We start from the raw sequence: 115343 nt of genomic DNA, 5'->3' as shown, positions 1-115343 counted from the left end.
TTACTGACATATTTCTGTCATAAAGCTTTGCTTAAATGCGCCGCAACTTCCCATAAGGAAGGTGCGAATAAGTCCCGTGCTTGCTCTGCGTGAGCTTAAAGTGGATAGATGCAAGGCACAGTTCGCAGCGAATGGCCCTAGTCCTTCGCAAGAACTGTAACGCAGCAGATACCGCTGTAAGCCACGCCCTACGGGGCTTTGATAGCAACACCATTTCGGCGTTATCCAACTTCAGCAGGCCTCGGCATGCCCTCAGTTGAATGCCTTGAACTGTCGCTGCTATCAAAGCCAGAGCTGTGCGACGACTTGATCGCACCTTCCCTGATCCAAGAGAAAGCCATGAGCCAAACCGCTGAGCGTGTTTCAACCCAAACCAAGGTGATGAAATGGATTGCCATCACTGCCCTGATTTACCTTGTATTGGTGGCTGTAGGTGCAGTCGGCGATGGCTTCAAGCTGGTGTCCGGCGGCAGTGAAGGGGCAAAAGCCATCTTCGCCTTTGCTGATAATCCGCTGGTGGCGCTGCTGCTGGGGGTGTTTGCCACCGCCCTGGTGCAAAGCTCCTCCACTGTGACCTCTGTGATTGTGGGGCTGGTGGCGGGCGGTTTGCCGCTGTCGGTGGCTATTCCCATGGTGATGGGCGCCAACATAGGCACCACCATCACCAATACTCTGGTGTCGGTGGGCCATATTCGCTCGAAAGAAGAATTCCAGCGCGCCTTTGCCGCCTCCACCGTGCACGACTTCTTTAACCTGATGGCGGTGCTGATTTTCCTGCCATTGGAAGTTGCCTTCGGGGTGCTGGAGAAGGCCGCCCGTTATCTGGCGGATCTCTTTACTATTGACGCCAATCTCTCGATGAAGGATTACAACTTCATGAAGAGCCTGACCGCGCCCGCGCTGGATGTGATTAAGCAAATCACCTCGGTGCTGGATGGCAAATGGGCTGGTATCGCCATGATTGTGCTGGGTATTGGGCTGATTTTGTTTGCGGTGACCTTCCTTGGCAAACTGCTCAAACAGGTGATGGTGGGCAAGGCCAAAGCCATGCTTCACGGCGCCATCGGCAAGGGCCCGGTGGCGGGTATTTTGTCGGGCACCGCGGTAACCGTGATGGTGCAGTCATCCTCAACCACCACCAGTCTGATGGTGCCTTTGGCGGGCAGCGGTGTGTTCAGCACCCGGCAGATTTATCCCTTTACTCTGGGCGCCAACATTGGCACCACCATCACAGCGCTGCTGGCGGCAACCGCCATTTCAGGCAGTGCGGCAGAAGCGGCGCTGACCGTTGCCCTGGTGCATGTACTCTTTAACGTGTTTGCGGTGCTGCTGATTTACGGCCTGCCGCTGCTGCGTGACATTCCGGTCTACTGCGCCGAGGCGCTGGCCCGTGCCAGTGCCCGCAATAAGGGCGCGGCCATGGCCTATGTGGTGGGCAGTTTCTTTGTGCTGCCGGGTGCTCTGCTGCTGGCGATCCGCTGATAGCTGATACTTCTTTAGAAGTGCTTTGTTAAACGTATCGAAAATAAAAAAGGGCGCATGGCGCCCTTTTTTATTGCCTGAAGCTTGGCTTAACGGTTGGCGGCGTAGGCGCTCAGCTCGTCAATGGTCACGCTGGTGACAAAGCGGTTGTCGACAAAGAAGTCGACCTTGTCACCACTGCGCTTGCCGGTCATGGTCTGCTCGCTGCCGTCGCTGAAACGCACCAACATTGCCAGGGTGTTGTCATCGATGGCCACAAACTGCGCATCTTCAATCTGCTGACTGTTGTTGGCACCCAGTGCGCCCTTGAGCGGCGCATCGGTCAGCTCTTTATCCAGCTTGTCGTTGACCTTGATGATGGTCTTGGCGGGCATATCCACCAAGGCGGGAGACTTGCCTGTGATGGGGTTTTTGCCGGTCCAGAACTCGATGCTGTTGAAAATAAACAGGTCGGCGGTGGCGGTCAGGCCGTAAACCGGCGCCAGCAGCAGATACAAACCGGCACGGCCGTAGCGGTTGTCCACCGCCGACAGGTTGCCCTGAGTCAGCATGCTGCTCAGGCCCATTTGGCCCATACAGGCAGTGAGTTGGGTGCTGGCAACCAGCGCCAGCGTCAGGGTGACTTTATTCAGTTTCATGTGGCTCAATCCGTGTGAAATCAATATGGCATTTGGGGCGCAGATTCTAGTGGCTGGTCGATTTGCCACCGCGTGGCAGCTCACAATTCCGGGTAAGGATTTTGTTGTTGCGGTAACCGGTTTGCGCCGTTTGTAAGCTGTTGTCTTAAAAGGTTTGCTTCAGAGGCGATATGGGTTGCGGCGGCGGATTTTGATAACAAAGGTTGCTGCGGGAGCAAAGGTTACGGCGGGCGAGGCCTTTGCTACCAAAAGGACGCTCGCCTTGATGGGGATCACGCTTCACCTGCGGCTGCTTGCCAGCGGTTTGGTCATCTGGCAAGCTTGCTTCCCCCGCGGCCAGACTGCGGGTTCCGTTCGGATGAAGGTAGCAGGAGAGTTGGGGCGTGCCCCACACCGACGAGGCCAACTTCGATGCATGTCGAAGGACTCTTTCAGGTGCCAGGAATTGACCTGGTGTGGACTGCTACTGGACGAGCCTCTGGAGAGATCCGGGCTGTTTCGTCGCACCTTAAATTGTGCAAATCGAGACAAGCGCCGGGCGCCGAAGGCGAAAGCCCCTCAGGGGTGAAACGCTCAGGCAAAAGGACAGAGGAGAGGATGCTTGCCATACCTTGGCCTCTGCCCGGCGTTTTTGCGCCTGCCCCGGGGCCATATCTGGGATCATTTCTTTTCCTCCTCCTGTATTAATTTGGTTGTTTAATATAAGAGGAATCTATGCAATTCAATGACTTGATATCGAGCCTGAACAGTATCGTCTGGGGGCCTTTAACCCTGATGCTGCTGGTGGGCACGGGTATCTATTTCACCGTTAAGCTTAAACTCATTCAGGTGTTCCGGCTGCCGTTGGCGCTCAGACTGTTGATGCGGCCGTCGCAGGGCAAGGGGGAGCTGTCATCCTTCGCCGCCTTGTGCACGGCGCTGTCGGCCACCATAGGCACCGGTAATATTGTTGGGGTGGCTACCGCCATCAAGCTGGGTGGCCCCGGTGCCCTGTTCTGGATGTGGATAGCGGCCTTTTTTGGCATGGCCACCAAGTATGCCGAGTGCATGCTGGCGGTGAAATTTCGCACCCAGGACAGCCGTGGCCAGATGGCGGGCGGCCCCATGTACTACATGGAAAAGGGCCTGGGACTTGGCTGGCTTGGCTGCCTGTTTGCGATTTTTGGGGTGGGGGTGGCCTTTTTCGGTATTGGCACCTTTGCCCAGGTTAACGCCATCACAGATGCGGTAAATATCGCCTGGGATGTGCCTGTGGTTGTGAGCGGCGCCGTGCTTACCGCCTTGGTGGCGGCGGTAACCCTGGGGGGCGTAAAACGCATCGCGGCGGTGGCGACCTCATTGGTGCCTGCCATGGCCCTTGGCTATGTGGCGGCCTGCCTGCTGATTCTGTTTGGGCGTATTGACCAGGTGCCGGCAGCGCTGCTTTTGGTGCTGGAAAGCGCCTTTAATCCGGTGGCGGCCGGGGGCGGTTTCCTCGGGGCTACTGTGGCGCTTGCCATTCAGACCGGCATTGCCCGCGGGGTGTTCTCCAACGAGTCGGGCCTTGGCAGCGCGCCCATCGCGGCGGCTGCGGCCAAAAACCGCGAACCTGTGGAACAGGGGCTGGTGAACATGACCGGCACCTTCTTCGATACCCTGATTATTTGCACCATGACCGGCCTTGTGCTGATCCTCACCGGTGTGTGGCAGGGGGAGGCCAGCGGCGCTGCCATGACCAGCGCGGCCTTTGCCGACGGCGCAGGCGCTCTGGTGGGCCAGTATCTGCTGACCATAGCGCTGAGCTGTTTTGCCTTTACCACCATTATTGGCTGGCACTATTACGGCGAGCGCTGCTGGTGTTATCTCGCAGAAAAATGGGGCGCCGGCGATGGCCTGACGAGCCTGTGGCTGTACCGGCTGTGCTTTATCGCGCTGGTGGGCTCAGGGGTGTTTTTAAAGCTGGAGCTGATTTGGCTTATCGCCGATACCGTTAACGGCCTGATGATACTGCCAAATCTGATTGCGCTGATTGGCCTGAGGCTGTTGGTGGTGGGCGATACCCGGGCGTATTTTCGCCGCAAGGCCGATGCGGCCGGGCAGTCACAGTTGGATTCACTGGCTGAACACTGAGTCGAATGTCAGAAAAAAGGTTTGGCAATCCAAACAAGGCTGACAACTTTCTTTGGATTGTGATCCTGGCGGCTTGTTAATCCGTATTACTGATGGTTAAATTGTTTGCTTTGATTTTTTTTACCAAAGTTCAACCAGTTGAGTATCAGTAAGCGCTAAAGTCGCTGTTGTCCTTCCCACGGTAGGGAAGAGTGTGCCTGACCGCTTCACCGGCCAATGCCGGTGACAAGAGTGGAGGTCACAATGCAGGACGCCAAACTCAGGACGTTCCGCAGCCGTATTTTGCTGCAAATTGCGCTGCCTCTGATTGTGCTTATGACAGGGGTATCGCTGGTTACTGCCTGGCTCGATTATCAGGCAACCAAAAAAACCTTTTTTGTCGATTTGGCAGAAAAGGCGGACTTCGCCGCCAAGCGATTAGAGTTTGAACTCACCCTTGCCCAGCGCGACACCCAGGCGCTGGCTTTCTCGCTCACCAACCTTGCCAACCCCGACCAACTCACATCTGCGCCTGCGCTCTATCGCCAGTTGGCCGAGCGACTGCGACTCAACAGCAGCTTTTATGGTTCGGCCATTGCTTTTCGGCCTGAATTTTTGCCCGGCCAGCGGCTGTTTGCCCCTTATGTCTATCGTCAGGATCTGGAGCTGGTAAACAAGGACATCGGCCTTGCTTCCTACGATTACACCAACGGTGATTGGGACTGGTGGAGTGAGGCCATCGTATCGCCAAACGGTTACTGGACTTCCCCTTATTTCGATGATGGCGCCGGTGATGCGCTGATGATCACCTTCTCGCAGCCCTTTGGGGGCGGGGAGGATGGCAAGCCGTTGGGGGTAGTGACCACGGATCTGGCGCTCTCCAGCATGCCAATTCGCCTGGGGATAGACCCCAAGCAGCTGCTGGTGGTCGACAATCGCGGCAAGCTGATTTATCACCCCGACAATAACCTCTCACGCAGCGCATCCCTAGCCGATTGGCTCGCCAAAGGCGCGGAAGGGGAGGCTGCGCTAAAGCATATTCTGGCGGCCGACAAGCAGGATGTGGCCCTTAATGATTTGAACCGTAAAGGCTATCTCGCAAGTATTGCCGCCATTCCCATGTTGGGTTGGCGGGTGCTGGTTATTACCCCCGAACAGCAACTGATGCAGGCCTTGAGCCGCGACTTTGGCACCTTGAGTTTGAGTCTGGCACTGCTGGCGCTGTTGCTGCTGGTGACCAGTTATTTCAGTGCCAAGCGGCTGACTGCGCCGTTGGAGCAGTTGGAAACGGGTATCGTCGGTTTCAGTAAAGGCCTTATCAAGCGGCTTGAAAAGCCCGAAGGCGCGGTGCGGGAAATTGCCACCTTAAACGATAAATTCAATGAAATGGCGGTTGCGCTGGAAGAGCGCGAACAGGCGCTGCTGGATTCCCGGGGTAACCGTTTTGCCCGCCTTATCGATGGTATGAGCGAGAAGTCCTTTTACTGCTCCATGGGGCCGGATGGCGCCATTGAACAGGTCAGCCAGGGGGTTGAGAAGGTGCTTGGACTGTCGCCGCAACTGCTTAAGCGCAAGTACCAGCGGCTGTTTTCCAGCAATCCCGTGAATGAGCAGAATTGGCAGTACATGGAGCAGGCCCTGGGCGGTGAAAATGTGCCGCCGCATCAGGTGGAAATGGAGGCTGCCGATGGCCGCCTGCGTCGCCTCGATGTGTTTATGCAGCCACTTGTGGATGAAGAAGGTCAGCTTATCTCGGTGGAGATGCTGTTTAACGATGTGACCGAGCAGTTTTCTGCCGCAGCCTGGTCCAGCGCCGTGCTTGAGGCCGCCCCCGAGGCCATGCTGATTGTGGATGAAGCCGGTAATCTGGTGTTCAGCAACAGTCGCTGTCAGGCGCTGTTTGGCTATAGCGCCGATGAAATGCTTGGGCTGAATGTTGAAAACCTGATGCCCGAGGCCAAACGCGCCGCCCACGCCGAAGACAGGCGCCAGTTTGTGAAGCAGGGCAAAGACAGGCCGATGGCCGATGGCCAGACCCTGAACGCCCTGCGGCGTGATGGCCGCGAGTTTCCGGTGCAGATTGGCTTAAGCTTGCTGCCAGCGGACCATCGCGGAAAACGTCAGGTGGCGGCTTCGGTAAGGGATTTGTCGCGCCAGCAGGAAGTGGAGCGCAAGATCCGCGAAAGCGAAACTCGTTTCCGGGGGCTGGTGTCCAATATCCCCGGCGCCGTGTACCGCACCCGCATTGCCGAGGAATGGGTGATGGAATATGTCAGTGACAACATCACCGAGATCACCGGTTATCCGGCCTGGCACTTTATCGAAAACAAAAAGCGCAGCTTCGGCTCGCTGATTGTGGATGAAGACCTGGCGCACTGCGGTGAGGTGATCGGCGGCGCCCTGGCCGAGCAGCACGACTTTGAGGTGGAGTACCGCATTCGCCATCGCGACGGCTCTGTTCGCTGGATCCATGAAAAAGGCAAGGCGAGCTACGATGACGATGGCAATCCCGTTTGGTTCGATGGCGCCATCAACGATGTAACCGGGCAAAAGCTGGCCCAGGAGCGGATTGAGCAGTCCCGAGAGCGGCTGGAAACCATTACCGAGTCGGTGCCAAGCACTGTGTACCAGCTGACCTGGCGCAGCGAAAAAGACCGCAGCTTTACCTTCCTGTCCAGCGCCGCTATCACCACGCTCGGGTTCCACCGTAATGAAATCATGGACAATTTTGAGCTGGTGGCCACGCGGATTGTCGAAGACGACCGGCCTGAGTTTATCCGGCTGCTGGCGGGTAAGGGCGGCATGCAGTGGACCAAGGCGTTCCGCTATCAGTTCCCCTCCGGTGAGCTGCGCTGGCTCGAGGCCGGTGCCCGTGGCAGCAAGCAGGCCGATGGTCTGGTGTGGAACGGTTACCTGATGGATATCAGTGCCCGCAAGCGGATGGAGACTGAGCTTGCCAAGAGTGAGGCACACTTCAGGGCGCTGTTTGATAACGCCGGCATTGGTATCGTCAATCTGGACGATCGCGGCATGATTAAAGACTGCAATGCCCAGTTCAGCAGCGATCTGGGTATGAGCGCTGAGCAGCTCAGGCGCCGGGCGCTGGCCGATTTGATGATGCCCGAGGACAGGGAGCTGGCCACCAATCTGTATCAGGCGCTGGCCGAAAGCGATGTGGGCAGTATCAGCGGCGAGTGGCGGATGCAAAGCGACAGCGGTGAGCTGATGTGGATGGCGGTGATTGCCTCCGAGCTTGATGAAGAGGAGGGCGAGCGCTCTGTGGTTATGAGCATTGCCAATATTACCCGTCTTAAGCTGCTCTCAGATGAACTGCTGGCCGCCAAGGAAGATGCCGATGCCGCCAATCAGGCCAAGAGCGACTTCCTGGCTAATATGTCCCACGAAATCCGCACCCCGATGAATGCGATTATTGGCATGTCGCAGCTGTGTTTGCAGACCCAGCTTGACCGCAAGCAGCGCAACTATGTGGAGAAAATCGAGCGGGCTTCCCAGTCGCTGCTGGGGATCATCAACGACATTCTCGACTTCTCCAAAATTGAAGCCGGTAAGCTGGATATTGAGATCCTGCCGTTCCAGCTCGACACCATTCTGGAAGATCTTGGCGACATGTTCTCGGTCAAAGCCGAAGACAAACAGTTGGAGCTGCTGTTTTCTGTCGCCCCCAATGTGCCCCGCCATCTTGAAGGGGACGCACTGCGCCTCGGTCAGGTGCTGATAAATCTGATGAACAACGCCATCAAGTTCACCGAACGGGGTGAGGTGATGCTGTCTATCAGCGAACTGGCCCGCGATGGCGATGAAGTGCAGCTCAAATTTGCGGTGCGCGACAGCGGCATCGGCCTGACCAGTGAGCAGCAGGCCAAACTGTTTAAGTCCTTCAGTCAGGCCGATACCTCAACCACCCGCAAATATGGCGGCACCGGCCTTGGGCTGGCGATTTGCAAGCAATTGGTCGAGCTGATGGGCGGCGAAATTGGTGTCGAAAGTCAGTTTGGCAACGGCAGTACCTTCTTCTTCACCATAACTGCGAAGGTGGCGCAAAACGCCAGGCTTAATGTGGAGCAGGAACTGGAAGGCATGCCGGTGCTGGTGGTGGACGATAACGGCACCGCCCGCGACATTCTGCGCACCACGCTGCAAAGCATGGGCTTTGCGGTGGAGACCGCCCGCAGCGGTATGGAAGCGCTGGAGAAATGCCAGCAACGGGAGTTTAAAGTCGCGCTGGTCGACTGGAAAATGCCGGAGATGGATGGTTTGGAAACCGCCGCCGGTATGCGCAAGCTGGCCAAGCCGCCGCTGGTGCTGATGGTGTCGGCCCACGCCAACGCCGGGTTTATCGATGAAGTGGAAGCGCAGGGCATAAGCGGCTACATCACCAAGCCCATCAGCGCCTCGCGGCTGCTCGACGGCATCATGCTGGCGCTGGGTCGTCAGGGTGCCAAGCCTGTGCGTCGTCGCGCCGATGAGCCGCTCAGTGCCACTCAGCTTGCCGGGCTTAAGGGCAAACGGGTGCTGCTGGTGGAAGACAACGAGATGAATCAGGAAGTGGCCACCGAGTTTCTCGAGCAAGTGGGCGTTGAGCTTTCTATCGCCGATAACGGCCAGATTGCATTGGAAAAACTCGGCCAGCAGTGCTTCGATATCGTGCTGATGGACTGCCAGATGCCGGTGATGGATGGCTATCAGGCCACCCGTGAACTGCGCAAAATGCCCGGACTGGCCGATTTGCCGGTGGTGGCAATGACCGCCAATGCCATGGCCGGTGATAAGGAAATGTGCCTGATGGCGGGCATGAATGACCATATCGCCAAACCCATCGAGGTGGGGCTCTTGTATCAGGCGCTGCTGCGATTCCTGTGCCCCGATGCCGATCCCGGCGATGTGGCACAAGCCGCACTGGCGCCAAACACAGAGGCGCAGCTGGTGAGCTGGCCCGAGCATGAGGATCTGGATATCGACCGCGGGCTGCAGCTGGTGCAGCACTCAGAGCGCCTGTATCGGCGCATTCTGGAGCGCTTTATTTCCAGCCAGGCCAAAGCACCCGCTGGCATTCGTAAGGCGCTGGCAGCGGGAGAGCAGGAAGAAGCCGTGCGTCTGGCCCATACCCTCAAAGGGGTTGCCGGTAACCTCAGCGCCGAGCCTTTGGTCTTGGCCGCCAAGTCGCTGGAAAGCCTGCTGATGAATAAAGAGCCCTGCGATGCTGCATTGGCTGAGCTTGAGGCCGTCCTCGGCCCGATAGTCGTTGCGATTGAGCGCTGGGCCGAGGCATCGGCAACTGACAATGCCGACGCCACCGGCGAGGCCGGGCCCATGCTTGGCGATGAGGAGCTGATAGCGACCCTGAACCAGGTGCTTGGCATGCTGGACGATTCAGACTCCGGCGCGGTTGCGGCGCTGGATGCCCTCGGCGGGCAGGTCAGCCAAACCCTGTGGAGCCGTTTGCGGCCGGTGCGGGAAATGGTGGCGGGTTACCAGTTCGACGATGGCGCCGATCTGGTGCGTGAGCTGCTTCAGGAACTGGAACAGGAACACAGCAGTACCGAACTCAGTGTCTGAGGCGGGGCGATTAAGGGAGATAACCGAGGTGATAATCGATAAAGCCACAGTGTTGGTAGTGGATGATACCCCTGAGAATATCGACATTCTGGTGGGGATCCTGGGGCAGGACTACAAGGTGAAAGTGGCGATTGACGGCCCCAAGGCGCTGGCCGTGGCGCAGAGTTCGCCGCCGGATCTGATTTTGCTCGATGTGATGATGCCCGGCATGAGTGGCTACGAGGTTTGTCGCCGCTTGAAGCAGGAACCCATGACGTCCCATATTCCGGTGATTTTTGTCACTGCCATGGCCGAGGTGGCCGATGAAACCCAGGGTTTTGAGCTGGGGGCGGTGGACTATATCACCAAGCCGGTGAGTGCGCCGATTGTGAAGGCGCGGGTGAAAAATCATCTGGCGCTGTACGATCAGAAGCGGCTGCTGGAAGAGCAGGTCCGTGAGCGCACCAAAGAACTTGAACGCACCCGTTTCGAGATTATCCGTCGTCTCGGCCGGGCTGCCGAATACAAGGACAATGAAACCGGGCTGCACGTGGTTCGCATGAGCCATTACGCCAGGTTGCTGTCGCGTCAGGCGGGGTTGCCCGATCCTTTCTGTGAAATGCTCTACAACGCTGCCCCCATGCACGATATCGGCAAAATCGGTACCCCGGATGCGGTGCTGAAAAAGCCCGCCAAGCTGGATGCGGACGAGTGGAAAATCATGCAGCAACACGCCGAAATCGGCGCCGAGATCATCGGTGAGCACCCGGATCCCTTGCTGCAGATGTCTCGCCGTATCGCATTGACCCACCACGAAAAATGGGATGGATCAGGTTATCCGCGCGGCCTTAAGGGCGAGGAGATCCCCATCGAGGGGCGTATCGTTGCCATTGCTGATGTGTTTGATGCGCTGACATCGATTCGCCCTTACAAAAAGGCCTGGACCATTGAGGACACCATGGCGCTGCTGGAGTCCGAAGCGGGTAAGCACTTTGACCCGGCGCTGGTCGAGCACTTCAAGACAATACTGTCCGAGGTGATTGCCATTCGCGACCAACATATTGAAACCTGATCCTCGCCACTCAAATACACCGGCTCAGATGCACTGGCTCAGACATAAAAAAGCGCCTATGGCGCTTTTTTTGTTGGGCGGTGCCTCACTTGTGGGAATTAATCTTCGAGCGACTATTTGCCCTCAAGACTATTCATCTTCAAGGCTATTCGTCGTCAAGAGAGTAGGGCAGTGGCAGCAAGCGGAAGCCGGCCTCGTGATCATCCGCCAGACGCAGCACGGCATCGGCCGGCGTATCGTTGGCGAGCACAGCCGTCATCAGCACCTTGCCGCCGCGGCTGACCACTTCGATGATATTACCGGCTTTGCGATAACCACCTTCAACGGCAATTTCCAGGGTGCTTTCGAGGCGCACCGGCGTCTGGCTTTCACCAAAGAGGATGTAAAGGGCACGCTTGTTGCCGCCGCGATACTTGGTGCGGGCCACAGTTTCCTGACCCATGTAGCAGCCCTTGGAGAAGCTGATGCCGCCCACCGCCTGCAGGTTACACATTTGCGGAATGTATTCGCTGGCGTGATTGGCGGCGATATTGGGGTAGCCTGCGCGGATCTCCAGCGCCTGCCATACGCCAGCGCCGTAGAGTGGCTGACCGCTGGCATCGATAAGGGCGCTCGCCTGGGTTTTGTCGAGCAGCAGTATAAAGCGCTCGCCATCACGGATGACGGTGCCTTTTTCGGTGTAGCTGACTGCATCGGTCAGCTCACCAAAGTAGCTGCCAACAAAGGCGGTGGCTTCGCTGCCGGACACGCCAATCAGGCTGATTTCCTGACTCAAATCAGTCAGTTCAGCTTTACTGAATACCGCGTACTTTTTCAGTTGCGGCAGGGATACCTCGATAGCGCTGCGGGGGGCCAGCAGCATCAGGGCATCGTCTTGTTTGAAGGCGCGAAAGCTTGCCAGCATACGGCCCTTGGGATCGCAGTGGGCACCCCAGCACCAGTGGCCCTTTTCCAGCGACGTTACATCGGCGGTGACCTGACCATGAATAAAACTGATGCCCTGCTCGCCGGTGACTGACACCAGCCCCAGATGATTAAGCAGACTCAGGGTAAGCGCCGGGCTTTCGCTGTCCAGTGCCCAGGTGGCCTGTGAGACGGTAAATGTCATTGCCTGTTCCTTGAAATGAACCGAGTTGTTCTGGATTGTAGCGGATAGCGCTGGCCGGGTGAATGGCTCAGGCGCGCAAAAAACAAAAGGTGCCACAGGGCACCTTTTTGTTGATTGAGGCAGAGATCAGTACAGCAGACGGGTACGGATAGTGCCTTCGATGGCGCGCATTTGCTCCAGGGCCTCTTCGGCCTGGTGGGTATCCACTTCCATTACCACGTAACCGATATCGGCGGTGGTTTGCAGGTACTGGGCCGAGATGTTGATGCCTTTCTCGGAAAACGCCTGGTTAATCTTGATAAGAATACCGGGGCGGTTTTGGTGGATGTGCAGCAGACGTGAGGTGCCCTTGTGCAGCGGCAGCGATACTTCAGGGAAGTTAACCGCCGACACAGTGGAGCCGTTGTCTGAGTATTTGGCCAGCTTGCCAGCCACTTCGATACCGATGTTTTCCTGGGCTTCTTCGGTTGAGCCACCCACGTGTGGTGTAAGAATTACGTTATCCAGACCACGCAGCGGACTTTGGAAGATATCGTCATTCGACTTGGGCTCGACCGGGAACACGTCGATGGCGGCGCCGGCGATGTGCTCTTCTTTCAGTGCAGCGCTGAGGGCGTCGATATCCACCACGGTACCGCGGGAGGCGTTGATGAGGAAGCTGCCCTTCTTCATGGTGGCCAGCTCAGTGCGGCCAATCATGTCTTTGGTTTGTGGGGTTTCAGGCACGTGCAGGCTCACCACATCGCTGGTGGCCAGCAGGGTTTCCAGTGAATGGATCTGCTGAGCGTTACCAAGGGGCAGCTTGTCTTCGATATCGAAGAAGTTAACCCGCATGCCGAGGGTTTCGGCCAGAATGCCAAGCTGGGTGCCGATATGGCCATAGCCAATCACGCCCAGGGTCTTGCCACGCACTTCCACGCTGCCGTTGGCACTCTTGAGCCAGCCGCCACGGTGACACAGGGCGTTACGCTGCGGAATGCCGCGCATCAGCATGATGATTTCGCCCAGCACCAGTTCGGCAACCGAACGGGTGTTGGAGAAAGGGGCGTTGAATACAGGGACACCGGCCAATTCGGCGGACTTGAGGTCAACCTGGTTGGTTCCGATACAGAAGCAGCCAACACCAACCAGCTTCTCGGCTTTTTTCAGCACCTCAGCGGTGAGCTGGGTGCGGGAACGAATACCGACGAAGTGGGCATCTTTGATGGATGCGGCCAGCGCATCATCGGCAAGAGAGGCCTTGTGATATTCAATATTGGTGTAGCCCGCCCGTTCAAGTACATCTACCGCAGATTGGTGGACGCCTTCGAGCAGCAGGAACTTGATCTTATCCTTATCCAGCGAATGTTTCGCCATGGTGTAGATACCCTCTTTCAAATGCCAAATAGTTGTAATTGTCTGCTGACTGTCAATGCCCGCCCAAATTAGCATTTTTTTTACACAGTGTGGAGGGCTGGATGGCTAAAGTGTTTATTCAAAAACCAGAACAATATCACATAAGCCACACCCGAAGGCTATAAGGAGGGCTAGCCTGGTCGTACTACCTCGGTGGGGGTACATCATTTGGGTGATTTGAGGGTGCAAAACTGCTCAGTTTACATTTGTTAATAAAAATAAGTCTTAAGCCCACATTGGCCGCAACTGCCCGCCAGGACTGCAACACACCCCCTTAAACCTCTTTACCGTATATCATTCAAACAGGTTGTTATTTTGATTCATACGTACGACTTATGGTTTTATACTCGCAAGCCCGCAAAATGGTTTTTCCGATTCAAGTGTCTGGTTATTTTTTAGTCACACAGGGAAGTTTGAATACGGCGGGCCGGTAAAGGGAGATAGAGCTTTGAATACGGTGAATGAATTAGTATTTGTGCATCAATTAGTTGCACCATGTCATCTGGCCATTCTGGCCGAATCCATCGGGCTTAAAACCCGTATCGTAAAACACCCGGGTGAGTTGGATGTCGAAAAGGGCAGCCAGGCTTTCTATTTGATTGCCCAAAAAGGGGCGGCGCTCGATAACAAGGGCATTCCGCTGCTGGCCAGCCGCTTGGTGCCCCATGTGCCTGTGGCTTTGTATCAGGTGGAGCGTGACTCGCTGGATCAGGAAGCGGCGCTGCTGCTGGGGATCCGTGGGGTACTCTTTGCCGATCAGCGCATGGATCTGATGCTGACCGGCCTGCGCAAGATGGTGGCCGACGAGCTGTGGTTCGACCGTCCGCTCATCAGCAAGATGTTCCGCCGTTTGGTGAATAAGCTGGACAACAACGCCGAAGTGTCTGCCGACGCCATGGCCATGTTGCAGTCACTCACCAGCCGTGAACGCACCATTATTCAGCTGGTGGGCAGTGGCGCACGCAATAAGGAAATTGCCGACCGCCTGTGCATCAGCGAGCACACAGTAAAAGCGCATATCTCCTCGATTTTCAGAAAGACCCAATCCCGCAACCGGGTTGAGTTGCTGCGCTGGGCACAGACCCACCAGAGCCACTTCGCCCTGGTCAGTTGATTTACCCTGCTGCTGATGGTGTTCAGCAGACAAGGTCAGAAAAGGAGCCCGGTGGCTCCTTTTTCAGTGTGATGGGCTTGGGTCTGTTTATATGAAAGCCTAAACCCTTATCTTATGGCTGGCGGCCTATTTGAGTCGCGGGCCGTTTCAGCGGCTTTCCCCCATTGGATTGGCATCCCGTTTCGACAGCGTTCTCTTTTCAACAGTGCCCTCTTCAACAGCGCTCTCTTCAACAGCGCTTTCTCTTCAAGAGCTATCTGGTTTCAACAGTTATCTGACTTTAGCCGCGATGCGGCTTCGTTCATTCGTTTACTTAACGCGTGGCTTAGTGCTTGCAGATACCAATAAATGAAAAACACCACCAAACAAAAAAGGAGCCATATGGCTCCTTTTTCAGCTTCCGCCGCGGGTGCGGCGGATTGGCCCTCCGGGGAGGGCGCAGTTGTTATCAGTGCTGGATAACGGTAGCAGTGTTCTCGTTACCAACCTGAGTTACGTTGATCACGTTGTTAGTGCCGGCCTGAGAACCCATAACCAGGTTGTCGTTGCCAGTTTGCGCGATCATCAGGCTGTTGCCGTCACCTACGATGGCGAAGGCACCGTTGCCATCAGCAGCACCAACCCAGTTACCGTTGCCGGTTTGGGCGATGTCAGCTGTGTTCTCATCACCGAAGATCAGCAGATCCAGTACGTTCAGATCGCCAGTCTGAGCAGCTACCACGTCAGTGTTGCTGTTGCCTTCGACAGTTACAATGGCTTCGTTGCTCACACCTTCCTGGGTCACGTCAACTTCGTTGTCGTCGCCAGTGGCAGACACGTAAGCGAAGTTGGTTTCGCCTTCCTGCATCACTTCGAGGCTGTTGTCTTCACCGAAGGCACCGGCCTGGATTTCGTTGCTGGTACCTTCAGAGCTCAGATCCAGGGTGTTGTCGTTGCCAAAGGCCACGAACTCGGCGTAGTTGCTGTCGCCTTCCTGCTCCAGATCCACATCGTTGTCGTCACCGGCAACAATGAACTGAGCGGTGTTGAGGTTACCGTCCTGCTCGATGTCGATTTGGTTGTCGTTACCTTCGATAACGGCAATCAGTGCATCGCCGATGGCGTTTTCGGTACCGGTTTGGGTGATTTCAACGTCGTTGTTGTCACCTGTGGTGAATTCCAGCACGGCAGTGTTGCGGTCGCCGTCCTGAACCATGGTCAGATCGTTGTTGTTGCCTTGCAGGGCATAAACGAAGGCCACGTTGTTGTTGCCTTGCTGATCCATTTCCACTTCGTTGTCGTCGCCGGCTACGCCGCGCACACCACCAACGTTGTTGTCACCCAGCTGAGACACGGTTACGTCGTTGTTGTTACCCACGTTGGCGCTGAAGTCCAGAGCGATCAGACCGCCTTGGTTGCCGTTACCTACCTGAGTGATTTCACCGTCGTTGTCGTTGCCCTGTACGCGGAATACGGCGTAGTTGCTGTCGCCTTCCTGATCAACCCAGGCGCTGTTGTTGTCGCCGGTCAGTTCCACGTTGCTTTCGTTAAGGGCACCGGCTTGCATTACATCTACACCGTTACCGTTACCCACGGTGTCAGCAGTGCTCTGGTTGAAGAAGCCTGACTGGGTTACGTTGTCGGTGTTGCCGTCGCCGGTTTGGGTGGTGTTGGCGATGTGCCAGTCTTCAGACTGGTCAACGGTCACAGAGTTCTCGTTGCCGGTAGAAGTAACATAGGCTTCGTTCCACACGCCGTTCTGGGTGATGCTGCCTTTGTTGTCGTTACCAATCTGGGCAAACTCACCCGCGTTCAATAAGCCGGTTTGCTCAACGGTCACTTCGTTACGCTCACCGGACTGGTTTACGCCGATCTCACTCACATCGCTTGCCATGGCCTGAGCAGACAGACCGATACCGGCAGAGATGGCCAGAGCCAGGAGTGATTTCTTTGCTTGTGATTTCATTTGACGCTCCCTGTTAATATTGAGTCACGGCTATGGATGCCCCATCGCCGATTTGTTGTATTGAAAAATTCGCACTGCCCAACTGCGAGAGTTGCACCAGGTTGTTGTCACCAATCTGGGTTACCTCGGCGCTGTTGTGGTTACCCGCTTGCAGCAGTTCCACCTCGTTGTTGAACCCCAGCTGGGTCACAGTCGCTTCATTCCCCACGCCTAATTGTGTCAGCATCAGTTGGTTGTGCTCACCCGCCTGGGTGGCAATAACCTGATTCTGTACACCTATCTGAAACAGCTCGATAAGGTTGTCTCTGCCGTTGGATTCCAACAGGGTTTGCAGAGTCACAGGGAGCGATTGCGATTCGCCGGCCTCGATGTCCGGGCCATTGGCCGATACACCGAGACTGCAAAGCAGAAGGGAGGTGCTGATAAACAACGTCTTCGTGTAAGACACTCGACACTCCTTTGCGATGCGTGAAACTCCAGTGCACATTGCACCTAATTCAGGCACCAACTTACGGAGTTGAGACTCAGGTCACAATTGGAAGAAAGCCTATTTAATTGATGAGATAAAATCGCGAGTATGACGGGTATGAGTTTTTGCAAAAAGTTAACAATACCAAGCGGATGGAGCCGGTTTTGTCGAAGGGTGTCTGGGTGGGCTAGCTGTTTAGCATTAGTAGCTTAGTATGAAGTATGGCCCCTGGGGTTTCCAATGGCTGGGGTTGCGGGCACAGTATGTGAGCGACTTTTACTCTTCGAGACCATGATACCGGGCACCCACGGTGTCATCTCCTGCGAAGGTGTCGCCGCTTGGTGTTTAACTGAGCCGACGCATGCAGTAAGTTTCAGGCGGCCTTTATGGCCGCTTTTTTTATCCGCCCTCACTTTTGATAACGCCTTGCTGTAAAAGCGATTTTATCGTCTATCGTGCGGAAAGTTGCCGCGCAAAATATCAGCATTTGAATCAGGTTTCGCCAGCGCGGCTTTATCCATTTTGGCAGGAATTATTCACCAAATTAGCGTATGCAACACCCTAAAAATTTTCATTTAGTGTTTGTATATTAAGATTTTTTCAATCTTCTCCAGCCGCCGGTTGCGGCGCGTATTCGCTATTTATTCAGTCTTGAGTGTGACACAGCCCAATTGGCCCTTCCCCGAACTGTGATCCAAGCTCTTCTTTTAGAGTTTTAACTCTGTAACAATCCCGCCCGCGTTAACGAAAGATAACGCCATTATTAAAATAACGGGGTTGAAAATATGGATAATGTTAAAAAGCTGACTGCCATTGCTGTGGCAGTTGCGGCGGCTATGCCATTGGCAGCGTCAGCCGATGTGATGATCACCGAGTATGTTGAAGGCAGTGCCAACAACAAGGCGATTGAACTCTATAACAGCGGCGATGCGGCCGTTGATCTGACCGGTTACACCCTGGTGCGCTATAAAGATGGCGCCACCACTCCCACCAACATGGTGGCTTTGGATGGTCAAACCCTGGGTGCTAAGGGCATCAAGGTGATCACCCACCCAAGCGCAGCTATTACCCTGCCGGCCGGTACCGACGCCATGACGGGCGATCTGTACTTCAATGGCACCGACGCCGTGGCCCTGATGAAAGATGGCGCCATTGTGGATGTAGTAGGTGCTATCCCCACCCCCAAAGATTGGGGCCTGAACGTCACTATCGCCCGCAAGAGCAGCGCGCTGAAAGCCGCGACTGTGTTCAACGAAGCCGATTGGGACACCTCTGACATAGATACCTTCTCTGGCCTTGGCAGCCTGGACAGCGCGGCAGTACCTGAAGTGCCTGCGTTCAGCTGCGCCGGTGCCACCCTGGTACCTATTTATGACATTCAGGGCAGCGGTGACAAGAGCCCGCTGGTACCCGATGGCAAGTTTGAATCCGAAACCGAAGTGACCCTGCGCGGCGTGGTGTCTGCCCGCGGTGAGAGCCTGGCCAAAGGCTTTTATCTGCAGGATGTTAAAGGCGATAACTCGCCGCTGACCTCCGACGGTATCTTTGTGTTCCTCGGCGAAGCCGCCCCTGAAGCCATTCAGCCCGGCGTCGAAGTCTGTGTTCAGGGTAAGGTAAAAGAGTATTACGGCCTGACCCAAATCGATATCAAGGCCGACAAGAAGTTTGAAGTGGGCGCCAAGGGCGAGGTGCCCGGTGCCGTGCCATTTGCGGTGACAGAAGGCGAGACCCTGGAGCAGGCACTGGAGCGCTTCGAAGGCATGAAGATAGTGCTGGATGCCGGCAGCGAGATGAAAGTCAGCCGCACCTTCAGCTACGACTATGCCGGTCGTCGCAACAACCTGATGCTGTCCCACAAGGCGCCGCTGATGAAGCCCACTCAGGTGCATCCGGCCCTCAGCGAAGAAGCCATTGCCCTTGAAAAGCAAAACCGTGGCAACGAGCTGTTTGTCGAGTCTGACTTCAAAGCCGCCGATGGCGTAGTGCCCTTCCTGCCAGACTTTAACGCCGAAACCGGTTATATCCGCGTGGGCGATGAGCTTAAAGGCCTCGAAGGCATGGTGAGCTACAGCTACAACGAATACCGCCTGGTCACCACCAATACCATTACTCCGGCCGACATCGTCCGTGGTATGGATCGCACCGAAGCCCCGGTTGTGGCCGAGAAAGGCGATATCCGTGTGGCCAGCTTCAACGTGCTGAACTTCTTCAACGATGTGGTGGGCGGCGATGCCAACCCAACCGGCTCCAACCGCGGCGCCCTCACTGAAGAAGAAATGCTGCTGCAGCGCACCAAGATTGTGAATGCCATCACCGCCATGAATGCCGACATCGTTGGCCTGATGGAAATCGCCAACAACGGCTTTGGTGAGAAGAGTGCGATTCAGAATCTGCTGGATGCTCTGAACGCCGAGCAAACCGCCGACAACGCTTACAGCTTTGTGGAAATTGCCGACGCCGACAAGACCGACGGCAAATACTTCGGCGGCGATGCCATTACCGTGGGTATGCTGTACCGCGCGGCCAAGGTGAGCCCGGAAGGTGCGGCCTTCGTGATTGAAACCCCCGAGCAGCACGCGCCGGAAGGCGTGGCCAGCCGCGACAACAAGGGCACAGTTGAAACCAGCCCGGCGCAGGATAAGTACCAGCGTCACAGCCTGGGCCAAACCTTCAAGGTGAAAGAAGACAAGCTGACCGTGGTGGTTAACCACCTCAAGTCCAAGGGCTCTGGCTGTCTTGAAGATTGGGTAAACTTCGACGAAAAACGCGATCCGGCCGATCTGCAGGGCAAGTGTAATGCCTTCCGCGTATCTGCGGCCAAGGTGATTGGCGAAGCGGTAAAAGACATCGAAGGCGATCTGCTGGTAATTGGTGATCTGAACGCCTACGGCATGGAAGATCCGGTGCGGGTACTGACCGATTACGATGCCGCCAAGTCCGAACGCGCGGTGAAAACCGCCAGCTACACCACACTGGCAGGCAAAACCTTCGAGCAGGAAGGCAGCGTGATTGAGAAGGGCTACGGCCTGATTAACCTGAACACTCAGGTACATGGCGCCGACACCTACTCTTACAGCTACAACGGTGAGCTGGGTAATCTCGACCATGCCCTGGGCAACGACAGCCTGGCCAAGCGGGTGGTGGATATCGAGGATTGGCACATCAACTCGGTGGAATCCAACCTGTTTGAATACGGCAAAAAGTTCACCGGTAGCCTGGATAAATCCGAAAACGCCTTTTCAGCGTCCGATCACGATCCTGTGATTGTGGCACTGAGCTATCCCGATAAGAAGGATGATGGCGGCGCGATTGGTGGCCTGATGCTGGCACTGTTGACCCTGGTGGGTCTGGGCCGCCGTCGGGTTCGCTAAGAGCTGAAACCCGGATGCCTTCTGGCTAGCCGGGCGCATAAAAGGGGATGCTTGCATCCCCTTTTTCTTTCCAGTTTCAAGCGCTTTTCATACCACGGGAGGACGTGACCGCCGGTTTACCTGTGGCACAGTGGCAAGTACACTGGCGCAATAATCCATATGTTGGGGAACAACGAATGAGTATTTGGTTCAGGCCCGTCACCCTGGAAGATTGCGCCAAAATGGACGAAGGCATGCATGGCCGTGGCACCCTGATGAAGACCCTTGGGATCCAAATCAGCGAAATCGGTGACGACTACATGAAGGCGACCATGCCAGCCACTCCCGCGGTGCACAATCCGCTGGGCATAGTTCATGGCGGTGCCAATGTGGTACTGGCCGAAACCGTGGCCAGTTATGCCGCCAATTTCGTGGTGGATTTTGAAAAGTTTTACTGCGTGGGGCAGGAGATTAACGCCAACCACCTGCGCGCCGCCCGTAACGGTGTGCTTACCGCCACTGCCAGGCCGGTGCATCTGGGTAAACGCAGCTCTGTGTGGGAGGTGCTGGTGCATAATGGCGCCGGTGAACTCACCTGTATTTCACGTATGACGGCGGCGGTTGTCGAGCGCTGAACTAGACTGTCAGTATCACAAATCGTCGTCACCACAGCCTTGAGGGATTAACGATGGACACAGCAACAATCTGGGAATGGGTGGGCTATCTGGCCTCTGTGGTGGTGGCCATTTCCCTGATGATGGCCAACATTAAAAAACTGCGCTGGTGGAACCTGATTGGCGCCGCGCTGTTTGTGGCCTATGGCCTCGCCATCGACGCCTTGCCTGTGGCGCTGGTGAATTTCTTTATCGTATTGATTGATGCGTATTATTTGGTGAAGCTTTATCGCGAGCCAGACAGTAACTAAGTTCGCCCCCAGCAAAAACGCGGCCCAGGCCGCGTTTTTGTTTTTCCGATTAAAGATTGTTTATTTCATCGGAATGATAGATTGTAATCATCTGATTTAATCGTTTTATCTGAGTTTTCGATTGGCGTAGTCTTTCCTCATCGACAAGGTCGCAGCACTCAGGAGGCAAGATGGCCACCCTTTATGACCTGATAGAAGCCTGGTACGCCAGACAGTCAACGAAATCAACGGATAAATAAGAGGAAATGCAGATGAGTCACTATATCACCAGCCAAAACGGCGCTCCTATCGCCGATGACCAGAACTCCCTGACTGCCGGCAGCCGCGGCCCGGTATTGCTGCAAGACTGGCAACTGATTGAAAAGCTAGCGCACTTTAACCGCGAGCGTATCCCCGAGCGGGTCGTGCACGCCAAGGGTACTGGCGCTTACGGTACCTTCACCCTGACCCGTGACTTGTCTGAGTACACCATTGCCGACCACTTTATCGGCGAAGGCAAGGTGAGCGAAACCTTCGTGCGTTTCTCCACCGTGGGCGGTGAAATGGGCTCAGCCGATGCTGAGCGCGACCCACGTGGTTTTGCAGTGCGCTTTTACACTCGGCAGGGTAACCACGATGTAGTGGGTAACAACACCCCCACTTTCTTCCTGCGTGATGGCATCAAGTTCCCGGACTTTATCCACACCCAGAAGCGTAACCCTCAGACTAACCTCAAAGATCCTCAGGCCATGTGGGACTTCTGGTCGCTGAATCCTGAGGCGCTGCATCAGGTGACTATTCTGATGTCTGACCGCGGTATTCCGGCCAACTATCGTCAGATGCACGGCTATGGCTCCCACACCTTCAGCCTGTGGAATGCCAAAGGCGAGCGTTTCTGGGTCAAGTTCCACTTCAAGTCCCAGCAGGGGGTGGTGAACCTGACCAACGAGCAGGCCGATAAGCTCAAGGGCATAGATCCTGACTCGTCCCAGCGGGATCTGATGGTGGCCATCATGGATGGCAACTTCCCGCGCTGGACCGTGAATGTGCAGATTATGCCGGAAGCCGATGCCAACACCTATCACATCGACCCGTTCGATTTGACCAAGGTATGGCCACACAAGGACTACCCCCTGATTGAAATTGGGGTACTGGAGCTTAATCGCATGCCACAGAACTACTTTGCCGAAGTAGAGCAGGCGGCGCTGGCCCCCAGCAACCTGGTGCCGGGTGTGGGCGCCTCGCCGGACAAGATGCTGCAAGCCCGTTTGTTTGCCTATGCCGACGCCCAGCGCTATCGCATCGGTGCCAACTACAACCAGCTGCCGGTGAACTGCCCACATGCCACTGTGGCCAATCATCACCAGCGTGGCGGCGCCATGGCCGGTACCCAGTGCCCTTATCACCAGAGCACAGGTCAGCAGACCCAGACAGGTGGTGATGCCAGCGCCAACTATGGCCCAAGCACGGCAACCGGTGCCCTGGCGGATGCCAGCCACTTTGTTGAGCCGCCGCTGCGTCTCGAAGGTGAAGCCGCCCGCTACAGCCGTTACGGCAAGGACGACTACACCCAGGCTGGTAACCTGTACCGCCTGTTCAGTGAAGGGGAGAAGAATCGCCTCGCCGAGACCATCGCCTCGACCCTGCGTCAGGTAACAACAGAAGTGCAGCAGCGGATGTTGGCGCACTTCGACCAGGCAGATGCCGACTACGGCCAGCGTATTCGCGCCGCGCTCTAAGCCGTGCTTTAAGCTGCTGTATCAGGCTTGAGAACAACAAAAGGGAAGCAATCGCTTCCCTTTCTTTTTATTCAGACACTTGCTTACAGTGCATCAGTGCCACAGCAGGGTGGCTACGCCCATCACGGCAAACAGCACCGCAGTGCCGCGGTGGATCCAGGTCATCGGCAGCTTGTCGGCACTGAAATGACCGGCGATCACCACAGGCACGTTGGCAAGCAGCATGCCCACAGTGGTGCCCATCACCACCATCCACAAGTCATCATAACGGGCCGAGAGTACCACTGTGGCCACCTGGGTTTTGTCACCGATTTCGGCAATAAAGAACAGTACCAGGGTCGCCAGGAAGGGGCCGAAACGGTAGAGCGCACTTTCTTCGGCTTCCACTTTATCGGGCACCAGCACCCACAGGGCGATGGCGAAGAAACTGCCCGCCACCAGATAGCGCGCCAGCTCAGGACTGATCAACCCCGATGCCCATTGGCCAAGCCAGGCGGCGGCAAAATGGTTTGCCAGGGTCGCAATGAAAATGCCGAGGATAATGGCGGTCTTGTTTTTAAAGCGGGCAGCCAGCAGCAGGGCCAGCAGTTGGGTTTTATCACCGATTTCGGCGATGGCCACGGTCAACGTGGAGGCGGTAAAGGCTTCTAACATGATGCGTTCCTGGGGTGGCAAACCAACAAGCACGACCAGCCCGCCACCCCGAAATAGTATAGTTGTGGCTCGTCGTACTCAGGTCTTGCCGGATAAATCGCTGATTTATCGTAAACACCATGGCATGAGGCCAAGTATGTTGATGTTTACTCCCAAGCCGTTAGTTGCCTGGGCTGGCTACTCCCCCGAAAGCGAGGTGGCCATTATACATTCGATGCGGCGGCTGACAAGTCGCGGCTGCTATCTGCCGCTGCGCTGTTACATTCTTTATCCCATGTGATGGCGCTGTAACGCCCTTGTAGAGCTCGCTCCCAGCCTCAGGCGCCGCGCTTGCCGTGCCTTGGCGCCTCTGTTAATGTCGGCTGCAGTCGTTTTTTATTGAGAAAGCCCGACAAAGCTGATGGGGATAGGTGTCTTCACTGCGAAGGCCTTCGGCAGTACTGAAAACAGGCTCAGACCTTAAGGAAGTTGCGGACAAGTCCTCGCGCTTCCCAATAACAACAATTGCTATTCAAGACTTGAACAGGACAGTTCCGTGAATTTGAAAATACTAGGCTCTATCGCCATTGTGGCGGGTACCGCCATTGGTGCCGGCATGTTGGCGTTGCCTCTGGCCACCGCCGCCCTCGGGGTGATCCCGGCACTTGTGCTGCTGATTGGCGTGTGGGCCATCTCCGCATACACCTCCCTGCTGATGCTCGAAATCAACCTGCGCAGTGGCGTGGGCGACAACGTACATGCCATCACAGGCAAGACCCTGGGCAAGAAGGGCCAGATTATTCAGGGCGCGTCGTTTTTGAGCCTGCTGTTTGCCCTGACCGCCGCTTACCTCACCGGCGGTTCATCATTGTTGGTGCTGCGTTTTGAAACCATGTTTGATATCGCTCTGGATAACCAGCTGGCGGTGTTGGTGTTTACCCTGGCACTGGGCAGCATTGCCGCCCTGGGTGTGGGCTGGGTAGATAAGCTCTCAAGGCTGCTGTTTACCCTGATGGTGGCACTTTTGGTGCTGGTGGTCGGGTTCCTGCTGCCGGAAGTGGACAGCGCCACCATTGCCGCCGATGCGGTGCAAAAAGCCTCGGGTAACGCCTGGATGGCGGCTATCCCAGTGGTGTTTACTTCCTTTGGTTTCCATGTGTGTATCGCAACCCTGGTGCGCTATCTTGATGGCGATGCGGTGAACCTGCGCAAGGTGCTGCTGATTGGCTCTACCATCCCGCTGGTGTGTTACATCCTGTGGCTGCTGGTGACCTTGGGCACCGTGGGCGGCGACACCATTGAAGGCTTTGGCGGCGCCCTGCCCAAGCTGATTGGCGCTTTGCAGGACATTGCAGCCCAGCCGCTGGTGGGCAAGTGTGTGTCTGTGTTTGCCGACCTTGCGCTTATTACCTCCTTCCTTGGGGTAACCATGAGCCTGTTCGACTTTTTGGCCGAACTGACCCGCGCCAAAACCGGCATGGCTGGTCGCCTGCAAACCTGGCTGATTACCTTTGTGCCGCCGGTGCTGTGTGCCCTGTATGTGCCCGAAGGCTTTGTGGCGGTTCTGGGTTTTGCCGCCATTCCGCTGGTGTTTATGATTATCTTCCTGCCGATTGCCATGGCGATGAAGCAGCGCAGTGAAGGCGCCGAAGGCTATCAGGTGCGCGGTGGCAATCTGGCGCTGGGGCTGGTGGGTGTGGCAGGACTTGCCATCATCGCCGCCCAGCTTTACGTTGCCCTGTAAACCGGAGCCGTAACAGCGGATTTGTAAACGGATTTTTCCAAGCTGTAACAGGCTTGGGCCATATGATAAAGTCGGGTCTTCGTGCCCGGCTTTTTTTATGGGCGCAGCAATGCGATCGATAACAACTCACAACGGAATAAAACAATGAAAAAATGGTTACTGACCGCTGCCATCGCGGCCGCCTTTGGCGCCCAGGCAGATGAAGGTATGTGGCAACCTCATCAGTTGCCTGCGCTGGCAAAAACGCTGAAAGCCAAGGGCCTGGAAATCAACCCCGAGTCCATCTCCAAACTGACCGAATTCCCCATGAATGCCGTGATTAGCCTGGGTGGCTGTACCGCGTCATTCGTGTCGCCAAAAGGTCTGGTAGTGACTAACCACCACTGTGCCTATGGCTCAATCCAGTACAACTCCACCGCCGAGAAAAACCTGCTGGCGGATGGCTTTTTGGCCAAGAGCTTCGATGAAGAACTGCCTGCTGCCCCCGGCTCACGTGTGTACGTGACCGAGTCAGTAACCGACGTGACCGCCGACATCAAGGCCGGCCTTGAGTCTCTCAAGGGCGATGCCTTCTACAAGGGTGTTGAAGCCAAAGAAAAGGCCATGGTGGCCGAGTGTGAAAAAGAAGACGGCTATCGCTGCAGCGTGTATAGCTTCCATGGCGGCCTCGAGTACTACCTCATCAAGCAGATGGAAATCCGCGACGTGCGTCTGGTACACAACCCAGCCGCCAGCGTGGGCAAATACGGCGGTGATATCGATAACTGGATGTGGCCACGTCACACCGGCGACTACTCTTTCTACCGCGCCTATGTGAGCAAAGACGGCAAGCCAGCCGACTTCTCCAAAGACAACGTGCCATACGAGCCAAAGAGCTTCCTGAAAGTCTCTGCCAAGGGCGTGAAGGACGGAGATTTTGTGATGGTAACCGGCTACCCTGGCCGTACCAACCGCTACCGCACCGCCTCTGAAGTCGAAAACCAGTTCACCTGGAACTACCCCGCCAGCCGCGAGCTGCGTGAGCGCATTATCGACCTCATCAAAGAAACTGCGCCGGAAGGCAGCGATGCCCGTATCAAGTACGAAAGCACGCTCGCAAGCCTGGCCAACTATGCCAAGAACTTCGCATCTATGATTGAGTTCTACGGCAAGTCCACCATGCTGGAAGACCGCAAGGCCCGTGAAGCCGAGCTGGCTGCCTGGATCAAGGCCGATGCCAAGCGTCAGGCCAAGTATGGTCAGACTCTGGCAGACCTCGAGCGTCTGGTCAGCGAAAGCAACAAGACTCAGGAACTGGATCTGATCCTGGGCTACATGGGTTACTCCACCCCAATGAGCACTGCCAAGCGCCTGTATCGTCTGGCCCATGAAAAGCAACTGCCGGACATGGAGCGTGAGCCAGGCTTCCAGGATCGCGACATGACCCGCTTCAAGGCCGGTCTTGAGCGCATCGATCGCCGCTACGACGCCGAAGTGGACAAGGCTGTTCTGTTTGAAATGCTGACCCGTTACGCCGCGCTGCCAGCCGACAAGCGCCGCGCCGACATCGATGCCTACTTTGGTATTGGCAAGAAGTTTGACGAGAAGAAGCTCAAGAAGCAGCTCGACAAGATGTACGCCAAAACCGAAATCGGTAACAAAGACGTGCGCATGGCGTGGATGGACAAGTCTGTGGCCGACTTTAAAGCCAGCAAAGACCCATTCATCCAACTGGCCGTTGCCACCTTCGACACCTCTATGGCCCGTGAAAAGGCCGACAAAGAGCTGGCCGGTGAGCTGATGAAGGTACGTCCTGCCTATATGGAAGCCATCATTGCCTACAACAACGAGCAGGGTAAGCCGGTTTATGCCGACGCCAACTCCAGCCTGCGTGTGACCTACGGTAACGTGAAGGGTTACTCTCCAAAGGATGGTCTGTACGCCGTGCCATTCACCCGCCTCGAAGGCATCACCCAGAAAGACACAGGTGTTGACCCATTCGATGCGCCCAAGGCGCAGCTGGAACTGATCAAAGCCAAGCAGTACGGTGATTTCTACGTGAAAGACATCGACTCTGTGCCTGTGAACTTCCTGTCTACCGTGGATACCACAGGTGGTAACTCTGGTTCGCCAACCCTGAACGGCCGCGCCGAACTGGTGGGTCTGCTGTTTGATGGTGTGTACGAGAGCATCATTGGCGACTGGAACTACGACGACAACATCAACCGCTCCATCCACGTCGACAGCCGCTACATGCTGTGGGTGATGAAGTACCTCGACAAAGCAGACAACCTGCTGGCCGAGATGGATATTGTTGAATAACAGTCTGCTCACTGACTGAATAAAAAACGGGGCCTATTGGCCCCGTTTTTTATTTAATGTCAGTCTGTAGTGAATAAGAATTGCCGGGTAAATTCCGGGCAATTTCCCGATTTTGCCCGTGAATTTGGTCGTATTCGTTGCTGGCGTTTCCCATAGTGGTTTGGCAATCAATCAAACTTGCTTTGGAGAAACAACAATGAAAAACGGACATATCAAGATAGGCGCGCTGCTGGTCGCAATGTCATTAAGCAGTCTGGCTCAGGCGGTACCCTGGTGTTATCGCGGCACCATAGTGCAGATAGCGGATGTCAGCTGGAGTGAATCACAAATTCTGGCCAACTACAGTGGCACAGTGCCCGCTGGGGTGGCGGATCCCGAATACTACATTGCCGCCACGGCTACCTATAACTACTCGCAAAACTTTGTCGGCGGTGGTGGTGGATTCGGCGGTTACAGTGTGCCGGGCTCCGGGCAGGTAAGGGTGACCCACTATGCGCCTTACACCTTCACCAATATGGTGGGGCCGGGTTACTACTTTACCAGTCAGGGGATCAAGTTCCGAATGGACAAGTGCTATACCATCCCGCCGATGACCGAGCATGTGGAGCTGGAAATTGCTGAGCCAGGTGGTGATGTACCGGTGGAGCCTTTGCCCGGCCTCGATGCTATATCCGAGTATTGGAACCGTAAAACTGACACTGAGCGCAAATAGCCTGACCTATCGCTGAGAGGCTGTTAATGCCATGTGATAGAGCTTATCCCGGGTGCCGGGCGATGATACAGTTAAACCTAATGTATCATTGCCTGGATGCCCTTTTTCATGTTTCGCCGACTGCTTATCTCCCTGATACTTGTATATATGGCGCCAGCGATGGCGGCAGAGCCTGTGTGTTTTACCGACCCCGCAGACGTACCCGAGCGGATCCTGGATTGTGAGGCTCTGATCGCCAAGACTCAGGGAATGGGAGTCACCGAGTTTGAAGCTGGCACCCATCTGATAGCGCTCTATATCAAACAGGGTGATTTGGACGCCGCCAGCCGCTGGGATGCCCAGTTGGCTGTATCCCTGAAGCAGCGCGAGTTCCCCCCGGAGCTGACATTCAACTATCTGCGTCGCAGTGGCATTCTCGCTTATCGTCAGGGCAAGTATCCGGCCGCTCTGGGGCAATTCACCCGTGCCTACGAGTCGGCACAAAGCCCGCAGCAGTTGTCCATATCGCTGAGCGATCTGGGGACGGCACATATGGCAATGGGCCAGTTTGCAGATGCTATCTCGGCGTTTGAGCAAAGTCTGGCGGGCAAAAAGCGCCTGCTTCTGGATGAGGCTCAAAATGAGGCTCAGAAAACGGGCCAAAATGTGAGTATTGCCGTAACGCTCAATAACCTCGGCAACGTCTACCTGAAAATGGCCGACTGGCCCCGGGCCGAAGCCTATTTTCTGCAGGCTGCTGAGCTATACCAACAGGCCGGCCAGCTTGATCGCATGGCCCATACCCAGGAGAACATTGCCAGGGTGCTGAGCCACCAAAGTAAGCATCAACAGGCCGCTGAGGTGTTGCAACGTAGCTTGAGCTACTTCGAGTCCGTAGCCGACAAAACCGCCATGCTCAGAGTGTTGTTGCTTCAGGCTGATGGGCAATTTTCTCTGGGGCAAACCCAGCTGGCGGCGCAGATCATCGAGAAGGCCAATCAAATGGAAACTGAAGTGGGCCAAACGGCCCAAAGCATACTGCTGAATCTGGCCATGGGCAGGCTGCTCAGTTTGCAGGGGCAGTTTCAGCAGTCTGACGCCATGCTCACCAGCGGGCTTAACCGGGCACTGGAGTCGGCCGATCCCCTGGTGACGTCACGCTTTTATGATGCTCTGGTAGACAATGCCGAGCGCTATCAACGCTGGCAATTGGCCAATCAGTACCTGAAAGCCAAGTTCACCTATGACGGTGAAGAGCATCAGAAGCAATATGACCAAACTCTGGCGGAGATCCGCACCAAATTCGAGTATGAACAGCAACAACAGGCGCTGGACATGCTGCAAAAGGACAACCAGATTTCGGCGTTGCAGATAAGCAGACGCAATTTCCAGCTTGGATTGTTGCTGGGTGGGCTGGTATTGCTGATGCTGGTGGCCGCAGTGGTTATCAGGCGTTTGCATCAGGCGAGGCTGGCGGAGCGTCAGGTGATGCAGACCCAGGTCGATGTTCACCGCGCTCGGGTGGCAGAGCTGGGTGTTTCGCTGGAGTCGCTGCGCGGCGCCTTCGGTAAGCTGAATCAGGCCATGCTGGTGGCCGATAATAAAGACAGGATCATATTTGCCAATCAAGCGAGCCTGAACTTGCTTGGGTATCGGGGCAGCGAAACCGACAATATGCAGCTTGATGTGCTGATCCCGAGAGGAAACGATAACTTTTGGGCGAGCCTGAGTGATGGTGCCGAGTTTGAAAATCTGCTGATCCGCGATGTGCAAGTCAACACGGCCTCGGGTCCGATACAGTGTCAATTGGAGGTTTCCAGCATCGCCAGTGGCGAGCCCATTACCGTTATCCATCTGATGCGAGCCGGTGAGCAGCCCGCTTCCCACCAAGCGGCGCTGCTCAGCGAGACGGAGTTTCATCAGCTGTTGGTGGATTTGATGATCTATTCGGTCGATGCCTGGGAGCAATCGAGCAGGCAAAGTCGAATTGAGCTCGCCGAGCAGAGCGGGATCTGGCGGGTGTCTATCGACGAAGGGAGACTTAGAACCCGCTCTTTGGATCGCTATCTGTCTATCCGTACCTTGCCCCGCAATCCCAGATGGCGGGAGGTGCTGCGAACGGGCCACTATGTGCTGGCGGAGTGTGGCCTGGGGGACGAGCGCGCAGCAGAGCTCAGCGCCAAATTGGAGAAGGTGAACCAGCACCTGTATGCCCGGGCATTGCTCTAGCCTGGCCAGGCAACCGGGGCTGGGATGAGCGTAGGCTTTTCTTCGAATCAAAATGGCTCCGACCCAATCACAGCAAGGGCGGAGCCGAGGGGAGCTATTTGGCCAGTTCCAGCTGGCGGCTGTCCACAATCTCCGGCATTTCGCACAGGCCACAGGCAAAGACGACCCCTTGCTCGAGCCGGTAGAGTTTATGGTGGTTGGGGTCCTTGTTACTGAAACTGGCAGGCTCGTAGAAAATTGGCCTTACTGTACCGTCATCGCCATTGCCGGTGCGATAAACAAACTGATGGCACAGGCTGGATGCGGAGCTGCGGGCTTTGGCGTACATGTCGTCGAACTGACCACAGCTCTTGGTGACCACATCCCCCGAACTGGGACATTCACCCGTTTCCTCAACATGGTCGGCGTAGCGACTTATCTGGTTGCCATGCAGAGTAAATTTCCCGAGTAATACCACCCGTCCCCCTTCGCACCATGTGGATTCTATTGGTTCTTCATGGGCGTAAAGGTTTGCACTAAGCGCGAGCATTGCACTGGCCACCATCCAATGTGTTTTCATGTCCTTTCTCCAGGGTAACTTGTTCCAGAGCCAAGCTATGCCACGGCAGATATTTTGTGAACATGAATTAGGGGTAAAAATGGGGAGAAATTGAGTTAAACAATAATTTTCAACAGCATGGGTTGAGGTTGAAAGTGTGGTTAACCCGTATGTTCTAAGGCTGCTTGATGGCCAAAGACTGCTTGAGCGCACTGAGTTCAGCCTCGGTCAGGGGCCGTATTTCGCCTTCGGTGAGACTGCCAAGGGTCAGGCTTTGTATCGATTCTCTGAGCAGATCCACCACCCGATAACCCCGGGCCTGCCACAGGCGGCGTATTTGCCGCTTTTTGCCCTCAGTCAGCCACATACGCAGCTGTGTATTGTCTTCGGTTTGAGTGGGTGGATGTTTAATCCGGCAGGGGCGGGTGAGGCCATCACCGTAATCGAGGCCGGCGGCAATGGCGGCGATGTCTGCTGCCAGCGGTGGTTTATCGAGGGTCACCAGATAGCCCTTTTCGTGATGATAATCCGGGTGCATCAGCTGCTGGGTCAGCTCGCCGTCGTTAGTGAGCAGTAAGAGGCCGCGGGAGTCTTTATCCAACCGGCCTGCGGGGTAGAGGTGAAGCTGTGGCGGAAATCGGCTCTGCAAATAATCCAGCAGGCTGCTGGGATCGTTTGGCAGCAACCGGCAGTCCATGCCAACGGGTTTGTTGAAAAGATAGTATTGGCGCGGCGCGCCGTGGCTAATGGGGGCTCCATCCACACACACCTGAGCGCCAGGTAACACCCTGATGGTGTGGTTTGCCGTTTCACCATCAAGGCTCACCCGGCCTGCTTCAATCAGCCGTGAGGCTGCCCGGCGGGAGCACACGCCTGCGTCTGCGAGAAACTTGCATAAACGTATGCCTTTGCCCGCGTTAGCGGTCGGGGCCTGGGCTTGGGGTGTGGATTTTGGCGTGAGAGTCATTTGAGCCTGCTCAGAATTCGGGGCGGGTACGCACCTTGCGGCGAATATTCCCCGCGAGAACCAGACACCACAGCATACCAAGCACCAGCTGCAGCCACAAAAGCACATCGAGCAGGCAAGGCTGCGCAGGTGTGGGCGGGCAGATCATCAGCGCAAATTTGGGCCAGTCCACCTGGCCTAAAATCGGTATGGCACAGCCAAGGCCCAACAGGCTCAGCAGCATCAAAAATGGGCTGGCGTAATGGATATTGCCCTTGAATCGTGCCGCCAGCACCAGCGCGTGGGTCACCGCCATGCCGAGGGTAAAACAAACCGCAAGGGCGCTGTGCAGGGCGCCATAATGCTCGGGGAAAATACCCATCAGTGAGACGGTCAGCCCAAGCCAGCCGCCGCTCAGGGGTAAATACAGGTCGGGAAATTGCGGCTTGGCAAAGCCCAGTGCCAGCATAGCCAGCATCAGCCACAGCCCGGCCCAAATCAGTGCAGCGTTATAGACCCAGGCCAGCGGCGAAATCAGGTAATTGCCAAGCTCCGAGGGGCGAAAATCCCAGCCCATGGTGCCTGATTGCAGGTGATACAGCATGCTGGCGAGAATGCCCAGCGCGCCGACAATCACGGATAAGAGGATCAACAAAAACACCAGACACGGCAGGTCGCGCTGGCCAGGAAGTGGAGACAGGGTAGGCACTTACAGGCTCCTCTGATTGAGGTTGGCGCTACTTTGCCTTATTGGAATCAGCCAGACAAGGGAGGCGTGGCAAACTTGTTACCGCCTCCACAATCACAGCGCCGGGCGGCGCTCTTCAATGGCCTGGTGGATGAGCGAGCGCGCCATCATGGCCAGCCCAATACCTGCCAGCATGGTGGCTGAGGTGTGGATCCACATGGTGAAGGCCACCGGGCAGAACTCTTCCAGCGGGCCGCAGGGCAGGTAATCCAGGGTCTCAGGATTAATCTGTGCCAGCAGACCGATACTGGAGGCCAGCCCCACAATGGCGGTTACGAACAAGGGGACGCTGCACAGTTCCTTGTTATTGCGGCGGGTGAGGAGCAAGAGCACAAACATCGCCAGGCTGGAGGTGACAAAAAATATCGCCGCCATCCGGTGCGACACAGGGTCGTTGAACGGGTAAATGCCCAGCAGCATGATCCCAAGCCCGGTGCAGCCGCCAATGATGGAGATATAGCGGCTGAAGCGGTTGTACTTCATGCTGAACAGGCCCAGCATGGCAATCACAAAGCTGGCCCCGGCAAACAACAGGCAGATGTTATACACGTAAGCCAGCGGCGAGCTTAAGTAGTCGCCGAGCTTATCGATGCGTAAGTTTATGATATCCCAGCCGAGTGTGCCGAACACCGACCAAATAGACAGCATTGCCCCGAAGGCACATATCATGACCCCACCGATGGACATGTGGAATACCAAACGGTGGGGATCGAACTGACCGAAATCGTTTTTGTCTTTATTGGCCATCTTGCTTCCGATGGAAGGCATGGCCTTCCGTTAACAATCAGTGGCGTTTCCTGAATACCACTATCAGCACTGCCACCAACGCGAGGATCATACAGTACCACGCATAGGATACTGCCTCCAAAGGGGTAATGGCAAAGGTTGCGCCAATCAAAAGTGCCTGAGCGCCGTACGGTATAAGTCCTTGAACAATACAGGAAAAGATATCCAGTACGCTGGCGCTGCGCTTGGCGCTGACGCCGTGCTTCTGTGCCAGGTCGCGGGCAATATCGCCGCTGACCACAATCGACACTGTGTTGTTGGCCACACAGGCGTTGGTCAGCGACACTATGCCAGCCATGCCAAGCTCGGCGGCGCGGCAGGACGCTTCGCCCTTGGCCTTGGAGAAGCGGGCAATCAGGCGCTCAATCAGGTTGCTGACAAAGGTCAGGCCGCCCTGTTGCTGCATCAGTGCCGCAAGGCCGCCCACCAGCATCGACAGAATAAAGATTTCCTGCATGTTGGTGAAACCGGCGTAAATGTCCTTGCTGAAGTTCACTACAGTGTAATCGGTGGTGGTAAGGCCCACACCGCCTGCCAGCAAAATACCCAGCATCAGCACCACAAACACGTTCACACCGGCCACTGCCAAAAACAGAATACACAGGTACGGCAGCACCTTAACCAGGTCCACAGACTGGGGCGCCACATTGGCCTCACCATGGCCTGCCAGTGTGAAGGCCACCAGGGTGATAAGCGATGCAGGGATGGCGAAAATCAGGTTCTCGCGGAACTTGTCTTTCATGTCGCAGCCCTGGGTACGGGTCGCGGCAATGGTGGTATCGGAAATGATAGACAGGTTATCACCAAACAGGGCGCCGGAGATGATGGCACCGGCCATCAGTGGCAGAGAAATATCGGCCTGCTCAGATACCCCAAGGGCAATGGGCGCGACCGCAGCGATAGTCCCCATGGAGGTACCCATGGCGGTGGCGATAAAGGCTGCAATTACAAAAAAGCCCGGCAGCAGCAAATCAGAGGGGATGAGCGACAGTCCCAGCGCCACAGTGGCATCCACGCCGCCGGTGGCCTTGGCAACCGAAGCGAAGGCGCCTGCCAGCAAATAAATCAAACACATGGCGATGATGTTGCTGTGGCCAATCCCACCGATAAAGGTATCTATGGCCTGATTGAGCTTCTGCTTGGACAGCAGCAGCGCCAGTACGATGGCGGGCAGAATGGCCACCACGCTGGGCAGCTGATAGAAGGCGAAGTCCACCCCTTGCTGGGTGAAGTAAACACCGGCGCCAATAAACAGGGCAAGGAACACAAACAGTGGCAGCAGTGCCACAAACGAAGCCGGACGCTGGCTGGAGGCGTTGGACTGGTTCAAGGTTTTCTCTCTTCATCGGGGGCGAAAGGGCGACATTCTTCCTGCATCATCGCGATTTCGCTGAAAATTTGTGTCGTTACGGCTTCATCTCCCGACAACTTAGGCGAAAGAATATGGGATAGCCAGCCATCTGTCAATTTAGACGTCTAGATGGTTTTACTTCCATTTCAAAATTGTAATGCCAAGGTTAACCGGGTCAGTGCACCAGGCTCGGGTTGCAGGGATGGCGAGGCGGTATTGGTTAAAGTAGCAGCGGCCGCAATGGTTTGTATAACTGCTGCCAGCACCGGCCTGATGTTGGCCCAATGCCCTGTGTGGCGAGGCAAAAACAACAAGCCCCGCAGTGCGGGGCTTGAATATGTTATCGCTGAGCTGAGCTGAGCTGAGCTGAGCCGAACTTAGCAGAGCTTCGCAGAACAGAGCTAAGACAGTTCTGCCGCGTTAGCCTGGCAGTGTCAGCCAGGCAATGCGCGGCGCATTACACCAAACGGCGACGACCCATGGCCATCAGTGCCAGCAGGCCGATGGCGGCCCAGCCCAGGCTGCCGCCCTTGTCTTCTTCAACAGCTTTGTCTTTCTCGGTCGCAAGATAGTTAATCAGCTCTGACAGTTCTTCCAGTGTGCGGATTTCCTGCAGGTTAATCTTGTACTTATCGTTGACCACAAAGCTTGGCACGCTTTGGATCATCAGCTCTTGCTGCTCCTTGCGCCACAGCTCCAGCTTGGCGTCGGTATCCTTGCTGTAGGCCAGTTTGTCGTATTCGGCTGCATCAATACCATGCTTGGCGAATACCGCTTTAATATCGGCGCTGGTTTGAATTTCGGGCTCGTGCTTGTGGCCAGGGGCGCTGTGGTCGTGATGGCCCTGACCACCATCGGCGCCCTGAATGGCGGCAAACATGGCGTGAACCAGCTCCGGCTTGTTGCCTTTTTGCTGGATAACGGCCAGCGAGCGCATCACTTCGGTGCCAATGTCGCTGTTCATAAAGTCAACGTGCTTGGTGTCGAAGCTGATGCCCTGTTTTAACCCTTGCTTGATGGCTGGCAGGTACATCACTTCCATGTTGAAGCAGTTGTGGCAGTAGAACGAGAAGAATTCGGTCAGTTTTGGGGTTTTGCTGGGGGCGTTGTCGGTGACCTGCACATAGTGCTTGCCTTCAACAAAGTCGGCGGCCAGACCGCAAAGGGGCAGGGCGGTAAGGGTGGCGGCCAGGGTAAGACGTTTCAGCATAATCACTCCGGGTTTCAGGCTTTCGGGTTTCGGCGAAATACACGCAGACACAAGACTCAGGCTGCATGTTCGATGGAAACAGTGTGAAAGGAAAGGCTTAATTATCTCTGAATCGGCGCGAAAACACCCGCCGCAGACTGTGATCCGCCCGGGAGTTTGAGGAATTTACCCAGTCTTGATGAGTTCAGTCGCTGTCGCGGCCACGGAGAGTTTGCCAGGCTTCGCACACTTCGCGAAAGCGGGCAGCGTCGCCGCCCTGGCGATCCGGGTGCCATTTCAGCGCCAACTTCCGCCACTGACGGCGAATTTCACGGTCACTGGCGCTTACATCCAGCTCCAGCACCCTCAGCGCCTGGGTGAGATGCATCACCCGGCCATTGATACCAATGTAGCTCTTATAGCTGGTCCAGAAGGATTCCAGCATGTCGCGCACCACATTGCTGCTGGTGTCGTAGTTGGCCCAGTCCAGATAGTAGCTCTTGAGACCTGCTTCCTGATGCTGAATAAGGTCGATATCGCCGGGCAGGATTCTGAGGATGCGGATATCCATGGCCTGGGTTTGCACCCATTGGCCGGGCAGCAGCATGTCCTGCAATTCAAACAGGGCATTCATCAGCAAAAAATTACGTTTGAACAGGTCTTTCTCGGGGATGGGATCCAGGTCGTGCATCAGTCCCTGGGATTGCAGTTCGGTGGCCAGGTGGTGAACCTTCCAGCCCTGAACCGATTTTTGCAGCAAACTCAGGAGGGGCCAGATGAGGGGGTTGTCGCCTTTGATGGCTGATACGTCGGTTGCTTTATTATCGAGTTGAGGAACCAGAGGTGGCAGCAGCATGGGTGCGATTCATCCTGAAATATGACTCGAACCACTATGCCACAGGGGCCGGTGATGACAAATGCGATTTAATTATGAACAGTCGTAATGCCCCGACATGACGGGAATATGCCGGGGCATTGGGGATGATGATGGTCAGACGCGTTACAGCAGGGTGAAGATTTCATCCTGGGGCAGACGTGACTTGGGCAAAGATGCATTGAAATCATCTGCCGAGCGATAGCCCAGAGCCACCACCGCAGAGGCGCACAGCCCTTGCTCACGCAGACCCAGTTCACGGTTCAGCGCTGTGGCATCAAAGCCTTCAATCGGGCAGGCATCAATTTCCAGCGCCGCGGCGCCAAGCAGCAGGGTGCCGAGTGCCAGGTACACCTGCTTTTCCATCCAATGCTGGGCATCCTTGAGTTCAAAGCGGTGCATATTCACAAAGAAAGAGCGGCCGTTATGTTGATTTTGCATGGATTGCTCATCGGCGAAGCGGCCATCGGCCTGCTCCTGCTTGAGCACCTTTTGCAGATGTTCTTCATCCATCTGCACCTTGGTGCACAGCACGACCACGTGGGAGGCGTTGAGAATTTTGGCGGTGTTGAAGCCGTATTGCTCGGTTGCCTTGGCGACGGTGGCTTTGCCTTCTTCGCTGGAAGCCAGAACAAAATGCCATGGCTGCGAGTTGGTGGATGAAGGTGAAAACTGCAGCAAAGTTTTCAGTGACTCAATATGTTCCTCGCTGATTTTACGAGTAGGATCAAACGCTTTACAGGTATGGCGCTGCTTAACCAACAGACTCAGTTCTTGCATTTTCGGCTCCGGGAAAGGGCAGTGGATGCAGGCATTCTACCGCGGCAATGGCATGAAACAACGGCTTGGCATCAACATTTGATTCAAAAATTTTTTGAAAATGCGTGTCAGTATCGACGTCGCTTTCGGGCAGACCGTTCAGGGCATTTTTGATGCATTTGCATGTCAATTACGGCTTGATTTGCAATTGCATGCTTGATTTGGCTAAAATATCGACATTGGCCGTTTAAGGCCGCAATCAGCGCCATCAGCCGTCAGGAGCCCCGTCCATGTCCGCGATAGCCAAACCCACAGCATCCACTGTGCTGTTCAAAGCCTTTATTAATGCCTGCCATGCGCTCGAGCTGAGCAATAGCGAGGCCAGCCATATTATTGGGGTGAACCCCAGCACCCTGAGCCGCAATGCCTCTCAGGGGTTTAAGCCTGAGTCCAAACAGGGCGAGCTGCAATTACAACTGGTGCGGCTTTATCGCTCGCTGTATGCCATCGCCGGTGGCCAGCAGGACTTTATGCGCCACTGGATAAACAGCCCCAACCATGCCCTGGGGGGCACGCCGCGGGAACTGGTGAAATCCGTGGTGGGCCTGGTGAGTGTGAATCAGTATCTGGATGCCATGCGTGGCAAGGTGTAAATGAAGCCGAGCATTCCTTCGTCGTGCCTCAATCGCCCCTATTCGGGCAGCTGCTATCGCTTGGTGGAGTCTCAGGAAGAGGCGGCCACCTTGAGCCTGGTGGATAATTTTGATGAGCAGATGATGCTCGAAAGCCTGCTGGATGACGCCAAGCCGCCGTACCGCGACGGCACCGAACATCTGCATTATCTGCTCAAGTCCCCGTTTCGTTATCCGCCGCTGCGTCACGGCTCCCGTTTCGGTACCCGGCTGATGCCCAGCTTCTTTTATGCCAGTGAAACCGTTGCGACCTGCCTTGCCGAGGTGGCCTATTACCGCTTTGTGTTTTTGCAGGATATGGCCGAGCCTTTTGAAGGCGTGCTGCGTTCGGAGCACATGGTGTTTCGGGTTGAGCTTGCCACTGAGCGCTGCGCCGATCTTACTCTTATCGACGACCTGGATATTCAGGCCAGCCTTACCCATCAAAGCGACTATCAATACACTCAGCAGCTTGGCGGGATGCTGGTGGATGAGCGTTGCCAGTTGATCCGCAGCTACTCGGCCAGAGACTTTGGTGGGATAAACCTTGCGGTAGTCGATCCTTTGGTATTTTGTTCTGGCCCTTTGGATCAGAGTTTGTGGATCTGTCAGCTCGAACCTGACAGACTTGCGTTTACCGAACGGGGGCGGGGACACCTGCCCCGCTATTTTGAGTTACAACAGTTTATGCAGGATGGGCGCTTGCCCCGACCTGCCTGACTGAGTGGGGGAAGGATGAAACAGTTATTGCCCGGGATCTTGGCATTAGTGGGTGTCTCTCAGGTGTCTGCCTCAGAGCTGGATTGGAAACTGGCCTTTGGGGTGCACGACTTTCAGGTTGAAAGCTCAGATACCCTTGGCGTACATGCGGCTGTGAGCCTTGACTATGTCACCGACGGCGGCATTTTGCTTCATGGCAATTTCGATACTTATCTGGACAGGGACAAAGACAAGCTGGACCCTGACCATATTCCCATCTGGTTTCAGTCATCCTACTACGCCCGTGGCAACTGGCTTAACCTGTCTGAAGGCCTGAAGCTGGACTGGCAGCTCGACCTGCGCGGCAAGCGCAATACCGTCAGCTCAGTGGAAAAGCAAATCAAGTTCTATCCGTCGCTGCTGCTCGACTACGCCCGTCCGGCCTTTGGTGCCACAGCAACCGTGGGGTTGGGTTACTACTTCCTCGAGATTGACGATGACGTGCCCAAGGAGCGCGGCTATGTGCGCGGCGAGTTTGGCAACGATGCCACCGCCTGGATGGGAGATGTGGGCGCCTACGTGATGCTGGCGCCGGGTTGGAAACTCAGTGGCGGCGTGGAGCACTGGGCCGATGGCAGCGAGACCCTCGAAACCAAATACCGCGCGGCGCTGGAAGTGAACACCCCCGGCCTTTATAAAGACTCGGTGCTGACCTTCTCGATGGAGCAGAGCCGCTATAACCTCGACCACTATGACAAGTGGCCGAAAGACCACGAAGACTACCTGCCAATTCTGCCCTGGGATACTGACACCCTCTACCGCCTGTACCTCACGGTGCCCTGGTAAGCTGCAGACATAAGTCAGCCCCTGAAGGGAATATCTGGTTTCAGCCAGACTCCCATTAAAAACACCGGCCACAGCGCCGGTGTTTTCAATGGCTTAGATTACAGGCCGCCCAAACGCTCCTTCACCAGGGCTATCATGGCCTCGGCGGCAAACGACAGCGGCTGGCCTCGGCGCCAGAACAGCGACAACTCCCAGTGCAGATCCGTCTCTTTCAGCGGCACGCTGACAACCCCTGCCACCGCATGCCGCTCGGCGATATAGCTTGGCAGCACCATGGCGCCCGTACCTGCCGCCACCAGGGCGATACCGAAATCCGGGTGGCTCACCCGGGTCACATCCATGGGGGTAAAGCCCGACTGTTCACAGGCATCCACAACCAATTGATGCAGCGCGTATTCGGGTTCAAACAGGATATGAGCTGTGTCTGCCAGTTCATGCAGCGCCAGTTCTCGTCTGTGGGCCAGAAAGTGTTGCCGTGGCAACACCACCACCATGGGATCGCGGCGGATCCTCAGCCCCTCAAACTCACTGCCAAGGGCGGTAATGCCGGTGGCAAGTTCAATCTCTCCCTTGCGCAGCGCGGTGGTTTGCTCGATACCGCCCCGCACCAGCAGCTGCATATCAATCTTGGGATACAGGCTGCGAAAGCGGGCAATCACAGGGGCAAACAGCTCGGCACTGCCCAGTGGCGCCAGGCCAAACTTGAGCCTGCCACTTTTAAGACTGCGCATGGCATCGAGTTCACCGAGCATGTCATCCCGGGCCGCCAGCAGCGCCAAACCATGGCGATACACCACTTCTCCGGCTGGTGAGAGCCGCAGCGACACGCCGCGTTTGCCACGCTCAATCAGTTGTAAATCGAGGGATTCTTCAAGTTGGCGTACCGCCTTTGACAGCGCGGGCTGCGTCAGATGCACCTTCTCCGATGCCTTGGCAAAGCCGCCGGCATCCACCACTTCGATAAAGTACTTGATGGCCCTGAGATCCAATTGAATATCCTTTCGGAATGTAATCTATGCTTAATATTCATTTTTTTTATTCAAATAACAACCCTAGACTAGGCACATTGTTACTCACCCGAGCGAGCCAAGATGACCCTTCAGGAAGGTAAAGCCAAGCTGAAACGCAGCGCCAGGCAGGCAGGTTTAACCCTGGCGCAGGCGGCTGCTATCTGTTTGCTGGCCTGGCTTGCCCATGGGTTGGTGCTGTTTTTCGATTTGCCATTGCCCGGCGGTGTGGTGGGGCTTGGGGTGCTGTTGCTGCTGTTATCACTCAAGTGGGTGCCTGAGCAATCATTGCAGGCCGGTGCGGCCTGGCTACTGGGGGATTTGCTGCTGTTTTTCATTCCGCCGGTGATTTCGGTTATCCAATACGAAGCCGTGCTGGAGCAATACGGCGCCCGCATGCTGGGCTTTTTGGTGGCAGGCAGCGTCACTGTTTTGCTGGGCACCGCCTGGGTGGTGGACCGCGCCTTTAAGTTTGAGCGCAAAATGCGTCTGGCACGGGACAGACGACTGGCCCATCAGGCATTGGCTGCTGCGCAGGCCGGAGCCCTGAAATGAGCCCCGAAATGAGCCACAGCCAACTGGCACTGCTGAGCCTCGTTATCACCCTGGTGGGCTATTACGGCGCCAAGCGACTTCATGGCCGCTTGGGCTACTGGTGGGCCGCGCCCATTTTGCTGGCGCCAATGCTGATTATTGCCGCTGTGCTGCTGCTGGATATTCCGCTACCAAGCTACTTTGAATACACCCATTTTCTGGTGTTGCTGCTGGGGCCTGCCACCATTGCATTTGCGCTGCCCATTTACCGCGAGCGCGCCCTTATCGGCCGTTATCCCATCACCCTGACCCTGGGCGTGATGGCCGGGCTGTTGCTGGGGCTGTTGTCATCCTGGGGGCTGGTGAAGTTGTTTGAGCTGCCGCCCGAGCTTGGCCACAGCGTGCTGGTGCGTTCGGTTTCCACCCCCTTTGCCATGGAGGCCACCACCGCATTTGGCGGCGTGCCTGAGCTTACTGCCATGGTGGTGCTGATGACCGGGGTGATAGGTATGTTGCTGTGTGGGCCGCTGTTTCGCCTGGGCAGGGTGCGCTCGGCGCTGGCGCGGGGCGCAGCCCTCGGCGCTTCGGCCCACGGTGCCGGTGCCGCCAAGGCCCGTGAGTACGGTGAGGAAGAGGCCGTGGTTGCCAGCCTGACCATGATTTTTACCGGCATTGCCATGGTGCTTACCGCACCACTGTTTGCCATCTTGCTGGTGTAGTGCGGCGGTGACGAATGAGTCGCAGCACTTAAGACACTCAGCTGTGATTGCGTATCAGTCACAGCGCTTGAATTAACCCCTTCGTTGACCTTTGTTGCTTGTTGTTTGCCGGCCCCTGTGGTCGGCTTTTTTTTATGGTTGCAGCAGCCGCTTACACAGCTTCACAAAGTCTGATGAGGTTACTATGCCAATCACCTTGCGATCGCTGCCAAGCACCGGCAGGCAGCCCAGTTTGTTTTCGATAAAGAAGTCCACCACCACGCTAAGCGGCTCATCGTCGCTGATGGTATCGCTGCCTGCATCCATCAATTCGGCTACCGAAGTCATGCGCTCTTTTCTGTCCAGCCCGCCCTGACCGTATTTGTTGAGCACATTCACCAGGGTCGACACCATCTTCTTGTGAGTGAGTACCCCCTTGTACTGGCCATCGGTTTCGCCAATTACCGGCAGGTGGCGCACCCCGCGGTTTTGCATCAACAGGTGGGCGTCCTTGAGGGTGGCTGCATCGCTGATACATACCGGTGCCGCTGTCATGATGTCTTTGACTAGCATAATCTTCTCCCTGATGACGATAGTGGGGTTAATCCCCGGCTGGCGTGGCATTTACAGAAGTATAGCATCCTGTATAACTGGTTGTTTTTCAAGATTGTTGCAGCAAAGGGCTTACCAAGTGTGTCATGCTTGTGTAATAGTAATGTTGCAAACTAAGACTCATTAGACCTCATACCACTTTAACTGCATACAACCAAAGGAATAATAATAATGAAACGGTCTTATTCACGTCGTGACTTTCTGGCCATGTCAGCCAAAGGAGTGGGCGCAGCCGTGTTGTCTTATGGTCTCATGGGCTGCTCCAGCAGCGATGATGGCACTCCCGCCGTTGCCGTCAACTTTCTTCACGGTATTGCCAGTGGCGATCCTGCCCATGATGCTGTGATCATCTGGACCCGTGTGACCCCCGACAGCGATGGCGATGTCAGCGTATCCTGGCAGGTGGCCAAAGACGCCGACTTTAAAGATCTGGTCACCGACGGCAGCACAGTCACCAATAAAGACAGAGACTACACAGTTAAGGTGGATGCCATGGGCCTGGCCGCCGGCAGCACCTACTATTACCGCTTTATGAGCGGCGATAAAACCTCGGCCACCGGCAAAACCCAAACCTTGCCAGAAGGCGCCGTGTCACAGGTGAAGCTGGCAGTAATGAGCTGCGCCAACTTCCCGGCCGGTTACTTCAACGTATACGAGCTGGCCGCCGCCCAGGGCGATTTGGATGCCGTTATCCACCTTGGCGACTATATCTACGAATACCCCCGTGGCGGCTATGCCAGTGAAAATGCCGCCGCCCTTGGCCGCGAGGTGCTGCCAGCGCATGAGCTGCTGAGCCTGAATGACTACCGCACCCGTTATGCCCAGTACAAAGGCGATGCCAGCCTGCAAAAACTGCATGCGGCCGTGCCCTTTATTACCGTGTGGGACGACCACGAAGTGTGCAACGACGCCTGGCGTGATGGCGGCGAAAATCACAACGAAGGCGAGGGCGATTTCACCGCCCGTAAAGAAGCCGCCCTGCAGGCCTATTTTGAGTGGCTGCCTATCCGCCCATGGCGCGAAGGTAACCACGAAGAGATTTACCGCAGCTTCGCCTTTGGCGATCTGGTGGACCTGCACATGCTGGACACCCGTCTGCTTGGCCGTGATGAACAGCTGCAATTCGAAACCTACCTCGACCCGGCCACCGGCGCCTTCGATGGCACCAGCTTTATGGCCGATGTCACCAGCACCAGCCGCACCATGCTGGGTGCGCTGCAACTGCTGTGGCTGCAAAGCAAGCTACTCACCAACTCTGCCCGCTGGCAGGTGCTGGGTCAGCAGGTGTTGATGGGCAAGATGTTGCTGCCTGCGGCCATTGCCACCCAGCAGCTGTCGATTCCCCAGTTTGCTGAGCTGGCTGCGCTGGCGCAGCTGGCGGCCCGCGCTCAGGCTGGCGATCCTACCCTGACTCAGGAAGAGCTGATGTACCTGGCGGCCAATCAGCAGAAGCTGACCCCGGAGGTGATTGCCCTGCTGCAACTGCCGTCTATTCCATACAACCTGGATGCCTGGGATGGCTATGCCTACGAGCGCGAGGTGATCCTCGGCACCGCCAAGTCGAAAAATGCCAACCTGGTGGTGATTGCCGGTGATACCCACAACGCCTGGGCCAACGAACTGCGCGATGTGAATGGCGACGTGGTCGGGGTGGAGTTTGCAACCAGCTCAGTGTCTTCTCCGGGGCTAGAGTACTACCTGCAACTGCCGCCAGAGCAAATTCCGGCTACCGAAGCGGCTGTGGTCGGTCTGGTGGACGACCTTAAGTACGCCAACCTCAAAGACAGAGGCTTTATGGTGCTCACCTTCACCGAAGCCGAAGTGCGCAGCGACTGGCACTTTGTGTCGACCATTCTCGATAAAGACTTCAGCGAAGCCACAGATCGCCGCTACAGCGCCCGCACGGCGGTGGGCAGCCACGTGATTGAGCCGCTTGCCTGAGCTGCGGCTTAAACCTAAAAAATCCACCTGCGGGTGGATTTTTTCGTTGTGGCTGGAGGAAATTCTCCGCCTTGTTATGCTTGCAGCAGTCAAGGCGCAAAAATTTGTGTAAAATGCGCGCCCAAATCATGCAGTAAGGCGGGTTTGGGCCCTGTCTGCGCACCAGCTCCTGCCGTTTTGCCATGCCCTTTGCAGCAGGCGGCAAAGGATTAAAAAAAACACAATAATGATGATGGGGACAAAAGACTATGTCAGATAAACACTACATTACCGCCCAGCAGCTGCTGGAAGACTCCTTCCGCCTGGCGGCCCAGGTATACGAGAGCGGCTTTCGTCCGCAATTTATCGTGGGTATCTGGCGCGGCGGCGCCCCTATCGGTATCGCAGTGCAGGAATACTTTGATTTTAAAAAGGTAGACACTGACCATATCGCGGTACGTACCTCCTCTTACTACGGCATAGGTACCGACAAGCAGAGCAAAGAAATCAAGGTGCACGGCCTGCATTACATCATCGAAAACTGTAACGCCGACGACGGTCTGCTGATTGTGGATGACGTGTTCGACTCGGGCCGCAGCATTCACGCCCTTAAAGAAAAACTGTCGCAGCTGATGCGCCTCAACATGCCCCGTGATATTCGTATTGCCTGTCCATACTACAAGCCGAAAAACACTGCCGTGCCGTTAAAGCCGGACTACTATATCCATGCCTCTGAAGACTGGCTGGTATTCCCCCATGAAGTTTCGGGTTTGACTCCGGATGAGATTGCCAGCGGCAAGAGCGATTTGAAAAACATCGCCGAGCTGTTTATCTAACGCTTTGAGCTAAGCCCGCCTGACAACGTGAACAGGCAACAAAAAGCCGTGTTACTGTGAATCCAACAGACACGGCTTTTTTGTGGGCGCCGATTTGTTGATAAAGCGTAGTGCAATTCCTACGCTTGCCCAGCCAGTGAACCTTATGCCAAGATGCTGATTTGATGGATCAAAGTACTTATCAGGGACGCAGAATTACACTCCAGCCCGTGCGGTAGCCATGCCCACGCTAAATTGCAAGGCGTAAAGGTCATGCTCGATTGGCACGCTTTGCTTCTTTGTTTAACGTAATAGCCATTTAAAAACAATCCCTTGCATCAGTCAGCAAGGGAAATAACAGGCGAGAAACCGTGCCGGCACGTTTTGCTGTGGCAAGCTATCTGGACAAAACGGACTAAGAGATTAATTATATTGAATATTAACCGGCACGGTTTTGACTGGTTTGAGATGATAAACGAGCCAGCACGCTTTACTGTGACAAGTTATCTGGACGAAGTGGACTAAGAGATTAAATATATTGAATATTAGCCGGCACGCTTTTCACTGGTCTAAGGTGATAAATGAGCTGGCTCGTTATACAAATGTTAAGGCTCCAATAACATCTGAGCAAATATGAAAATAATTCTGATATCTTTCCTAAGCATCATATTAATTGGAATACTTTTGAATTGGTTCTATCCATTTAAAAAGATTGAACTAGTAGTAATGTTCAAACTTTACTCGAAAGGTTCCGGTCTAGATGATGGCGTGCAGAATATCATCCTTAGTAGTAAGGAAAAGTACGGTAACATTATCAAAGATGTATTACTTGAAGAACGCTTTGGCTCTTGTGCAGAAATGGCTGCGGTAACTTTCTCAGAGATGGTTATAGATGAGCCCGGCGTAAGAGAGGCGCTTACCATTGTCAGGGATACGCACACAGATAAGGGCGTATCTGATTTAATTGCAGCAATTCTAGAAAGCACAGTTAAAAGAACACTTATGTCATCTGATGACAGCGTATCTGCTTATCATATAGAGCTTATTGAAGATAATGCCAATAAAAAATAAAGCCTTAACAAGTGGCAGCAATCGGACCTCCGGCCAATGTCACGTTTTTTGGCGTTGCCAAAAAAGCGCGCCATTAGCCTCCGGCCGTTGTGCCAGGCGTTATGTGCTAGCAGAGTGTTTATGATAAATAAATATTTTCAAATAACTTTATGCCTTTGTCTTTTTTCTTCGAATTGCCTAGCTCACGGTGAAGAAGTTTTACTTATTCCGTTTGGTCAGTTTTTGGCGCTTTTCGCAATTTCACTGATGTTATGGAAGCTGCCGTTCAAAGGACGAATGGTTAAATTTATAGCGTGTGTTTTAGCTGTTATATCTATGGGATATATTTGGACATTGGACAATTCTCAATTACCTTCATCGCCGACAGACTTTGACTATTTTTTTATTGGCTTTGCACCTCCGGTAGGCATCGTTTTAATATCATATCTATTTCAAAAATTTAAGAGTGAAAGTGGCACATAACAAAAGGAAAAGACAGGACAGCCATATCTTTTTGATGTTTTGCATGCCCTTGACTAGGCTTTGAAGTACCTTGTTTGAACCCGTCGAGGCTTGCTATGACTACAGCCCGTCGTCAGTTGATTGATGCTGAAAGTACGCCCTTCTACCATGTGATTAATCGCTGTGTCAGAAGGGCGTTTTTGTGCGGGGAAGATGCACTTTCCGGTCGTTGCTATGAACATAGGCGTGGCTGGATAGTGGATAAAGTCAGGCAGTTATCGTCGATATTCTGCATTGATGTGTGCGCTTATGCAGTGATGTCGAATCACTATCATTTGGTGCTGAAAATTGATTTGGCGGCTCAAAAATCTTTGTCACAGTTTGAGGTGATAGAACGTTGGACAAGGCTCTTTAGCGGCAATCCCGTTGCGGCAAAATTCTTAAAGGGCGATAGCCTGTCGGCAGGCGAGAGCATACTGCTGGATACGCTGATTAGTGACTGGCAAGAGCGGCTTGGCAGTATCAGTTGGTTTATGCGCTGTTTAAATGAAGAAATAGCCCGAAAGGCCAATCGCGAAGATGGTTGCACGGGGGTGTTTTGGGAAGGGCGCTTCAAATCTCAGGCGTTGCTGGATGAGCAAGCACTGCTCGCCTGCATGATGTATGTAGACCTAAATCCGATAAGGGCAGGCATAACTGATTCATTGCAAGCATCTGATTACACTTCGATTCAGGAGCGAATAGAAGAACTTGCAGAACCTAAACCCGTGAACGCCTCGCTTAAGCCATTGCTTCAATTTGATGGTGCAGCCACGGCCGCCCAGCAAACCGGCATTCCGTTTCACTTTGCCGATTACCTTGAGCTTATCGATTGGACTGGCCGCGCGGTGCGGCAAGATAAGCGTGGTTTTATCGAGTCTTCAAGGTCAAAGCTGTTGGCTGAACTTGGCATCAGTGATGATGCCTGGATAACCTCAGCCAAGGAGTTCCGCCGTCAATACAGTGGGATGAGCGGCCGGTGGGATGCCATGTGTGCGATGAAGGCCAAATCTGGCGGTAAATGGTGTCGGGGTAAGCGACAAAGCGAAGCCATTCATCCTGGTTAACTTGATAAATTCATTCCGTCTTCACTAAAACAGGCCTAGCCTGTGGTTTGTATGGGTGTAAATCAGCATTTTAAATATGTATCCCTGCATCGTCTGATTTTTCTATAGCTTTTCTGACAATCAAAACTGGATTTTACGGTATTTGAGAAGAGTCGTGCCCTGTCAGTTTGTGTGGTAAGTGTTTAGGATGTCCTGTATCTTCTTGTTGGTTAAGTTTCACTTCGCTACACATTATAACCAACAATTTTAGTCCGCTTAACGCGGCGTTATGTAAAAAATTAGCAGAAGTCGAATGTAACCAACTTCTGCTAATAAATTTAGATAAATCGAACGATGTACTTTTCACCATTGGCATCAATCTCGTAGAACTTTGAACCTGATTCTTGGGCATCCTTTAACATTTGGTACATGTTCACTGCTTGCTCAAGTGTAGGTAGCGCTTCGCTAAACTTGTCTGTGTTTGCTAGCTTTAAGATTTTATCTTCTAATTCGGGGGTTATACGTACTCTACGATCAGCGGTGGTTTTTTTTGCTGTAGACATAGTTTCCTCTCATTTTAAAAAGACGTCGGCTTTTACACCGACTATCTTGCCCCTATCAAATAAAGTACTGCACAGCGATAGCCATAACCGCTGAGATTGCGCCACCTAATAAAGCATCGGTCAGAGATGGCATTTTTAGCCACTTTTTCTTTCGCTTTTTCGGTGTTGATGGGTACATCTTTACTTTGTCAGTACCCTGTGCGAAATCTTGCTCTGTTTCGCATGTTTCTTGTAGTTTCACCTCAACTTTTGTTGATTCAATGGTGACTTCAAGCGTACGAGAGTTATAGGTTTTTACTTTCATGTTCTACATTCCTTACGGTTTGTAGCCCACGTTTCTCACTAACAGAATGTCGAGCTCGGACTAACTAGTTAGTTTGGCTTTAAGTGAGAAACTAACTCGACGTCTGTGTTTAGGTTTTGAGAAACTCATCTTCTCGAATATCTATTTGATATTATTCTCATTAATACTCCTTATATTGGTTAATAGAGCGCACACATCGCTGTTCATGCGGAGTGTGCTCCTTTGTACTCCGTATTGAGCACAGTCCAATAATAGGGACAAAAAGGGGACAAGTAAAGCCTTTTTTTGGTTTTTTGTGCATAAGAGGCGTATGAAAGGCGTTCAAGAGGGATTCTCAACACTTAAAAAAGACAGGACAGCCAAATCTTTATGATGTTTGGCATGCCGTTTACGCCCACGAAAAGAGAGAATTCAGGACAGCCAAATCTTTCTGAAATCGTACTTTGAATCCGAAGGCTTTCTCCAATCCATCCAAGACTCTTGTTTAACGCAGTAAAAGGCCGTGTCACAGACACGGCCTTTTGCTTTTTACGTTTTGCTTTGTTGGTTCCACCCTCTGCCGAGGGCGGATATTTAACGCCGGTTACAAGCCTTTGCAGTTGGCGTAGTAGGTGACGGTGGCGGGCCAGTCGGAGAACACCCCAATCACACCTATGTCTTTGGCGAGCACGTCGAGCAGCTCGTACACCACGCCTTCGTTGTTGGTTACATCTGTGATGCTTTGATAGTACCAGCCGCCGCCATCGGTGAGGTGGCCGGAGCGCTCCAGCGTCCAGGTGATAATCTTGAGTCCGGCGGCCTTGGCCTGCGTGGCGTAAGGTGAAGGCGCTATCTTGCCGTCGGCGCCTACTGTAACCAGCATCCACAGTGGCGGGGCGATAATTTCCACGCCATCGGCCTTCAGCGTGGCCATAGTGGGCTGCCAGGTGTCGGGGTTCATGGGGTCGAAACCGGCCTGGGTTTCATCTCTGTCGTCCAGATACACCGCCTGATTGCCAAACTCAGGGGCGGTGGCAATCCAGTGTTTTACGTCATCCAGGTTGAAGGATTGCGGGTAAACGCTTGCGCCGCTCACACCTGCCGCCTGATATTCGGCCACCAGTTTATCGGCATAATCCTGCTGACTCATGCCATCGAATGGCATGGTCACCGCGGGGGCCTTCAGTTCCGGGGTCATCTTCACTCCGGCGGCCTTGAACATTTCAATCGACTGGGCGTGGGTCATCAGGGTGCCGGTGGCAGAATACAGATCCGTGCGCCAGCCGGGCGTGCCTGCCATATAGGCTTCCACTGTGGTGGCCTTGGGGTTGGCGCCATCCATCTTGCCCTTAAGGCTCATAAACTCTTCCAGGGTGATGTCGCTGGTGCAGCACTTGGCCGACGCCGGGGTGTCGGTTGCGGCATCAAAGGGGCTGAAGGGCACGCTGCATTTGGCGGCCAGTTCCGGTACTGCCAGGATGTTGGTGGTGGTGTGCAGATCGCACTGAGAGTGACGGCAAACCAGCGCCTTATCGGCGGTGAAGGTGACGTCACATTCCACCACGCCTGCGCCCGAGTCGATGGCTGCCTGATAAGACTCGCGGGTGTGCTCGGGGAACTGCATGGCCGCGCCTCGGTGGCCGATTGACAGGTCGCTGCGGTAGAAATTCATGCCGTGGCAGGCTTCAAGTTCACTCTTGAGTGGGCCGTCTGTCATCTGCGACACCAAATAGGCAGGACGCACTCCCACTTCAGCAGGCACCTTGGGCGCCTCGGGGGGGTTGTCGTTGTTGTCGTTACAGGCACCAAGCAGGCCAAGTGGCAGCAGCCAAAGCAGGGATTTTAGTTTTAACATCTCGGGTCGTGTCCTTGGGTGGATATGAACTCAGGAGCCCAGATGCTACTGGCCCAAGGTGACGGCGCTGCGACGCTGAGGTGACAGGAGTATGACACTAAATGATGCTAACTGTTTGCTGCAAAAAGATTTTATCGGATTGCATATTGAAAAAGCCCCTGCGAAGGGGCTTTTTTGTATCGAATGGCCAGGAGTCATGCACTCAGGGCAGGCGCGTGACCACATTCACGCAGCGCTGCTGCAATTGGCGTGCTTCCAAAAGGGCGCGCTCCATACCGCTTGAGAGCTTGGGCTTGGCAGCCAAATAGTTGCTGATGGCCGCTACGCCTTCGGCGCTGCAACTTGATGGGATAAGTGCGGCGGCAGAGCGGGCAAACACCGGGCCTCTGGCATCCAGTTCGGTGAGCATGGCAAAGCGTTCATCGCTGCTCGCCTGTGCCAGTAGTTGCTGCTCTGGCGGATACAGGGAATACATGGCAATGCGAAGTTTGGGAAACGGCTCGCTGCCGGCGGCAATCTTGCCAAGCCACTGGCGCTTGATGCTGGCGTCAGGGCGCTGCACCTTGGCGCGGATAGCGGCCTTCTGGCCTGAGTCGCTGCTGTCCCTGGCCAGTTCATCGCGAATGCGACGCTCGGCGCCTATGGCATCGAGGCGGTTCAAGCGGGCGATGATATCCCAGCGTCTGTCCTGATCGATTTCCAGCCCCTGAATGCGGCTGGCGCCATCGAGCAGTTCGTCCAGGTGGCCAATGGCTTCACCGCCATAAGCGAGCGATACATAGGCATCGAACCAGTTGCCCTGAAGCTCGCTGTTGCCGCGGCTTTCCATGGCGCGGCGCAGGCTCATTTGCGACAGTGCCAGCAAGGCCTTTTGGGTGAATTTGGCCGATGCTGCCGGGGCGCTGTGGAGGTAATCGGCGCTGCGTTTGAGCTTGTCGATAATCTGGTTGCTGATCTGCAGATCCTGCTCCTTGGGGGCATTCACCAGCGCGGTGGCGATAAAGTCCTGCAATGGCAGCTTGCCGTCTTCAACGCTGTCCCAGAGGCTTTGCCACAGCATGGCGCGCAGCAGCGGGTCTTCGGCTCGGGCCAGATGGCTGCGGGCGGTCTCGAAGGAGCGGGGATCCAGGTTAACCTTCAGATAACCCCAGTCCTGATAGTTGGGGTACACAAGCTTGGGGCAGTGCCTGCCAATCAGCGAAGGCACCTCGGTTTTAGCCCCCTTGAAGGTGACTTCCACCACCCGGTCGCGGTGCAGGCCATGGCGGTCGGCATCGAACAGCGCCAGTTGCACTTTTTGCTCCCGCAGCACCGGATACTCGGCCGGAGCGCTTTGCAGCAGGCTAAAGCGGCTGATAACGTCGCCCTCACAATCGAACTCGGCCTGAATATGGTTTACACCGGGCTGATACAGCCAGTCCTGGGTCCATTGGTTCAGGTCTTTGCCGGAGGCCTTTGCGAGGCTTTGAATAAAGTCGTCCAGGGTCGCGTTGCGGTAACTGAACTCATTCAAGTAGCTGGCAACGCCGCGGCGGAAGGTTTCCTGGCCCAGCAAAATGCTCAGCTGACGCAGGCTGGCGGCACCTTTTTGGTAGGTGATGGCATCAATATTATCAAAGGCGTTACCCGAGGTGGGCACGGGCACTTCGATGGGGTGGGTGGTCACCAGGCTGTCCTGGGTGTAGGCGCGCTGCTTACCACCTGCGTAAAAGCTTTGCCAGGCATGGGTGAATTCGGGGATCTTCTCCAGCGCCATGGTGCCCATCAAGGATGCGAAACTCTCATTCAGCCACAGGCCATTCCACCACTTCATGGTCACCAGATCGCCAAACCACTGGTGGGCCATTTCGTGCATGATAACGCCCGCAAGCGATTGCTTTTGCTTGAGGCTCATCTCGCCACTGCTGACAAAGCCCGACTCAGAGAAGGTGATGGCCGCGGCATTTTCCATGGCGCCGTACAAAAAGTCCGGCACCAGCAGCTGGTCATACTTTTTAAAGGGATAAGGGATACCGAAGTAGCCTTCAAAGTAATCGATGCCCAGCGCCGTGTAGCGGAACCAGTCTTCCGGGTTCACCTTGTCGGCAATGGACTGGCGGGCAAACAGGCGCATTGGATATTTGGCGCGGCTGTCCTGCCACACTTGATAGGGGCCGGCGTGCAGCGAGAAGTTATAGGGGCTCAGCTTTGGCGTGGCCGGGAAGTCCCACACTTTTACATTGCCCTCGTCGGTCACGCTGGTTTCGCGCATGGTGGTGATCACCTGCCAGTCGGCGGGAGCTTTCACCCTGACCTTATAGCTTGCCTTGAGGTCTGGCTGGTCAAACACGGCAAACATCTGCTGGGCGGCAGCAGGCTCGAAATGGGAGTACAGATACACCTTGCCATCGACCGGGTCTTCGAAGCGGTGCAGGCCCTCACCATTGGTGCTGTGGGGGCGGCTGAAGCTCACTTCAATGCGGTTTTGGCCACTGGTAAGCAGCTTGGGATTGAGCACAAGGTAGCTGCCGTTGTAATTGGGGTATACCTTGGCGCCGTTGATCGCAAGGCCGGTGACTCTGGCCTGATTCAAATCCAGCGTCAGCGGCGAGAGGGTATCGGCCAAATCGAAGGTCACAGTGCTGGTGGCGCTGAATTCACGCTCGCCGGTCAGCGAAAAATCCAACTCGTAGCTGACATTGCTGACCCGTGCCGAGCGGGCGGCGGCTTGCTCGGCGCTGATATAAGGCGTTCCATCGCGGCCACCTGTGGAGCCGGTTGTGGCGGCGCAGGAGGCCAGAGTGAGCGCGGCTGCGGCCACCCAGATTTGGCTTGATAATTTCACGGATGCTTCCTTCAGTTGCCGGTAGGCGGCTTGTATTTTTGCCGCTTAACTTACCCCATGGGCGTTGGCTTGACCAGTGCGGCGAGGCGGTCTGGCGAGCTGGGCCTGGGCAATGCCGCTCAGCAGAATAAGGCCGCAGCCAGCCCATTTAAGTGCCGACATGGGCTCGTTAAACAGCCAAAATCCAGCCAGTACCACGACCAGCGGCTCGAGATAGGCGAGGGTGCCGAACACCTTGGCGGGCAGGGCGGCTATCGCCTTTACCGCGAAAAGTATCGCCAGAAAACCGGGAAACAAGGCTGCCATCGACAGCCAAAACCAGTCGTTGCCGCTGGGAAACGGCAGCTGCCAGATCAGCGGTAAGCAGCAAAGGGCGCCCACCGACAGTTGCACCCAGGTTTTGGCAAAGGGATCTGCGCTGGCGGGTACCTGCTTGTTTATCAAAATAAACGCGCTGTAGGCTGCGAGACAGGCCAGGGCGTAGCCCAGCCCTTCGGCCTCGGCGCCCTGGGTGTCGAGGGAAAACTCCTGCAACATGGCAAAGCCAAAAAACGCCAGCAGCACCAGTCCCAGAGAGGCCTTTGTCAGCCGCTCGTTAAACAGGAAGTGGGCGCCGATGGCGGCTACCGCAGGCGCCAGATACACCAGCATAATCGCAAGCGACATGGGAATGGTTTCGATGGCTTTTAAAAAGCACAGGATAAAGCTCGCCAGCAGCACGCCGCCAAGCACAGTGCCCCAATGGGGAAGGGCCAATAAGCGTTTGCCCTGACCTTTCATCAGCACAAACAGCATCAGCACCAGGGCGCCGAGGGCCAGACGATAAAAGGTGAGGGTGGCGGCATCGAGGTCGCCCAGGCGGGCAATAATACCTATGGTGCCCATCAATATGGCCGAGCAGGCGGCCATCAGATAGAAGCTGGATTGCATAAACAGGGCGGCTGGTTATTGTTATGGGCAGCCAATGTAGCCGGTTGATCTGATATCAGCAAGCGCCCTGTCCGGGCTTGCGCTTTATTGGCGCGGCTCGCAAAAGTTGCGCCCGTCAGTCAACCTAAAGGCGGTTTTTGCCCTGGCACGAATAGTGGCATCCCAATAGTTTGATATAAAAATGAAAATGGAAATTCATCATCGTCTTTGAACATAAGGATGTGGCATATGCATCGGATTTATATCGGTTTGCTTGGCATGGTGTTATTGGCGGGCTGCGGCGACAAAGCCGGGAATACTCAAGCTGTCGCTGACTCGCCTGCGGCGCAGCAAGCGTCTGCCCAGGAAGCAACAACACAGCAAGCGTCAGTACAGAAAGAGTCGGCAGCGCAAGCAGCAACTCAGGGAGACATGGCAATGGTTCAGGATGGTATTAAAGATTGTATCCCCGGCGATGGCTTACCCGGCGGCTGGCATCGTCAGGAAGAAGTCAGTGACGACGCCAGGGCGGCGCTGGATACCGTGCTCAGGCAGATGAACACGGCGGCCAGGCTGAAGGATATTCGTGAAGTGCGCACCCAGGTGGTGGCCGGGCTGAACTACGCCATTGAGTTTGAACTCGATAACGGCGAAGTGTGGCACACCAAGGTGTATCGCGACCTTAAGGGCCACTACAGCATGAAGGATGTTGCCGTCCACGGACCGCTGCTGCCGCTGTGTCCCCGCTAGTCGCTTGCTGAGGCAAGGCTGGGCGAAAAACACAGAACCTCAGCTGGGCTCGCGGCTTATCTTAATCTTATATAGCTATAAAGAGCCAAAGGCCCTGCCGGACTTATTCATCGTCCGGCAGGGCTAACATATCGCGGTATTTGAGCCGCAGCGCGTCGAGGGTGCCGTCTTCGCTGATTTCCCTGAATCCGGCGTTAAAGTCGTCGCGGATTTGCTCTGAGCGAAACGCGAAGCGGTAATCCAGTGGTGGAAAGATGCAGTGCTCATCGACATCCACCAGTGCATCTTTGAAACCCGCATCCACTTCCTGCTTACGGTAATAACCAAAAATACTGCGCTCGAGGATAATGGCGTCGGTGCGCCCCTTGAACAGCAGGTGGATTTGGTGCCGCTGGGCGGCAATTTCACTGTAGCTTTCCTGCTTGGCAATGCTGTTGCCAAAGCTATCCCCAAGCAGCCTGGATGCCTGCTGAAACGCCACCACGCTCTTGTCCTTTAAGTCTGACATTGAGGATATCGACAGGCCTCTGGATGCCAGGGTAAATACACAGTTGTGAAAGCGAATGACAGGTTCAGAGTAAAACACCCCATCGAGCATATGGGGCTGGGTGTTGATGATGCCATCGAGCTGGCCTTCTTTGAGCTCGCGAAAGGTGCGGGCGAGGGGGCGGTAATGCACCACCGTCATATGACCCCGCCGTGCCAGCGCGTGCTTTAAGATTTCGAGCTCAAGCCCGGTGTTGTTTTGCTGAATAACGTAGGGGGGAATGGCAAAGCTCACCCCTACGTTGATGCTGTCTGCCCACACTGGTGTGGTTATCCCTCCCGCCAGCAGCGCCAGCAGCGGAAGGGGAAGGCGATGTTTGTTACCCATGTTTGCCTTATGTTCTCAGGAGAAGGCGGCTTGATAATATTTTTGGTGCCGCACTGAAAAGTAAGCTGATTTGAGTCTAGCTCACCCGGTGAATTTTCACCTTGTTACCCTAGAAGGAAGAACCAGGTTGCTGCAAAAAGGCCTCCTCTTCGTCGCTGGATTCTCGGCCTAAAATCGCGTTTCTATGGGGGTAGCGACCGAAGCGGTCGATGATAGCCTTATGGCGAATTTCAAACTCCAGATTGCCTCGGGCCGCATCGCTGTTAAACAGTGTCATGGCGACCTGATGGATGACGGCCGACTCGCTGTGCATATACGGCATGTACAAAAAGGGCACCATCTGCGCTGGCAAGGCCTTGTCGGCACCGAGAGCAACCGCCTCCTGGGCCAGCGCCAACGCCATGGGATCGGCTTCAAAGGCGGCTGGGGTGTCGCGGTGAATATTGCGGGAAAACTGATCCAGCACTATCACTTCTGCGAGTCGTCCCAAAGGCTCGGTACGCCACTGATACAGCTCGCCTTTTTTTGCCGCAATCAGCCAGTCGCCAAAGCGGCTCAGAATGCTGTTATCGAAGGCCTCATCCTTTTGCCACCAATGTCTGGGGCTGATTTCTTCAAACCAAAAGTCGATAACGGTTTGCCAGTGGTATGCAGCCATTGAATGCTCCTTAAATCCAGTTGTGATTGTCAGGTCGAACCCGGTCGAGGGCGGCTTTTGCCATGGCTTTGGCATCGCCAAGGGGGATCCAGGGCAGGCGCAGTTCGCCGCTGGCCAGACCTATGTTTAAGGTGGCAAAGCCAGCCTTTCGCTGCCCCGGAGACTGCACTATGGCAAGGTGCTGCACCTTGCACAGGGCAATCCGCTTAATGCTTTGACCAAGCAGGCCGCTGCGATGCCAAATCACGCCATCGCCCATGCGATAACCCCAGTGGCGGTATCTGAGCCACATCCCCAGCGCCGTAAGCGTTGCTGCGGTCAGCGCCAGCTCTATCGCCACCCAGTTATTGGAAAAGGCTATCACCAGGGTCGCGACCAGTGCGGGCAGCAGCAAACGGCGACTGAGCCAGCCACTGCTTATCGGCAGAAATTCTGCGGCGGCAGGGGGCTTGTCACTGTTGCCGGGCAAGGCGGGCAGCGCATCGAGCAGTTCGCTCAGCTCCTCGCGGGTCAGCGCAGGTACCAGCAGCGGCAGCTTGACGTGCTGCTCCACTTCGTGGCCCTGCACCTGGCGGAAAAACAAGGTCCAGCGCCCCAGCAGCCGGGCGATCGGCGGTTGGTTGAATTCCAGCAACTGCACCCGGCGCATCGCCAGCGCATCCTGCTGGTGGGCAATAATGCCGCCGCTGCGCTCAAGAGTCGGCTCTGTTTGCGGGCCAAGGTGCAGTTGATAGGGGTGATACTTCAAAAAGGCGAACAACACTGACAGCAGCGAAAACAGCACATAGCCCAATACCGCCAGCGCAGCCATGGTGAGGCTTGCCATCAGCGGTCCCTGTTGCTTAATTTGCAAAGCCGCTTCCAGCCCCAGTGACTCGATGATTTTGTCCATTGGCAGCTGGCCCATAATCGAGCCCGCAAACACCATAAACCAGACAAAGTTATTGTGGTACAAACCGAAGATAATCAGTTCTTTGGGCGAGCGTTTGACCAGCACCTGCCCGGCGTCAGCCAGATTGTTAGCCTGAGTGTCCTGTAGCAGACTGTCGTCATCATCCAGGGCGTCAGCGCCGGTTTGATTTGCCTCTGCGAAGCGGCGCTGCTTGCCCAGTAAATGGGATTTAAGCTGCTGGGCGCCAGCGAGTTCCATGGCGGCAATGCTGACTTCATCATTCTTGGAGCCCGCAGTCTCCACCACCAGGGTACACAGCTTTAAGGGTTTGAAATAAAACGGCTGATCCAGCCTGACGTTCTGAATTTTATCGAAGGGGAGCTCATCTTTGCGGATAAACCACAGCCCGCGGCGCACCTCGAGTTTGTCTGCGCCCGGGCGAAAACGGTAGGTAACATACTGGATAAGCGCGTAGCTGATGATGCCAAGCAACACCGCCAGCGCCACCCCAATCACGAGCGGCGAGTCGAAACCCTGTTTCCAGCCGGTAAAAACGATAGGGATCAGTGCATAGCCTTGAGTCAGCACACCTTTTGCCGTGCCCAGGGTAAAGCTGACCACAGACCAGGGCGACAGTCGCTGCCACGGATTATCACTCATGCGTCACGCACTCCGGCCTTGGCCAGAATATGACCGCGAAGGCGTTCGGCGCTTGCCATGGTCAGGCCGCGGATCTCAATCTCGGCCCGGCCGCTGCCGGCGCTGAAGCATTTGAGCGACGCCAAATCGTAGCGGCGCTCCACCGGCCCCTGGGACAGGGTCACATGCTGAATGCGGCTGTAGGGCAGGGCGGTACGGGTCTGCCACCAAAAGCCTTGCTGACTGATGACTTCCTGCGCCGAGACGCCGTAGCTAAGACTGTGGGCCCAGCGATGGCACAGCCACAGCACCAGTGCACACAGGCTTGCGCCAATGCCGTTCACTATCAAAAGTGGCATGGCACCTGCGTGGGTGAAGATTAAAAACAGGCTGATGGCGGCGAGTACCACCAAAAAGCCGACGGCCGTGCTGGCCAGCAGCATGCCCGGATAGCGCTTATCCACCGGCATCAGCTCGGGCGCATCGAAGGGGCTCCAGTCTTGCTCCGGCAACAGGAATGGCTGCGAAATGGCATCTTGTTCCTGCATTTGTTTCATCCTTGCCACATTTTCTGGGATGTTTGGCAATATAACAGTGAAAACTCATATAAATCCAGCGGTTTGGCCAAACACTCTGTTGGGGCAGCAGCGAAGCGAAGACGCTTGGTAAGTCACGAAAATTCGCGTAATTTGAGGGAAATACGTTCAGGAGTGAGCCATGGCCAAAGACATCGACAGCGAGCCTCAAGTGAGCAAGCAGCATAAAGCCTTTCTGCGAAAATTGTACCTGGCGCACCTGATGGACGATGAGCGCCACAACCTGTTGTCGCTGGGTAAACTCACAGGTATGCCCAGGCGTACCCTGCAGGACGCCATTGCCAGTTTTGGCGATATAGGTATCGAGGTGGAGTTTGTCCAGGACGGCGAGCGCCACAACGCCGGTTACTACCGGGTGCGTACCTGGGGCCCCATCAGCAGCGCCTGGATGGATACCCATCTGGATGAAGTTAAAGCTTTGCTTGGAGTCGAGTCGTGATCCCGGCTGGCGGCCTGAACGAGAGCCTGTGGGCCCATACCCTTGGCGAAACCATGGCCCCAAAGCCTGCCCTTGAAGGCGATATCGAAGCCGATGTCTGCATTCTCGGCGCCGGTTATTCCGGGCTGTGGACCGCCTATTTTCTGAAGCGCTTTAATCCGAGCCTCAATGTCGTGGTGCTGGAAGCGGCCATGGCCGGTGAGGGCGCTTCCGGTCGAAATGGCGGCTGGTTTATGGGCAGTTTTGGCGGCGATATCGACTATTTGGCGATGCTGGATGGCGAGCGTCGCGACCGCGCCAGGCAGCTTATCACAGGCACTGTGGCGAAGGGCGGTAGTCTGCTGGCCAGCCTCGGTATCGACTGCGATTTTCACCATGGCGGCAATTTGCATGTGGCGGCGCGCTACCCACAGCAGCTTAAGCGCTTAAAGGCCGAGTTTGAGCACTTTCGTGCCTCCGGTTTTGATGACTCAGATATCCGCTGGCTCGAGGCAGATGATGCAAAAAAGGCGCTGAATTTACCCGCCACTGAGGCGGCAATTTTTACCCCGCATTGCGCCAGGGTGCAGCCGTTAAAACTGGTTCGGGGGCTTGCCCGGGTAGTCGAAACTCTGGGCGTGAAGCTCTATGAGCAGAGCGCCGTGACTGAGGTTCAGCCGCAGCAGGAGCGGCAAAAGGCACTGACCGCCAAAGGCAGTGTCACGGCCAATATTCTGGTTTCGGCGCTCGAAGGTTATCAGCGGCTGCTGGGGCTTGATGGCAACACCAGTTTGCCGATATTCAGCATGCTCTGTGCAACCGAGCCACTTGACGAGGCGCAGTGGCAGAGCATTGGCCTCGACGGCAGGCAGACCTTTGCCGATGCCTCGCGGCTTATCACCTATGGTCAGCGCAGCCATGATGGCCGTCTGGTGTTTGGTGCCCGCGGTGGCTATGGCTTTGGCGGCGCGGTTAAAACCCGTTTTGGCTTTCAGCCAAGGCGTCTGGGTGAGCCGCCCATGGGCGATATGTTTGACCTTCGAAGTGAGCTGCTCAGCGCCTTTTTCCCGGCCCTCAAGGGGGTTGAACTGACCCACGGCTGGGGCGGCTGCCTTGCGCTGTCGCGCCGATTCAGGCCCCACGCTATTTTTGATAACACCACAGGCCTTGCCTTTATCGGCGGCTATGGCGGCGAAGGCGTAGGCGCCAGCATGTTGTTTGGCGAAACCCTGGCGAGCCTGATTGTGAAACCCGACAGTGAACTTGCCAGTATGCCCTGGGCCTATCAGGGCAAGGTCACGGAAATCTTAAGGCGCTGGGAGTCTGAGCCCTGGCCCTGGCTTGGTTACAGCAGCAGCGGCGCGCTGTTTCGCGCCGAAGAAAAGCTGCTGGTTAGCCGCCCCCAAAGCAAACTCACATCGGGGGTATCCAAACTTGCCGATGCCCTCGAAGCTTTTATGAACCGGACCGATTGAGGGCGCCGGACTGCTTAAGCCATATCCCCAGCGCCACCACGGTGGCGTCCACTGCCGCCTTGTGGCGGCCGGCAACAAAGCCCTGATAGTCAGGGGTACATCTTTGGTCGTTAATGGTGAAATCCCCCATTTTATCAATGGGTTTTAGCTGCTGGTTATAGCCAGAAAAATACTTGTGGCCGATATCCTGTTGCCAAAAAATTCCCCAGCGCTGGTTGCAGCCTGCCATGGGCGCACTCAGTGCCGTCAGGGTTTGTCTGGCCGTGGTGTCCCGCAGTTGGCTTAGAGCAGCGCTGACGCCAGGCCCGGACGCTATCCCATCGAGCTGCGGGCAACGCATACCGGTCAGCGTCGAAACCGGCCAGGTATCTATGGGGTCGCTGATACTGAACAGGCCGCGAAAGCCCCAGCCGAGGTAACTCACCAGCGGCGCGAACTCAGGTTTCCAGGCGATGATTTTCGGACCGTGATACACAGGCGCGGTATGGGCCGGTACGGTCACATCCTGGATCAGATGGATTAACGCGCCGAGATAATAGCCTTGCTGGCTGCTGTCTGCCTCCGTAAGCCCTGTGACGCCTGCCTGCCATAGCCTTGCCATCGACATATCCGTTTTGCCCGACAGCCGCTGGGCGTCCGAGGTCTTATCCGGATGATAAAAATGCCAGTTATGGATCCGAACCTTCATCGGGTAAAGCGCCTTGGCCTGGTCGCTGTCCATCAGGGTATCGGGCAGTTTACCCGCGCCCTTGTCCATGGCCAGGTTGCCAGCCATCACCTGCTGTTTAAGCTCGGCGCTTAGCGGCATATTGCACTTTTCCAGCACGTCAAAGGCAGCCTGAGTCAGCTTGTGGTGGCCTTCGTTTGGCTCGTAAGCCTGCGCGGCGGGGCTTATCAACATCAGTGGCATCAGTCCGGCCAGCAGACTGCGGGCACGACGGGCAACGCCTCTTGTTGAGTGGCGGGATAACGCAAAGGGAGAGGGGGTCACATCGACGTCCGTTTCTTGTGTTTCCCCGACTCTAGCAAATGCCAGTGGGGTCGCCAAGGCGCGCAGGCCCGCTTTCGGGAACAACTATGCCAAAACCGGGAATGAGATAAGCACATGGATTTCAGTGCGTTGTGTTTGGTTAGCAATCGGGAAACAGAACTTTGGGTTCCGGATGTCGTGCGCTTTAGTCGGGCCGCTAAATAGGGGCAATGCCGTGAGGCAGCAACCAACCCCACATCGTTGCCGTGGTATCGCAGCGTCTTGGGGCAACACCCAACAAGAGGCAGGATAACCATGAAAAAACACACTTTGGCGCTGGCCATTGGCTGGGCGCTGGCGGGGGCCATATTGCCCGCCTGGGGCGCAGAGCCGGACACTAACGACAAAACCACCGAAAGCACCGCAGAAGAGTCCAGCGATAAGCAGGCCGTGGATGAAGTGATTGAGGTGCGCGGCATCCGCAGCAGTTTAAAAGAAGGCCAGGAAATCAAGAAGCTGGCCGACAACGTGGTGGATGCCATCGTCGCGGAAGACATCGGCAAGTTCCCCGATGAAAACATCGCCGAGGCACTGCAGCGGATCCCCGGGGTCAGCGTCAGTCGCAGTAACGGCGAAGGCCAGACAGTCACGGTGCGCGGCCTGACCGGCAATTACAATATCACTACCCTCAATGGTCGTAAGCTGGCGTCGGATAACCCGTCCCGCGACTTCAACTATGATGTGATTGCCTCTGAACTTATTAGTCAGGTGCAGGTGCACAAGACACCCCAGGCGCACCTCACCGAGGGCGGCATAGGCGCGGTAATCGACGTGAAAACCGCCCGGCCGCTGGATATGGGCGAATTTGTGCTGGCGGGCAGCCTGCGCGGCGCCTACAACGAGCGGGCCGAGAGCCTGGATCCCCGCGCCTCACTGCTGATCTCCGACACCTTCCTTGATGATACGGTTGGTGCGCTGTTTTCGTTGACCCACTCCAAATACACCAACCGTCACGACGCCTATGGCGCCGCTTCGTTCCACGCCCGCGAGGTGGATATTGGCGCAGACGGCAATGTGGAATATGCCAATGCCCGTTTCCCGGGTTATGTGCAGCTCACCTCCTATGAAGATGAGCGTGAGCGCACCGGCAGCACCTTTGCGCTGCAATACCGGCCGCTTGATAACCTCGACATTACCCTCGATGGTCTCTACAGCCAGTACGATATCGACTCCCGTGGCAAGCAGCTGTCTGTGGTGACTTACTCCGAGTGGTGGCTGCCTGCGCCCAACGGCACCTACACAGATGCGCTTATCGGCGACGATGGCTGGGCCGACCGTCTCGCCTGGGAAGGTCCGGCGTTGATGGACATAGTCGATACCCGAAGCCCAAGGCGCAACACCACCTGGCAGCTCGGGCTTAACTTTGCCTGGATGCTGGACGACCTGACCCTGACCCTGGATATGGCCGAGTCCCGCGCCAAAAACGAAAACAATGGTGATAACAAATACATAGTCGCACGTTCCGGCATTCAAAGTGCCAGCGTCGATTGGACCTCGGGCGGCGATGTGCCGGATATTCTGCTGTCTGAGCCAGTAACTCCGGACGGCACCTTTGGCGCCTGGTATACCAACAGCGATGGCATTGGGGTGGAAGACAAGACCCGCCACTTTGCCTTCGATGGAGTGTGGGAAAACGAGGGGCTCTTCAGCAAGCTGATGTTTGGCGTGGGGTACGATACCCAGAAGAAAGATCGCCTGACTTTCCGCTCGGTTAATCCATCAATTTTTGCCGGTGAAAACCTCGATAAGGTGAATGCCCCGTCCTCGGCGCTGGTGAATTTTTACGGCCATGAGTGGTGGCAGCTGCCCTCAAGCGTGATGCTGCCGGGCGGTATCAACGACTTTATGAACGGCATAGATGCCAATATTCCCGATGACTGGGCCAGCGTGGATGTGGATGCCCTGTACGATTATCTCGCCACCCTCGACCCGGCTGCGGCGGCGCTGTTGCAGCCTGAGCTTAAGCTGGCGCAAACCTTCAGCATCGAAGAGAACATCTTTAACGCCTATGTTGAAACCAACCTGACCGACAGTGTGTTTGATATGCCGTATCTGGTGAACCTGGGCCTGAGGTACGTTCGCACCGATGTTACCTCCAGTGGTTACACCCAGAACATCCATAAGCTGGAGTTCGATGCCAATGGCGATCCTGTGGATGACAGCTGGATGGCAACCCAGCCGGTGGCCGAGGATTACAGCTACGATAACTGGCTGCCAAGTATCAACGCCAAGCTGGATGTGACCGACGAGCTGGTGCTGCGGGCGTCCTGGTCGCAAGTTATCTCGCGCCCATCGCTGTGGGAGCTGTCGCCCTATACCTATATCGGCATTACCCCGAACGAGCAGGGCGTGCGATATCTTGAGATGTCGGTGCCGGATCTTAAGCCTTACACGGCGGATCAGTTCGATACTGCGCTGGAATGGTATTACTCCGATGAAGGCACCCTGGCGCTCGCCACCTTCTACAAGGATGTGGCCAGCTTTATTAAATGGGACAAAACTCAGGAAGAGATTGGCGGTCAGCCATTTGAAGTGTGGCGCCCCTACAATGACGACAGAAGCTCGCTTATCCGCGGCTTTGAAATCGCCTGGCTGCAAACCTTCGATGCCCTGCTGCCCTTTGAGGGCCTTGGGATCCAGGCCAACTACACCTACAACGACAGTGTTTCGGCCGAAACCGATGATGAAGGCAATCACAAGCCGTTTCCTGGCCTCTCGGACGACCAGTACAACCTGGTGGCCTTTTACGAGCATGACGGCTTTGAGGCGCGTATTGCCTACAACTACCGTTCGGGCTTTTATCTGGGTGAAGCCTGGTCCTGGGTGGATAACGACTGGCTTGCCGAAGAGCGCTGGGCCAATGCCAGCAGCTGGCTGGATATGAGCATGAGTTACGACATCAACGATAACTTTACCGTGACTGCCGATGTCACCAACCTCGAAGACAAGGTCTACACCGAGTATTTGGCAGACCCATCCCATATCACCTACGCCGCCAGCTATGGCAGGCGTTTCTCTCTCGGCCTGCGGGCGCGTTTCTAGGCCCGAGCCTTGCTGGCGCACCTGCCTTCCCGGGGGCGCCGGCTTTTCCTGGCATGCTGATTTACCAGGATTATCAGAGACCTTGTCTCATTTTGCTGGCCGTCATTGACGGCCTTTTTTATTTCCCGAAGCTTTATTTCCCGAAGCTTTATCTCCTGAAATCAGCACTTTTATTCCTGAAAACTCAGCTGCTGATTGAGTAGATTGTATGCAATGTTTAGTATGAGCAAAAAAATCATAAGAGCCATCGCCATGCAAGACTGGATAACCCGCATCGCCTTTGACAACGCCAGCCCCCTCGTTACCCAGGCCAGCGAACACAAGTTCGGTTTTCAGGTACATCAGCCCGAAATCATGGCGCACAGCCATTGGCATGGCCATGTGGAAATTAATTATCTATTTGATTGCTCCGCTGATTATTTGATTAATGGCCACAAGATAAGCGTGCCAGAGGGCAAGATGATCATCTTCTGGGCGTCGATTCCCCACCAGATGATCGCCAGCCAGGGCGATGGCTATATGGTCAATGTCTATATTCCGCTGCAGGCCTTTCAGTCGTGGAAGTTCCCATCTGAGTTTGTCGGCTTGCTGCTGCGGGGCGAGGTGCTGGTGTCGGACAAGCTGCACCTGAGCGACTATGAGCTTACCCGTCAGTGGGAGCAGGACCTGACCCGGGGCGACCCGGCGCTCACCGCTCAGGTGGTGAGTGAAATCCGCTGCCGCATCCGGCGAATGTCGGTGGAGAAATACACCCATTTTGGCCTGGCCGAGCAGGAGGTGCCCCGAGAGCTCAAAAGCCCGGTCTCGGGGCTGTTCCACATAGATACCATGCTCAGGTACATCGCTGAGCACTACGATGAAAAAATCACCGTCGATAACGTGGCCGCCGCCACCGGGCTGCACCCCAACTACGCCATGAAGCTGTTTAACAAGGTGATGAAAATCTCCATCAAGCAGTACATCAACCGTTTGCGACTGCAACATGCACAGGCCTTGCTGGTGGATACCGAGCGTGGGGTGCTGAACATTGCCATTGAGGCGGGGTTTGGCTCCATCAGCCGCTTTTACGACATCTTTCAGCGCGAACTCAAAATGACGCCACAGGAGTTTCGCGCCCGCACCCAAAAGATGCGCGCATAACCTTTTTCGGGAACTGGAAGCGGGGAAAACGCACGTCGTCCCTGCGGGCAACTGGCATGCTGGCACTTAGGCCCAGTCAGAAATCAAACGTCTGTAAGCTGTTAAAAACCAATTAAAATAACCCTATGGAGATTGCAACCATGCGCCGCTCCCTTGCATTGGCATTGTGCTGCCTTTTATCCCCGCTGCTCACCCCTGCCCAGGCTCAAACGCGGCCGCAGGTCAAGCCCGTCGCTGTACCAGAGCTCCCCACGCCCCAAGACCGCTGGCAGATTAATGATTCGGGTATTGAGTGGCAGGTGGCAGATGCCCATGAAGATCATCTGGAGATGGCTGGCGAGCAGCTTGCGGCCATTATCCGCTATGGTGCGGCGGCGGATGGCTCGCTTATCTTGTCGCGCAAACTGGTGTGGCCCATGCTGCGCACCCTTCCCAACGACACCCACGCCAGCCTTATCCGCGATTTCGATGCCATGCCTGAGGTGCGCGTTGGCGATAAGCTACAGATATTCAAGCTGCGTAAGGTCGCTTTTAATGGCGCCCTGATCCTGGAGGCTGAGGCGCTGGAAACCGAAGCGCTTGAAGCCAAGAAAGGCGGCGGGTTGCAGCTGTCTGTCTCTATGGCACCGGACGTCACAGAGGCGAGTTTTTACGAGCAGTACCAGCTTAAAAACCGTGGTGACAAGGCTATCTCTTTGTCGGTAAATCTACCCTCGCAGCAGGAGCAAACCAAGGCCGCCGAAGGCGTGTATGGCAGCTACATACTCACCCTCGAGGGCGCCTTTGACCCGGCGGCCAAGGCTAATGGCGGGCAGCCGCTTACCCTCACTCTCGCCCCAGGTGAGGCCGTGACCTTTGCGCTGCGCTTCAGTGGCCGCGCCGAGCAGGAGCCGGGATTTGCCGGGCTCAATGTCGATATGGCAACCGATGCCCTGAAAAAACGCGCCGCCAAAGTGGCTGAGTTTAATCGCAATCTGGTGTTGGAGACGCCGGATCCTGTGATAAACCAGATGTTTGCCTTTGCCAAATTGCGGGCGACCGAAAGCATTTTTCGCACCCGTGGTGGGCTGATGCACGGCCCAGGCGGCAGCCGCTACTACGCCGCTATCTGGGCCAACGATCAGGCCGAATATGTAAACCCCTTCTTTCCGTTTTTGGGCGATGCCAACGGCAATCACTCCGCCATGAACAGTTTCCGGCACTTCGCCCGTTTTATGAATCCTGACTACCGCCCACTGCCCTCATCCATCATCGCCGAAGGTAAGGATATCTGGGCTGGCGTGGGGGACAGGGGCGACTGCGCCATGGTGGCCTATGGTGCCGGCCGTTATGCGCTGGCCCGTGGCAGCGTGGCCGAGGCGAAAGAGCTATTACCTCTGATTGACTGGTGCCTTGAGTACAACCGTCGCCAGAAGACGCCCGAGGGAGTTATCGCATCCGACACCGATGAGCTCGAAGGCCGTTTCCCGGCGGGCAAGGTGAACCTCAGCACCAATATGCTCGGCTTCGCTGCGCTTAAATCGGCAGCGAATCTCTACCGCTCGCTGGGGCAGGAAGATACCGCCAAAGGGCTGGATGCTGAGGCGGCTACGCTGCGCCTTGCCATTGACAGCTACTTTGCTGCTACGGTGGAAGGCTTTGATACCTATCAATATTACGATGGCAACGACAAGCTGCGCGCCTGGATTGCGCTGCCGCTGGTGATGGGGTTTGATGAGCGCAAGCCTGGCACTCTGGCTGCGCTCTTGTCAGACAAGCTTTGGAACGAGAACGGCATCTACACCGAGTCCGGCGACAAGACCTTCTGGGACAGGGCAACCCTGTATGCGTTTCGCGGCATTTTCGCCGCCGGTGAAACCGATACTGCCATGGCCTATTTCAAATATTACAGCCAGCGGCGTTTGCTCGGTGAGCACGTGCCCTACGCTGTGGAGGCCTGGCCCGAGGGTGGCCAGCGCCATCTGTCAGCCGAATCAGGGCTTTATGCGCGGGTCGTGACCGAGGGGCTGTTTGCCATCGAGCCCACCGGCTTTAAATCCATGACCCTGGCTCCCCGTCTGCCGCAAAGCTGGGATAAGATGTGTTTGCGCCATATTCGCGCCTTTGATGATGACTTTGATATCTGCACCGAGCGCAAGGGCGATGGGCAGCAAATCCGGCTTATTAAAAATGGGGCAGAGCTGATGAGTCAGTATTGGGATGGCAAAGCGCCGCTGCCAATGTCGCTCTAAGCCTTGCCTTGGGCCGGGTTTATCAGACCTGCATAACCCCGGCCTTTTTCAGGAATACACAATGAAGGACTCTGCAACAGACCCGCTGGGGCTTGCCACCGCCCTGTGCCATGACGATGCCATTGCCAGCGAAACCTTTGGCGCCGTGGTGCCGCCCATCTATCAAAACTCGCTGTTCACCTTTGCCAGTTGGCAGGCTATCGACAGCGCCTTCGATGACAAGATAAATAACGCCATCTACACCCGTGGTCATAACCCAACCGTGGTGCAGGCCGAGCAAAAACTGGCCCAGCTCGCGGGCGCCGACAAGGCCAAGCTGTTTGGCTCTGGCATGGCCGCGATTGCCGCAGGCATACTGCATTTTGTTCGCCCCGGCTGCCATATCATTTGCGTGCGTAACGCCTATGGCCCCTCGGTGCGCTTGCTGGATGATTACCTTAACAGCCGCATTGGGCTTGAGGTGAGTTTTGTCGGCGGCGAAGTCGATGAGATAGCTGCCGCCATCAGGCCAAACACCACACTGATTTATCTTGAGAGCCCCTCATCCGGGGTGTTCGGCTTGCAGGACATCGCTGCCATCGCTGCCCTTGCGAAGGCGCGGGGCTTAGCCAGCATGATAGACAACACCTGGGCTACCCCTGTGTATCAAAAGCCGCTGGCCATGGGGGTGGATTTGGAGGTGCACTCCTGCTCCAAATACCTTGGCGGCCACAGCGATATCGTCAGCGGTGTGCTCATGGGCAGCGCCAGAATAATCGATGCCATTATCGCCAACGAGTTTGAGCTTTTGGGGGCCAAGATGGCGCCGATGGAGGCCTGGTTTTTACTGAGAAGCCTGCGCACCCTGCCGCTGCGGCTTGAGCGCCATCAGGCCTCGGCGCTGAAGCTGGCCAAGTATCTTGAGTCCCACCCCAAGGTGGCGTCGGTGAGTTACCCCGGGCTTGAGTCGCACCCGCAACATGCGCTCGCAAGGCAGCAGATGCGCGGCTTTACCGGCCTGATGGCGTTTCGGCTCGCATCGACCGACCTTGATGCCATCAAGGGCTTTGTGAATGGGCTTAAACTGTTTCGCATCGGGGTCAGTTGGGGTGGCCACGAGAGCCTGATCTTTGCCCCGGCCATCAGCTATTTGAAAGAGATGACTCCGGCGCAATTCGAGCCCATGGGGTTGTCATTGGGGGATATGCGCATTTCAGTTGGGCTGGAGGACAGTGAAGATCTGATAGCCGACCTGGAGCAAGCCCTTGCGTACCTGGCGTAAGTGCATATCCGGAGCAAGTGCATACCTGGCGCAAGTACATGCCTGACGTAAGTACGAAGCTGGAATTGAAAAGGGAGCCAACGGCTCCCTTTTCTTTTGGTTCCTTTTTCTTTTGGCTCTCTTTTCTCTAGGCAACTGCCGATTACAGCGGCGTCAGTATGGCCGCAAATCCGCCGCCGCCCACCATGGGAATGGTAAGGGGGGCGCCGCTGTCTATCACTGACTCGCTGAAGCGATAGTCTTCGGCGTGGCGGCTTGCGTTCACCCCATCCTGCATCAGACTCAGGCGGTATTTGCCTGCTGGCAAAAAATCGAGGCTCGCTTCGAGGGTGCGCGGCTGCTCATTGGTCATGGCGCCTATATACCAGCTGTCACCACTGCGCCGCGCCAGCATCAGGTATTCACCTATGGATGCGTGCAGCACCCGGTACTCATCCCACACAGTGGGAATGCGGCTGATAAAGGCCGGAATGTCAGGTTCGGCCAGGTAGCTTGAGGGGGTATCGGCCAGCATTTGCAGCGGGCTTTCGTACAGCACATACATGGCGAGCTGATGGGCACGGGTGCCAAGGCTCATGGGGCGTGAAAACACGCTGTTGAAGTTTTTAAGGTGGGCGTTACGCATGGCGCCCGGGGTGTAATCCATGGGGCCGGCAATCATGCGGATAAAGGGCAGGTGCAGGTTATGGGTTGGGGTGATCACGTTGGACCATTTGTGGTTTTCAAGCCCCTTTACCCCTTCGCGGGTCATCACGTTGGGGTAGGTACGATGAATACCGGCTGGTTTGTATGAGCCGTGGAAGTTCACCATCAACTGGTACCTGGCGGCCATGGCGGCGGCGCGCCAGTAAAAATTAACCATCGACTGGCTGTCGCTGTTCATAAAGTCGATTTTAAGGCCGGTGATGCCCCAGTCGCGATAGCGTTTCATCGCTTTTTCCATCTGCTTGTCGAGCCCGCTCCAGGGCACCCACAGCTGCACGTCTACGCCCTTGGCTTTGCCGTGGCGGATGATTTCCTGCATGTCGATGCCGGGCAGTACGGTGAGCACATCTTCGTGGGTCGACCAGCCATCGTCGATGAGAATGTTCTCAATGCCAAACTTGGCCGCAAAATCAATGTAGTACTTGTAGGTTTGGGTGTTGATGCCAGCGTCGAAATCCACGCCTTTGAGGTTATTTTCGTTGTACCAGTCCCAGGCGATTTTGCCGGGCTTAATCCAGTCTGGCTTGTCGATGCGGGAGGGCTCGGACAGCAGATAACTCAGCTGATTGTCCATCAGCGCAGCGTCGCTGCGGGCAAGGCCGAGAATGCGCCAGGGGAAGCTTCGCGGCCCATCAATTGTGGCGATGCGGCTAAGCTCCTTGCCGTCTTTATCCAAATCCTGAGGGTGCACGCCATACAGGCCTCCCTTGCCATCACCCTTAATCCACAGGCCGGGGTAGTTTTGCAGGTCGGTTTCTGTCAGCAGCACATTGATGCCGTTTGCCACCACCAAGGTTGGTAGGCTGCCAAGCTCATCACCATCGATGGCCTTGACCGCCACCGGGGTAAAGCTGGGTTGGGTGGCGGTGCGAAAGTGCTTTTCGTAGGGGAAATAGGCAAAGCTGCCTGAGGCAAACTGAAACTCGCTCTGCTCGCTGGCAAGCTCGCGCTTGCCCTTAAGATGGGAGACAAAGCGGTAGGCAATGCCTTGATTGAAGGCTCTTAACTCCAGGTCGAACCCCTGGGTGAACTCCAGCGTCAGGCTATTGTATTGATTGGGAATACTGGCGCTTCGCACTGCCACTTCCGGCCGGATAATCTCATCTTTGCTGCCGCGATGCTGCCCTTTAAGCTCGGCGTCTGGCCCGAAAGCGCGTCCGTCGCTAAAACTCATGGCGATAGTGGAGGGCAGCAGCACCTTGGTGCCATCGATACTGGCGCTGAGCGCGAGCTGCTGACCATAACTCAGGGTGGCCTGAATGCTGCCATCGGGGGAATTCAGTGACATCTCAGCGATCTCTGATTCGGCTTTGCCAGTAAGGCTGTTTGCCGAAAAGGCAGGTGCGCTCAGCACCAGCGCAGCCAGGCTGGTGAGCATCAGCGATCGGGCTGATACAAATAAAGGTTCCATTATGTGGCTTTCTCCTTGAAATGGGGGAATGGCCACAAAGCGTGGCCGGATGAAAGCCATTGAATCAGGAGCGTAGAAGCCTATCCCTTGGTTTTGATGCTATTGCTTCCCGGTTTCTAAGCAGGCTGCCTATCAGGAAACAACGCAGCGGCTAAGCTGGGCCAAAGCAGCAGCGGGTCAGAACAGCAGCGTTCGGCCATCCTCCGCCACAAAGCGGCTCGGCTGATAATGCCACACGGCATGGATATTTTGCGGTGTCAGGCATTCATCCGGACTGCCACTGAGTTTGAGCCTGCCGTTATCGAGAACATGAATACCATCGCAGTATTCGGCGGCAAGGTTCAGGCAGTGCAGCACCACCACCACGATAAAATTGCGTTCGCGGGCAAGGCACCGGGCAAGCTTAAGCACCTTATGCTGGTGGGCGAGATCCAGCGCCGAGGTGGGTTCATCCAGCAGCAGAATGCCCCTGTCGGTTTGACTCAGTTGCAACAGCACCCGTGCCAGTTGCACCCGTTGGCGCTCACCGCCGGAGAGTTTGCCATATTGGCGCTCCTCAAAGCCGTCAAGGCCAACGGCAGCAAGGCTTTGGCTGACGCAGCCTGCAAGCTGCGACTGTGACAGCGACAGTGGATAGGCCCCCATTTCAACCACTTCTGCCACCTGAAACGGAAAGTCCAACTGCGCTTGCTGTGGCAGCACCCCGAGGCGGGTGGCGAGCTCAAGCCTTGGCCACATTGTCAGCGCAATATTATCCAGCGCAATGTCACCGCTGCTTGGGATAAGTTCCCGGCACAGCAGTTTCAGCAGCGTCGACTTGCCCGCGCCATTGGGGCCAAGCAGGCCATACACCTTGCCCGGTTGCAGCGACAGCTTGATATCACTCAGCACCCTTTGATGAGAGGGGCCGAAGCTAAGATTGGAAACCGTCAGCATCTGTTTTCTCCTAACCCAGTCTGTGGCGCTGTTTGAGCAGCAAAAAGATAAAGAACGGTGCTCCCAGCAGCGCCGTGACCAGGCCCACCGGCATTTCGGCGGGGGCCAGCAGGGTGCGGGCTAGAATATCCGCCAGTGCCAGCAGCAGGGCGCCTGCAAGGGCACTTTGCAGCAGCAGTTTTTGATGGCTGGCACCACTTATCATCCGTACCAGATGAGGCACCACCAAACCGATAAAACCTATGATGCCGGTGGCTGCCACCGCTACCCCCACACCAAGGGCGCACAGCATGACCAAACGCCGCTTCAGCTTTTGGGTATCTATGCCAAGGTGCCGTGCTTCACTCTCGCCAAGCAGCAGTGCATCCAGCGCCTTGGCATCACGTCTGAGCAGCCCATAAAGCAGCACCACAGTGACCAGGGTGAGGATGGCATAGTGCCAATTGGCCCCGGAGATGGCGCCCATCTGCCACAGGCTCAAATCCCGCAGTGCGGTATCACTGGCGATGTAATTCAAAAGCCCAATGCCAGCCCCGGCGAGTGCCGCCACTGCTACCCCCGCCAGCAGCAAAAGCACCACCGAGGTGCTGCCCCTGTGGCTGGCGAGTTTGTAGATAAGCACTGTGGTTGCCAGACCAAACATAAAGGCAAAAACAGGCACGCTGATGGCGGGGGCTGTGGGCAGGAGCACCAGACAAATGGCGGCGCCCAGCGCAGCGCCGGAGGAGACGCCGATGATCCCCGGATCGGCCAGCGGATTGCGAAACAGCCCCTGCATCACGGCGCCGCACATGGCGAGGATGGCGCCCGTTGCCATGGCAAGCAGGGTGCGTGGCAGCCGCACATTTTCGATAATCAGCCGCTCGTGGGGCGCAAGGCTGGCAAGCTCGAATGGCAGCAAGGTATCCAGCAGCCCGCCAAGGGCATGCAGCGGGGCAATCGCCAGTGGACCTGTGCTCAGCGACACCAAACTGCAAAGGCCAAGCAGCCCAAGCAGCAAAGGCACTGTCAGCCGCTTGCGGGTCGAGGTTGGGGCAGAGTGCATATCAATCTTTCCGTACAAAATGGGCTTGCAGCGCTTCGGCCGCATCGATGGCGCCAAGCCCCACACCGCCAATCAGGGCGGCGGCGCTCAGCACCTGGATTGCCCCTTTCTCACCGGCTGGCGTATGGGCGAGCAGCGGAATTTCTTCAAGCAGGGTGGCTGCGGAAATCTCTGCCTCGCCGCGGCTGGCCACCAGAATAAGCTCTGGCGCCATCATCAGCAGGCCTTCGGCCGATACATCCCGGTAGCCTTCAAAGTCAGCGATATTGTTCACACCGGCGAGCTTTATGATGCTGTCGGCGGCGGTACCTTTGCCGCCTACCCGGGCCGGACGGCCTGATTGCAGCAGCACAAACAAAACCCGACCATTCACCTGGGTGTTACTCAGCGCATTGAGGCGATCTTCAACCCCTTTACTGAGCGCATTGGCCTGCTCCGCTTTACCCAGCTTTTCGCCAAGGGCCTGAATGTTGGCTACCAGAGTGTTGGCGTCGGTGGCTGTGGGCAGCACCATCACCTCAAGCCCTGCGCTTTGCACTGTATCCAGGGTGCTTTTGGGGCCCATGGCTTCGGAGCCAATCAGCACAGAGGCGCCCAGAGAGAGCAAACCTTCGCTGCCAAGCTGGCGGTGATAGCCGACTCTTGGCAAGGCGTTCAGGCTGGCGGGCACAGTGCTGGTAACATCCACAGCGGCGAGCAGTCCGGCGCCATCCAACGCCAGAATAAGCTCAGTCACACCGGCCCCGGCGCTGATGATCCGCTGGGCGCTGGCCGGGGTTTCGGTTGCTGCTGTATCAGGGCTGACAAAGCCTGTTCTGACAGTATCAGCGGCATGTGCCGGGATGGTCAGGGGGGCAAACAGGGCAAGCAGTGGCAAGCAATATGTGGCAGTAAAACGTCTCATAGGGGCTCCGGCGTGATGCGACAAAGGATTGATCTTGATCAATATAAACGACAATGCAAATGATAATAATTATTATTTGATCTAAAGTGAATACTCAGATATTGTGCTTGCGATAAAAAATTGCCAGCAGCCACCCGGATAGAAGCCCGTGGCCACCTGGCATCGATTACGCGGAGTAAACAGCATGCACAAATCCTCTCTGGCGTTGGCGGTTCTTGCCGCGCTGACAACCTCCACCGCCAATGCAGAGCAAGGCCAAGCCTCTGCTTCTGAACAAAAAGCCGTTGCCGAATTGCCGCTGCATGTGGTGCAGGCCACCCGCAGCGAGGTACCGGTTGAGCTGACCGGGCGGCATATTTCAGTGATAGAAACCGAGGCTCTGCAACAGCAGCAGGCGGCGTCTGTGGCCCAGACGCTGGTCGGTGAGGCCAACGTCGAAATCAGTAATGGTCCACGAGCCAGCAGCCAGGGCGTGGCTATTCGGGGCCTTTCCGGCAGCCGGGTGCTGCAAACCATTGATGGTGCGCGCCAGAATGTCTCGGCCGGTCACAGAGGCAGCTTCTTTATCGATCCTGAGCTGTTGTCATCGATTGAAGTAGTGCGCGGCGCAGCTTCCAGCCTTTGGGGTAGCGGTGCCATCGGCGGCGTGGTGGCCATGAACACCAAGTCGGTGGCCGAGCTTTTGGATGAAGGCGACAACTTTGGCGGTTACCTTAAGCAAGGCTTTGAAACCAATGGCGATGCCATGCGCTCATCGGCTGGCCTGTACGGCCGTGGCGGCGCCGTAGACTGGCTGCTCGGCGGCAGTTACCGCGACAGTGATGATATCGAGATTGGCGGTGGCGAAGCCCTGGCTCACAGCGCATCGCGCAGCAAAAATGGCCTGGCACGGCTTGGCTGGAGTATTTCAGACAGTCAGCGCCTGGAGCTGATCGCCCGCATGAGCGACATTAATGAGCTAGTGCCGAGCAATCCGGCCGCCGCCGAGAGCCGTTCGGTGCCGCTGGTGCAGCGAAACACCGAAGACAGCAGCGTGAATCTTAAATACCGCCTGGCGCCGCAAAACAACGACTGGCTGAATTTGACCGCCCAGCTGTATCAAAACCAGAGTCAATATCAGGAGCACAGGGTCAGCCGCAATCAGTTTGATGATACCGACTACGACACCCTGGGCTTTAGCCTGCTTAACCAGAGCGAGCTTGGAAAGCTTACCTTGCTGCTGGGCGCCGATGGTTACCGCGACCAAATGCAAACCCTGAGGGATGACAGCGGTCAAAGCGGCCAGCGCCCCGGCAATATCGACGGCGAGACCAAGGTATTTGGACTGTTTTCATCCGCCAGTTACGCCTTCACCGAGCGCTGGATTGTGGAAGCAGGGCTGAGATACGACAGCTTCGATAACAAGAGCATCAACCTCGACCGCGCCACCTCGGACGATGCCTTAAGCCCGAGCCTGGGGCTGGTATGGCAAGCCGAAGACTGGCTTACCCTGAGCGCCCGTTACGATGAGGCGTTCCGCGCCCCCAGCGTGGAGGAAATGTACTCCAGCGGCAGCCATTATTGCATTCCGCCTATTCCGGGCTTTCTACCCCAGGGGCTATGTAACCAGTTCCAGATTAACGAAAATCTGCGTCCAGAGCAGGCCAAAAACAAAGAGCTGAAGGCCGATTTGAATTTCAGCAACCTTGCCGGCGACGATGAGCTGCACTTAAGCGCCACCATGTTTCGCAACGATATCGACGACTTTATTGTGCAGCAGGTAACTGACCCCTTGATGGGCATTCCGGGGCTTGAGCAATACACCCGCTGGGACAATGTGGGTGAAGCCAGACTCAGCGGATTTGAGTTTGAAGGCAGCTACCGTTACGGCGATACCCTGTTTGGTTTCAGCTACGGCGAGACCCGCGGCAAAGACAAGCTCGATGGCAGCTACATCGAGGGCATGCCTGCCAACAAACTCAAGCTGGATTTGTCCCGCGCCATCATGGATGGCGATATGAAACTCGGCACCCGCTATCTGTACGTGGCAACCCAAAACGAGGTTCCGGCCGGGCATAGCGTGCCGGGTTACGAGGACTATGCCCTGTGGGATCTGTACCTGAGCTGGCAGCCGCAATCCGGCAGCCTCACAGGCACCCGGGTCGACTTTGCCATTGAAAACGTAGGCGATGAAATGTATCGCCGAGCCTGGCAAACCCTGTATGAGCCCGGCCGCAATATCAAGCTGAGTCTGGCTTACAGCTTCTGAGGTGGCGATGAAATCGAATCACAATCCCGCTATCGCGGCACTGTTCAGTGAAAACCCTGCCATCGGCTTTGCTGATGCGGCGCGCCAGCTGAATATCAGCGAGCTTGAGGTGGTGAGCGCCATGGCTGAAACCTTGGTGGCCTGGTATCCACCGGCCAAGGGCATAGAAGCGCTGCTGAGCGAGCTTGCCAGCTGGGGCCCCATGACCGCCATCATTCAGGTGGCTGGCAATGTATTTGAATTTAAAGGGCCTTTTCCCATAGGTAAGCCGGGCCACGGCTACTACAACCTTATCCAGAAAGGCGAAGGGTTGGAGGGGCATATCAAGCCGGACAGTTTCGCTGCGGTGGCGCTTATCAGCCGCCCTCTGCGTGGACGCGACAGTCATCACTTTTGTTTTTTCGCCGCCGACGGCAGCGTGATTTTCAAGCTGTATTTGGGGCGGGATAAAACCGGGGAGCTGCTGGCCGGGCAGGTGGATAAATTTCTGTCGCTGCGAAGCTTACTGGCAGCCGAGGAGGAATAATCATGGATCACACCCAAAAAGATGAGCGTTTAAGAGAGCGGCTGCTGCCGGAAATCGATGCCTTCAAACACAGTCGTCAAACGCTGCAGTTGGCGACCCGGGACAGCGACGGCATCCCCAATGCCAGCTACTCGCCCTTTGCCCTGACCGAGGCGGGCTTTTACATTCTGGTGAGTGATATCGCTCGCCATGGCAAGAACCTTAAAGACAGCAGCCAGGTTTCGGTGATGCTGCTGGAAGATGAGTCGGAGGCAAAAACCGTATTTGCCCGCCGCCGTCTGACCTTCGATGTCACCGCCGAGGCAATCGCGCGTGACAGCGCCGAGTTTGAGGCGGGTGTGAATGCCCTGGCGCAGCGCTTCGGCGATATGCCAAAAGGGCTGGCTCAGCTTGCCGACTTTAACCTGTACCGCTTAACCCCCAAGCAAGGGCTGTACGTGAAAGGCTTTGGTCAGGCCTTTGCCTTGAGCGGCAGCGAGCTGTTGGATATTCAGTGGCAAAAGGATGGCCACAGGGGCGATAGCAGCAAGCTGGAAAGCTCGGTTTCGGCCGCAGCACCTGCCAGACCCTGAAGCGGGAACTGTATGATAGATGCAACCTTGGCTGTCTTGAAAAAGCGGCCAAGGTTGTTTTTTATCCGCATCGCCCACATATTGATTTGCAAGCCCTTCTCACTTCCCGCTGGAGTCCCCATTGCCGGATGCATCCGCTCCTGTCTCGTCAACCGTCACTATACCGTCCGGCAATGTCGTTGCTTGGATTGGCGGTTTTTTACGCCCCTATAAACTCAGGGTTATCATCGCCCTTGTGTGCCTGCTGATTGGCTCGCTGGCCTGGCTTGCGCTGGGGCAGGGGGTAAAACTCATTGTGGATGAAGGCTTTGTGGCAGGGAACGTCGACAGGCTCAATCAGCTGGTTTGGGTGCTCATCGGCATCGCCGCCATCAGCTCCAGTGCTGTATTTTGCCGTTTTTATCTGATGAGCTGGCTTGGCGAGCGGGTGAGTAATGATATCCGCGCCCGGGTGTACGATAACCTGTTGACCCTGCCTCCGGCCTTTTACGCCAAGCTGCGTACCGGCGAAGTGATTTCCCGCTTTACCGCTGATTCCACCTTGCTGCAAACCGTGATTGGCTCCAGCTTCTCCATGGCACTTCGCTCTTTTGTGTCTGTTCTTGGTGGCATTTTGATGATGGCCATTACCAGCCTTAAACTCACGGCGCTGGTGCTGGTGGCCGTGCCTGCAGTCTTGGTGCCTATTCTGATTTTTGGTCGTAAGGTGCGGGCACTTTCCCGCGACAGCCAGGACAGGGTGGCCGATCTCGGAGCCTATATCGATGAGAGCCTGCATGAAATCCACACAGTGCAGTCTTACACCCACGAACAGGTGGACAGAGACAAGTTCGGCGGCTTGCTTACCAAGGTGCTTGGCAGCGCTGGCAGACGGATTCAGTTTCGGGCGCTGCTTATCGCCGGAGTGATGTTTTTAACCATAGCCGCCATCGCCCTGATGATTTGGGTCGGCGCAAGGGATGTGATGAGCGGCGCCATCAGCGCCGGTGAGCTGTCGGCGTTTTTGTTTTATGCCCTCTTGGTGGCGGGTGCTACTGCGACCATCAGCGAAGTGATTGGCGATGTGCAGCGGGCCAGCGGCGCCGCCGAGCGTTTAAAAGAACTGAGTGAAGCGCTGAGTGATATTCCTGCTGCCGCCAACCCCATGAAGCTTCCCAATAATCTTGCCGGCGATATCCGCATCGAGGGGCTGAGTTTCAGCTACCCCGGCACTGACATCAGAGCCCTGGATAATATTTCGGTGCATATCCGACCCGGTGAGAAGGTGGCGCTGGTGGGGGAAAGCGGCGCCGGTAAAAGCACCTTGTTTCAACTGCTTGGGCGCTTTTATGCCCCGGACAGCGGCGCGATTTACCTTGATAACACCGACATCGCCCTGACCGATTTACAATCCTTGCGCCGTGCCTTTGCGCTGGTGCCCCAGGAGTCGGTGATTTTTGCCGATTCAGTGCTGGAGAACGTGCGCTACGGCAAGGTGGATGCAAGCCTCGATGAGGTCAAGGCTGCCTGTGTGGCCGCCCGCGCCCACGAGTTTATCGAGGCCATGCCCGAGGGTTACCACAGCTATCTTGGCGAGCGCGGAGTAAAACTCTCCGGCGGCCAAAAGCAGCGTATCGCCATCGCCCGGGCGATACTCGCAAGCCGCCCGGTATTACTGCTGGATGAAGCCACCAGTGCCCTCGATGCAGTCAGCGAGCGCTATGTGAAAGAAGCACTGGATAGCCTCATTTCCGGCCGCACCAGCCTTATCATCGCCCACCGCCTCGCCACTGTAATCAACGCCGACCGTATTCTGGTGATGGACAAGGGCAAAATCATTGCCGAAGGCAGCCACACCGAGCTTTTGGAAACCAGCCCGCAATACCGCGAATTTGCCAGCCTGCAGCTGCTTAACGAGAGCTGAGGCGGTTTGGCGCGGCCTTGGCCGAGAAAGCTGAGCTTGAACCGAGCAAGCTGAGCATGAGCCGAGCGAGCTCTGCCTGTCTCGAGAAAGCAGAACCGAGCAAGCTGGCAGCTTCGCCCTTTTACTTCATCAGCCACCAATGAGCAGCGACTGGCGCTGCTCATTCCTGCGTTTACACGACTCATTCGTTTGCGTTTACACGACTTGGCGGCGCTGTCGCTGAGCGGAAATTTGCTGCCGGCATAAACCGCTATGCCATTGTTTTAAATGGATCTGTTGTTGACTGACTTGCTTGCGCTCTCACTCATGGCATAGCAGGTAGCCGAATTGTCTCATCATTTAAAAATCAGTTGATTAACAAATGAAACGAATCACTTACCTTTGTAAAATGCATTGTCATGCAAATGAGAATCACTATCATCTACGGGCTTATTAGATAACCAACAAGACCGTTTATGGAACCTTCAAGACTCTCACTGACCATCGCCGCCTTGCTCACCAGCACACTTCCCAACGCCGGCTTTGCGGCCGACACTGAAAAACAGCCAAAAGACAAAGACATCGAAGTTATCGTCGTTAACGGCAAACAGCAGCGAAATCTGGCTGAGGCCTATCACACCAAGGGGATTTCCAACGCCGATATCTTTTCGACCAACACCAGCGTTGAAGCCAATAACCTGCGTAACGAAGCCGGCGCGTTGGATATAGGTATCCGCGGCGTGCAGGGTGAGGGCCGGGTGCAGATTTTTATCGACGGCAGTCTGCAATCGACCCATACCAACCGTGGTTACATGGGGACGTCGGACCGAACTTACATAGACACAGATCTGATTAGCCATCTCGATTTGGAAATGGGCCCCAGCAGTCAGGGGTCGGCCTTTGGTGCCGGCGCCATTGGCGGCACAGTGCAAATCCGTACCCTGAGCGCTGCCGATGTGGTCGGTGACGGCAAGCAGTTTGGCGCCCTGGTCAAGCTTAAAACCCACAACAATAATCACATGCCCGACGTCAGCAGCGACTTTCACCAGCAGCAATATTACGAGGTGCATGAAAAGCCCGGCAGCCTGGATTTTTCTGGCGGCGGGGTGATGGTGGCTACCGCTATGCAGCTCGATAAGGTCAATGCGCTGCTTGCCTTCAGTGATAAGCGCATGGGCAATTACTTTGCCGGCAAACACGGCTATGACGCTTTTGTTGAACAGCGAATCGGATGGAATGGCACAGTTATCCGCGATCTGCCGCCGGTCAATCCCGAAGGTGAGGTGGTTAATACCAGTTTTGAGAGCGAGTCCTACCTTGCCAAGCTTGGCATCGATTTTACCAATGAGCATTCCCTTGAAATAAGCAGTCGCCTGCATCAGCAGGAAGCGGGCGAAATGCTGGCCTCCTATTGGCATAAGCAGCGCGCTGGCGATTCCAAATTCTGGTCCACGGTCGATGCAAACGGTAAAACCCAGTGGCACTCAGAGGAAATTCCAGAAGGCGTGGAAACCATGCCCCAGTGGAAACCGGGTACGGCCGATGTGCAAAGTTACAATGTGCTGTACAAGTTCAGCGCCAGCGACAATCCGCTCTGGGATGTGCAGCTAAATCTGTGGCACACCGATGCCGAGCTTGAGCAGTACAACGCCCTTGGCAGTAACCTTGGCCCCAACGCGGGTCAGTATTTTCACCAGTACGATAACAAGCGCCATGGCGTGGGGCTGTTTAACACCTCAAGAATTCAGCTCACCGACACTGTGCCGCTGACCTTGATGTATGGCGCGTCCTGGCAGGATGAAACCCTTTCACCGTTCGACAACTGGCAGGACATCTTCAAACGTCGCCATGCGGCTGCGAATAAAAACCTCAAGCCAACGTCGCGCAATGGCAAGCAGACCAAACGCAGTGTGTTCGCCAATGGTCACCTTGAACTGGCTGACTTGGCGCTGTCGTTAAACCTCAACCACCATGATTCGGTCAATGAGGATTTTCAGATAAGCAATACCCTGGAGTTCGGTCCTAAAACCGACCTGACCCTGGAAGCCGTGTATGAGCTTTTTACTAACACCGCGCTGAAGGCCAAGTACAGCAACGCCTACCGTATGCCAAGCCTCTACGAATCGACCGTATCGAACGAGGTGTTTTCCTATTCGCCGGATTACCCCATCAGCGAAGAAAATATCGAGCTATTTGAAGCCGGTATTGAGAGTGTTTTCACCAAACTTTTGGGCAGCACCGATGAGCTGACGCTCGGGGTAAACTACTTCCACACCCGCATCAACGACATGATAGCCACCGGCTTTTTACCGAGCAAAAAGCCCGGCGCCAACCCTTGGGAGCAGGCTTACACCTTTACCAACTACGATAAATTTGATTTACCGGGGATAGAGGCAGAGCTTGAATACGACAGTGAATGGCTGACTACCCGCGCATCCTACACCTATTACACCGATGTCCGGATGTGCTCGACCCTGGTTGCAGAGGCCGAAGGCGTGGATACCTGCAACGAAACCGGTTTTTCCGGTGGTTTGACGCCGCTGCGTATTCCGCCGAAAAAGAATCTGGTGGTGAGCGTGGGCAAAAAACTGTTTGATGATGCGCTGGAGCTTGGCCTGACCTACAAGGGCCATTCGGCCAAGCGTCATCCGGGGGGCTTTTTGTCGGGCACCGGCGCCAACGCGCTGCAGCGCATTCCATCAAGCTATCAGCTCGATTTTTATGCCGACTATCGCTTCAGCAAAAACTACGCAGTCTATGCTTCGCTCACCAACCTCACCAACAGGTACACAGTGTCGGCAGGCTCAGTGGTGGCCATGCCTGAGCCCGGTCGTACCCTGACATTGGGGCTGGAAGTCAAGCTGTGAGCTACGGCTGAAAGCCAAACTCTGATTAGCCGCCGTTAAGTGCACAGGCTTTGGGGTGGGAGAAAGGGATTTTTCCCACGCCGGCCAAAACATGATCAAGATCGGCATGTGCGCTAAAAAATGCTGCTATAACAGCTAAGTCTGAATCATCAAGGAAGCCCGATGGTACCCAAGTACTGTGCCACTGCTCTTGAGGCGGTGTCGTTAATCGATAATGACGAGTTTATCTGGACCCACTCCATGGGGGCGACCCCGAGACTCTTGCTCGAAGCGCTGGCCGAGCACGCGCTGACCCGTACTAATCTCACACTATTACAACTACATACAGAGCACGCCGAGTGTTTGAGCGGCCCCGAGCTTGAGGGGCATCTGCGCCATCGCTGCTATTTTGGCGGCAGGCCAACCCGGGCGCTGCTGGCCGAGGCCCGAGCCGACTATGTGCCGGTGTTTTTATCTGAAGTGCCCAAGCTGTTTCGCCGCCGCGAGCAGCGCATCGATACTGCCATAGTGCAGGTGTCGCCGCCGGATAAGCACGGCATGTGTTCCTTGGGCATTTCGGTGGAGGCGACCCGCGCAGCCTGCGAGGTGGCGGGTAAAATCATTGCCCATATCAATCCCAGAATGCCCCGCACCCACGGTGACAGCTTTATCCCTCTAAGCCGTTTCGATGCGATTTTTGAAGCGCCGATGGAGCTGCCCGAGCATGCGCTCGCCACGACCGATGGCGTGAGTCAGGCGATTGGCCGCAATGTGGCGGCCTTGGTGCGCGACGGCGATTGTTTGCAAATGGGTATAGGCGGCATTCCCGATGCGGTGCTCGGCTGCCTTGGCAATCACCAGCACCTTGGGGTGCATACCGAGCTTTTTTCCGATGGCATTCTGAGCCTGGTGGAGCGCGGGGTCGTGGACAACAGTCACAAACGTTTTTGCCCCGGCAAGCTGGTAACCGGCTTTGCCCTTGGCAGCCGCCGATTGTACGACTTCGTCGATGACAACCCGCAGGTGGCCTTTCTCGATATCGAGCAGGTGAACGATACTGCGATTATTCGCCGCAACCCACAGGTGATGGCGATTAACTCGGCGCTGCAGGTGGATGTGACCGGTCAGGTGTGCGCCGACTCCATCGGTACCCGCATCTACTCCGGTGTGGGGGGGCAGATGGACTTTATCCGCGGCGCCGGGCTGTCGGAAGGTGGCCGTTCGGTCATTGCCATGCCAAGCACGGCCTGTGGTGGCAAGCTGTCGCGCATCAGTACTGTGCTGTCGCCGGGGGCTGGGGTCGTGACCACCCGAGCCCATGTGCACTACATAGTGACTGAATACGGGGTGGCCTATATGCGCGGCAAGTCGATAAGGGAGCGGGCGCGTTCTCTGATTGATATTGCCCATCCGGATTTTCGTGAGCAGCTTGCGCGCGAAACCCATGAAATGTGGGGCCTGTCGGTTTAGCCTGCCCCTGATGCTGATGAAAAACACCTCGCCAGGCGAGGTGTTTTTGTATTGCGCTTGCGAGGCTGATACTGATTAGTTTCTAAGCGCCCGGCGCAGTATTTTACCTACGGTGCTTTTGGGCAGAGCATCAACAAACTTGATGATTTTCGGCTGCTTATAACCGGCAAGATTGGCCGCACAGTGCGCGGCAATGGCGGCTCTGGCTTCATCCTGGTTGCTATCGCCTTTGAGCACTATTACCGCTTTAACCGCTTCGCCACTGCGCTCATCGGGCACACCAATCACGGCGCACTCCAGCACCATGGCATGGCTTGCCAGCACGTTTTCCACCTCGTTGGGGTACACGTTAAAGCCAGATACCAGCACCATGTCCTTCTTTCTATCGACGATGCGATAGCAGCCATCAGGCTCGGCGATGGCGATATCACCGGTTTTGAAAAAGCCATCCTGTGTGAACACCCGCTCGGTTTCTGCGGCTTGCTGCCAGTAACCGGCCATCACCTGCGGGCCGCGCACAGCAAGCTCACCCGCGTCACCTTGGGTTACCTCTTCATCATTCTCATTCAGGATCTGCACTTCGGTGGCCAGCACCGGCTCGCCAATGGTGCCAAGCCGCTCGTGGCGCGGCCGATTGAGAGTGACCACAGGGGAGGTTTCCGACAGACCATAGCCTTCGCTGATGGTGCAGCCCGTGGTTTGTTGCCACAGGTTTGACGCCGCTTCGGTCAGCGCGGTACCGCCGGAGATGGTGAGTTTAAGCTTGCTGAAATCCAGCGCTTTGAATTCGCTTTGATGACACATGGCCACAAACAGGGTGTTGAGTCCGGCAAAACCGGTGAAGGAATACTGCCCCAGCGTCTTAATCAGCGCCGGAATATCCCTCGGGTTGGGGATAAGCACAGAGCAGCCACCACGCTCAACATAGAGCACCAGATTCACCAAAAACGCATAGATATGGTAGATGGGCAGCGGCGCCACAAAAATATCTTCACCCGGGGTGATGACATCCTGCAGCCGGTCGCGGCATTGCAGCGCATTGGCAATCAGGTTGCCGTGGCTCAGCATGGCGCCCTTTGAAAGCCCTGTGGTGCCGCCTGTGTATTGCAGTGCTGCCAGGGTGCTGTGGTTGGCAGGCATGGGGCTAAAGGGCGTATTGGGCCCAAGATGCTCGGTGCCAAGGGCCAGCGCCTTTAAAAACTCGATGTTTTTAAGGCCGGTTTTAGGTTGGATCTGCGGCGAAATCAGATCCAGCGCATGGGTCGAAATCACCTGTTCGATTGGGGTTTCGGCCACCACCTTCGCCAGGGTTGGCAGCAAGTCCGACAGCACCACCAACACCTTGGCGCCGGCATCTTTGAACTGATGGATAAGCTCCCGCTCGGTATACAGCGGGTTGGTATTCACCAGCACCATACCGGCCTTGAGTGCGCCATAGGCAGCAATCACAAACTGAGTCAGGTTAGGCAGCTGAATGGCGATTCGATCGCCAGGTGTCAGGTTGCAGTGGTGAGTCAGGAAGGCGGCAAACTGATCGGAAAGCACATTGATTTCAGCAAAGCTGTGGCGTTTGCCCAGGCAGGCAAAGGCTGGCTTGTCGGCGTAGCGTGCGCAAGCCTTGGCAAACAGGTCTGTCAGTGAGGCGTATTCCGCTATATCCAACCCTGGATGGTGATTCTGGCTCATGTGGTTCCTCACTGAAATTCTGTCTTTGGGTATGCCAGCTTAGGGGGCTTGGAGGTGGCTGGTCAATCCCTGTTCGTTTCTTGCGCTTAAAATGCTTATTTAGTCTTAAATAACATTGGCTTAATTTAAAATTAGTCATTTCTTAAACAGAATAACCTGCTGTAAAAAATAATGAGCAGTAAGTTCTTGATCTTGAAATGGTTGCGCAAATGTAAATTTTAAGATGCGAAAAGGTTATGGCAAACAAAACCAAAGTGTTATAGAAATGTGTGGGGGACAATTTGTCTTAACCCAGGCTGTCCCGGCCGAAAAGCGCTTATTTCGGTTCGGGGGAGAAAAAAGATAATAATTGATTGAGAGCAAAGATGATGACTTCACAAGACAAGAAAAAATTCGGCCTGAGCTCACTGAGCCTGGCAATCACGCTGGCTATGACGGGGGTTACCGCCGGCACCGCATGGGCAGAAGAAGCCCAGGAAGAAGCTCAGGCAACTGACAATATTGAGAAAATTGCGATTGTTGGTTCCCGTGCTGCGCCTCGCTCTGTGGGTGAGTCGCCGGTGCCTGTTGATATTATCGGTAACGAAGAGTTCACCAAAAACGGCACCACCGACATGAACGACCTGCTCGGCAAGGTGGTTCCTTCTTACAACGTTAACACTCAGCCTATTTCAGATGCCGCCACCCTGGTTCGCCCGGCCAACATGCGTGGTTTGGCGCCAGATCACACTCTGATCCTGGTGAATGGCAAGCGCCGCCACCGCGCGGCGGTTATTTCTTTCCTCGGCGGCGGTGTTTCCAACGGTGCCCAGGGTCCCGATATCTCTGTGATCCCCGCCATCGCACTCAAGCAGGTTGAAGTGCTGCGTGACGGCGCGGCGGCCCAGTATGGTTCCGACGCCATTGCCGGTGTGATTAACTTCCAGCTCAAAGACAACGCTGAGGGCGGCACCATCGAAGCCCGCTACGGCGAATTCTATGAAGGTGACGGCTCAAGCCCGATGATCGCCGCCAACGTAGGTATGCCTCTGACTGAAAATGGCTTCTTTAACGTCAGCGCCGAGTACAAAACTGCCGATGCGACCAGCCGCAGCGTGCAGCGTGACGACGCCGCCGGTCTGATTGCCAGCGGCAACACCGCCGTGGCCAATCCTGCGCAAATCTGGGGCGCCCCGGAAACCAAGGATGACTTCAAGTTCTTCTTCAATGCCGGCTTGGATCTGAACGCCAATCAAACCGCCTATATGTTCGGTAACTGGGCTCGCCGCGATGTAGAAGGTGGCTTCTACTTCCGTAACCCCAATAACCGTGGCGGTGTATATAGCAATGATGAGGGTGAAACCCTGCTGGTTGGCGATCTGACCGGTGACATGTCAGGTAATTGCCCTGTTATTACCATCACCGACAATGTGCCTGACGCAGCGGCGCTTGAGCAGGTGAAAAACGATCCAAACTGCTTTGTATTCAACGAACTGTTCCCCGGTGGCTTCACTCCCCGTTTCGGTGGTGTGATTGAAGACACCTCGCTGAGCGCCGGTGTGAAGGGCACCATGGCCAACAACCTGAACTATGACTTCGGGGTAAGCTACGGCAAGAGTGACGCCGACTTCTACATCAAGAACACGGTTAACGCCTCTCTCGGCCCGGATTCTCCCAACGATTTCAAACCAGGCCGTTATGTGCAGCTTGAGCGCGGTGCCTCGCTGGATTTCAGCTATTTCGAAGTGGATGAGTGGAGCTTTGCAGCGGGTCTGGAATTCCGCCGTGAAACCTTCGAAATCTACAATGGTGACCCAGCCTCTTTCGAGATTGGCCCACTGTATACCCAAGGCTTTGGTATTGGTTCCAACGGCTTCCCTGGCTTCAAGCCTCAGGATTCCGGTTCCTGGAGCCGTAACAACTACGCCGCTTACTTTGATGCCGAGCACGACCTGACCGATAACTGGTTGGTAACCGGCGCCCTGCGTTATGAGTACTACGATGACTTCGGCTCTACCACCAACTGGAAGCTGAGTTCTATCCTGAACGTGACCGATGACTTCTCGCTGCGTGCCGCCGCCAGTACAGGTTTCCGTGCGCCAACCGTTGGTCAGAGCAACGTGCGTAACGTGACCACGGCTTTCTCCGGTGGTCAGCTGGAAGATCAGGCCACTTTGCCGCCAACCAACCCAATCTCAATTCAGAAGGGTGCAACGCCACTGGAGCCGGAAACCTCAGTTAACCTGTCGTTTGGTGCCGTGCTCACCGTGGGCGAGTTCTTCCTGACTGCGGATTACTTCCACATCAGCCTGGAAGACCGCATCACCCAGAGCTCAAACCAGGAACTGACCCAGGCCGACAAGGACGCGCTGATCGCTCAGGGCGTACTGGATGCCAACAGCTACAGTTCAGTGCTGTACTTCACCAACGACTTCGACACCACCACCCAAGGTGTTGACTTGGTGGCAAGCTACGCCCCTGAGTGGCTGGACGGTGCCAACTTTGCCCTGGCTTACAACTGGACTGAAACCTCTGTTGACAGCTTCAACCCAGAGAACATCAGTGAAGCCCGTGTGAAGGTGCTGGAAGACGGTTTGCCACACCACAAGGGCACGCTGACCTGGACCCAGGAAATCAACGCCAACCTGCGCTCTATGGTGCGTATGAACTACTACGGCGAGTTCTACGAAGATCACCTGGATTCAGAGGGCGATCTGCCTATCTATAACGGTTCTACCGTGACCTTTGATGCCGAAATCGGTTATGACTTCAACGAAAACTGGAGCATTGCCATCGGTGCGCAGAACCTGTTTGACACCTACCCAGATGAAAACCCATGGGCCGGGATCGCCGGTGCAGCTTACCCTGTGACCTCTCCATACGGTTTCAACGGTGGCTACTACTATGGTCGCCTGAACTATAACTTCTGATAGTGAACCTACCTCAAAGGGCTGCTTCGGCAGCCCTTTTTTTATCTGTTCATTGCGCTACAGATGGCGCGATCATTTCCTCGCTGAGTACGCCCGGGGCATATTTTTACCTTGATTAAGTCGGCTGTGGGTAAGGTTTTCAACAACAAGCTATTCACCTAAGTTTTTGTATTTTAGTGGCTATATTTAATTCTTCTGAATTCGTTTACAACTTTTGTACATTTTTACCCACAGCTTTATTCACAAAATTTAGAATTAGGCTATAGTTGTAAGTTCCCGTAGATGGTTTTTCGGGGCCTGCCGACCCGGGAGCATTCCCACGGATATTTGGTGACTCTCTCTGGTTGCCGTCCGCCGGTCAGGGACAGAGCCCCAGACCAGGCCGTTGTGGCCGACGCTCGTTGATTGACTTGCTGGCGCTTGCCAATCACCTTTTTCCCCGGATAGCCCCATACCTCCTCTTGGGCTATCCGGGGCCTTACCTTCATCGCCTTTTCTCTCCCGCTGTGATACTTTTGACCGGTCGCTCAGTTGCCTGTTTTAGGGTTTTCCTGGCCGGGTTTTGGCTATTCGCCTTGAGAGCGGAGCTTTCAAATCAATCAAGAACGGAGTCTTCCCATGAAAAAACTTGTGCTAGCCGTGGCAGTCCTCGCCGCCGGAGCGGGCGCCTATTGGTATAGCCAGCAGCAGGGAGAAGGGGCACTTGCCAATGCCGCCCTGGATTATATTCCTGCCGATACCCCACTGTTTTCTGCACAGCTGAAACCTTTCCCGCTGAAAGATTACCTGTCCGTCACCGCATCCAATGCCGCCCTGATGGCGCAGCCTGCCGCGCTCGATGAACTGATGGCCGATGAAAGCGAGCCCTTGCCACGCTTTGGTCTGTATCTTTACAAGGCATATCTGGAAGGGCTGAAGTCGCCCGAGACTCTGCTTAAGCGCTTCGGCCTGGCCGATGAAATGCGCGCCTATACCTATACTCTGGGCGCCTTGCCGGTTATTCGTTGGGAAGTGGGTAATCCTCAGGCCTTTTGGACCCTGATTGATGAAGCCGAAGCCGACAGCGGTTTAACACACACAGTTGCTACCCTGGCCGGACAAAACTACCGCGCCTATCGCCTGACTGAAGAAGGTGATGAGGAATCTGTGGATCTGGTGCTGGCCGAGCGCGATGGCATGATCACCGCAACCTTCGCGACCAGCATCCTTGAGCCGCAGCTGCTGGAGCAGGCGCTGGGGATCACCAAGGTCACCAACCCGATTTCGAGCAGCACCATCCTGAGCGATATCGTTAAAACCCATGGCTTTATGGAAGACTCCATCAGCTACATCAACCACAAGGAGTTGGTGCGGGCGCTGGTGTCGGGTGACAACCAGCTGGGTAAACAGCTGGGCACCATTTTTGCCAAAGCCGGTGAAGATCCGCTGGCAGAGTATCGCACCCCAGCCTGTCAGGCCGAGCTGACCGGCATTGCCGCTAACTGGCCGCGCACAGTGGCAGGTTTGACCGCCATGAAGGTGGACGCCAAGCATGCCAGCATGGACATGAAGTTTGTGGTGGAAACCAACAACACTGTGGTGATGATGGCACTGGAAAAGATGCGTGGCTTCCAGCCTGCATATGTGCAAAAGCCCGGTGATGCCGTGCTGACCGCGGGCCTTGGCCTGGATGTGGGCGAGCTGGCACCGTCACTCAGCAAAATCTGGAATGACATGATTTCCCCACGCTTCCAGTGCGAGCCACTGGCGCAGTTGCAGGCAGAATTGGAGCAGGCCAATCCGGTAATGATTGGCATGGCTACCGGCATGGCCGATGGCGTTAAGGGCATTGGTCTGTCGGTGCTGGATTTTGAGCTGGATATGGCTGGCGGCGAGCCAAACCTGAAGAAACTGGATTCACTGCTGAGCCTGTCTGCGGACGATCCGGCGTTCCTGCTGGAAATGGTGAAACCCTTTGCGCCCATGCTGGCGGGTATCGACCTGAAGTCAGGTGAAGATGTTGACCTGTCTGACTTTATCCCCCCCGAGTTTGGCGTATCGGCCAAGCTTGGTCTGCGTGGCCAGCACCTGGTGCTCTTTACCGGCGAAGGCAGTAAGAAGCTTGCCGATGGCCTCAAGGGTGAAGCCCTGACCGCCAACGGCCTGTACAGCATGTCTGCCGATTACGGCCGCATGATGGGCCCGGTAATGGCCATGCTGGAAGCCAGCGGTGAAGAAATCCCGCCTGAGTTGCAAGGGCTGGAAAACTACAAGATGAAGGTGCAAATGGCTGTGGATGTGGTGCCGGAAGGCCCTGTTTTCCAGTCAGGTTTTGTTACCAATCCTTGAGCTGACTGAATAAAAAAACGCCGCAATTGCGGCGTTTTTTTATCGCTGATATCCGGTAAACGTGAGCATTGCTCCCAAGCTTTTGGGGCGTGAGCCAATACTAAGGCTGTGGCTGAGTCTGTTTGGCGTTCTCAGACTTTGGCCCAGTGGCAGGCTTTGGCTCAGTGGCAGGCGCTGGCTCAGCCGCTGGCTTGGACTCTAAAGCCTTGTCAGCGCCTGTTTCTGTTCCTGTTCCATTGGTTTCAGCGGCCTTGCCTGCTTCTGAATTGGTGTCGGTATTGGGTGAATCGGTCATTTCTGGCGTGTCGGGAGTGGCAACTGCGGGCAGCTCCGTCAGCTCTCCAATCAGCGCCAGCAGACCTTGGGCGTCAAAGCTTTCCTGGCCAGCAACCCAGATATCCGGGCTGGTGCCGGCGCCGGAAATCAACCGGCCATCACGGGCGTAGGCGAGGGAGCTTGAGAAGAAGAAATACTGTTTCAGGTTCGGCAGCCGAAAGCGATGCAGCTTGCCAAGGTCGCCCAGGGTGTCCTCGCCGATGATAATGGCGCGCTGCCAGTCTTTGGCGCTGTGCACCACCCATTCACACTCCTGGCGGCAGCCTGGGCCGGCAATCAATGCAAGGCGGCCATCAACCTTGGCACGTTTGGGCTGGCTGCGGGCAAACCACTGACCAAAGCGGGTATGGGCCTCATCTTCTGCCATCAAGGGGCCATCGCCTACCGCGCGGTAAGCCTCGGTGCCCAGGTAGTCGTTGCGTTTATCGGCCGAAGCGCGGTAGCGGGCAAAGCCGACCAGGGCGCTGTCGTTGTCGTCATAGGCGCCCAGCACAGTAAGCAGCGCCGGACTCTGGCCTCTGGCGCGGCGCAGGTCCAATACCAGCAGCGGCGAGTTCATGGCGTCTTCCAGTGCCAGCAGATGACCGCGGTTGTGCTCAAGCTCGTCCAGATCGCCAATGGTTACCAGGGTGCTGTGGTTATCCATGGGGCTGACGTTAAAGGCCGGTGGCCCATCGAGCTGTGGAGCCGGGGGTAACAGTGCCAGAGCTTGTCTGCGGCTTTGGCCTTCGGGGCTGGTGAGTGTCAGCACCACCTGCTCGCGCTCCTTTAACCCCAGTTCGGCCCGCAGCAAGGTGATGCGCTCAAGCCAATGCCCCTGCTCACTGAGGCTGTAACGGGCGGCGCCGGGTAAAAACGCCTGGGCCGCTTCCTGCCAGCGGGCGATGGGAATGCCATCCATGTGGCTGACAAAGGGATACTCTTCATCCAGCGGACTCAGGTCGTCTTTCAGCGCCAGCCAGCGATTTTCCATGGCCCTCAGCGATACCGGCAAACGTCGGCCAAACTCGGCTTCTTCGCTGGTGGCTATCCCTGGGTCCTGCAGCAGATTCAGGATTTTCAGCACTTCGGCGCCAAACACATCGGCGGGGATCTGATCCGGATAGCGGTTCATCAACGCCTTCATGTAGGCGTCGATACGCTCGAGCTTATCGTGTTGATCCAGCGAAAGAAATGCCGAGTGGGTTTCGATTTCCCGCGACAGTACAAACAGATCCTGGCGCATTTCTCGGGCCGTCAGCAACTCAGCCCGTGGCGTTTCGGGCCACAGGAACAGACTCAGTCGCATGGCGCTGAGGGTAATGATAATGACCAGAATGGCCAGCACTGCCTCAAAGGTCGGCAGGCCGGCGTCCTGTGCTGGTGTCGAAGACGCCGTCATCTGGGCCCGCGTTACAGGATGTCGTTGATTGAGAAACCTATACCTATACGTTGTGTATGGGCGTTGTAGTCGATAAGGCTTTCGCCATAGCCATTAAAGTATTGGGTATAAAGTCGCAAATTGCCGATGATGGGGTAACTCCAGGTGAACTCAAAGGCGCCGCGGTTGGGGCTGTCGAGATTGTTTCTCAGCAGCATGGTGAAGCGATGTTCATCCAGACCATACACCGCCTGCAGCTCGAAATTACCCATGTAATCATCGATATCCGGGTTGTCATCACCACGTGGGTCGCCTTCGTATTCTTTGGCATCTTCCGGCAGTCGCCACCACACCTTGGCACCTATGGCCAGCGGGCCACGATCAAACACCATGGTGCCGTAGAGGCGGTTCCAGCTGCGGGACAAATCGCCTGACTTGCCGTTGGACTGGTGCACAGCGCCAAAACCCCAGAAGGAGTTGGTCATGCCAAACACTTCCCAGTCGTTGTTGAACAACATAAACAGCTCGGGTTCGTGGTTGGTTTCCCGGAAGGGGGAGGAGATGTCCTTGTTATACACCTGCCAGTAGGACTGGTTGGTGTAGGCAAAAAACAGGTGGCCGTTGTCACCAAACACGTTATACCAGAGGGGAAACTTAAAGCTTATCTGAAACTTGGCTTCCATCTCGTCCAGGGTGAACGGATGTTCTGCGGCCTCTTTTTCAAAGGGCGCCATATTGGGCGAGCTGTTGTAGGTCACCGGCAATATGTAGTTCACCTTGTGGGGGGTGATAACGAACGGATGTTCTGAAGTGGCAAGCTCGTCTTTGACCCGCTCATCCACCAGGCTATCTTCTCCGGCAAAGGCAAAGGGTGAGCAGAACAGCAGGGGGATCAGTATTTTGCTGGCGTTTTTCATCATCTTTCCATGAACATTGGGGAAATTGCGAAAAGATAGTCGCAGCTTCCTTGGCACCTTTTGCTGAGCAGATTACCTGCGTGACGGGGCTTTTACCAGAAAAGACGGGCCATCTGCGGGATCCCTGTCCGCTTTTGCAGCGCAATATAGAACATTTCGCCATAACTTAGTTGAGCACTGTGACGCTGTTAACGTGCAAGCTAATACTTAAGGCTTTGTATTTACTTGGTTTGTGCAAAAGTTCGTCATTTTTGTCATTTCAGGACGCCCGGATGGCCGCGGGTTCGGGTCTTATATTCTTTCTGGTTATAAAAACTAATTATTTACTATTTTTTAAGGAATATAAGGACGGCTATATTTGCTTCCAATTGAGATATTGGGGGTGTGTATGGATGTGGTAACGCTGCAGGGCCAAGGGTCTATCGGCAAGGTGTGGTTGGTTGGGGCCGGTCCCGGAGACGTGGATCTGCTCACCCTCAAGGCCGCCCGTGTGCTGGCAAACGCCGATGCGGTATTGTACGACGCCCTGGTGAGCGACGACATCCTCGCGCTTATTCCCAAACACGCTGAAAAGATTGCCGTAGGCAAACGCGCCGGTGCCCACAGTGCCCGCCAGGAAGAAATCAATCAACTGCTGGTGACCAAGGCTTACACCCGTAAAAACGTGGTGCGTCTCAAGGGCGGCGACCCCTTTATCTTCGGCCGTGGCGGCGAAGAGCTGCAAACCCTGGTGGAAGCCGGAGTGCAGTTTGAAGTGGTACCCGGTATCACGGCTGCCAGCGGTACTTCTGCCTATGCGGGTATCCCGCTCACCCACAGGGATTTTGCCCAGGGCGTGACCTTTATTACCGGCCATTGCCAGCTCGAAAGCCGTCCCATGGACTGGCAGGGCTACGCCAATCCGGCCAATACCCTGGTGGTGTACATGGGCATTCTCAATGCTGGACTTATCCAGCGTGAGCTGACCAAACATGGCCGCAGCGCCGACACCCCGGTTGCCATCGTCTCCCGTGCCACCACTGCCCATCAGCAGCGGGTGATTGGCACCCTGGGCGAGCTTGAAACCCTCGCCAAAGATGAGCGGGTGGTGATGCCGGCACTGATGATTGTGGGCGAAGTGGTCAGCCTGGCTGACAGCCTTAACTGGTTCGAGCCAGCCGCCGTGAGCCGCCCTGTGGCCAAACAGATTACGAATTGATGCTGCCTTGGCAGCCAACCCCTTAAACACTCGGAGAAACAAGATGTCAGGGCCTGTGTTAAGTCACCTTGAGCAACTGGAAGCGGAAAGCATCCAGATCTTCCGTGAAGTCGCGGCAGAATTTGATAACCCCGTGATGCTGTATTCCATCGGCAAGGACTCGTCTGTGCTGCTGCACCTGGCGCGTAAGGCCTTTTATCCGGGCAAAATTCCGTTCCCGCTGCTGCACGTGGATACCGACTGGAAATTCCGCGAGATGATCAAATTCCGCGACGAAGCGGCGGTGAAGTACGGTTTCGATCTGATTGTGCACAAGAACCCCGAAGGCCTTGCCATGGGCATGAACCCCTTTACTTTTGGTTCATCCAAGCACACTGACGTGATGAAGACCGAGGGCCTGAAGCAGGCACTGAACAAATACGGTTTCGACGCGGCCTTTGGCGGCGCCCGCCGTGATGAAGAGAAGTCCCGCGCCAAGGAGCGCGTGTATTCCTTCCGCGACAGCAAGCACCGCTGGGATCCGAAAAACCAGCGCCCCGAGCTGTGGCACACCTATAACGGCCAGGTGAACAAGGGCGAGAGCATCCGTGTGTTCCCACTGTCCAACTGGACCGAACTGGATATCTGGCAATACATCTATCAGGAAAACATCGACATAGTGCCGCTGTACTTTGCCGATCACCGCCCCGTGGTTGAGCGCGACGGCACCCTGATCATGGTCGATGACGACCGTATGCCACTGAAAGAAGGCGAAGTGCCCGAGCAAAAGCTGGTGCGCTTCCGCACCCTGGGTTGCTACCCGCTGACCGGCGCCATCGAATCCAGCGCCACCAGTCTGACCGGCATCATCGAAGAGATGCTGCTGTCCCGCTCCAGTGAGCGTCAGGGCAGGGTGATTGACCACGATTCATCGGGTTCCATGGAAAAGAAAAAGCGCGAGGGGTATTTCTGATGTCTATTGCACAGCAAGTTAAAGATCTGGGTATCGAGCAGTACCTGGAAAGACAACAGCATAAGTCGCTGCTCAAGTTTCTGACCTGTGGATCTGTGGACGACGGTAAATCGACCCTGATTGGTCGACTGCTGCACGACAGCGCCCAGATCTATGAAGATCAGCTCGCCGCCCTGTCGAAAGACTCCAAGGTGCACGGCACCACAGGCGAAGCCATCGATTTGGCACTGCTGGTAGACGGCCTGCAGGCCGAGCGTGAGCAGGGCATCACCATCGATGTGGCCTACCGCTATTTCTCTACCGAGAAGCGCAAGTTCATCATCGCCGACACCCCGGGCCACGAGCAGTACACCCGCAACATGGCCACAGGCGCGTCCAACTGTGATCTGGCCATCATCCTGGTGGATGCCCGCTACGGCGTGCAAACCCAGACCCGTCGTCACAGCTTTATCTGCTCGCTGCTGGGTATCAAGCAGTTCGTGGTGGCGGTGAACAAGATGGATCTGCTGGGCTTCGATGAAGCGCGCTTTGAAGAAATCAAACGTGAGTACCTGGCCTTTGCCGAGCAGCTGCGGGTGCCCGACATCAAGTTTGTGCCCCTGTCGGCCCTCAAGGGCGACAACGTGGTCAGCCGCTCCGAGCAAAGCCCCTGGTACAGCGGCGAGACTCTGCTGTCTATTCTCGAAAGTGCCCCGGTAACCGGCGCCAACCGTGAATTCGAAGCCCGTCTGCCGGTGCAGTACGTAAGCCGCCCGAACCTGGATTTCCGTGGTTTTGCCGGCACCATCGCCAGCGGCAGCTTTAAAGTAGGCGATTCGGTTAAGGCGCTGCCGTCCGGCAAAGCATCAACCGTGAAAAGCATTGTCACCTTCGACGGTGACCTCGAAGAAGCCTTTGCCGGTCAGGCAGTAACCCTGACGCTGCAGGATGAAATTGATATCAGCCGCGGCGATGTGATTGTGCCTGCAAACAGCGACGTTACAGTCTCCAACCGTTTGCTCGCCAAAGTGGTGTGGATGCATGAGCAACCGCTGACCCTTGGCAAGCAATACAACATCAAACTGGGTACCCGCAAGGTGCCTGGCACAGTGCGCCACATCATTCACAGCATAGATGTGAACACCCTGGCGGAAGACAAGGCCAACGAGCTGCCACTGAACGGCATTGCGCTGGTGGAAGTGGAGCTGGATGAGGCCGTGGTGTTCGACCCTTATCAGGATAACCGCGACACAGGTGGTTTTATCTTTATCGACCGCATCAGCAACATCACCGTGGGTGCAGGTCTGGTGGAGAGTGCCCTCGAGGCTGAACTGAAAGCCACTGATTTCAGTGAGTTTGAGCTGGAACTGAATGCGCTTATCCGCAAGCACTTCCCGCACTGGCAGGCGCTCGATATCAGCAAGCGCTAATTGCCAAACATTGCTGAATCAAGCAGATACACAGCGGGCCTCAGGGCCCGTTTTTCCCCGCGAATAAGGAATAGGCTATGACGCTGGAGCAATATTGGGTAATAGGTATGGTGCTGACCCTGGTTGGCACGCTTACCTGTACCCGGGTGCCGGCGTCCTGGGTGTTTGCCGCAGTCGCGCTCTTATCTTATGTTGCCAACTCATTGAGTTTGAATGAGTTGTCGGCTGCTTTTACCGATTCATCACTGCTGACGCTGGTGCTGTTGCTGCTGGCCTCGGTGGCGCTGGAAAAGACCCGCCTTATCAGTTGGGTTGGGGTGCAGTTAAGCCGTGGTGGTTTCCGTTCTGTGCTGACCAAGCTGTGGTTTTCCACCTCTGTGTTGTCGTCATTTACCGCCAATACCGCCGTGGTGGCGAGCCTGATTGGCGCCATCAAGCGTAACCAGCGCTATGCGCCGTCCAAGCTGATGCTGCCCATGGCCTTTGCCGCCACCTTCGGCGGTACTCTTACCCTGATTGGCACCTCCACTAATTTGGTCATCAACAGCTTTTTGGACCGTGCCGGGCTGCCACTGCTGCAGTTTTTCACCACCACCGGGGTTGCCCTTGGGGTTGTGCTGGCTGGCATGCTGGTGCTGTGGCTGATTGCCGATAAGCTGCCGATTACCGAAAAAGCCGAAGACGAGCAGGATCTGCCCTACTTCCTCGAGGCGCGCATCGCCGCAGGCTCGATTCTGATTGGCAAAACCGTGAGTGATGCCGGCCTTCGTCATCTGCGAAAGCTGTATCTGGCCGAAATTCAGCGTGTTATCGATGGTGAAAAGACCACTATCATTCCAGTCACTCCCGAAGAAGTATTGCAGCAGGGCGATGTACTGCTGTTTGCCGGTGATATGGAATCGGTGGCGGTACTGCAGGAAATCGAGGGGCTGAGCCTCTATGGTCACCACACCATGAATGGTCAGAGCCTTGCTGAAGCCATTATCAGCCACTCCTCCAGCCTCAATGGCGTGAGCCTGAAAGATGCCCAGTTCCGTGAGCGTTTCGATGCCGTGGTGGTGGCGGTGCGTCGTGGCCATGAGCGGCTGCGCGGTGGTCTGGGGACCATCGAACTGCAGGCCGGCGATGCGCTGCTGCTGGTACCCGGCAAGCAATTTGGCGACCCATCCCAGCGGCTCGATAAAGAATTTTTGCTGGTCAATGGCGTGGATTCCTCCACCCGCTTGTCCCCCGGCCGCAGCGCCTGGGTGCTGGCAAGCTTTGCCGCTGTGATTGGCCTTGCCATGTTTAATGTGCTGCCACTGCTTAAGGGCCTTACCCTGTTTGTGGCAGGCCTGCTGCTGACTCAGGTCGTCACCCTGTCTGAGCTAAAGCGCCGCTTCCCCATCGACATAGTGCTGATTGTAGGCGGCGCCCTGTCGCTGTCTCAGGCGATGACCAACAGTGGCATCTCCGGCTTGCTGGCCGAAACCCTGACCCAGGGCTTTACCGGCGTGCACCTGTTTTTTGTGATGGCAGGGATTTACCTGCTGACCTTGCTGCTGACTGAGCTGATGTCCAACAATGCCGCCGCCGCGCTGGTGTGCCCCATTGCCATCAGTTTGTCTCAGGGGCTTGGCATCGATCCTATGCCCTTTATCATGGCGGTACTTTTTGGTGCCAGCGCCAGCTTTATCAGCCCCTGGGGTTACCAGACCAATTTGCTGGTATTCACCGTGGGCAACTACCGACTGAAACAATATGTAGGGGTGGGGATCCCGATGGCTATTGCCTACACAGGTGCCGTGCTGGCGCTTATCCCCCTGCTGTTCCCGTTTAAGAGCCTGTAACGGCCGAGGAAAGACTATGAGCAATATCGTCTGGCATCAACACGCCATTACCCACAGCGAGCGCGCCGAGCAAAAGGGGCATCGCGGTGCCATCCTCTGGTTCACCGGCCTCTCCGGTGCCGGTAAGAGCACCCTCGCTGGCGCCCTGGAAGCCGAGCTATATCGCCGCGGCCTGCACTCGTACCTGCTGGATGGCGACAATGTGCGCCACGGCCTGTGTAAAGACTTAGGCTTTAGCCTTGAAGACAGACGGGAGAACATCCGCCGGGTGGGCGAGGTGGCCAAGTTGATGCTGGATGCTGGGCTGCTGGTACTTTCCGCCTTTGTCTCGCCCCAGCGCGCCGAGCGGGATCTGGTGCGCTCTCTGGTGGGCGAGGGCGAGTTTATCGAGGTGCACGTAGCCACACCGCTTACTGTGTGTGAGTCCCGGGACCCCAAGGGCCTTTACCAGAAGGCCAGGGCTGGTGAGATTAAAGATTTTACCGGTATTTCCTCGCCTTACGAGGCGCCTGTGAGTGCGGAGCTGGTGATTGACACCAGTGAGGGGGATCTGGATTCGCAGGTGGCGAAGCTGGTGGATTATTTGATTAGTGGTGGGTATATTTCGGCCTGATTGAGCATCAGGTGGGCTGCATTGTTGCGGAATGCTCCGATGCCGAATGCCTGAATTAGCGGCTAAATGCTGATTGATGCCTAACGTCGCAAAGTTTTAATCTCTGTTGCTTTTTGAGCAACCAAAGTCGTGGGGCTTCACCCCACACCCGACCAAGAGGGGATCTACAGCAATCCCCTCTTGGATCTCCCGTGCCGCCCCTGACGAAGCCGAGCACCTTGGCTTTATGGGCTGAAAACGAGCACCGTGACCGACTCGCTCCAAGCTCGACGGTCACTGCCTCGACGAAGCACATCCCTGTGCTTCACTCCCAGCTCGGCTGTCCTGCCTCGCGCTCGTGAGCTTGTCGCTTCGCGACACTCGCCCTATCTCGGCTTGCCCGTTTCCTTCAGCCCAACAGCCAAAGCGGCTTCGATGGGGAATAAGCGTGTCGTCCGACAGTGAGATGAACAATTTCATCTCACTAGCGTTTCCCGCAAATAACTGTCAGGAACAGTTATTAACAGCGATAGCTGGCCCAAAGGGTGCCTTGCAGGAAGCAAGGCATCAGGCCTATGGCCGCCACGCGGAGGTAAAACAGGTACTCGCTGCGAGCAAAGTGTTATGCCTGTACTTTCTTCCAGAGCAAAAAACCGTATCTGTATACGTAAAAATCACTCTTGCGGGTGACATAAAAAATGGAGGTCAATCTACATTTCTCTGAATACCTACGTGTGCGAATTCTTCATCTAGTTGATGTTGAAGTTCCGTAGGCACCTGTATGCGAGCCGCTACTTTTGCTAGATCACTTTGAAAAAATTTTAATTTACAATTTGCAAGGTAAATTAAAAGTTTAGTTGTTTCATAGGGAAACTGAGTTACCAGTTCACTCCTAGTTAATTCAAAAAGCAGATCAGTTCGCACAATAGAAATTTTTGGAAAGCTAATTGCCATAGTCACTGCCTCGGAGTATTTTTCATCCAAATGGGGCAAGCACTCAAGCATGCTCTGTACTTCATTTTCATCAAGTTTTACGGGTACTCCTTGAAGTCTCTGTTGCCAATAGCGTTGAATCCAGCGCTCCCAAAGCTCCAGCTTGGTTTGTTTATTTGCCCTCATGAGAATACGTTTTAGCTGAACTGCAAAAATTAATCTGTCTTGAAGTGAACAATTATGAAAAAGCGTTGGAAGCAACTTTTCGAACGGATCATCAACATAAAATGTCAAGACTTGGGTGCAGCACATGATAAATTTATCTCTATTGTAGCTCAAATCAGAATTGAGTCTCTGTATTGCCTCAAGAAATGTAGGCAGCAAGGCATCAACAAGTTCCGGATTCAATTGACCAAATAACAGAAACCCGTCCCAAGCTGAGGAAAATGATGCACTGTTTGAATCACTGAATAGTGGAATAACGTAATTACGGGTCCAATCCTCGTCTAATCTAAATAGAAATGAAATTTGACTAGCTAGCACACAGCGACCTATGCCTCCATTCGATGTTGGATCTTGAACAACATAAGTAAACCAATGCCGGTAGCTATCAGGTAACACACGATCTGAACCAGATTTATCACGTAAATATAAAGAAAGGCCATGGATCCAGAAATCAACAATCACGCCTGCTGGAAAATTTGCAGAGTAGGAGCACCAATCATGAATCTCTTCCCATTCTGGATCGACTTCCAAAGAAAACCATAGCGACTCAGCGATTAAGTTAGCTTGATCAAGCAGCTCCAAACTAAATGGCTTGCCCTGGTTCACAACTAAAGTTGCAAGTAATCTAGATATGTCCCTAGCATGCCCCGAATGCAGTTCTGGTTTGGCGACTAACGTCAGCAAATCACGCCAGTCACCAACAGTCAGTTCTGACTCCTTCATTCCACGGATCAAAGCTGACCATAGATCAGATGCCCACAGTTTTCTGTTGGTAAGTGCCTGCGCCAATTTAAATGCCCATTTGGGATCTTGTTTACAAGCCTCACGACAATCGGATAACAATCCATTTCGCCCCTCTCCGTAAAAGCTATCCCCAGTGAAACTTATCAGCTCTTCGAGTTGCTCGTCAGGGCTCATGTTAAGGAGTTGGTCTACGGACCAAGGACTTTCTGAAACTATGAATGATGAACTACTCATATAGTGAGTGAAATCCGGATGATCCGACGGAAGCCATTCGGTATATTGCGCCTGAACTTGAGCCAAAGCTGTCTTCACCAATTGACAATCAGGGCTAGCCTCAGAAAGCCAAGAAAACCAGTTGTAATGTGCTCGTGGAGACAACTCCTCATCAGATATGGAGCAGTTGCCAGTTAGAATTGATTCAATAAAATTCCCACGTGCAAATTCAGTTGCCTTAGGATATTTTAAACTTGCTAATCGAAACATTTCGTGATGCTCCGATAGGCCGTGCAGATTTATTTTTTCCTGTAACCAACAAAGGCATTCATCAGGTGTTCGATCGGGGGCAACGCTCATAGCGTGAATAGCTAATCGGCGATTTATAGGAACATCCGAAATCACTAACTTTTCTATCCATATATTACACAACGTGGATGAGTTTTCTGCTAACCATTCTAGAGCATCTCGTACTGCATCAATCAAAACATCAATTACTTCCGGAAATTGATCTTGTTCATGTCCCTCAATTGCGGAACGTCCGTAACTTATTGAATCATAGTCTTTTGAAGCAGAACCCCAGATAACTATGTAAGCATGCATCTCCTCGAAGCGCTGTGTAATGCTCTTAAGAAGAGGCGTAACAATAACATGTAGATTCGGCTTCAGATGCTTAGTCCAAACCTCATTTAGAGGCCAATGCTCTGTCAATGATTGCCATTCAGCATCCAGGCGCGGCAAAATATCTCCTTGTTCGTTTGGCCAGCTGAAGCCTTTTTTAATGTCTAGCCGATGCTCGCACATTTTCATGAACAGCATTAATACCAATTCAGTGCAGTCATAATCGGCGCAGCAATTTGCTAACCACCAAAAAATATCATGATTGGAATTGACTGATGCATTCGTCAGCAAAAGACTAACCCAACGTTTGAGTACAAGTACATCAATCGGCTGATTATTTAAACCTACTACTCTACCAATCAACCACCAGACATCAGGATTTAACTTCAATTCATGGAAAGCCAATATGTCAAACACAACCTGAGCATGCTCTATTGCATAATGGTCTGCTATCCAATGTGCCAACAATAAATCGTGATCACTTAGAGGGTTTGATGAAAATAGACCAGCTAATTTGTTTCTATCATTCAGCCAGATAAGCCATTCAGAGCCACGAGCGAAATTGAGCAGAAATCGAGTTGTATGAATTTCAGATAATGCTTGCTCAACCTCAGAAATCGCTTCTTCGTCAGTTGGTGGGAGACGAGAACCTAAATCAGCAAGGCGAGACTGCCAGTCCAAAGCACCTCGCCGGGTACGCTCTGCAAGTTGTCGCACCCCGTCGTAAAGTTCCTTAAAACTTTCCTTACCAACACCTTTTTTAAACCGGATGGGTGTTATACCTAGCAGGTCCCAACGCCCATCATCATCAGTCAAAGCAAAACGGCCAGCAAAGTTATTGGCAGGAAGTGCGCGCGCAAGATAGTTCATCACAGCGTCTTCATGGCTGTAACCAATAAACAGTACCGTGTACTTCCGGAAAACATCCACTAGAAACCGACGTGCCCACCCTTCAGTAAGATAAGCTCGCCCAAAATCCGCATCAGTTAGAACCAAGTCCTGTGAACGGGGTAAAGCACCATGAACATGCACAATGCCTGAAAAATCATAACCTAAAGGTAATGCAGGTGCCCTATATACATCTGGAACGGAATCAAAAAGATCTTTTGCTGCTGTTTCAAAATGCAAATCAAAGTTGGTAGTGACAAGACGCACACGCCCAACCGTCCTAAAAAGTTGCAACAGGTTACGATGTAATTCGTTGGGAGAGCTTCCCGCTGGAGAAAGCAGGGCTGCTGCTCGCTCGTGAACATCGACCTCTCGATGATGAAGCTGCCCAAGAAATCTATCTAACGGTTCATATGCCTTTAACCCGGTGCCCTGGGCAATGTCACTGGCGAGCGTCCAGAAATCACTCAAATTTGAAGGCGCTCCCATTGAAACGCCCGCTCCCGCGAAAATAACCAGATTGTCGTCACGTAATGCATCAAGAATACAATGAGGAAAATCGATAGAACCAAGCCTCAACGTTAGCAATGCTTTCTCCTGTTAAATGTGATTATTAGGGATTATCAGTGATTACGACTATCCACCATATACAAGGTCTAGTTGAATGGAGAGCTAACCAACTCTAAGGTTCATTGATGGCTTGCGTTTTGACGGCATTGCTCATGATCAATTTTTGCAGCATTTAGCGCATTCGAATTAATCTGAAGTTCCCTTTGCTTCTTCCTCTGCGCAAGAGGCGGATTCCGCCTACTTTACATTTTTTATCATAGTGTTAGGCTTACTGCAAAGTTGTCCAATCTTACTTTTGTCGGTGTGTGAACGCCACACGACCGAAAGGAAATTCTATGACCGTAGCCGAACTGCAGGAGCTGCTGGCCAATCTGGATCCAAATTTGGAACTGGTATTAATGTCAGATTCAACGAATAAGGATTTGCCGCTGTTTTCAATCGAAAGTGTCAGTGTGCACGATGCGATTAGAGACAAGGATGAAATGCGCCGTCCACGGTTGACCTTCCGAAAGGATAAGTGGTCAACCCCTACAGCTGTTGTGACTATCACCAGTGTTTTTTAATTCACTGAGGTGACAAAGTGTCAGGACACCCAAAATGAAAGAGTCAGGACACCCAAAACACTTTTTCTGCGGGTTATACCAATCCCGCTCGAAGCGGCTGTGGGCATTGGCGATCGCAGCTTGGCGAGAAACATTTATCACCACCGGATAAAGGTGGTGCTCATGTCTTAGTTGGCAGGCTGAACCTCTGCCGACACAGCATTTGCTTCAGATGAAGCCTCATCGATAGCCGCTTCAGTGATAGCCTCTTCAGTGATATCCACTTCAGTTCCATCAGCAACCGCCAGCTGTGCCAACTTCTCCCGCTCTGCCTTGGACACATACTTGGGTTTGTTGTTGCCGTGCAGCTTGGCTTTTTTCTTTTTGTCTTTGGCAATCAGGGTCTGATTGATTTTCTTCTTTCTGTTCATGGGCGGCGGTTCATGGCGGTTGCAGCGGACAGGCAAGTGCCGCTGGATAAAAAGACGGCGCACTATAGCAGCATTCGTGCAGGGGTTAAACGTTGGTGAGGCTGTGATAGGGGCCGCCCCGTGAGGGCGTAATCCCCTACAGCGGTTAACTTACCGAAAAATCTTTGGCCAGTAAGCCTTTGAGGGCGCCTGCGAAGTTGTTGTCACCGTGGGGGCGCACCAATTGCGCCAGTTCATCGCCCACCGGGGAGAAGCGGTAGTAGGTGAGGATCAGGTGGGCATGTTTTGGCGTAATGCTGAGCTCGGTCTTGGACAATTGCAGTGAGAAGCTGCGCTTGGGCTCAAGCTCGCCGGTTTCAAATTCGCTGCTGTGCAATATGCCGGCGTCCATCAGGGTTACCAGTGCCGAAAACGGCAAACCAAACTGTGACAGCGGGATCGGGGTTGCCGGAGACTTGCGGAAGTACTGGCCAAGGCCGCCAACCACCCGGTAACCCGACAACACCTTCAGCCTGCCGTCGTGGCCAATTTGTACCGCCACTGCCAGGGCTTTTTCGAGGGTTTGCGCCTCGCGCCAGGTGAGCCTGCGTAAGGTTTCCAGGGTGCGCAGGCTGATATTGCCAGGCTCGGTCAGCTCCCGAGCCAATATGCGGCCCCAGAGCTCCTGCATCCGCCGGTTGTGGATTTGTTCGGCCATCTGAAAGAACTGATATAGCCAGTCAGGGTCGGGGTCTGAGCCGACAACATCGGATGGGGTGTATTTCAGCGCCAGGGTGTAAATGGCCTCCACGTTGGCCTGGCATACGGCCGCCTGTTTGCGCGCGCGGTGGGCGGCACGTTCGGCCACCGACACATTGGAGGGGCGATAGTCGTCTTCGCTGGCAAGGCCCAAAATCCGCCCCAGCAGCAGCGCTTTGCGTCTGGCAGACACATCGCTTTCTGGCTTACTTGCGCTCGCGGTGACTGGGGCCTTGTCTGAGTCTGTCATGGTTACGCCTCTGATTTACATGCCTTAATTTTTTGCTTTGACCTAGTTTAGCTGCGCTGACGAGGATTTGTCGCCAAACAGCAGCACTTCTTTGCCCGGCGCCGGATGCCTTGGCACATTAAGCGACAGCAGCAGTGAACACACCGCCATGGCGGCACCTATGTAGAACACGGCGGCGTTGGATTGCAGCCACAAATAGCCCAGCAGCACAGGGATCACCACCGCCGCTATGTGATTGATAGTAAAGCTGACCGACATGCTGGCGGCAATGTCGGCCCGGTCGGCAATCTTCTGGAAATAGGTTTTCATGGCGATGGCCATGGCAAACAGCAGGTGGTCAATCACATACAGGGCTGCGGCGAAGTGGGCATTTTCCACCAGGGCGTAACTGACAAACACCGCAATTAAGCCAAGGTATTCAATACACAGGGCATTTCGCTCGCCGATGCGGCCAATCAGGCGGCCAATAGCCGGGGCAAACAGCAGGTTAATCACGTAGTTAATCAGGAACAGGGCCGTGATTTCACTGACGCTGTAGTGGAATTTTTCCACCATCATAAAGCCTGCGAACACCACAAAGATTTGCCGTCTGGCGCCGGAGAAGAAGGTCAGCAGGTAATAGAGCCAATAACGGCGGCGCAAAATAACCCGCTTATGCTGGCTGTCGCCGGTATCGAATTTGGGGAAGTAGAGCCACAGCGCCAGCGTCATCAGGCAGCCCATGCCGCCCACAAAGGCGTACATCCACACATAATCGAGTTTGAATACTGTCATCAGCAGCCAGATGCTGCCGTATCCCCCGAGTGCTGCAGCGGCCTTCCACGACAACGCCTTACCCATAAAACCGGCGGTTTCGTCTTTATCCACCCATTGCAGGGTAAGCGACTGATTCAAGGTTTCGTAGTAGTGAAACCCCACAGACATCAGCACAGTGGTGAAGTACAGCCCCATAACCGAGGGCAAAAAGCCGGTAATGGCTACCCCCAGGCTCATCACAAACAGTGATATAAGCGCAAAGGATTGCTCGCGAAGCATGATAAGCACGAAGATGGCGGTGAAGGCGAGAAAGCCCGGCACTTCCCGCAGGCTTTGCAGCATACCGATTTCGGCGCCGGTAAAGTTTGCCCGCTCAATCACAAAGTTGTTCAGCAGCGCCTGCCATACGGCAAACACCATGGACATAATAAACGTCATCCACAACAGCAGTTGTTTTGCTTTGGGTCCTTCGGCGGTGGAAAGCATGGTGTTACCAATGAAAATAAGTGGTTATGCATGTTAAACCAGCCGGTGCCAATTCGTATACAAGTTTGCCGAAGATGACAGCGCAGCACCCTGGCGTTGGCGATATATGGCGATAATTGTGAGGCTGGCGGAATTTATCACCATCAAGCTCAACAAGCCCCGGAGGGCGTGATCCAATTCAATAAAAATTCGCTGCGATTGACCTATCATGCCTCTGAGTCCAAAGCAATTTAACAGGTGCAACGTGAGCAAAACGCTGATCCTTTTTTCCACCGTTCACGGTCAGACCCGCAAGATCTGTGAGCGCATGGCCGAGGTGATCCGCAAACAGGGCGATGACGTGACCCTGGTGCCTTTGTGTGAAGCGCCGCCGCTGTCCCACTACGATAAAGTGGTGCTGGGCGCCAGCATCCGCCATGGCAAGCACAACAGCGCCGTGTACGGCTATATTGAGAAAAACCTCGAGGCGCTGAAATCCAAGGCCGGCGCCTTTTTCTCGGTCAGTTTGGTCGCCCGCAAGCCGGCCAAAAACACCGCTGCCACCAATCCGTATATGCAGGATTTCCTCGGCAAGTCGCCCTGGCGGCCTGAGCTTTTGGAAGTGTTTGGCGGCAACCTGGATTACCGTGGCTACAGCGCCATGGATAGAAACATCATTCGATTTATCATGTGGTTAACCAAGGGGCCTACCGACCCCGAGACCAAGGTGGAATACACAGACTGGCGCAAGGTTGATAGCTTCGCCCGTGAAGTGGCCACCATGGAGAAACTATGCCCTTAACCGCCCCGCAAAAACTATGGCAATGGCTTGCCCCGCGCCTGCATCTGTTGGTGTTACTGCCCACTGTGCTGGTGCTTGGCAGCTCGCCTTTTTTGCTGATGGGTCGGCGGCTGCGTGAAAACGCCAGCGTGTGGGACCTGACCCATGTCTACCTTGGGCTGCTGCTGGTACCGCTATCGATTCTGCTGTTGTGTTACTGCCTAAGTGGCGGGCGGGCAAAGCAATTTTTTCCTCTATTTGAGCCCTCCGGGCTTATCAGTGATCTTAAAGGGCTGGCTAAAGGTAAGCTGCCCAAGGGCGGTGGCAATGGGCTTTTCAGTCTGCTTGAGGGCATTTGTGCCTTGCTGCTGGTGGCCACAGCTGTTACCGGCCTGGGCTGGTTTCTAACCGAAGGCAGCAGCGAAGCCCTTGTCTGGCGTGGCTGGCACAAGGATCTGGGGTTGGCATTTTTTATCGCCCTGATAGCGCACCTGCTGGCGGCGGTTTCTCATCTGCTGGACTTCTTCAGAAACTGACTGCAGCCTTGGTTAGCTGCGGGCTTGTCTGCAAAGGCCGCTTTACGCCTTTCTGTTGCCTGCCCCGTTACTCTTTTCTTCCATTTCTCGCCCATTTCTCCTGGTTGGCGCCGAAGCGCACTGGCTTGTCTCGTTAACTCGCGACAGTTTCCAGCGTTTTTCCCTGAACCTCTGCGGCTGTGAAGCAGTTTTTACATGCAATCAGCTTCGGTGAGAGTGTTGTCAGCTGTCAGTCTCATGGGTGACGACTATACTTTTTGCATGGCACAGAATACTGACTGAACCCAACTGAGCGGGGAGCAGAAGATGTTGATATCCATGTCTAACTTAAGTTTACGAAACAAGCTGTTACTGCTGGCTTTGTTGCCGCTGGTTATCATTCTAACTGCCGTGATGGCCTATTCCTGGCGCCTTGAGAGCGCAGCGCTCACCGATGCGGTGGGGCTGTTTCGCGACAAGCTGGTGAATGAGCGTAAACAGCAGCTCAAAGAGGCCACCGAAATCGCCCTGGCCACCATCGATTATCAGCTCAAGCTTGGGGATGCCGGTAATGTGAATGAGTCCCTGCGGGTACAACGTTTTGGCACGGCGGGGTATTTCTTCATTTACGACTACAACGGCATCAGCCTTTTCCATGCCACCAAGCCGTCCCAGGAAGGAACAGATCAGATTGGCATGACTGACCCCCAGGGCAACAAAATCGTGGTGGGGTTGATTGATGCGGCCAAACGCGGCGGTGGCTACTTCACCTATTTTCATGCCAAGCCCGGAGTGGAGGGGCTGGTTGAAAAAATCGGTTATGCCGCGCCCATTCCCGGCAAAAATTGGCTGGTGGGTACTGGGGTCTATCTCGATGATGTGAATGCCGTGGTGAACGCTTATGCCAGCAGCGCCGAAAAGGCGATGCGAGAAAAGGCGCTGGGCATTTTTATCATGTCGGTGGTGTTAACCCTGGTGACCTTTACCGCCATTGTGGTGGCCTCCAATCGCATGGTGGTGCCCATTCGCACCATGGTAGACAGCCTCAACGACATTGCCAAAGGCGAGGGGGATTTAACCGCGCGCCTCAAAGTGAAAGGCTCGGATGAAATTGCCGAACTTGGCAACGCCTTTAACCTGTTTGTGGACAAGTTGCAGCGGATCATCCGCGATGTGGCCGATACCACAGGCCGGGTGAAACAGGCCGCAGTGGACATTGACCGGCAAACCTCCGCGATGGCGTCGCAGCTTCGAAACCACAATAACGAAACCGATCAGGTGGTTACCGCCATCACTGAGATGTCTTCCACCGCTGCGGAAGTGGCGCAAAATACCACCCAGGTGGCCGAGGCGACCCATGCCGCCACCGACGATGTGGCCCGGGCTCAGTCCTGCGTGGATACCTCGCTGACCGAGATTTCCACCCTGATGGCACAGGTGGACGATGCCGCTGCCAACATCAAATCCCTCAGCGAACAGTCGCAGAAAATCAACTCTGTGCTATCGGTGATTGGCGGTATTGCCGAACAGACCAACCTGCTGGCGCTGAACGCCGCCATTGAGGCCGCCCGCGCCGGTGAGCAGGGCAGGGGCTTTGCGGTGGTGGCCGATGAGGTGCGTAACCTGGCCAGCCGTACCCAGGCCAGCACCCTGGAAATCAATGAAATGCTGACCGACTTGCACAAGCTGGTCTCGGCCGCGGTGAAAACCATGGATGAAAGTCAGCAAAGCTGCCAGCGCTCAGTCGATGCCTCCCGGGCCATCTCCGACAGCCTCGGCTCGGTCACCAGCGCCGTAACCGCCATCAATGATATGAGCACCCAAATTGCCACCGCAGCCACCGAGCAAAGCTCTGTGACCGAAGAGATCAACCGCAACGTGTATGCGATTCAGGAAATTGTTAACGCGCTGCTCGACTCAAGCCAGGATGCCAGCGCCGTCAGCCAGCGGGTGTCCAGCGAAGGCGTGCAGCTTGCAACCCTGGTCGGGCAGTTTAAGGTGTGAGTTTTAGCAATGAAAAGGCGCCTGATGGCGCCTTTTTTACATGTATGCGGAGCTTGGTTTGCGCCCATATCCGGCGCTGCGGTTGTCAGCCTTGGATTTTGAGCGCCTTGATTTGCAGGATGTATTTAACGGGTCATTTTCTTCACAAATACAACCACGAACAGGGCTATGGTAAAACTACCGGTAAAGGCTTCAATTGCGGCGATTAATCGCGAGAAGCCAATGGGGGTGAAGTCGCCGTACCCCAGGGTGGTAAAGGTGACAACTGAGTAATATATGCAGTTAAAAAATAAGTAAAAATTCATCATAAATGTGTTTTCTGTGCGGAAAACATGAATATTGCCGCTGTAGCTCAGTCCGGTGAAAAAATAGCAAACGGCGCAAATCAGAATCAGTACCATGGAGAAACCGATAACCCGCATCGGCGATTCGCCATAACCGCAGAAGACATCAATCATTTTTGAAATCATCCGCGCCCTTGAGAACTTGGGCAATTGATGGCGACGCATGGTCAGCTCTTTTTGAATAAAATGCCCCGCCATGACAAACAAGCCCTCGCGCTCGGCGGCTTTGCGCAGGTCGCGGTAAATCTCTTCGGCTTGCTCAAAGTAGTCCTGGGCAATTTCGGCCTCTCCGACCTTTTCGGCTTCCAGCGCCATCCGCTCCTGTTTGATGAGTTTGCCGGTGTTGATGTTTTCGATTTTGGTGCCGTTCCACTTGATGCCCAGCAGATTGGTGTTCAGCAGATTGGCGCAGTGCACGTTGGCATCGCGCAGGTCGGCTTTCATCAAACTGGCATTTTCAAGGTTTAGGTTGAACATGTGCGCGCCCTGCAAATTGGCGCGATACAGTTCGGCATGGCTCATGTCGTAGCCGGTTTTGCTGTGGTGGCGAACCAGGTCGATGCCTTCGAGGTTGGCCCGTTTGAGATGTATGCCTCTGAGCATGCCACCCTTGCGGGCGTATGCTTCCAGTTTGGCTTTGTCGTCCGGGCCATCTTTGGTGATGCGGGGGTCGTGCCAGTAGCACAGGCCGCTGGGGCCTGCGGGCTCACTGCATGAAAATCCCTCATCTTCGTGATAGCAGCAGCTGGGTACTTTGTCTTCCATGTCCCAAGTATAGACAGGCGCAGATGAGCCGCCACGGCAGCCAATAAAAAACTTAGCACCTGATCCGCTGTGGTTTTTCGCCTTGAAGCCTGCTACCGCTGGGCCCGACAGCTGCCATGTGAACCGGCTTGATACCGCAGAGAAACGGAAAATTTACCCCGCTTCAGCCAGAATAAAATATCGCCAAAAAGACCGGGCGAAACCACGGGCGGCAACTGGCAACCAAAGCGCCAGTTTGATAGAATACGCCGTTTATTTTTTCTGTTAATCCAATCGATTTAAGTTGAATCACCATGTTTGAAATCAATCCGGTTAAATTCAAAATTAAGGAGCTTGCTGACCGCACCTCGCTCCTTAGGGGGTATCTTTGACTACGACGCCAAAAAAGAGCGTCTGGAAGAAGTCACCCGTGAGCTGGAAAGCTCAGATGTCTGGAACGAACCTGAACGCGCACAGGCGCTGGGTAAAGAGCGTTCCAGCCTCGAAAATGTTGTAGGCACCATAGATTCTCTGGACTCAGGTCTGGAAGACGTTGAGGGCCTGCTGGAACTGGCTGTTGAGGAAGAAGACGAAGAAACCTTCGAAGATGCCAAGGCCGAGCTGGAAGAGCTTGAGCAGCGCCTTGCGGATCTGGAGTTCCGTCGTATGTTCTCCGGCCCACACGACAGTTCTGATTGCTACCTGGATATTCAGTCAGGTTCCGGCGGTACTGAGGCACAGGATTGGGCCGAAATCGTACTGCGTATGTACCTGCGCTGGGGCGAAGCCCACGATTTTAAACCTGAGCTGATTGAAGTGTCAGAAGGGGATGTGGCGGGCATCAAGAGTGCCACCATCAAGTTTACCGGTGAGTATGCCTACGGTTGGCTGCGTACCGAAACCGGCGTTCATCGTCTGGTGCGTAAGTCGCCATTCGACTCCAGTGGCCGTCGCCATACCTCCTTCTGTTCTGTGTTTGTGTATCCGGAAATTGAAGACGATATCGAAATCGACATCAATCCGGCCGACCTGCGTATCGACGTATACCGCGCCTCGGGTGCCGGTGGTCAGCACGTAAACCGAACTGAATCTGCGGTACGTATCACGCACTTGCCCACCAATACTGTGGTGCAATGCCAAAACGACCGTTCTCAGCACAAGAACAAAGACACCGCGATGAAGCAGCTGAAAGCCAAGCTCTATGAGCTGGAGCTGCAGAAGCAGAATGCCGAAAAGCAAGCCGCCGAAGACGCCAAGTCTGACATCGGTTGGGGCAGCCAGATCCGTTCTTACGTTCTGGACGACTCCCGCATCAAGGATCTGCGTACCGGCGTCGAGACCCGCAACACCCAATCGGTGCTGGACGGCGACCTGGACAAGTTTATTGAAGCCAGCCTTAAATCCGGGCTGTAATTACTGCGAGAAGAGACGATGACTGAACACATTCAAGATGAGAACAAGCTGATTGCCGAGCGTCGTGCCAAGTTGGAACACGTTCGCAAACAGTGCCCAGCCAATGGTCACCCGAACACCTTCCGCCGTAAACACAAGGCCGCTGAGCTTCAGGCCGAGTTTGGCGACAAGTCCAAAGAAGAACTGGAAGCCCTGGGTTTCCAGACTGCTATCGCCGGCCGCATCATGGCCAAGCGTGGTCCTTTCCTGGTGATCCAGGACGTATCAGGTCGCATCCAGGCCTATGCCGAGAAGTCAGTTCAGGCCGATCTGAAAGATCGTTACGTGGGTCTGGACATTGGTGACATCATCGGCGTGGAAGGTACTCTGCACCTGTCCGGCAAGGGCGACCTCTATGTGAACATGGAGCGCTACGAGCTTTTGACCAAGGCGCTGCGTCCGCTGCCTGAGAAATTCCACGGTCTGACCGACCAGGAAACCCGCTACCGCCAGCGCTACGTTGACCTTATCGTTAACGAAGACTCACGCGAAGCCTTCAAGATGCGTTCAAAAGTGGTTTCTGCTATCCGTAACTTCATGATCAAAAAAGAGTTCATGGAAGTTGAAACCCCAATGATGCACGTGATCCCAGGCGGCGCTTCTGCCCGTCCGTTTATCACTCATCACAATGCGCTGGACATCGACATGTACCTGCGTATTGCCCCGGAACTGTACCTGAAGCGTCTGGTTGTGGGCGGTTTCGAGCGCGTGTTCGAAATTAACCGTAACTTCCGTAACGAAGGTCTGTCGCCACGCCATAACCCAGAATTCACCATGATGGAATTCTATATGGCCTACGCCGACTACAAGGATCTTATCGATCTGACCGAAGAGATGCTGTCCAGCATCGCCAAGGATCTGCTGGGTGACACCAAGCTGCCTTACGGTGAGCATGTGATTGATTTCGGCGGCCCATACACCCGTATGAGCATGCTCGAAGCCATCAAGCACTACAACCCGGACAACGCCACCATCCAGGCCATGACCTACGAAGAAGTGAAGAACATCGACTTCATGCGTAAGCTTGCCAAGGACGTGGGCATCGAAACCGAAACCTTCTGGAGCTGCGGACAGCTGTTGGAAGAAATCTTCGGTGAAACCGCCGAGCCTAAGCTGATGCAGCCTACCTTCATCACCGGCTATCCAGCAGATATTTCTCCGCTGGCCCGTCGCAGCGATGGTAACGACTTTATCACCGACCGCTTCGAGTTCTTCATCGGCGGCCGTGAAGTAGCCAACGGTTTCAGCGAGCTTAACGACGCCGAAGATCAGGACAACCGCTTCAAGGCGCAGGTAGAAGCCAAGGATGCAGGTGACGACGAAGCCATGTTCTACGATGCTGACTTCATCACCGCACTGGAGCACGGCCTGCCACCAACTGCCGGTCAGGGTATTGGTATCGACCGTCTGGTGATGCTGTTTACCAACACTCACACCATCCGTGACGTGATCCTGTTCCCAGCCATGCGCCCACAAGCGCAGTAATTCTCTGGGAATTGAAAAACCGGCCATCTGGCCGGTTTTTTTATGCCTGAATCCGCAGCCAACCCTTCCGTAAACGGCCACAACGCCCGCGCCAGGCGACTGCGGTGTCTCAGTCTTGTGCGGTATTCCCTCTGATGAGCCGAAGCGGGAAATAGCCTGCAACAAGCTTTCGGCAAGGGTAACGTCAAGGCATTGAAATAAAGTGATAAATGCAAGTTATCTGCAGATGCGGGAATCCTATTTCGACATTTTATGTCAAAAGCTGTTGATCTTTTGTTCTCTTCTGCTAACTTGATATCAAAGTGATATCAATAAGGAGTGGGTTATGATCCAGGAAAAACGCGGATTTTCAATCAACGGTTATCTGGTGTTTACGGTATTGGTGGCATTGCACCTGTGCTTTTTGTTTGTGATTGTGAGTGGTTATGAGCCGCTTGGGATCCTCGGCAATGTGCTGACAGGCCTGTGCTGGCCGGGGTTCTTTATGGTGCAGCCCAATCAGGCCAAGGTGCTGACGCTGTTTGGCAGCTACGTGGGGTCGGTGCGTGCGACCGGTTTGCAGTGGACTATCCCGTTATTTGCCAAGCGCACTATCTCGCTGCGGATCCGTAACTTCGAGAGTGCCAAAATCAAGGTCAACGACAACCTGGGCAACCCGATTGAGATTGCCACCATTGTGGTTTGGTCTGTGACCGACAGCGCCGAAGCTGTGTTCGAAGTGGATGATTACGAAAGCTATGTGTCCATCCAGAGTGAAGCGGCGCTGCGCAACATGGCCAGCAGCTATGCTTACGACCCACAGGATGAGAGCGAAGTGGCGCTGCGAAGCCATCCGCAGGAAATTGCGGACAAGCTGAAGCAGGAAATTCAGGACCGCCTCGGCCGCGCCGGTGTGACTGTGCATGAGGCACGCATCAGCCACCTGGCCTATGCCCAGGAGATTGCCAGCGCCATGCTGCAGCGCCAGCAGGCCACCGCGATTATCGCTGCCCGCGCCAAAATTGTTGAAGGTGCCGTGGGCATGGTGGAAATGGCACTGGAGCGCCTCAAGGCCCAGAACGTGGTGGAGCTGGATGAAGAGCGCAAGGCGGTG

Annotated in this window: 87 protein-coding genes and 2 riboswitches (1 of these 89 running past the window's edge); of the genes, 49 read left to right on the top strand and 38 right to left on the bottom strand. The window is 55.2% G+C overall.

Annotation, left to right across the window (positions count from 1 at the left end):
* The first annotated feature begins 381 nt into the window (after positions 1 to 381).
* Positions 382 to 1482, top strand: coding sequence for a Na/Pi symporter (locus STH12_RS14130; RefSeq protein ID WP_418856624.1), 1101 nt, complete (start codon positions 382 to 384; stop codon positions 1480 to 1482).
* Positions 1483 to 1571: 89 nt separating this feature from the next.
* On the opposite strand, the gene STH12_RS14125 is transcribed toward STH12_RS14130, so the two are convergent.
* The gene (locus STH12_RS14125; protein ID WP_126168132.1) at positions 1572 to 2120 is read right to left on the bottom strand and encodes a DUF3332 domain-containing protein; all 549 of its coding nucleotides are present in this window, start codon (positions 2118 to 2120) and stop codon (positions 1572 to 1574) included.
* A 468-nt stretch (positions 2121 to 2588) separates the two neighbouring features.
* Positions 2589 to 2719: riboswitch (glycine riboswitch) on the top strand.
* Between the two features lie 115 nt (positions 2720 to 2834).
* Between STH12_RS14125 and STH12_RS14120 the strand changes: the two genes are divergently transcribed.
* The 3 genes from STH12_RS14120 to STH12_RS14110 all read left to right on the top strand — a co-directional run bounded on the left by STH12_RS14120 (position 2835) and on the right by STH12_RS14110 (position 10836).
* Positions 2835 to 4229 (top strand): alanine/glycine:cation symporter family protein, encoded by a 1395-nt coding sequence (locus tag STH12_RS14120; RefSeq protein ID WP_126168131.1) that lies wholly within the window; start codon positions 2835 to 2837, stop codon positions 4227 to 4229.
* 243 nt (positions 4230 to 4472) lie between these two features.
* The gene (locus tag STH12_RS14115; protein WP_126168130.1) at positions 4473 to 9785 is read left to right on the top strand and encodes a PAS domain S-box protein; all 5313 of its coding nucleotides are present in this window, start codon (positions 4473 to 4475) and stop codon (positions 9783 to 9785) included.
* Positions 9786 to 9819: 34 nt separating this feature from the next.
* Positions 9820 to 10836, top strand: coding sequence for a response regulator (locus tag STH12_RS14110; protein WP_126169534.1), 1017 nt, complete (start codon positions 9820 to 9822; stop codon positions 10834 to 10836).
* A 145-nt stretch (positions 10837 to 10981) separates the two neighbouring features.
* Here STH12_RS14110 and ygfZ read toward each other — a convergent pair whose 3' ends face one another.
* Together ygfZ and serA are read right to left on the bottom strand one after the other, a co-directional pair.
* Positions 10982 to 11944, bottom strand: a complete 963-nt coding sequence (ygfZ, locus tag STH12_RS14105) for a tRNA-modifying protein YgfZ (protein WP_126168129.1) — start codon at positions 11942 to 11944, stop codon at positions 10982 to 10984.
* A gap of 126 nt (positions 11945 to 12070) precedes the next feature.
* On the bottom strand, positions 12071 to 13300 hold the full coding sequence (serA, locus tag STH12_RS14100; RefSeq protein WP_126168128.1) for a phosphoglycerate dehydrogenase: 1230 nt from the start codon (positions 13298 to 13300) through the stop codon (positions 12071 to 12073).
* A gap of 487 nt (positions 13301 to 13787) precedes the next feature.
* Here serA and STH12_RS14095 point away from each other — a divergent pair, with 487 nt between their 5' ends.
* Positions 13788 to 14453 carry a helix-turn-helix transcriptional regulator gene (locus tag STH12_RS14095; protein ID WP_126168127.1) on the top strand — a complete coding sequence of 222 codons (666 nt, stop codon included), beginning with the start codon at positions 13788 to 13790 and terminating at the stop codon, positions 14451 to 14453.
* A gap of 448 nt (positions 14454 to 14901) precedes the next feature.
* Here STH12_RS14095 and STH12_RS14090 read toward each other — a convergent pair whose 3' ends face one another.
* Positions 14902 to 16398: a curlin gene (locus STH12_RS14090; RefSeq protein ID WP_126168126.1), complete on the bottom strand. Its 1497-nt coding sequence runs from the start codon at positions 16396 to 16398 to the stop codon at positions 14902 to 14904.
* A 13-nt stretch (positions 16399 to 16411) separates the two neighbouring features.
* A complete protein-coding gene (locus STH12_RS14085) occupies positions 16412 to 16846 on the bottom strand; it encodes a curlin (protein WP_237158628.1) in 435 nt (144 codons plus the stop codon).
* An 806-nt stretch (positions 16847 to 17652) separates the two neighbouring features.
* Between STH12_RS14085 and exeM the strand changes: the two genes are divergently transcribed.
* From exeM to katB, 4 genes are all read left to right on the top strand, one after another.
* The gene (gene exeM / locus STH12_RS14080; protein WP_126168124.1) at positions 17653 to 20238 is read left to right on the top strand and encodes an extracellular exonuclease ExeM; all 2586 of its coding nucleotides are present in this window, start codon (positions 17653 to 17655) and stop codon (positions 20236 to 20238) included.
* Positions 20239 to 20414: 176 nt separating this feature from the next.
* Complete coding sequence (locus STH12_RS14075) at positions 20415 to 20852, top strand: PaaI family thioesterase (protein WP_126168123.1); 438 nt, start codon at positions 20415 to 20417, stop codon at positions 20850 to 20852.
* A 53-nt stretch (positions 20853 to 20905) separates the two neighbouring features.
* Entirely contained in the window at positions 20906 to 21142 is a 237-nt protein-coding gene (locus STH12_RS14070; RefSeq protein WP_126168122.1) for a YgjV family protein, read from the top strand.
* 251 nt (positions 21143 to 21393) lie between these two features.
* Positions 21394 to 22860, top strand: a complete 1467-nt coding sequence (katB, locus tag STH12_RS14065; RefSeq protein ID WP_218567749.1) for a catalase KatB — start codon at positions 21394 to 21396, stop codon at positions 22858 to 22860.
* Positions 22861 to 22953: 93 nt separating this feature from the next.
* Here katB and STH12_RS14060 read toward each other — a convergent pair whose 3' ends face one another.
* Positions 22954 to 23514, bottom strand: coding sequence for a TMEM165/GDT1 family protein (locus STH12_RS14060; protein ID WP_126168120.1), 561 nt, complete (start codon positions 23512 to 23514; stop codon positions 22954 to 22956).
* Positions 23515 to 23604: 90 nt separating this feature from the next.
* Positions 23605 to 23712, bottom strand: a riboswitch (yybP-ykoY riboswitch).
* Positions 23713 to 24049: 337 nt separating this feature from the next.
* Between STH12_RS14060 and STH12_RS14055 the strand changes: the two genes are divergently transcribed.
* The 4 genes from STH12_RS14055 to STH12_RS14040 all read left to right on the top strand — a co-directional run bounded on the left by STH12_RS14055 (position 24050) and on the right by STH12_RS14040 (position 30458).
* Complete coding sequence (locus tag STH12_RS14055; RefSeq protein WP_126168119.1) at positions 24050 to 25237, top strand: aromatic amino acid transport family protein; 1188 nt, start codon at positions 24050 to 24052, stop codon at positions 25235 to 25237.
* 144 nt (positions 25238 to 25381) lie between these two features.
* A complete protein-coding gene (locus STH12_RS14050; RefSeq protein ID WP_126168118.1) occupies positions 25382 to 27538 on the top strand; it encodes a S46 family peptidase in 2157 nt (718 codons plus the stop codon).
* 196 nt (positions 27539 to 27734) lie between these two features.
* Positions 27735 to 28250 (top strand): hypothetical protein, encoded by a 516-nt coding sequence (locus tag STH12_RS14045; RefSeq protein ID WP_126168117.1) that lies wholly within the window; start codon positions 27735 to 27737, stop codon positions 28248 to 28250.
* Positions 28251 to 28409: 159 nt separating this feature from the next.
* Positions 28410 to 30458 (top strand): tetratricopeptide repeat protein, encoded by a 2049-nt coding sequence (locus STH12_RS14040; protein WP_164551215.1) that lies wholly within the window; start codon positions 28410 to 28412, stop codon positions 30456 to 30458.
* A gap of 94 nt (positions 30459 to 30552) precedes the next feature.
* Here the strand turns inward: STH12_RS14040 and STH12_RS14035 are convergent, their stop codons facing one another.
* The 8 genes from STH12_RS14035 to nfsB all read right to left on the bottom strand — a co-directional run bounded on the left by STH12_RS14035 (position 30553) and on the right by nfsB (position 37670).
* Positions 30553 to 31017, bottom strand: coding sequence for a hypothetical protein (locus STH12_RS14035; protein WP_126168115.1), 465 nt, complete (start codon positions 31015 to 31017; stop codon positions 30553 to 30555).
* 154 nt (positions 31018 to 31171) lie between these two features.
* On the bottom strand, positions 31172 to 31963 hold the full coding sequence (locus tag STH12_RS14030; RefSeq protein WP_335925340.1) for a pseudouridine synthase: 792 nt from the start codon (positions 31961 to 31963) through the stop codon (positions 31172 to 31174).
* Positions 31964 to 31973: 10 nt separating this feature from the next.
* The gene (locus STH12_RS14025; protein WP_126168114.1) at positions 31974 to 32651 is read right to left on the bottom strand and encodes a hypothetical protein; all 678 of its coding nucleotides are present in this window, start codon (positions 32649 to 32651) and stop codon (positions 31974 to 31976) included.
* A 93-nt stretch (positions 32652 to 32744) separates the two neighbouring features.
* Entirely contained in the window at positions 32745 to 33458 is a 714-nt protein-coding gene (locus STH12_RS14020) for a hypothetical protein (protein ID WP_126168113.1), read from the bottom strand.
* Between the two features lie 16 nt (positions 33459 to 33474).
* The gene (locus tag STH12_RS14015) at positions 33475 to 34806 is read right to left on the bottom strand and encodes a Na+/H+ antiporter NhaC family protein (RefSeq protein WP_126168112.1); all 1332 of its coding nucleotides are present in this window, start codon (positions 34804 to 34806) and stop codon (positions 33475 to 33477) included.
* A 478-nt stretch (positions 34807 to 35284) separates the two neighbouring features.
* Positions 35285 to 36037, bottom strand: coding sequence for a DsbA family protein (locus STH12_RS14010; RefSeq protein WP_126168111.1), 753 nt, complete (start codon positions 36035 to 36037; stop codon positions 35285 to 35287).
* A 184-nt stretch (positions 36038 to 36221) separates the two neighbouring features.
* Positions 36222 to 36872, bottom strand: coding sequence for a DNA-J related domain-containing protein (locus STH12_RS14005; protein WP_126168110.1), 651 nt, complete (start codon positions 36870 to 36872; stop codon positions 36222 to 36224).
* Positions 36873 to 37016: 144 nt separating this feature from the next.
* Complete coding sequence (gene nfsB / locus STH12_RS14000) at positions 37017 to 37670, bottom strand: oxygen-insensitive NAD(P)H nitroreductase (protein WP_126168109.1); 654 nt, start codon at positions 37668 to 37670, stop codon at positions 37017 to 37019.
* Between the two features lie 269 nt (positions 37671 to 37939).
* On the opposite strand from nfsB, the gene STH12_RS13995 reads away from it, so the two are divergent.
* From STH12_RS13995 to STH12_RS13985, 3 genes are read left to right on the top strand one after another with little or no spacing between them, the layout of a single operon-like run.
* Positions 37940 to 38302, top strand: coding sequence for an MbcA/ParS/Xre antitoxin family protein (locus STH12_RS13995; protein WP_126168108.1), 363 nt, complete (start codon positions 37940 to 37942; stop codon positions 38300 to 38302).
* Positions 38303 to 39040: an RES family NAD+ phosphorylase gene (locus STH12_RS13990; RefSeq protein ID WP_126168107.1), complete on the top strand. Its 738-nt coding sequence runs from the start codon at positions 38303 to 38305 to the stop codon at positions 39038 to 39040.
* 15 nt (positions 39041 to 39055) lie between these two features.
* Positions 39056 to 39865: a hypothetical protein gene (locus tag STH12_RS13985; protein WP_126168106.1), complete on the top strand. Its 810-nt coding sequence runs from the start codon at positions 39056 to 39058 to the stop codon at positions 39863 to 39865.
* A gap of 98 nt (positions 39866 to 39963) precedes the next feature.
* Here STH12_RS13985 and STH12_RS13980 read toward each other — a convergent pair whose 3' ends face one another.
* Positions 39964 to 40854 (bottom strand): LysR family transcriptional regulator, encoded by an 891-nt coding sequence (locus STH12_RS13980; protein ID WP_126168105.1) that lies wholly within the window; start codon positions 40852 to 40854, stop codon positions 39964 to 39966.
* Between the two features lie 102 nt (positions 40855 to 40956).
* Here STH12_RS13980 and STH12_RS13975 point away from each other — a divergent pair, with 102 nt between their 5' ends.
* Together STH12_RS13975 and STH12_RS13970 are read left to right on the top strand one after the other, a co-directional pair.
* Positions 40957 to 41427, top strand: coding sequence for a CidA/LrgA family protein (locus tag STH12_RS13975; RefSeq protein WP_126168104.1), 471 nt, complete (start codon positions 40957 to 40959; stop codon positions 41425 to 41427).
* An 8-nt stretch (positions 41428 to 41435) separates the two neighbouring features.
* Positions 41436 to 42125 (top strand): LrgB family protein, encoded by a 690-nt coding sequence (locus STH12_RS13970; protein ID WP_126169532.1) that lies wholly within the window; start codon positions 41436 to 41438, stop codon positions 42123 to 42125.
* 132 nt (positions 42126 to 42257) lie between these two features.
* Here the strand turns inward: STH12_RS13970 and STH12_RS13965 are convergent, their stop codons facing one another.
* Positions 42258 to 42677 (bottom strand): CBS domain-containing protein, encoded by a 420-nt coding sequence (locus tag STH12_RS13965; protein WP_126168103.1) that lies wholly within the window; start codon positions 42675 to 42677, stop codon positions 42258 to 42260.
* A gap of 210 nt (positions 42678 to 42887) precedes the next feature.
* Here STH12_RS13965 and STH12_RS13960 point away from each other — a divergent pair, with 210 nt between their 5' ends.
* The 4 genes from STH12_RS13960 to STH12_RS13945 all read left to right on the top strand — a co-directional run bounded on the left by STH12_RS13960 (position 42888) and on the right by STH12_RS13945 (position 48069).
* The gene (locus STH12_RS13960; RefSeq protein WP_126168102.1) at positions 42888 to 44657 is read left to right on the top strand and encodes an alkaline phosphatase D family protein; all 1770 of its coding nucleotides are present in this window, start codon (positions 42888 to 42890) and stop codon (positions 44655 to 44657) included.
* Positions 44658 to 44905: 248 nt separating this feature from the next.
* The gene (locus STH12_RS13955) at positions 44906 to 45472 is read left to right on the top strand and encodes a phosphoribosyltransferase (protein ID WP_126168101.1); all 567 of its coding nucleotides are present in this window, start codon (positions 44906 to 44908) and stop codon (positions 45470 to 45472) included.
* Positions 45473 to 46084: 612 nt separating this feature from the next.
* Positions 46085 to 46522, top strand: a complete 438-nt coding sequence (locus STH12_RS13950) for a hypothetical protein (protein ID WP_126168100.1) — start codon at positions 46085 to 46087, stop codon at positions 46520 to 46522.
* A gap of 557 nt (positions 46523 to 47079) precedes the next feature.
* Positions 47080 to 48069, top strand: coding sequence for a transposase (locus STH12_RS13945; RefSeq protein ID WP_126168099.1), 990 nt, complete (start codon positions 47080 to 47082; stop codon positions 48067 to 48069).
* Positions 48070 to 48386: 317 nt separating this feature from the next.
* Here STH12_RS13945 and STH12_RS13940 read toward each other — a convergent pair whose 3' ends face one another.
* The 5 genes from STH12_RS13940 to STH12_RS13920 all read right to left on the bottom strand — a co-directional run bounded on the left by STH12_RS13940 (position 48387) and on the right by STH12_RS13920 (position 54503).
* Positions 48387 to 48611 (bottom strand): hypothetical protein, encoded by a 225-nt coding sequence (locus tag STH12_RS13940; RefSeq protein ID WP_126168098.1) that lies wholly within the window; start codon positions 48609 to 48611, stop codon positions 48387 to 48389.
* A 55-nt stretch (positions 48612 to 48666) separates the two neighbouring features.
* Positions 48667 to 48915 (bottom strand): hypothetical protein, encoded by a 249-nt coding sequence (locus STH12_RS13935; protein ID WP_126168097.1) that lies wholly within the window; start codon positions 48913 to 48915, stop codon positions 48667 to 48669.
* A gap of 583 nt (positions 48916 to 49498) precedes the next feature.
* Positions 49499 to 50749 carry a glycerophosphodiester phosphodiesterase family protein gene (locus STH12_RS13930; protein WP_126168096.1) on the bottom strand — a complete coding sequence of 417 codons (1251 nt, stop codon included), beginning with the start codon at positions 50747 to 50749 and terminating at the stop codon, positions 49499 to 49501.
* Positions 50750 to 50951: 202 nt separating this feature from the next.
* Positions 50952 to 53573: an aminopeptidase N gene (gene pepN / locus STH12_RS13925; protein WP_126168095.1), complete on the bottom strand. Its 2622-nt coding sequence runs from the start codon at positions 53571 to 53573 to the stop codon at positions 50952 to 50954.
* A gap of 45 nt (positions 53574 to 53618) precedes the next feature.
* Positions 53619 to 54503: a DMT family transporter gene (locus STH12_RS13920; RefSeq protein ID WP_126168094.1), complete on the bottom strand. Its 885-nt coding sequence runs from the start codon at positions 54501 to 54503 to the stop codon at positions 53619 to 53621.
* A 228-nt stretch (positions 54504 to 54731) separates the two neighbouring features.
* Between STH12_RS13920 and STH12_RS21555 the strand changes: the two genes are divergently transcribed.
* The gene (locus STH12_RS21555) at positions 54732 to 55232 is read left to right on the top strand and encodes a cystatin domain-containing protein (protein WP_218567748.1); all 501 of its coding nucleotides are present in this window, start codon (positions 54732 to 54734) and stop codon (positions 55230 to 55232) included.
* A 103-nt stretch (positions 55233 to 55335) separates the two neighbouring features.
* Here STH12_RS21555 and STH12_RS13910 read toward each other — a convergent pair whose 3' ends face one another.
* From STH12_RS13910 to STH12_RS13895, 4 genes are all read right to left on the bottom strand, one after another.
* A complete protein-coding gene (locus STH12_RS13910) occupies positions 55336 to 56106 on the bottom strand; it encodes a substrate-binding periplasmic protein (protein WP_126168093.1) in 771 nt (256 codons plus the stop codon).
* 109 nt (positions 56107 to 56215) lie between these two features.
* The gene (locus tag STH12_RS13905) at positions 56216 to 56764 is read right to left on the bottom strand and encodes a DUF924 family protein (RefSeq protein WP_126168092.1); all 549 of its coding nucleotides are present in this window, start codon (positions 56762 to 56764) and stop codon (positions 56216 to 56218) included.
* 10 nt (positions 56765 to 56774) lie between these two features.
* Positions 56775 to 58316 carry a PH domain-containing protein gene (locus tag STH12_RS13900; protein ID WP_126168091.1) on the bottom strand — a complete coding sequence of 514 codons (1542 nt, stop codon included), beginning with the start codon at positions 58314 to 58316 and terminating at the stop codon, positions 56775 to 56777.
* Positions 58313 to 58843, bottom strand: a complete 531-nt coding sequence (locus tag STH12_RS13895) for a PH domain-containing protein (protein ID WP_164551213.1) — start codon at positions 58841 to 58843, stop codon at positions 58313 to 58315. The genes STH12_RS13900 and STH12_RS13895 overlap by 4 nt, the downstream gene beginning before the upstream one ends.
* Before the next feature lie 169 nt (positions 58844 to 59012).
* Here STH12_RS13895 and STH12_RS13890 point away from each other — a divergent pair, with 169 nt between their 5' ends.
* Complete coding sequence (locus STH12_RS13890) at positions 59013 to 59330, top strand: winged helix-turn-helix domain-containing protein (RefSeq protein ID WP_126168089.1); 318 nt, start codon at positions 59013 to 59015, stop codon at positions 59328 to 59330.
* Positions 59327 to 60784, top strand: a complete 1458-nt coding sequence (locus STH12_RS13885) for an NAD(P)/FAD-dependent oxidoreductase (RefSeq protein WP_237158626.1) — start codon at positions 59327 to 59329, stop codon at positions 60782 to 60784. Before STH12_RS13890 ends, STH12_RS13885 begins: the two co-directional genes overlap by 4 nt.
* Here the strand turns inward: STH12_RS13885 and STH12_RS13880 are convergent.
* Complete coding sequence (locus tag STH12_RS13880; RefSeq protein WP_126168088.1) at positions 60765 to 61775, bottom strand: phospholipase C/P1 nuclease family protein; 1011 nt, start codon at positions 61773 to 61775, stop codon at positions 60765 to 60767. The genes STH12_RS13885 and STH12_RS13880 overlap by 20 nt on opposite strands.
* A 294-nt stretch (positions 61776 to 62069) precedes the next feature.
* Here STH12_RS13880 and STH12_RS13875 point away from each other — a divergent pair, with 294 nt between their 5' ends.
* From STH12_RS13875 to STH12_RS13860, 4 genes are all read left to right on the top strand, one after another.
* Positions 62070 to 64856 (top strand): TonB-dependent receptor, encoded by a 2787-nt coding sequence (locus STH12_RS13875; RefSeq protein ID WP_126168087.1) that lies wholly within the window; start codon positions 62070 to 62072, stop codon positions 64854 to 64856.
* Positions 64857 to 65078: 222 nt separating this feature from the next.
* Entirely contained in the window at positions 65079 to 65996 is a 918-nt protein-coding gene (melR, locus tag STH12_RS13870) for a transcriptional regulator MelR (RefSeq protein WP_335925339.1), read from the top strand.
* Between the two features lie 140 nt (positions 65997 to 66136).
* The gene (locus STH12_RS13865; protein ID WP_126168086.1) at positions 66137 to 68227 is read left to right on the top strand and encodes a hypothetical protein; all 2091 of its coding nucleotides are present in this window, start codon (positions 66137 to 66139) and stop codon (positions 68225 to 68227) included.
* 61 nt (positions 68228 to 68288) lie between these two features.
* Complete coding sequence (locus STH12_RS13860; protein ID WP_126168085.1) at positions 68289 to 69488, top strand: trans-sulfuration enzyme family protein; 1200 nt, start codon at positions 68289 to 68291, stop codon at positions 69486 to 69488.
* Between the two features lie 142 nt (positions 69489 to 69630).
* Here STH12_RS13860 and STH12_RS13855 read toward each other — a convergent pair whose 3' ends face one another.
* The 4 genes from STH12_RS13855 to STH12_RS13840 form a co-directional block, all read right to left on the bottom strand.
* Positions 69631 to 71604: a glycoside hydrolase family 97 protein gene (locus tag STH12_RS13855; protein WP_164551212.1), complete on the bottom strand. Its 1974-nt coding sequence runs from the start codon at positions 71602 to 71604 to the stop codon at positions 69631 to 69633.
* A 177-nt stretch (positions 71605 to 71781) separates the two neighbouring features.
* A complete protein-coding gene (locus STH12_RS13850) occupies positions 71782 to 72540 on the bottom strand; it encodes a heme ABC transporter ATP-binding protein (RefSeq protein WP_126168083.1) in 759 nt (252 codons plus the stop codon).
* A 10-nt stretch (positions 72541 to 72550) separates the two neighbouring features.
* Positions 72551 to 73585, bottom strand: a complete 1035-nt coding sequence (locus tag STH12_RS13845) for a FecCD family ABC transporter permease (RefSeq protein ID WP_126168082.1) — start codon at positions 73583 to 73585, stop codon at positions 72551 to 72553.
* A 1-nt stretch (position 73586) separates the two neighbouring features.
* A complete protein-coding gene (locus STH12_RS13840) occupies positions 73587 to 74489 on the bottom strand; it encodes a heme/hemin ABC transporter substrate-binding protein (RefSeq protein WP_126168081.1) in 903 nt (300 codons plus the stop codon).
* 184 nt (positions 74490 to 74673) lie between these two features.
* Between STH12_RS13840 and STH12_RS13835 the strand changes: the two genes are divergently transcribed.
* The 6 genes from STH12_RS13835 to STH12_RS13810 all read left to right on the top strand — a co-directional run bounded on the left by STH12_RS13835 (position 74674) and on the right by STH12_RS13810 (position 84033).
* Positions 74674 to 76737 (top strand): TonB-dependent hemoglobin/transferrin/lactoferrin family receptor, encoded by a 2064-nt coding sequence (locus tag STH12_RS13835; protein WP_126168080.1) that lies wholly within the window; start codon positions 74674 to 74676, stop codon positions 76735 to 76737.
* A 7-nt stretch (positions 76738 to 76744) separates the two neighbouring features.
* Entirely contained in the window at positions 76745 to 77263 is a 519-nt protein-coding gene (gene hutX, locus STH12_RS13830; RefSeq protein ID WP_126168079.1) for a heme utilization cystosolic carrier protein HutX, read from the top strand.
* A gap of 2 nt (positions 77264 to 77265) precedes the next feature.
* The gene (hutZ, locus tag STH12_RS13825) at positions 77266 to 77835 is read left to right on the top strand and encodes a heme utilization protein HutZ (protein WP_418856583.1); all 570 of its coding nucleotides are present in this window, start codon (positions 77266 to 77268) and stop codon (positions 77833 to 77835) included.
* Between the two features lie 121 nt (positions 77836 to 77956).
* On the top strand, positions 77957 to 79738 hold the full coding sequence (locus tag STH12_RS13820; protein WP_126168077.1) for an ABC transporter transmembrane domain-containing protein: 1782 nt from the start codon (positions 77957 to 77959) through the stop codon (positions 79736 to 79738).
* A gap of 455 nt (positions 79739 to 80193) precedes the next feature.
* Positions 80194 to 82584, top strand: coding sequence for a TonB-dependent receptor domain-containing protein (locus STH12_RS13815; protein WP_126168076.1), 2391 nt, complete (start codon positions 80194 to 80196; stop codon positions 82582 to 82584).
* A 162-nt stretch (positions 82585 to 82746) separates the two neighbouring features.
* On the top strand, positions 82747 to 84033 hold the full coding sequence (locus tag STH12_RS13810) for an acetyl-CoA hydrolase/transferase family protein (protein ID WP_126168075.1): 1287 nt from the start codon (positions 82747 to 82749) through the stop codon (positions 84031 to 84033).
* A gap of 75 nt (positions 84034 to 84108) precedes the next feature.
* Here STH12_RS13810 and STH12_RS13805 read toward each other — a convergent pair whose 3' ends face one another.
* Positions 84109 to 85719: an AMP-binding protein gene (locus STH12_RS13805; protein WP_126168074.1), complete on the bottom strand. Its 1611-nt coding sequence runs from the start codon at positions 85717 to 85719 to the stop codon at positions 84109 to 84111.
* Between the two features lie 368 nt (positions 85720 to 86087).
* Between STH12_RS13805 and STH12_RS13800 the strand changes: the two genes are divergently transcribed.
* The gene (locus tag STH12_RS13800; RefSeq protein ID WP_126169528.1) at positions 86088 to 88628 is read left to right on the top strand and encodes a TonB-dependent receptor plug domain-containing protein; all 2541 of its coding nucleotides are present in this window, start codon (positions 86088 to 86090) and stop codon (positions 88626 to 88628) included.
* Positions 88629 to 89246: 618 nt separating this feature from the next.
* Positions 89247 to 90956: a hypothetical protein gene (locus tag STH12_RS13795; RefSeq protein ID WP_126168073.1), complete on the top strand. Its 1710-nt coding sequence runs from the start codon at positions 89247 to 89249 to the stop codon at positions 90954 to 90956.
* A 100-nt stretch (positions 90957 to 91056) separates the two neighbouring features.
* Here STH12_RS13795 and STH12_RS13790 read toward each other — a convergent pair whose 3' ends face one another.
* Entirely contained in the window at positions 91057 to 92673 is a 1617-nt protein-coding gene (locus STH12_RS13790) for a S41 family peptidase (RefSeq protein ID WP_126168072.1), read from the bottom strand.
* A gap of 11 nt (positions 92674 to 92684) precedes the next feature.
* Complete coding sequence (locus STH12_RS13785; RefSeq protein ID WP_418856582.1) at positions 92685 to 93569, bottom strand: phospholipase A; 885 nt, start codon at positions 93567 to 93569, stop codon at positions 92685 to 92687.
* 388 nt (positions 93570 to 93957) lie between these two features.
* Between STH12_RS13785 and cobA the strand changes: the two genes are divergently transcribed.
* From cobA to cysC, 5 genes are all read left to right on the top strand, one after another.
* The gene (cobA, locus tag STH12_RS13780) at positions 93958 to 94767 is read left to right on the top strand and encodes a uroporphyrinogen-III C-methyltransferase (protein ID WP_126168070.1); all 810 of its coding nucleotides are present in this window, start codon (positions 93958 to 93960) and stop codon (positions 94765 to 94767) included.
* A 43-nt stretch (positions 94768 to 94810) separates the two neighbouring features.
* Complete coding sequence (gene cysD / locus STH12_RS13775; RefSeq protein WP_126168069.1) at positions 94811 to 95719, top strand: sulfate adenylyltransferase subunit CysD; 909 nt, start codon at positions 94811 to 94813, stop codon at positions 95717 to 95719.
* Positions 95719 to 97128 (top strand): sulfate adenylyltransferase subunit CysN, encoded by a 1410-nt coding sequence (cysN, locus tag STH12_RS13770; RefSeq protein ID WP_126168068.1) that lies wholly within the window; start codon positions 95719 to 95721, stop codon positions 97126 to 97128. Before cysD ends, cysN begins: the two co-directional genes overlap by 1 nt.
* Positions 97129 to 97205: 77 nt before the next feature.
* On the top strand, positions 97206 to 98957 hold the full coding sequence (locus STH12_RS13765; RefSeq protein ID WP_126168067.1) for an SLC13 family permease: 1752 nt from the start codon (positions 97206 to 97208) through the stop codon (positions 98955 to 98957).
* 16 nt (positions 98958 to 98973) lie between these two features.
* Positions 98974 to 99570 (top strand): adenylyl-sulfate kinase, encoded by a 597-nt coding sequence (gene cysC / locus STH12_RS13760; protein ID WP_126168066.1) that lies wholly within the window; start codon positions 98974 to 98976, stop codon positions 99568 to 99570.
* A gap of 684 nt (positions 99571 to 100254) precedes the next feature.
* On the opposite strand, the gene STH12_RS13755 is transcribed toward cysC, so the two are convergent.
* Positions 100255 to 103761, bottom strand: a complete 3507-nt coding sequence (locus STH12_RS13755) for an SIR2 family protein (RefSeq protein WP_126168065.1) — start codon at positions 103759 to 103761, stop codon at positions 100255 to 100257.
* Between the two features lie 317 nt (positions 103762 to 104078).
* Here STH12_RS13755 and STH12_RS13750 point away from each other — a divergent pair, with 317 nt between their 5' ends.
* Positions 104079 to 104306 carry a hypothetical protein gene (locus tag STH12_RS13750; protein WP_126168064.1) on the top strand — a complete coding sequence of 76 codons (228 nt, stop codon included), beginning with the start codon at positions 104079 to 104081 and terminating at the stop codon, positions 104304 to 104306.
* Positions 104307 to 104473: 167 nt separating this feature from the next.
* On the opposite strand, the gene STH12_RS21650 is transcribed toward STH12_RS13750, so the two are convergent.
* From STH12_RS21650 to STH12_RS13735, 3 genes are all read right to left on the bottom strand, one after another.
* Complete coding sequence (locus tag STH12_RS21650; protein ID WP_126168063.1) at positions 104474 to 104716, bottom strand: DUF2986 domain-containing protein; 243 nt, start codon at positions 104714 to 104716, stop codon at positions 104474 to 104476.
* A 145-nt stretch (positions 104717 to 104861) separates the two neighbouring features.
* Entirely contained in the window at positions 104862 to 105704 is an 843-nt protein-coding gene (locus STH12_RS13740) for a TIGR03899 family protein (RefSeq protein WP_126168062.1), read from the bottom strand.
* Positions 105705 to 105746: 42 nt separating this feature from the next.
* Complete coding sequence (locus STH12_RS13735; protein WP_126168061.1) at positions 105747 to 106946, bottom strand: MFS transporter; 1200 nt, start codon at positions 106944 to 106946, stop codon at positions 105747 to 105749.
* A gap of 244 nt (positions 106947 to 107190) precedes the next feature.
* Between STH12_RS13735 and hemG the strand changes: the two genes are divergently transcribed.
* The 3 genes from hemG (at position 107191) to STH12_RS13720 (ending at position 110225) form a co-directional block, all read left to right on the top strand.
* Positions 107191 to 107727 (top strand): menaquinone-dependent protoporphyrinogen IX dehydrogenase, encoded by a 537-nt coding sequence (gene hemG, locus STH12_RS13730; RefSeq protein ID WP_126168060.1) that lies wholly within the window; start codon positions 107191 to 107193, stop codon positions 107725 to 107727.
* Positions 107718 to 108242, top strand: coding sequence for a cytochrome b/b6 domain-containing protein (locus tag STH12_RS13725; protein WP_126168059.1), 525 nt, complete (start codon positions 107718 to 107720; stop codon positions 108240 to 108242). The genes hemG and STH12_RS13725 overlap by 10 nt, the downstream gene beginning before the upstream one ends.
* A 318-nt stretch (positions 108243 to 108560) precedes the next feature.
* A complete protein-coding gene (locus STH12_RS13720) occupies positions 108561 to 110225 on the top strand; it encodes a methyl-accepting chemotaxis protein (RefSeq protein ID WP_126169527.1) in 1665 nt (554 codons plus the stop codon).
* Positions 110226 to 110350: 125 nt separating this feature from the next.
* On the opposite strand, the gene STH12_RS13715 is transcribed toward STH12_RS13720, so the two are convergent.
* Entirely contained in the window at positions 110351 to 111334 is a 984-nt protein-coding gene (locus STH12_RS13715) for an ion channel (RefSeq protein ID WP_126168058.1), read from the bottom strand.
* Positions 111335 to 111627: 293 nt separating this feature from the next.
* On the opposite strand from STH12_RS13715, the gene prfB reads away from it, so the two are divergent.
* From prfB to STH12_RS13700, 3 genes are all read left to right on the top strand, one after another.
* Positions 111628 to 112726, top strand: a protein-coding gene (gene prfB, locus STH12_RS13710) for a peptide chain release factor 2 (RefSeq protein ID WP_164551211.1) whose coding sequence is annotated in 2 segments (ribosomal slippage) — positions 111628 to 111702 and positions 111704 to 112726 — 1098 coding nt in all. Because the reading frame shifts where the segments join, the coding sequence is not laid out codon by codon here.
* Between the two features lie 18 nt (positions 112727 to 112744).
* The gene (lysS, locus tag STH12_RS13705; RefSeq protein ID WP_126168056.1) at positions 112745 to 114250 is read left to right on the top strand and encodes a lysine--tRNA ligase; all 1506 of its coding nucleotides are present in this window, start codon (positions 112745 to 112747) and stop codon (positions 114248 to 114250) included.
* A 328-nt stretch (positions 114251 to 114578) separates the two neighbouring features.
* Positions 114579 to 115343 carry the 5' portion of an SPFH domain-containing protein gene (locus STH12_RS13700; RefSeq protein WP_126169526.1) on the top strand. It continues 78 nt past the right edge of the window, so the window shows 765 of its 843 coding nt (coding positions 1–765); the start codon lies at positions 114579 to 114581; its stop codon lies beyond the right edge, outside the window.

This window comes from Shewanella khirikhana (assembly GCF_003957745.1).
In the GTDB taxonomy this organism is placed as follows: Bacteria; Pseudomonadota; Gammaproteobacteria; order Enterobacterales; family Shewanellaceae; genus Shewanella; species Shewanella khirikhana.
Note: the sequence above shows the minus strand (reverse complement) of the source record. Positions and strands in the feature narration are given on the sequence as shown.

Excerpts from the sequence above, each read along its gene's own strand:
- STH12_RS13890 (WP_126168089.1), top strand. The coding sequence starts at position 59,013 with ATGGCCAAAGACATCGACAGCGAGCCTCAAGTGAGCAAGCAGCATAAA.
- STH12_RS13860 (WP_126168085.1), top strand. The coding sequence starts at position 68,289 with ATGAAGGACTCTGCAACAGACCCGCTGGGGCTTGCCACCGCCCTGTGC.
- STH12_RS13810 (WP_126168075.1), top strand. The coding sequence starts at position 82,747 with ATGGTACCCAAGTACTGTGCCACTGCTCTTGAGGCGGTGTCGTTAATC.
- ygfZ (WP_126168129.1), bottom strand. The coding sequence starts at position 11,944 with ATGACATTTACCGTCTCACAGGCCACCTGGGCACTGGACAGCGAAAGC.
- STH12_RS13750 (WP_126168064.1), top strand. The coding sequence starts at position 104,079 with ATGACCGTAGCCGAACTGCAGGAGCTGCTGGCCAATCTGGATCCAAAT.
- STH12_RS13950 (WP_126168100.1), top strand. The coding sequence starts at position 46,085 with ATGAAAATAATTCTGATATCTTTCCTAAGCATCATATTAATTGGAATA.
- melR (WP_335925339.1), top strand. The coding sequence starts at position 65,079 with ATGAGCAAAAAAATCATAAGAGCCATCGCCATGCAAGACTGGATAACC.
- STH12_RS14050 (WP_126168118.1), top strand. The coding sequence starts at position 25,382 with ATGAAAAAATGGTTACTGACCGCTGCCATCGCGGCCGCCTTTGGCGCC.
- STH12_RS13865 (WP_126168086.1), top strand. The coding sequence starts at position 66,137 with ATGCGCCGCTCCCTTGCATTGGCATTGTGCTGCCTTTTATCCCCGCTG.
- STH12_RS14120 (WP_126168131.1), top strand. The coding sequence starts at position 2,835 with ATGCAATTCAATGACTTGATATCGAGCCTGAACAGTATCGTCTGGGGG.
- STH12_RS13985 (WP_126168106.1), top strand. The coding sequence starts at position 39,056 with ATGAAACAGTTATTGCCCGGGATCTTGGCATTAGTGGGTGTCTCTCAG.
- cysN (WP_126168068.1), top strand. The coding sequence starts at position 95,719 with ATGTCTATTGCACAGCAAGTTAAAGATCTGGGTATCGAGCAGTACCTG.
- STH12_RS13720 (WP_126169527.1), top strand. The coding sequence starts at position 108,561 with ATGTCTAACTTAAGTTTACGAAACAAGCTGTTACTGCTGGCTTTGTTG.
- STH12_RS13845 (WP_126168082.1), bottom strand. The coding sequence starts at position 73,585 with ATGCACTCTGCCCCAACCTCGACCCGCAAGCGGCTGACAGTGCCTTTG.
- STH12_RS13990 (WP_126168107.1), top strand. The coding sequence starts at position 38,303 with ATGAAGCCGAGCATTCCTTCGTCGTGCCTCAATCGCCCCTATTCGGGC.
- STH12_RS14045 (WP_126168117.1), top strand. The coding sequence starts at position 27,735 with ATGAAAAACGGACATATCAAGATAGGCGCGCTGCTGGTCGCAATGTCA.
- STH12_RS13715 (WP_126168058.1), bottom strand. The coding sequence starts at position 111,334 with ATGGAAGACAAAGTACCCAGCTGCTGCTATCACGAAGATGAGGGATTT.
- STH12_RS13920 (WP_126168094.1), bottom strand. The coding sequence starts at position 54,503 with ATGCAATCCAGCTTCTATCTGATGGCCGCCTGCTCGGCCATATTGATG.
- STH12_RS13930 (WP_126168096.1), bottom strand. The coding sequence starts at position 50,749 with ATGTTAAAACTAAAATCCCTGCTTTGGCTGCTGCCACTTGGCCTGCTT.
- STH12_RS13850 (WP_126168083.1), bottom strand. The coding sequence starts at position 72,540 with ATGCTGACGGTTTCCAATCTTAGCTTCGGCCCCTCTCATCAAAGGGTG.
- STH12_RS13895 (WP_164551213.1), bottom strand. The coding sequence starts at position 58,843 with ATGCAGGAACAAGATGCCATTTCGCAGCCATTCCTGTTGCCGGAGCAA.
- STH12_RS21555 (WP_218567748.1), top strand. The coding sequence starts at position 54,732 with ATGCATCGGATTTATATCGGTTTGCTTGGCATGGTGTTATTGGCGGGC.
- STH12_RS13900 (WP_126168091.1), bottom strand. The coding sequence starts at position 58,316 with ATGAGTGATAATCCGTGGCAGCGACTGTCGCCCTGGTCTGTGGTCAGC.
- exeM (WP_126168124.1), top strand. The coding sequence starts at position 17,653 with ATGGATAATGTTAAAAAGCTGACTGCCATTGCTGTGGCAGTTGCGGCG.
- STH12_RS13935 (WP_126168097.1), bottom strand. The coding sequence starts at position 48,915 with ATGAAAGTAAAAACCTATAACTCTCGTACGCTTGAAGTCACCATTGAA.
- STH12_RS13975 (WP_126168104.1), top strand. The coding sequence starts at position 40,957 with ATGACCCTTCAGGAAGGTAAAGCCAAGCTGAAACGCAGCGCCAGGCAG.
- STH12_RS13960 (WP_126168102.1), top strand. The coding sequence starts at position 42,888 with ATGAAACGGTCTTATTCACGTCGTGACTTTCTGGCCATGTCAGCCAAA.
- lysS (WP_126168056.1), top strand. The coding sequence starts at position 112,745 with ATGACTGAACACATTCAAGATGAGAACAAGCTGATTGCCGAGCGTCGT.
- STH12_RS14090 (WP_126168126.1), bottom strand. The coding sequence starts at position 16,398 with ATGAAATCACAAGCAAAGAAATCACTCCTGGCTCTGGCCATCTCTGCC.
- STH12_RS21650 (WP_126168063.1), bottom strand. The coding sequence starts at position 104,716 with ATGAACAGAAAGAAGAAAATCAATCAGACCCTGATTGCCAAAGACAAA.
- STH12_RS13970 (WP_126169532.1), top strand. The coding sequence starts at position 41,436 with ATGAGCCACAGCCAACTGGCACTGCTGAGCCTCGTTATCACCCTGGTG.
- cobA (WP_126168070.1), top strand. The coding sequence starts at position 93,958 with ATGGATGTGGTAACGCTGCAGGGCCAAGGGTCTATCGGCAAGGTGTGG.
- katB (WP_218567749.1), top strand. The coding sequence starts at position 21,394 with ATGAGTCACTATATCACCAGCCAAAACGGCGCTCCTATCGCCGATGAC.
- STH12_RS13995 (WP_126168108.1), top strand. The coding sequence starts at position 37,940 with ATGTCCGCGATAGCCAAACCCACAGCATCCACTGTGCTGTTCAAAGCC.
- STH12_RS13840 (WP_126168081.1), bottom strand. The coding sequence starts at position 74,489 with ATGAGACGTTTTACTGCCACATATTGCTTGCCACTGCTTGCCCTGTTT.
- STH12_RS13785 (WP_418856582.1), bottom strand. The coding sequence starts at position 93,569 with ATGAAAAACGCCAGCAAAATACTGATCCCCCTGCTGTTCTGCTCACCC.
- STH12_RS14010 (WP_126168111.1), bottom strand. The coding sequence starts at position 36,037 with ATGCTGAAACGTCTTACCCTGGCCGCCACCCTTACCGCCCTGCCCCTT.
- STH12_RS13765 (WP_126168067.1), top strand. The coding sequence starts at position 97,206 with ATGACGCTGGAGCAATATTGGGTAATAGGTATGGTGCTGACCCTGGTT.
- hutZ (WP_418856583.1), top strand. The coding sequence starts at position 77,266 with ATGGATCACACCCAAAAAGATGAGCGTTTAAGAGAGCGGCTGCTGCCG.
- cysC (WP_126168066.1), top strand. The coding sequence starts at position 98,974 with ATGAGCAATATCGTCTGGCATCAACACGCCATTACCCACAGCGAGCGC.
- STH12_RS14125 (WP_126168132.1), bottom strand. The coding sequence starts at position 2,120 with ATGAAACTGAATAAAGTCACCCTGACGCTGGCGCTGGTTGCCAGCACC.
- nfsB (WP_126168109.1), bottom strand. The coding sequence starts at position 37,670 with ATGCAAGAACTGAGTCTGTTGGTTAAGCAGCGCCATACCTGTAAAGCG.
- STH12_RS13955 (WP_126168101.1), top strand. The coding sequence starts at position 44,906 with ATGTCAGATAAACACTACATTACCGCCCAGCAGCTGCTGGAAGACTCC.
- STH12_RS13815 (WP_126168076.1), top strand. The coding sequence starts at position 80,194 with ATGGAACCTTCAAGACTCTCACTGACCATCGCCGCCTTGCTCACCAGC.
- STH12_RS14040 (WP_164551215.1), top strand. The coding sequence starts at position 28,410 with ATGGCGGCAGAGCCTGTGTGTTTTACCGACCCCGCAGACGTACCCGAG.
- STH12_RS14020 (WP_126168113.1), bottom strand. The coding sequence starts at position 33,458 with ATGCCTTCCATCGGAAGCAAGATGGCCAATAAAGACAAAAACGATTTC.
- STH12_RS14070 (WP_126168122.1), top strand. The coding sequence starts at position 20,906 with ATGGACACAGCAACAATCTGGGAATGGGTGGGCTATCTGGCCTCTGTG.
- STH12_RS14035 (WP_126168115.1), bottom strand. The coding sequence starts at position 31,017 with ATGAAAACACATTGGATGGTGGCCAGTGCAATGCTCGCGCTTAGTGCA.
- STH12_RS14030 (WP_335925340.1), bottom strand. The coding sequence starts at position 31,963 with ATGACTCTCACGCCAAAATCCACACCCCAAGCCCAGGCCCCGACCGCT.
- STH12_RS14130 (WP_418856624.1), top strand. The coding sequence starts at position 382 with ATGAAATGGATTGCCATCACTGCCCTGATTTACCTTGTATTGGTGGCT.
- STH12_RS13905 (WP_126168092.1), bottom strand. The coding sequence starts at position 56,764 with ATGGCTGCATACCACTGGCAAACCGTTATCGACTTTTGGTTTGAAGAA.
- STH12_RS14115 (WP_126168130.1), top strand. The coding sequence starts at position 4,473 with ATGCAGGACGCCAAACTCAGGACGTTCCGCAGCCGTATTTTGCTGCAA.
- serA (WP_126168128.1), bottom strand. The coding sequence starts at position 13,300 with ATGGCGAAACATTCGCTGGATAAGGATAAGATCAAGTTCCTGCTGCTC.
- hutX (WP_126168079.1), top strand. The coding sequence starts at position 76,745 with ATGAAATCGAATCACAATCCCGCTATCGCGGCACTGTTCAGTGAAAAC.
- STH12_RS13790 (WP_126168072.1), bottom strand. The coding sequence starts at position 92,673 with ATGACGGCGTCTTCGACACCAGCACAGGACGCCGGCCTGCCGACCTTT.
- STH12_RS14075 (WP_126168123.1), top strand. The coding sequence starts at position 20,415 with ATGAGTATTTGGTTCAGGCCCGTCACCCTGGAAGATTGCGCCAAAATG.
- STH12_RS13835 (WP_126168080.1), top strand. The coding sequence starts at position 74,674 with ATGCACAAATCCTCTCTGGCGTTGGCGGTTCTTGCCGCGCTGACAACC.
- STH12_RS13740 (WP_126168062.1), bottom strand. The coding sequence starts at position 105,704 with ATGACAGACTCAGACAAGGCCCCAGTCACCGCGAGCGCAAGTAAGCCA.
- STH12_RS13725 (WP_126168059.1), top strand. The coding sequence starts at position 107,718 with ATGCCCTTAACCGCCCCGCAAAAACTATGGCAATGGCTTGCCCCGCGC.
- STH12_RS14005 (WP_126168110.1), bottom strand. The coding sequence starts at position 36,872 with ATGCTGCTGCCACCTCTGGTTCCTCAACTCGATAATAAAGCAACCGAC.
- STH12_RS14060 (WP_126168120.1), bottom strand. The coding sequence starts at position 23,514 with ATGTTAGAAGCCTTTACCGCCTCCACGTTGACCGTGGCCATCGCCGAA.
- STH12_RS13805 (WP_126168074.1), bottom strand. The coding sequence starts at position 85,719 with ATGAGCCAGAATCACCATCCAGGGTTGGATATAGCGGAATACGCCTCA.
- STH12_RS13910 (WP_126168093.1), bottom strand. The coding sequence starts at position 56,106 with ATGGGTAACAAACATCGCCTTCCCCTTCCGCTGCTGGCGCTGCTGGCG.
- STH12_RS13800 (WP_126169528.1), top strand. The coding sequence starts at position 86,088 with ATGACTTCACAAGACAAGAAAAAATTCGGCCTGAGCTCACTGAGCCTG.
- STH12_RS13940 (WP_126168098.1), bottom strand. The coding sequence starts at position 48,611 with ATGTCTACAGCAAAAAAAACCACCGCTGATCGTAGAGTACGTATAACC.
- STH12_RS13855 (WP_164551212.1), bottom strand. The coding sequence starts at position 71,604 with ATGGAACCTTTATTTGTATCAGCCCGATCGCTGATGCTCACCAGCCTG.
- STH12_RS13875 (WP_126168087.1), top strand. The coding sequence starts at position 62,070 with ATGAAAAAACACACTTTGGCGCTGGCCATTGGCTGGGCGCTGGCGGGG.
- cysD (WP_126168069.1), top strand. The coding sequence starts at position 94,811 with ATGTCAGGGCCTGTGTTAAGTCACCTTGAGCAACTGGAAGCGGAAAGC.
- STH12_RS13965 (WP_126168103.1), bottom strand. The coding sequence starts at position 42,677 with ATGCTAGTCAAAGACATCATGACAGCGGCACCGGTATGTATCAGCGAT.
- STH12_RS13945 (WP_126168099.1), top strand. The coding sequence starts at position 47,080 with ATGACTACAGCCCGTCGTCAGTTGATTGATGCTGAAAGTACGCCCTTC.
- STH12_RS13735 (WP_126168061.1), bottom strand. The coding sequence starts at position 106,946 with ATGCTTTCCACCGCCGAAGGACCCAAAGCAAAACAACTGCTGTTGTGG.
- STH12_RS13795 (WP_126168073.1), top strand. The coding sequence starts at position 89,247 with ATGAAAAAACTTGTGCTAGCCGTGGCAGTCCTCGCCGCCGGAGCGGGC.